Genomic DNA, 115,076 nt, shown 5'->3' with positions numbered 1-115,076 from the left:
GCGAAGCCGCGGTCGGGATCGGCGTCGGCGCGCAGCGGATCGGGACCGCTCTTGGCCAGCACGGCGTCGCGATCCTCGCGGGTGACCGCGCGGCACCATTGCGGGCCGCGGAGGTCGGCGGCCTGCCGATCGTTGGCGATGCGCAGCCGCACCATACCGATGGGGTCGCCGAGCGGCATCAGGTCGAAGCGGCCGATCAGCCCCAGATGAATGTGCACCTCGCAGGGCTCGGGCACGTCGAAGGACAGGAAGAGGTGCTTGCCGATGGCCTCGGCACCAGTGAAGACGGAGCAGTCGAGACGCTCGGCCTCGGGAGCGAACCGGCCCTGCGGCGAACTGACCCGCAGTACCTGGCCTCCGAAGGCGGTATTGAACTCACGAGCCAGCCGATGAAGGACGTGTCCCTCAGGCATCCGGTGTCTCCTCTTCCGTGTCTTCCGTGGCGTCTCCCACCCCCGCGGGGCCTTGCGCGAGCAGCGCGTCGAAGCCATCCTCGTCGAGGATCCTCAGGCCCAACTCCTCGGCCTTGGTGGCCTTCGAGCCCGCGTTCTCGCCCACCACAACATAGTCGGTCTTCTTCGACACCGATCCGGCGGCCTTGCCTCCACGGCTGAGGATGGCCTCCTTGGCGGAATCGCGTGTGTAGCGCTCGAGCGAGCCGGTGACCACGACCGTAAGTCCCTCCAGCGTGCGGGGCGTGGACTCGTCCCTCTCGTCGGCCATCCGCACGCCTGCCCGAGCCCAGGACTCGACAATGTCGCGATGCCAATCCACCTCGAACCAGGAGACCACGGACTCGGCGATCACGCGCCCCACCCCCTCGGTCTCCGCCAGTTCCTCCACGGTGGCCGCCCGGATGGCCTCCATCGAGCCGAAGCGAGTGGCCAGCCCGCGCGCCGCGGTGGGGCCGACGTGCCGGATCGACAACGCCACCAGCACCCGCCACAGCGGCTGCTCCTTGGCGGCCTGCAGGTTGGACAGCAGCTTGAGGCCGTTGGCCGAGAGCACGCGTCCGTCGACGGCGCCCTCGAGTTCGGTCTTCTTTGCGGCCCGCGTGTAGAGCGAGGTGCGCACCAGCTGATCGGCCGTCAGATCGAACAGTCCGGCCTCGTCGGCGAGCAGCCCGCCGGCCAGCAGCGCGTCGGCGCCCTCCCAGCCGAGCGCCTCGACGTCGAAGGCCGAACGCGACGCCAGCGCGAACAGCCGCTCGCGCAGCTGCGACGGGCAGCTCTGCGCATTGGGGCAGCGAATGTCCTTGTCGCCCTCCTTCTCCGGACGAAGCTCAGTGCCGCACGACGGGCAGTGCGTCGGCATCACGAAGGCGCGCTCGGTGCCGTCGCGCAGCGCCACGACGGGGGCCACGATCTCGGGGATCACGTCGCCCGCCTTGCGCAGCACCACGGTGTCGCCGATCAGCACTCCCTTGCGCTCCACCTCGAAGGCGTTGTGCAGGGTGGCCATCTCCACCGTCGAGCCGCTGACGAACACCGGCTCCATCACGCCATAGGGCGTCACCCGGCCGGTGCGCCCCACGTTGACCCGGATGTCGAGCAGCTTGGTGTTGACCTCCTCCGGCGGGTACTTGTAGGCGATGGCCCAGCGCGGCGCGCGCGAGGTGGTGCCGAGCGCCCCCTGCGCGGCGAAGTCGTCGACCTTCACCACGATGCCGTCGATCTCGTGCTCCACGTCGTGACGGTGCTCGCCGAAGTGATTGACGTAGGCCAGCACGTCCTTGTGATCGGTCACCACCTGATAGTGCGAGGACACCGGCAGCCCCCAGCGGCCGAGCGCCGCATAGGCCTCCGACTGGGACGCGACGCCCAGCCGCGAGCCCTCCCCCAGACCGTGCACCAGCATCCGCAGCGGGCGGGAGGCGGTCACCGTCGAGTCCTTCATGCGCAAGCTGCCGGCTGCCGCGTTGCGAGGGTTGGCGAACGGGGCCTTGCCCGCCTCCACCAGCGAGGCGTTCAGCTGCTCGAACCCTGCGACGGGGAAGAAGATCTCGCCGCGCACCTCCAGCACCTCGGGCACGTCGTCGCCCTGCAGCACGTGCGGGATGCCCTTCACCGTCTTGACATTGGCCGTCACGTCCTCGCCGACACGGCCGTCGCCGCGGGTGGCGGCCACCTCCAAGCGACCCTCGCGGTAGAGCAGGTTGATGGCCAGGCCGTCGATCTTGAGCTCGCAGAGATAGCGCTCGGCCCCGGCGCGCACCAGCCAGGCCTCAAGCTCCTCGGGACTGAACACGTTGTCGATGCTCATCATCCGGCTGCGATGAGTGACGGACGCGAACCCCACCGACGTGGCCGCCCCCACCGTCTGGGTGACGGAATCGGGCGTGCGCAGCTCCGGATGCTCGCCCTCGAGCGCCTCGAGTTCGCGCAGCAGGGCGTCGTACTCGGCGTCGGACATGACGGGCTGGTCGACCCCGTAATAGGCCTCCTGCGCCTCCGTCAGCCTCTGGTTGAGCTCGGTCCATTGGCGGCGCAGCTCCGCCGAGATCTCTGCATTCCCGGTGTGCTCAGTCATGGGGACATCGTTCCACACGCCTCTGACAATCCAGATGACAGCGCAGACACCTGAGAAAATCTCACATTCTTTCGGCTCTCGGGTCGCGTTTTCGTCGCGAAAGGGACAACAATGGGCGTCGGGTTGCGACTTGGGGGAAGCGACCACCACCCACATCAAGGAGACGAGCCACATGGCAACGGCGAACATCACTCGGGACGAAGCAGGGGCTCGTTCGGAGATCATCAGCATGCAGGCCTACCGCGTCACGGTGGACCTCACCGGGCGCGAGGTGACGGAGCCGGAACGGCAGTTCGTCTCCACCACCGAGCTCGATCTGACCGCCACGGGCGGCAGCACCCACCTCGATCTCATCGCCGACGAGATCCGCGAGGCCACGCTCGACGGCGAGCCCTTCGACGTCGCCGGCCACGACGGCTACCGTCTCCCCCTGCCAGAGCTGTCCGAGGGACCGCACACCGTGCGCATCGTCGCCGTCTGCCGCTACTCGCGCAGCGGCGAGGGCCTGCACCGCTTCGTCGATCCGGCCGACGACCGCGTCTACCTCTACTCGCAGTTCGAGGCGCCCGACTCGCGTCGGATGTACGCCGTCGCCGAGCAGCCCGATCAGAAGGCCACCTTCCAGCTCACCGTGCTGGCCCCCGCCCACTGGGCGATCCTGACCAACGCGGCGGCCGTCGAGCCTGAGGACGTCGGCGACGGCTTCGCGCGCTGGACCCACGAGCCGACGCCGCGCGTCTCCACCTACATCACCGCCCTGGTCGCCGGTGAGTACCACGTGGAGCGCCGCGAGATCCAGGCCGTCTCCGGGGTGGTGCCGGCATCGGTGGCCTGCCGCCAGTCGTTGGTCGAGTACCTCGACACCGACCGGATCATCACCACGACGCAGCGCGGCTTCGACGTGTTCGAGAAGGCCTTCGGCGTGCCGTACGCATTCGGCACCTACGACCAGATCTTCGTGCCGGAGTACAACTTCGGTGCCATGGAGAACGCGGGCTGCATCACCTTCCGCGACGAGTACCTGTTCCGCTCGCGCGTCACGGCCCGCGAGCTGGAGTCGCGCGACAACACGATCCTGCACGAGCTGGCGCACATGTGGTTCGGCGACCTGGTGACCATGCAGTGGTGGGACGACCTGTGGCTGAATGAGTCGTTCGCCGAGTGGGCCTCGCACTACGCGGCCGATCAGATCCGCCAGATCCACGGCGGCGACGCCAACCCGTGGGCCGCCTTCTCCAGCGAGCGCAAGGCCTGGGCCTACACGCAGGATCAGTACCCCACCACGCACCCGATCGCCGCCGACATGAGCGATCTGGAGAAGGTGGAACAGAACTTCGACGGCATCACCTACGCCAAGGGCGCCTCCGTCCTCAAGCTGCTGGTGTCGCTGGTGGGCGAGGAGGCGTTCCTGGCCGGCGTGGGTGCGTACTTCCGTGCGCATGCCTACGGCAACACCACGCTGGACGACCTGCTCGTCGAGCTGGAGGCCGCCTCGGGCCGCGACCTGTCGTGGTTCTCCGCCGAGTGGCTCGAAACGTCGGGCGTGAACACCCTGGCCGCCGACTTCGACATCGACGACGAGGGCCGCTTCACCCGCTTCGACGTGATCCAGACCGCGCACCCCGACTGGCCGACGCTGCGCACCCACCGCCTGGGCATCGGGCTGTACGAGTCGGGCGAGGACGGTCTCCAGCGAGCCGCGTACGTCGAGGCCGACATCGCCGGCGAGCGCACCTCCATCGAGGAGCTGATCGGCAAGGAGCGCCGCGACGTGGTGCTGCTGAACGACGGCGACCTCACCTTCGCGAAGGTCCGCCTGGACGCCGATTCGCTGGCCACGCTGAGCGATCACATGGACGCGCTCGACGATCCGCTGGCGCGCGCCGTCACCTGGACGGCGCTGTGGGACATGACCCGCGACGCCGAGCTGAGTGCCAGCGCCTACACCGAGATCGTGCTGCGCGGCCTGGCGTCGGAGAAGAACCCCGCCGCCACGTCGTCGCTGCTCAACCAGCTGGCCGTCGCCGCGTCCTCCTACACCGCGCCGGAGCTGCGTGATGCGGCGAAGCAGCAGCTGGTCAAGGGGCTGGCGCGGCTGCTCAAGCGCGCTGACGCCGGCTCCGACAAGCAGCTTCAGCTGGCGAAGGCGCTGGTCGGCGCCTCGTCGTCGCCGGCCGCGATCGAGCTGATCCAAGGTTGGCTGAACGGCGAGGAAGTGCCGGCCGGTCTCACCATCGACACCGCGGTGCGCTGGGAGATCACCTTCGCACTGGCAAAGAACGGCGTCATCGGCGTCGACGACATCGAGCGCGAGCGCACGGAGCACGACAACACGTCGGCCGGCGCCGAGCAGGCCGCCGGTGCCCGGGCTGCCCTGCCGGACGCGGAGGAGAAGGCCCGAGCCTGGGCGCTGGCCACCGCCGATCCGAGCGTGCCCAACGAGACCCACCGCCAGATCTGCGCGGGCGTGTGGCGCTTCGGCCAGGAGGCCCTGATGGGCGACTACGTCGACGCCTACCTCGACGTGCTGGGCGACATCTCCCGCCGCGAGAACGGCTGGGAGGAGCGCGGCTACGCGGCCATCGCCGCCGTCGTGCGCTTCCTGTACCCCGCCCCGCTGGCCACGTCCGACGTGATTGAGCAGATCGAGGCCTGGATTTCCGACAACGACCCGGCCCAGCAGGTGCGCCGCCTCCTGGACGAGCGCCTCGACGATTCCCGTCGCGCCCTGCGCGCCCAGGAGCTCAGCCGGGCCTGAGCAGGTTAGCGCGGCTGCTTCCGTCGGTTCTTGAGGCTGCCATTGGTTAGTGCGGCTGCGTTGGTCGACATAGCGACGGACGCAGCCGCACTAGACGTTTTCAGCCTGACCGGCGGCGGGCGGGGTTGCGGCGCCTACGGAGACGCCGCGAGCGACGATGTCGGCCGGGCGGCCGGCGGGGATGCGCGCGAACAGCAGCTCTTCGTAGTCGCCGGCCTCCCAGAGGACCCCCAAGGCGCCGTCGGGGAGCTCTGCCGCGACGGAGTAGGCGCACGCGCCCGCGTCCAGCAGCGTCTGGCCAGGCCAGGTTCGTCCGTCATCGAAGGACCAGCGAAGGGTCAGCCGGCGGCGCTCGTGTTCGTCGTCGAGCAGCGTCGCGACGGTGAGGTCGCCCCAGGTAGCGAGGCCGCCGTTGCATGCCGGGTCGACGAGCTGCTCGTGCGGGAGCGGGCGGCCGAACGTCTCCCCGCCGTCATGCGAGAGGGCCCACCGTCGTCGCGGCTGAGCGCGAGCGTGCAGCAGCACGGAGCCATCGCTGAGCGCGAGCAGCTTGTTCTCGTCGCAGTCCGGCCCCAGACGCGGACCCAGCACCCAGGTGTCGCCCCCGTCGTCGCTGCGCCCGATGGCCGTGTAGTTCTGGCCGTCCACCCGCAGCACGAATCCCTGCAGCAGCCGGCCGGTCGCCAGCGCGCAACCGTTGCCGGATGCGGCGAACATGCCGCCGACATCCGGAGGGCGCAGCGCGGTGAGGTCGCGATGCGTCCACGTCTCGCCGTCGTCGTCGGAGGTGGACAGCCACAGCGACAGCCCGTCGCCGCCGGGCTCAGCCGAGAAGTAGCTCTCTCTGCGGCTGCCCACGTACCAGCAATGCAGCCGGCCCGTGGCTGGATCGGCGATGAGGCTCGCGTCGCCGAAGCCGTGCGCTCCCTCGTGGCGCCGCAGGATCCGCACCGGTCCCCACGTGCGGCCGGCGTCGTCGGAGACCCGGTAGGCGATGTCGAACGCGCCGGGCAGATCCCGCCAGTCGGCGCGGACATCCCACGCCGCGAGCACCCGCCCGGTCGACGTGACGCACAGCGCCGGGATGCGCGGGCACGTGCGCTCGAAGGCAGAGCCCTCGACGACGTCGCCGATGCGGGCCAGTGAGAAGGTCTCCACGTCAGGCTCCCGCGACGGCCTCGGCGAACCAGGAGGTGATGGTGGTCGGGTGGGTGATGGCGGTGCCGACGACCACGGCCCACGCGCCGCGACGGATGGCCTCGGCCGCGTCTGCCGGCGAATGAACGCGACCCTCGACGAAGACCGGCGCGGGCAGCGCGACGGCCTGGTCCACGAACTCCCAGTCCGGGCCGGCAGTCTTGGGGCGTTCGCCGGAGTAACCGGCCAGCGTCGTGCCGATCACGTCAGCGCCAGCAGCTAGCGCGGCCTCGGCGTCTCCGAGCGAGCCGCAGTCGGCCATAACCAGCACATCCGGGTAGGCCTCATGCAGGCCGGCGATCGTCTCGGCCAGCGTCCGGCCGTCCGGCCGGGGACGTCGCGTGCCGTCGAGCGCGACGATCTCGCAGCCCGTCTCCGCGACCGCCAGGCAGTCCTCCAGCGTGGGCGTGATGTAGACGCCCTCCGCGCCGACTTTCACCAGGCCGATGATCGGCACGTCCACGGCGGCCCGCATGGCGCGCAAGTCGTCGAGGCCCTTGCCGCGGATCGCCGCGGCACCTCCCGCCACCGCGGCCTGCGCCACCTGCGCCATGGTGCGAGGGTCGAGCATCGGCTCACCGGGGTAGGCCTGGCAGGAGACGATCAGTCGCCCGCGGAGCGCGGTCAGGATGTCGGTCATAACTTTCTCCCAGCTACCGAGTGTGAAGATGAATGGTGTCGAAGACGGCCTTGGCCGCGCCGTACAGCCCGGCGTGCGAGCCGAGTTCGGCTGGCAACAGCTCGATGTCCGAAACCAGGTCGACCAGCTGGGCGCGACAGGCCGCCCGAAGCGGATCCCACCAGACGGGTCCGGACTGAGCGACACCGCCGCCCACCACCACGCAGGACGGGTCGAGCAGGGTCACCATGCCGGCGATGGCCGTGCCAAGACCGGTGGCGGCGGCCCGCACGACATCCTGAGCGACGGCGTCGCCCTCCTCCGCGCGCGCCACGATCTCCCGGCCGCTCAGCGCCACACCCGAACGCTCGGCGTAACGGCGCTCGATGGCAGGACCGGCGGCCAGCGCCTCAAGGTGCCCGAGGCGGCCGCAAGCGCAGCGCAGGCCGTCGGCGCCCGGCGTCGGGATGTGGCCGATCTCGCCCGCCAGGCGGTGCGCGCCCGTCCAGAGTCCTCCCGGCAGGATCACTCCGCCGCCCACTCCGGTGCCCACGGCGACCATCAGCATCGACGCGTGTCCTCGGCCCGCGCCCAGCCAGGCCTCGCCTAGGGCGTGCGCGTCGACATCGTTACGCACCTCGACGGCGCGTTCGGCGCCGAGCCCGAGGCGATCCCGCAGCCCGGTCACGAGGTCGGTTCCCACCCAGTCGGCGAAGGTCTCTGTCGAGGAGACGATGGTGCCGGTGGCGGCGTCCACCACGCCGGCGGTGCCGACGCCGACCCCGGCGACATCGTCGTCGAGCAGCGGACGGATCAGGCGCGCCACCGCGTCGAGGACCGCATCGGGGCCTTCCGCCGCAGGGGTCGCGACGGTGACCACCTCGCCGAGGGTGCCATCGGCCGACACGACGGCGGCGGCCGTCTTGCTACCGCCCAGATCGACCGCGACGGCGGTTCTCATGCACGCAGCCCCACCTTCGTCAGGATCTCGCCGATCGCGGCGACGTCGGCATCGGTCAAACCCTCGATCGGGGCAGGCATCGTGGCGGAATCGATCACGCCGAGCAGCTGCATCGCCACCTTGAAGGCGCCGATGCCACCCGCGTCGCCGGAGCGGCCCTGCGGCACGAAAGCGATCTCGAAGAGCTGCGTCAGACGGTCCTGCTCGGCACGAGCCGCGACCCAGTCGCCAGCCTGCGCCGCGTCCCACAAGCGGCGATACCCCGCCGGATCGACGTTGGCCAGCCCGGGTACGGCGCCGTCGGCACCCAGCAGCAGCATCCCGTCGACCATCACCTCATGGCCGGTCAGCAGCTCCAACGGATGGCCCGCCTCGGCGTTCGCCATGACGAGTCGACGGAAGGCCACGTCGTCGCCGGAGGAGTCCTTGACGCCCGCGATCACCCCGTAGCGGCCCAGGGTGATGAGCAGGTCGAGGCCCAGCTTGGCGTGCACGCGGACCGGCACGTCGTAGGCGTAGACGGGCACGTCGACGGCGGAGGCCACCATGCGCAGGTGGCGCGCGATCTCGGCCTGGTCGTTGAGGGCGTAGAGGGGCGCGGTGACCACCACTGCGTCGGCCCCCATCTCCTGAGCCCGACGCGCATGCTCGGCCATCCGGCGCGCGGTGAAGTCGGGGGTGCCGACCTGCACGGGAACCCGCCCGGCCACCAGCTCGACGACGCGGCGCACGACGGCGTCCCGCTCCGCGTCGGTGAGGTAGGCCACCTGCCCCGAGGAGCCCAGGATGAACAGACCGTGCACCCCGCCCGCGATGAGGTGCTCGACGACTCGGTCAAGGCTCTCCAGGTCGAGCGAGCCGTCGGGGTGGAACGGCGTGACGACGGGGGGAACGAGGCCTCGGATGGCGGTCATTGCGTGTGGCTTCCTATTCATGTTCGTGACTCAGAGGAGGGACGGAACCGCGCCCAGCAGCGCGCGGGTGTAGTCGTTGGAGGGACGGGCGAAGACCTGATCGGCGGGACCGGTTTCGACCACCCGGCCGGCCAGCATCACCGCCATCCGGTCGGAGACGAACCGGACGGTGTTGATGTCGTGACTGATGAACACCAGGCCGAGGCCCAGCTCGTCCTTCAGGTCGGTCAGCAGGTTCAGCACCTGAGCCCGGACGGAGACATCGAGGGCGGAGGTGGGTTCGTCGGCGATGATCACGTCGGGATCCAGAGCGAGCGCGCGGGCGATCGCGACGCGTTGCCGCTGGCCGCCGGAGATCTGGCGTGGCAGCACGTCGAGCGCCGACTGCGGCAGACCCACCAAGCCGAGCAGCTCCTTGACCCGCTTCTCCCGCTCCGCCGGGGTGCCGATGCCGTGCACCCGGAACGGATCCAGCAGGGTGTCGCGCACCGCCATGCGAGGGTTGAGGGCGGTGGCCGGATCCTGAAAGACGACGGAGACCCCACGCCCCAGCCGACGCCGCCCCTCGGCATTCAGCTTCATGGGAGCGCCGTTGTGCCGCACCTCGCCGCTCGTGACGGGCTGCAGGCCCACCATCACGCGGGCCAGCGTCGACTTGCCGCAGCCGGACTCCCCCACCAGCCCGAGGGTCTCGCCCTTGCTGACGGAGATGTTCACCCCGTTGACGGCGTGCACCCGGTCGGGCCGGAACAGCTTGCCGGTGCGCGACTTGTGGATCACGTGCACGTCGCGCAGTTCGATGACGGGATCATTCATCTATCGGCCCTCCTTGGCGAGTGTGGCGGCCAGTTCGTCCGTGCGGGCGAACAGATGGTCGGTGCCGTCGACGCGCCGCAGCGTGGGCTTCTCGTCGAGGCCGAGCGTGGGGTGCGACGAGCGGGGCGCGAACCGGTCGCCGGCCACGAACTCGCGCGGCGAGGGCACGGTGCCCGGCACCTTGTGCAGCCGGCCGTGCCCCTCCTCGATCGACAAGACGGCGCCGAGCAGGCCTCGGGTGTACTCGTGCACCGGGTTGGCCAGCAGCTCGCGCGTCGCGGCCTGCTCCACCACCTGGCCCGCGTACATCACGGTGATCCGGTGGGCCACCTTCGCCACCAGGGCGAGGTCGTGGGAGACGAAGACCATCGCGAAGCCGAGCTTCTCCCGCAGGTCGTTCAGCAGGTCGACCACCTGCGCCTGCACCGTCACGTCGAGCGCCGTGGTGGGCTCATCGGCGATCACCAGGCGCGGGTTGCGGGTGAGCGCCATCGCGATCAGCACGCGCTGGCGCTGGCCGCCGGAGAGCTCGTGCGGATACGACTTGAGGGTCCGCACCGGATCCAGGCCGACGAGCTCCAGCAGCTCCTCGGCGGAGCGCTGGCCGCCGCGCTTGGTGAGCTGGGCCAGCTGCGAGCGGATCAGCATCGACGGGTTCAGCGAGCTGAGCGCGTCCTGGTAGACCATGCTCATCTCGTGGCCGCGGAGCGCGTTGCGCTGCTTCGGCCCCATCGTCAGCAGCTCCTGGCCGGCGAACCGGATGGAGCCCTCGAAGCGGGCGGTGTCGGGCAGCAGTCCCATGATCGCCATCGAGGTGATCGACTTGCCGCAGCCCGACTCTCCGACGAGCCCCATCGTCTCGCCCGGGCGGACGGAGAAGGAGACGTTGTCGACGATCCGCACGTCGCCGTGGGCGCCGGGGAAGGAGATGCTGAGGTTCTCCACCTCGAGCAGCGGGGCGGCGGTGGGGTCGGCTAGGACGAGTCGGTCGTCGCGGGCCAGTTCGGCCGCCTCGAGCGCGGTCAAGCGGGCAACGAGCGAGGCGCCCTGCGTCGCGTACGACTCGGCGATGGCTGCCGCGCCGCGCTCCGCCTCGGCGGTGTCGACGACGGTCACCCGGCTGCGGATGCGCGGCGAGGCCAGCGCGTCGGTCAGGCCCTCGGACAGCACGTTGAGGCTGAGGGTGGTGATCAGGATGAACAGGCCGGGGAAGAACGTCACCCACCAGTGGCCCGACAGCAGCAGCGCCTTGCCCTCGCTCAGCATGTTGCCCCACGTCGGGGTGTTGACCGAGGTGATGCCCGTGCCGATGAACGACAGCGAGGCCTCGAAGACGATGGCGTCGGCCACCAGCACCGTCGCGAACACCATGATCGGCGCCAGGCAGTTGCGGGCGACGTGTCGGATCAGGATCCAGCTGGTGCGAGCCCCCATCACCTTCGACGCGGCCACGTAGTCCTCGCCGAACTGCGCGAGCACGTTGGCCCGCACCACGCGGGTGAGCTGCGGCACGTACAGGAAGGCGATCGAGATGATCACCACGGGCAGGATGGGCAGCCGCGAGGCCAGCGCGGTCACCATGACGGCGGCCAGCGCGATGCCGGGGAAGCTCATTACGATGTCGAGGACACGCATCAGCACCTCGGAGACCACCTTGCCCGCCGTCGCCGTGATCGAGCCGAGCACGGCGGCCGCGACCAGCGCGAGGCCGGTGGCGGCCAGGCCGACAATCAGCGAGACGCGCGCCCCGTAGGCGATGCGCGAGAACACGTCGCGGCCGGGCTCGTCGGTACCGAACCAGAATGAGCCGTTCGGCGGGATGGAGCTGTCCGACACCACCGTCGTGCCGACGCCTTCGATCTCGATCTCCTGCTTTGTCATCATGTCCGCAGGGACCAGGCCGGCCGAGTTCGGCGAGTACGGCGCGATCAGCGGGGCGAAGACCGCAAGGATCACCATCAGCAGCAAGACGCCGACGGCGATGCGGGAACTGACGGGCATGGCCTTCAGGCCCTGGAAGCGAAGGCCAGGCTGCGCGAGCTTTGCGCGGGATTCTGCGGCCAGCATCAGATGCTCCTGATCCGTGGGTTGACCAGCACGTACAGCAGGTCGACCACCACATTGACGACGATGAAGGCGATCGCGACGGTGATCGTCACGCCCTGGACGATGTTGATGTCGTTGCGCGTGATGCCTTGGAAGATGAGCTGCCCCATGCCCTGGATGTTGAAGATCATCTCGATGACGACGGCGCCACCCATCAGGTAGCCGACCCGCAGGCCGAGCACCGTCAACGGGGTGATCAGGGCGTTGCGCAGCACGTTGCGGCCGACGACGACCCCGCGCGGGATGCCCGCGCCGATCGCGGTGCGCACGTAGTCGCGATCGAGTTCCTCGACCATCGCGGTGCGCACCACGCGGGTCAGCGACCCGGCGACGGGCACCGCCAGCGCGAACGCGGGCAGGAAGATCTGGATCCACCACGCACCCGGGCTCTCGGTGAACCGCACCCAGTTCGTGATGACGGCGGGGAAGGTGTGCGTGCCGCCTGGCACATTGCCGAAGGCCTGGATCAGCAGCAGCGCCAGCCAGAACGACGGGGTGGCCAGCGAGGCGATCGAGATCAGCCGGATCAGCTGGTCGGGCCAGCGGTCCCGGTACAGCGCGGCGAGGATGCCCATCACGAGCGCCAGCACGACGGCGAAGACCAGTCCGACGAAGGTGATCTGGAGCGTGACGGGGAAGTTCTGGGCCACCATCTGCGAGATCGGCACGCCGGTGAAGGACTGGCCCAGGTCGCCTTGGACCAATCCGACGATGTAGCGGCCGTAGCGCACCAGCAGCGGATCGTTGAGGCCGTGGGTATTCCGGTAGGCCTCGAGCGCGGCGGCCGAGGCGCTCTCGCCCAGAGCGAGACGCGCGGGGTCGGCCGTCGACCAGGACATCACGATGAACACGAGCAGCGCGACGCCGAGCACCATGATCGGCAGCGCGACGAGTCGCCGGCCGAGGAGGCGGAGAAGGTTGGACATGAGGAGTGGCTCCTATCGACGGTGGTGAGGGGGGCGGCAGCAGCCGGTCCCCCTCACCGCTCGCGGGGCTACTTGGTCGACGCGGTGTCGAGGAAGGACAACCCGGTGACCGCGATGGGCTTGAAGTCCACGAGCGTCTTCGGATCGAAGGCCGTGGGCGACTTGCGGTGGAACACCGGATACAGGGGCACGTTCTCGCTGATGACGTCGAAGGCCTCGTGCCAGAGCGTCGTCTGGGCGTCGCCGGTGGCCTGGGCCGCGTCGTCGAGCAACTGCTGCACGGCGGCGTAGGAGTCCTGGCCCTTCCAGTGCATCCGGGTGTCGGTCCAGGTGTCGCCCGAGTACCACCAGCGCATCAGGAGGTCCGCGTCGCTGCCGAAGACCGAGGGGTCGCCGGGGGCGACGACGATGTCGAAGGCCTCGACGTTGCCGTCGATGGTGGCGTAGACGTCGGAGGACTGCTTCTCCTCGTAGTTCACCGTCAGGCCGACGGCCTCCAGGGACTCCTTGATGATCGGACGCACCGACGCGAACCAGCCGTGATCGGAGGACAGCAGCCGCACCGTGGTGAGGCCGGTCTCGGCGAGCAGTTCCTTCGCCTTGGCCTGCTGCCCCACGTACTGCACCTTGGCCTCCTTGTAGGCGGCGTGCTCCTTCTGCACGAAGCAGGTGGCGGGGGTGGCCAGATCGGACATGCCGACGCTGCAGATCTTCTCGTAGTCGAGGGCCGAGAGGATCGCCTGACGGTTGCGCACGTCGTCCATCGGCGCGGCGCCGCAGTTGAACATCACGAAGAGCAGTCCGAATCCCTGTTCGGCCGCCACCGAGCCCGACTGGGCGAGCGTGGCGAGGTTCGCGGCGGGGACCGAGTCGATCGCCTGAACGGTGCCGGAGCTGAGCGCGTTGGTGCGGGTGGAGTCGTCGGGGATGATCTGCCAGGTCATCGTCGCCGCCTTGGCAGGGCGTGAGCCGGTGTAGTCGGCGAAGCGCTCGAAGGCGACCTGCTGCGAGCTGGCACCGTTGTCGGTCATCTTGTACGGACCGGTGCCGACGGGGTTGAGATCGAAGGCCTTTGCATCCGCCTCGACGGCGGCCTTCGGCACGATCTTGACCACGGCGAGGCGCTCGGCCACCAGCGAGAAGGGGTACTTGAGCGCGACGGTGACGGTGCTGTCGTCCTTCTTCGTGACCTTGTCGACGAAGGGGATGAAGCTGGCGTAGAGGCTGGCGTTATCGGGGTTCAGCACCCGCTCGAACGAGAACACCACGTCGTCGGCCGTGACGGGCGCGCCGTCGTGGAACACCGCGCCGTCGCGCAGAGCCACCTCGTAGGTGGTCTCGTCGATCTGCTGCGGGAGATCCTTGCCCAGCGCGGCGTAGGTCTGCCGCGTGGCCGGGTCGATTTCCGTGAGGCCCTCCAGGGTGTGCCAGTTCACGGCGACGGTGAGCGCCGCGGTGGTGCTCATGGGGTCGTAGCCGTTGGTGCCGAGTTCGTACGAGATCGCCGCGGTGATGGCCCCGTCCGTTCCGGCCGTCGGCGCGGCGGTGTCGGTGGTGGTGGGCTGGCTGCTCCCCTGGGTGGCCGGCGGCTGCGTGCCGCACGCCGAAAGGGTGGCGGTGAAAGTGGCTGCGGCTCCGAAGGCGCCCGCGAGCTTGAACAGTTCGCGCCGCTTCAGGGGGTTCGTCATTGGTCCTCCTAGAGATCAGACATCTGATGTCTAATCTTGTGCCATGATTTCCTCGTCGTCAAGACCCAGGGAAGGGCGTTATGGGCAGGGATCGTGCACCTCAGCGGCTGCGGCAGACCATCGATGCGATCAAGGAGTTGATCCTGCAACAGGGGCTGAAGCCCGGCGACGCGATGCCGACGGAGGCCCAGCTCGCCGACGACCTGGAGGTCTCCCGCGCGAACCTGCGCGAGGCGATCCGCACCCTGGCCACCCTGGACATCATCGACGTGCGCCACGGGACGGGCATGTTCGTCGGGCCGATGTCACTGCGGCCGTTGGTGGAGGGACTCACCTTCAAGGGCGTGGTGCTTCCCGGCAAGGACTTCGAGACCCTGCGTCAGGTGGTGGAGGTGCGCCGGGCCCTCGACCTGGCGATCGCGCCCAGCGTCGTGGCGCATCTTCGCGGCACCGAGAACCCGGAACTGGACGAGCTCTGCACCGCGATGGCCGAGCACAGCGACAAGGGCGAGACGTTCGGCGTCGAGGATCGCTGCTTCCACCTGACGATCGCGTCGCTGGTGGGCAACGAGCTGTATGGCCAACTGGTGGCCGCCTTCTGGGATGTCTACACGCTCGTCGCACCGCGCCTGGGCGTGGCCACCCCGCGCGACCTGGACGACACGGTCCGGGCGCACCGCGAGATGCTCACGGCGGCGACGGCCGGGGATCTCGACGAATATCGGGCCGCCATCGAGGCGCACTACGCGCCGCTACTGCGGGTGCTCGACGCGACGACGGTACCGAGCTGAGACGACGGCACGGAGCGGGGACGACGCTCAGTCTTCGGCGCGGACGGCCACCTCGGTGGACTCGGTCTGCGTGCCACGACGCACCCACTGCGGCGCGAACACCAGCGCGCCGATGACGACGCAGGCGATGACCGGACCGATGACGGTCAGCATCAGCAGGGACAGCGTCGAGAAATCGGGGGCCTCCGGCCAGCCCGGCAAGGTCTCCAAGAGCAGCATGTGGCTACCTTAATCCACCGACGGCTCGCTGTCGTGAGGCAATCCATTCCGGTGCGATAGATTCGGGTTCTATGACACGCGCGACCAAGGATGTGCTCTCCCCCGAGGAGATGTCGTGGGCATTGACCCGCATGACGCACGAACTGCTGGAACGCAACAAGGGAACCACCGACGTGGTCGCGCTGGGTATCGCCACTCGTGGCGTGCCGCTGGCCCGTCGGATCGCCGCCATCGCGGAGAAGCAGGGCGCGCACCTGCCGGTGGGCGAGCTGGACATCACGATGTATCGCGACGACCTCCGTCGCAACCCCACCCGCACGCCGCACCCCACCCGGCTCCCCCGCCCCATCGACGACAAGATCGTGGTGCTCGTCGACGACGTGCTGTACTCCGGGCGCACCATCCAGGCCGCGCTGCACGCGCTGGCCGACCTTGGCCGCCCGCGCGCCGTGCAGTTGATGACACTGGTGGATCGCGGCCACCGCGAGCTGCCGATCCAGGCGGACATCGTCGGCAAGTCGCTGCCCACCGCCCGCTCGGAACGCGTCCGGGTAAGCCTGAGCGAACTGGATGGCCGCGACGCCGTGAGCATCGAGAGGGAGACCGCATGAAGCACCTGCTGAGCATCGCCGATCTCAGCCGCGACGACGCCCTGATGCTGCTGGACACCGCCGAGGAGATGCACGACGTGCAGAACCGGCAGATCAAGAAGCTGCCGGCCCTGCGCGGGCGCACCGTCGTCAACCTGTTCTTCGAGGACTCCACCCGCACCCGCTCGTCGTTCGAGCTGGCCGCCAAATGGCTGTCTGCCGACGCGATCAACGTCTCGGCCAAGGGCTCCTCGGTGAGCAAGGGCGAGTCCCTGCGCGACACGTTGCTCACGCTCGACGCGATGAGCGTCGACGCCATCGTGATGCGCCACGCCGGATCTGGCAGCGTCGCGCAGGCCGCCGGCTGGGTGCGCGCCTCCATGATCAACGCCGGCGACGGCATGCACGAGCACCCCACCCAGGCGCTGCTCGACGCGCACGCCATGCGCCGTCACTTCACCGCCCACAATCTGGGCGATTGGGAGGGCAAGCGGGTGGCCATCGTCGGCGATCTGCTGCACTCCCGAGTTGTGCGCTCGAACGCGGCCCTGCTGCCCAAGCTGGGGGCCTCCGTCGTGCTGGTGGCCCCGCCGACGCTGCTGCCTCCGGGCGTCGAGCAGTGGGGCGCCGAGGTGACCTACGACTTCGACTCCGTGCTCGCCGACGTGGACGTCTGCATGATGCTGCGCGTGCAGCGCGAGCGGATGAGCGGCGGCTTCTTCCCGTCGGAGCGCGAATACATCGCCGGCTACGGGCTGACGCCGGCCCGGTTGGCGCGGCTGCGTCGGCATACGGTGGTGGCCCATCCTGGCCCCATGAACCGGGGCCTCGAGATCTCGTCGGCGGCCGCCGATTCCGATCGCTCCATCATCCTCGACCAGGTCTCGTCCGGGGTCGCGGTGCGGATGAGCGTGCTGTACCACCTGTTGGCCGGAGAGGAAGCCTCATGAGCAACTATGTGATCGCGGGCGCGACGCTGCCCGACGGCACCCGCACCGACCTGTTCGTCGCCGACGGGGTGCTCGTCGACGAGGCCCCGAGCGGGGCGGAGCGGATCGACGCCGACGGGCTGATCGCGTTGCCCGGCCTGGTGGATACGCACACCCATCTGCGCGAGCCCGGCCGCGAGGACACCGAGACGGTGCTGAGCGGTTCCCGGGCGGCAGCGCGCGGCGGCTACACGGCGGTGATGGCGATGGCCAACACCCAGCCGGTCACCGACACCGCAGAGAAGGCCGAGCACGTCTACGACCTGGGCCTGGCCGCCAACCTCGTCGAGGTGGTGCCGATCGGGGCCATCTCCAAGGGCCTGAAGGGCGAGGAGCTGGCCGAGCTGGGGCTGATGCACCGGTCGCGCGCCAACGTGCGGATGTTCTCTGACGACGGCGTGTGCCTGATGAACGCACAGCTGATGCGGCGGGCGCTGGAGTGGGTCAAGCCCTTCGACGGCGTGATCGCACAGCACGCGCAGGACTCCAACCTGGCGGGGCCCGGCGCCTGCTGCCACGAGTCGGAGATCTCCGGCCGGCTGGGGCTGGGCGGGTGGCCTCCCGTCGCCGAGTCGGCTATCGTCGCCCGCGACGCGCAGCTGGCCGAAGCCACGGGCTCGCGGGTGCACGTCTGCCACATCTCCACCGCCGAGGGCGTCGACGTGGTGCGCTGGGCCAAGAAGCGCGGGATCAACATCACCGCTGAGGCCACCCCGCACCACCTGCTGCTGGGCACCGAGAAGCTGGAGACCTACGACACCACGTTCAAGGTCAACCCGCCGCTGCGCACGGCCGAGCACATCGAGGCGGTGCGCGAGGCGCTGGCCGACGGCACCATCGACGTGATCGGCACCGACCACGCCCCGCACGCCACCCAGGACAAGGACCACGCCTTCGTCGACGCCAGGCCGGGCATGCTCGGGTTGGAGCAGGCCTTGTCAGTGGTGATCGACGTGATGGTCAACACCGGTCGGATGAGCTGGGCCACGCTGGCCGAGCGGATGAGCCACGCTCCCGCACGCTTGGGACGCATCGCCACCCAGGGCCGCCCGTTGATCGCCGGCGAACCGGCCAACCTGGTGCTCGTCGATCCCGCCCGCCGCGCCGTGGTGGACCGGGACGCGTCCGCGTCGCTGAGCCGCAACAACCCGTACCACGGCCTCGACCTCCCCGATCCCGTCGTCCTGACCATGTGGAAGGGCCGCGTCACCTTCTCCTGACACACTCTCCGAGGTACACCCCGCACCACGCTCCCCGAGGCGCGAGCCCACACCCACGCACCCCGAGGCGCGAGCCCACACCCACGCTCCCCGAGGCGCGAGCCCACACCCACGCTCTTCGAGGTGCGAGGCCGCCCGCGGCCGAGCCTCGAGGAGCGCCAGCGCCAGAATCCGCAGGAACCCAATCACCTCAAGGATGGGAAATCGTCTCGAAGGGCCTCGTCACCTCGCGCAGAAACCTATGGCAATTCCAGCCGACCCAAGCACTGGTACAGGTGACCGCCTCCGCTCCAAAGCTCGATCAGCGCGGCCTGCAAGCGCGACGTCGGCTTCAGCGTCGGCAGGATCTCGGCGAGCCGGTCACCTTGTCCGCGAGGGAGATCGAACGCGAAGTAGAGACCCTCACCGTCGCGCGGAACGGATGACTCCAACTGCCACAATGCCCCGAACGCTGGGATGTTCGACCCCGGCAACAGATCCGCGAGCTGAGGGTCGAGCAGCCAGGAGTCGCACACCGCGTGACGGATCGAGCCGAGCTCCGGGAACGCGACGTCGAGCACGCCGCGCGCTCGGCCCAGCGACTCCCGGACCTCCTCCATCCTCAGCGGTCCCTCGGCGGGAATGTGGACGTTGGCCAGCCACTCGTCGGCTGCGTCGTCGCGGATGAGCTCGTACTGCAGGCGTCCGATCTGCGCGAAACCGCCGCGCCAGACGATCTCCACCCAGGGGTAGTCGTCGAATCCGACGCGACCGGTGACCCGTAGCGTCTTGTCGACCTGACGCCGGATCTCCCCCGCCGTGGCCGCGCGGACATCGTCGGGAAGGCCACGCTCGCGCCAGTAGGCGTCGACCTCAGGCAGCACCATCAGCAGCGCCAGCAGGGGCACCGCTCCCCTGCCGGGGCCGGCTTCGGCATCCTCGTGACGGAACACCGAGGAAGACCCTCGAAAGCGTCGCAGGTGGGCGCGCAACCCATGCGTCAGCTCTTCGGCCCGTGCGCGCAGCGCGTCGTCCGCCGCCACGTCCGCCAGGAGGGCGAGCAGCTCCTCCTCGTGCTCAGTGGGCACCTTCGCGGCGCGGAGAAGGTCTTGGAGGCCGTCGCTCTGGGTCGTCATGGGACTCACCGTAGCCATCTCCGGCGAGCCCACATATAGATGACGAATCCGAGTGGCGCAATCCATCTCACGTCGGCCACGAACGCCCAGGTGCAGAGGCTGCGCGGCCACTAGGATCGGTGGCACCGAACTCTGGAGGTACACATGTCTGATCTTGCGAACGTCGGCGTCATCGGGATGGCGGTGATGGGGTCCAACCTTGCGCGCAACATCGCCCGCCGCGGGTACCGTACGGCTCTCTACAATCGCACCACCTCAAAGACCGACGCGGTGATCGCCGAGCACGGCCACGAGGGCGACTTCGTCCCGGCCGTCGACCTGACCGGCTTCGTCGCGTCGCTGGAGCGGCCGCGTCGCATCATCATCATGGTCAAGGCCGGCTTCGGCACCGATGCCACCATCGACTCCCTCATCCCGCTGCTCGAAGAGGGCGACATCGTCGTCGACGGCGGCAACGCCTTCTACGAGGACACCCGCCGCCGCGAGGAGAAGCTGCGTGCGCTCGGGCTGCACTTCGTGGGTGCCGGCATCTCCGGCGGCGAGGTGGGCGCTCTCGAGGGTCCGTCGATCATGCCGGGCGGCTCGCCCGAGTCCTACGCGGCGCTGGGCCCGATCCTGGAGGCGATCTCCGCCAAGGTCGACGGCGAGCCCTGCTGCGCCTACATCGGCACCGACGGCGCCGGCCACTTCGTCAAGATGGTGCACAACGGCATCGAGTACGCCGACATGCAGTTCATCGGCGAGGCCTACGAACTGCTGAAGGCGCTGGGCCTCAGCCACGACGAGATGGCCGACACCTTTGCCACATGGAACACCGGCGACCTCGACTCCTACCTGATCGAGATCACCTCCGAGGTGCTGCGTAAGAAGGATCCCGAGACCGGCAAGGCGCTGGTCGAGGTGATCGTCGACGCTGCGGGCATGAAGGGCACCGGCACCTGGACCGTGCAGTCCGCGCTGAACCTGGGCACCCCGGTGAACACCATCGCGGAGTCGGTCTTCGCTCGCGCGGTGTCCTCCTCGCCCGAGCTGCGCGCCGCCGCCCAGGCCGCGCTGCAGGGCCCCGACGCCACCCTCCAGGTGGCCGACCGCGACGCCTTCGTCGAGCAGATCCGCCAGGCGCTGTGGGCGTCGAAGGTGGTGGCCTACGCGCAGGGCCTCGACGAGATCCGGATGGCTGCTACCGAGTACGGCTGGCAGATCGACATCGCCGAGGTGGCCAAGATCTGGCGTGCCGGCTGCATCATCCGCGCCAAGCTGCTGGAGCGCATCCGCTCCGAGTACGCGGCCGGGAACCTGGTGACCCTGCTGGAGGCGCCGTCGGTGGCCTCCGAGCTGGCCGCCTCGCAGGACGGCTGGCGCAACGTGATCGCCGAGGCCGTGCGCGCCGGCGTTCCGGTGCCGGGCTTCAGCTCCGCGCTGGCCCACTACGACCAGGCCCGCGCCCCGCGTCTCAACGCGGCCCTCACCCAGGGCCTCCGCGACTACTTCGGCGCCCACACCTACCGGCGCATCGACCGCGAGGGCTCGTTCCACATCAACTGGAGCACCGACGGCGCCCAGATCGAGGCGGAAGACAGCCACTGATCTGAATAAAAGTGGCTGAGCGGGGGTCATCTGTACGTATTGCACAGATGACCCCCGCTCAGCCATCTTTGTGCAACGACCCGCTTGCTAGCCGACGAGCACCGGCGACCTTGTGGCGTCATCGAGGTCAGAAACGTTCAGTTGCCGCGAGTTCCTGGGGTAGCCAGGTTGTGGATGTCAGCATGCTGACGAATCCAGCCTGGGCAAGCCGTGTGGGCCTTGATGGGTGACGGATTCAGCCTCGCGGACCGTCGAGGCCTGACGGATTCAGCCTCGATGTGGCTTGGTCCAGAGGATCGTGTGACGGAACCCCAGGTGGCGGCGGAGCACGGCGCCCGGCATGACCTTCTGCACCAGATCCCTCAGCTCGGCGAGCGACAGCGAGGGATCCTTCACAGGGAACGGCGCCGGCGGCTCCATGACCCGGCTGGGCCACGGATGCTTGACCATCCCGATCAGCGGGTTGGTAACCATCGACGCCATGTCCCACGCGTGATCTGCGAGCGTCACGGGCACGGCGAGGCCGACGACGAGGAGCCCGCCGGGCGCGAGTAGCCGCCGCACGTCACGCAACGCCTCTTCGACGGGAAGATGATGCAGCACCGCGATCATCGTCACCGCGTCGAACGAGCCCTCCACCTCGTTCCACACTCGATCGGTGACGGAGACGTTCGTCAACCTCTCACAATGCCGGGCCGCGACATCGCGCATCTCCTCGTCGATATCCGCACCAACGACGTGATCGACATGAGGCGCGAGCGCGGTGAGAAGCTCTCCCCGCCCGCAGCCGACGTCGAGCACCGAACGGCACGGCTCCGGCAGATTGGCGAGGATCCAGCTGTGGAAGTGATCGTTATGACTCCACGGATGGCGCGCGTTGAGTTGCCGCATGCGTTCCCGGAACGCCTGTCCGATGAAGTCGCTGGTGCGTCGTCGTGCCATCGCCCCATCTTTGCATCGATGAGACCAGCCTCGAACCACCGACCGAGCCAGGCTTGGAGCGCGCTGCGGCTGCGTATGTCGCCCTGACGACGTCGGCAGCCGCACTAAGCGGGCGCGGAGGGAGATTCCGACGGACGCAGCCGCAGTGACTCATCACCAGTCGTGTTGTCGACGACGCCTGGCAGACTTCCCACATGACCGATCCCGACGACACCCGCCACCCGGACGATAGCCCGGTGCTGACAACAGAACGACTGACGCTGCGTCGGATGCGCGACGACGACCTGCCCGATCTCGCCGCCATCCTGCAGGACGCCGAGACCATGGTGGCCTACGAGGGTCCGTTCAGCGACGCCGAGGTGCGACACTGGCTGGAGCGGATGCAAGAGCGCGACCGCACCGATGGGTTCAGCATGTGGGCCGTTCAGTTGCATGGCACCGGCCCGATGATCGGGCAGTGCGGCGTGACGTGGCAGGCCATCGGGGAAGAGAGAGTCATCGAGGTGGGGTACCTGTTCAACCGCGCACACTGGCATCGTGGCTACGCGATCGAGGCCGCCCAGGCCTGCCGCGACTGGGCCTTCCGGGAACTCGACACCGACAGGGTCCACTCGATCGTTCGTGACACGAACCTCGCGTCGATGAACGTGGCCATCCGCAACGGGATGACGGTGCGTCGACGCTTCGTGAAGCACTACCGCGGTGTCGACATGCCCCACTTCGACTTCGCCATCGACCGCAGCACCTGGGAGTCCACGAGAGAAGCCGGCAAACCGGCGAGCTGAGCCTGGTAGATCGGCGAGCAGCAGGTGGTGAAACGGCGAGCAGGAGCTGGCAAGTGCCAAGGCTCTCGACTCCCCAAGGCAGTCGAGGCACCAACATCCAAGCACTTCGCGGCCCAGACGCAGCCGGGGTTCTATGCAGCAAATAGCAGGATCCTGGCCCGGCTCTCGACGACTCGGGTCGCCGTCAGGTCAGTGCGGCTGCGTGCGTCGGTATACCGACGCGCCCAGCCGCGGAGGTCACACCCGCCAGCTACTACGCAGCGTCTTCTTCGCCAGCCAGTACTTGTCGTCGCCGACGACGAGCAGACCGTTGCCGTCCCAGCGCGTGGGCAGTTCCCGGCTCTCCAGCTGATCCTTGGTCACGGTGACGAGCAGCTGGCGGTCGCGGAGGTCGACGAGGAAGTGCGCCGCATACTTGTCGACGGCGTCGATACCGCGAAGGACATCGGCCGGCATCACCAGTTCGACCAGCCACGCCCACCAGCTGCGACGCACCGTGCGCAGAACCTCGTCGATCGACGCCGCATCGGGGAACCGCGCCTCGACGGCAAGAAGTCGCGCACGTCGTCGGGGCGTGTAGTCGCGCAGGTCGACAGGCTCGATGAGGACCGCTCCGGAGACCGGCGCGTCGCCCGCGAGGAGGTAGTCGACGCTCACCCCGAACAGCGCGGCGAGCGCCTTGAGGTTCTCGATGTCAGGGATGCCAGCGTCGGTCTCCCATTTGGTGATCGCCTGGCGCGACACCATCAGCTTCGTGGCCAGCTGCTGCTGCGTGAGATTGGCCTCCTGGCGGGCTGCCCGGAGCTTGCTTCCCAGCGTCATGATCGTCTCTCTTCCTGTTCGTGGAGTGCGGTGATCATCACGGTAGCCACGACCTTTCCCACAAAGGCCATTCTGGGGCCACACCGGGTGCCACGTACCGTGGCACGCCCGCCACGGTCGCGATCCCCCTTGTCAGAGCCATATGTTCGCGGTGGAGATCACGCCAGAGGAGTTCACTCGCGCGCCCATAGATCACTGCGGCTGCGTGCGTCGGTATGGCGGCGCACGCAGCCGCAGTGGTGCCCTTTCAGCCGCGGATCCGATGGACGCAGCCGTATTGGTTCATCGGCAGCCATACTGTCGGTGGCGGCTGGCAGACTTCCTTGCATGACCGACCCGCTTGCGCGCTTCTCCCCTCCGACGAGGGAGTGGTTCGCCGGTGTGTTCCCTGCGCCCACGGCAGTGCAGGCCGAGGCGTGGCGAGCCATCGCCGACGGGGAGCACGCGCTGGTCGTCGCACCCACCGGATCGGGCAAGACCCTCGCCGCCTTCCTCTGGGCTATCGACGCGCTGGACTCGTCGGTCCCCGACGAGGCATCGCGCCAGAGCGACGTGAGCCCGGGCGAGGCCGGGCTCCGAGTCGTCCCGAAGGGGCGGAAGCCCGTCCGTGGCACCCGGGTGGTCTACGTCTCGCCGCTCAAGGCGCTGGGCGTCGACGTCGAACGCAACCTGCGCGCGCCGCTCACCGGTATCCGGCTGGCCGCCGAGCGGCTGGGCACGCCGCTGGCCGACGTCACCGTCGGAGTACGGTCCGGCGACACGGCCCCGCGCGAACGCGCAGCGCTGCTGCGCCGGCCGCCCGACATCCTGATCACTACGCCGGAGTCGCTGTATCTGATGCTGACCAGCTCCGCACAGGAGACGCTCACGGAAGTCGAGACGGTGATCGTCGACGAGATCCACGCCGTCGCCGGTACCAAACGCGGTAGCCATCTGGCGCTCAGCCTCGAACGACTCGACGCCCTCGTCGGGCGCGACGTCCAGCGCGTCGCGCTGTCGGCAACAGTGCGGCCCATCGAGCGGGTGGCAGCCTTCCTCGGCGGCGACCGGCCCGTCTCCGTGATCGCACCGCCCGCCGACAAGCGCTGGGACGTCACGGTGCGGGTTCCCGTCGAGGACCTCGCCGATCCCGGCCCGCCGCCCGGCACGGAAGCGCCCACCGATCCCCTGCTCGCGGCGGCGGGCACCGACACCCTCACCGCCGACACAGCCAACAGCTCCGGCATCTGGCCGCACGTCGAGCAGCAGGTCTACGAGACGGTGCTGCAGGGCCGCTCCACCCTGATCTTCACCAACGGCCGCCGCACGGCCGAGCGACTGACGGCCCGCCTCAACGAGATGTGGGCCCAGGAGCACGATCCCGACTCGCTGCCGCCCATGCCGCCGCGTCCACCCGCGCAGGTCATGGCCCCGGTCGACACCACCAGGGGCGCTCCGCTGGTCATCGCCCGCGCACACCACGGCTCCGTGAGCAAGGAGCAGCGCGCCCAGGTGGAGGCGGCGCTGAAGTCGGGCGAGCTGCGCTGCGTGGTGGCGACGAGTTCACTGGAGCTGGGCATCGACATGGGCGCGGTTGACCGCGTGATCCAGGTGGCTGCGCCGCCCAGCGTGGCCAGCGCGCTGCAGCGCATCGGTCGGGCGGGACACGTCGTCGGAGCGGTGTCGTCGGGCGACGTCTACCCCCTGCATCGCGGCGACCTCGCGGCCGCCGCCGTCACCACCGAGCGCATGCTGACCGGGCAGATCGAGGAGCTGCGTATCCCGCGCGCCCCGCTGGACGTGCTGGCCCAGCAGACGGTGGCCGCGGCGGCGGGAGCCGGCGACGCAGGCCTCGACGTCGACGAGTGGTTCGCGGCCGTGCGCCGCTCCCAGCCCTATACCTCCCTCGACCGCGCCCTGCTCGACTCCGTTGTCGAGCTGCTGACCGGCGCCTACCCGTCGGCCGACTTCGGCAACCTCCGCGCCCGCCTCGTCCTCGAGGGCAACCGGCTGTACCCACGCCCGGGCGCGCTCCGGCTGGCGGCCACCTCGGGCGGCACCATCCCGGATCGCGGCCTCTTCGGCGTCTTCCTCGCCGGCGACGAGCAGGGCGCGCGCAGGGTCGGCGAGCTGGACGAGGAGATGGTCTACGAGTCGAGGATCGGCGACGTGTTCACGCTGGGCGCGTCGTCGTGGCGGATCGAGGAGATCACGCGCGACCAGGTGCGCGTGACGCCGGCACCCGGCAACACCGGGCGACTGCCCTTCTGGCACGGCGACGACGAGGGGCGTCCGGCCGAGCTCGGCCGGCAGATCGGCAGGCTCCAGCGCGAAGCCGCCCGCGCGCCCGAGCGCCTCGACAAGCCCTATCTCGACGCATACACCCGCGACAACCTTGCCCGCTATCTCGCCGAGCAGCGCACCGCCACTGGGCTGGTGCCCGACGAGGCCACCATCGTGGTCGAGCGCTTCCGCGACGAGCTGGGCGATTGGCGGATCGTCATCCACTCCCCGCTCGGACGCCGGGTGCTGGCCGCATGGGCGCTGGTGATCGGCGAGGCGCTGTCCCGGGAGACCGGCCTGGACGCCCAGCCCGTGGCCGGCGACGACGGCATCGTGCTGCGCCTTCCCGACTCCGAGGCCACGGAGCACCTGCTGGAACTGCTCGTTCCCGAGCCCGACGAGGTGATGCAGATCGTCACCGAGCAGGTGGGCGGCACCGCGCTGTTCGCGGGCCGATTCCGCGAGTGCGCCTCGCGGGCACTCCTCCTCCCCCGGCCCAATCCCGGCAAGCGGGCGCCGCTCTGGCAGCAGCGTCAGCGGGCGGCGCAGTTGCTGGAGGTGGCGCGCGACCATCCGCGCTTCCCCATCGTGCTGGAGACGGTGCGCGAGGTCACCCAGGACGTCTACGACGTGCCCGGCCTCGTCGAGCTGGCCCGGGGGCTGCGCTCCGGGGGCGTGCGCCTGGTCGAGGTGATCACCGAGCAGCCCAGCCCGTTCGCGGCCACGCTCCTGTTCCGCTATCCCGGCGAGTTCATGTACAGCGGCGACACCCCGCTCGCCGAGCGTCGCGCCGCTCTGCTCTCGCTCGACCCCGAACTGCTGGCAGCCGCGCTCGGCACCCTCGACCTGCGCGAGCTTCTCGACCCGGACGTGGTCGACGAGGTGGTGGCGGAGCTGCAGCACACCGCGCCCGAACGACGCGCCAGAAACGCGGAAGCGCTGGCCGATCTGCCGCGCCTCCTCGGCCCCGTTCCGCTCGACGCCCTGCCCGCTCGCACCGCAGAGATCGACATCGACGCGGCCATCACCTCCCTGGGCGCACGGGTGGCAGTCGTGCAGCTCGCTGGGGCACCCCACCTGGCTGCCTCCGCCGACCTCGGCATCCTTCGCGACGCGCTCGGCATCCCGGTGCCGCCTGGCCATTCGGCAGCACTCGCCACGGAGGGCCGCGACCCGCTCACCCAGCTGATCGCACGCTTCGCCCGCACCCACGGCCCGTTCACCGCCGCCGACGTGGCCGAGGCCTTCGGGCTGGGTGTGGCCACCGTCGGGCTCGTGCTGGAGCGCGAGGTGGCGGCGCGCCGGCTCACGGCCGGACGCTTCACCCCGGGCAACACCGAGCAGGAGTTCGTCGATCCCGAGGTGCTGCGACGCCTCCGTTCGCGCTCGCTGGCCCGGGCGCGAGCCCAGCTGCAGCCGGCGTCGGCGACGGGGTATGCCCGCTTCCTCGCCGACGCGCACCAAGTGGCCGACCGGCCGGAGTCCAGCCCCGACGAGGTGCTGCTCGCCCTCCAGGGCCTGGCCGGCGCGGCGCTGCCGGCGTCGGCGTGGGAGACCCACATCCTTCCCGCGCGGCTCCGGCACTACTCGCCCGCGCACCTCGACGCACTGCTGGCCGAGGGCGAGACGGTCATCCGGGTGCGGGGTTCGGCTGGACCCAACGATCCCCTTGTGGCGATCGTTCCCGCCGACGACATCGATCTGATCCCACCACTCACCGAGCCGCCCAGCGAGCGCTCCCTCGACGTGGCCGCCGCCCTGGCCGACGGCGACGGCACCTACGCATCGTGGCTCGCCACCCGGGCCGATCCGGCACCCAGCGGGGAGCAGCCGGCCGCCGTCGAGGAGTGGTGGCGCGCCGCCGAAGAATCCACGATCGCTCCCAGCTCGATGGCCCCGATCCGGGCCCGGGTGGGCGGCGCCACGCGGGGCGCGCACAAGGCCGCCCGCCCATCGCCCCGCCGCCGGGCACGACTGCCCAGGCTAGGCCGCGCCCAACTCTCCGCCGGGGCCCCGCCTACCGCCGGCGGGCGCTGGTATCGCGTCCGCGACCCACAGCCCACCCCCGCCGACGCCGCCCTCGCGCTGGCCTCGTCGTGGCTCGCGCGCTTCGGCGTGATCACCCGTGGCGGCGTCACCACCGACGGCGTGCCCGGCGGGTTCGCCGCCGCTTACCGGCTGCTGGCCCAGTTGGAGTCGGCGGGCAAGGTGGTGCGCGGCTACCTTGTCGAAGGCCTGGGCGGCGCCCAATTCAGCACCCAGGAGGCGGTGGGCCGGCTGCGCGAGTTCGCCGATTCCCCCGACCAAACCGACTGGCCGTCGGGCGCCGCCCACCCCGCGCCCGTGGTACTGGCCGCGCTCGATCCCGCCAACCCCTACGGCAGCGTGCTGCCCTGGCCGACGCACCCCACGGCACGCCCGTCGCGCTCGGCCGGGGCCCTCGTCGTCCTCGCCGACGGGGTCTGCCTGGCTCATCTCACCCGTGGTGGCCGCGTCCTCACCCTCTTCGGAGAACAGCACGACGGCGGCCGGGAGGATCGCGCCGCCCTGGTGACTCGCGCGTTGAAGGAGGCCGTCGCCGAGGGCCGCATGTCGCGGCTGCGGATCGAGGAGATCGACGGCGCACGTCCCGGCACCAGCGGCCTCGAAGCGGCCATGCTCGCTGCGGGCGCCCGAATCACACCCAAGGGGATCTCGATCGAGGCGTCCCGTGCCTGAGGGCGACTCGGTCTGGCGCCTGTCCCAGCGGCTGCAATCGCTGGAGGGCCGCACCGTCGAGAGTTCCCAGTTCCGCGTCCCGCAGCTGGCCACCGCCAGCCTCGACGGCGGCACCATCACGCGCGTGTGGCCGCACGGCAAGCACCTGTTCTGGCAGATCGACGACGCCAACAGCTCCCGCATTCTGCACACGCACCTGCGCATGGAGGGCACCTGGCGGGTTCACCCGGTGGGCACCCGCTGGTCGCTGCCCGCGCACACCGCGCGCATCGTGGTGCGCGTCTCTGGCGACGTCGAGCTGGTCGGCCACGATCTCGGCCTCGTCGAGCTATGGCCGACCAAAGACTTCGAACAGCACGTGGGCTACCTCGGCCCCGATCTCCTGGCCGAGGACTGGCACACCCCCGGCCGCTGGCTTCCCACCGGCCGTGACGAGGCCGTCCGCCGCGTCACCGCCGATCCCCGCTCCATCGGCGAGGCGCTGCTCGATCAACGCAACCTGGCCGGCATCGGCAACGAGTATCGCGCCGAGGTGTGCTTCCTCCGCGGCATCCACCCGGCCACCCCTGTCACGCAGACCGACGTGCCCACCATCGTCGACCTCGCCGCCAAGCTCATGCGCGGCAACCTCACCAGCCCCGTGCGCACCTTCACCGGCGATCATCGAAAAGGCCAGACCACGTTCGTCTTCGGCCGCAAGCACCAGCCCTGCCGTCGCTGCGGCGCCACCATCCAGGCTGACACCCTTGGCGGCGCAACCAGCGCCACCGCCCCGGGCGCCGGCCAAGAGCGAATGATCTGGTGGTGCCCCACTTGCCAGGGAGAGCCCGTAATAGGAGAAGAAGCTAGGTTTGCGTCAAGGAGTTCACCGACGGAAAAAGTACGTGAACAGGGGCAGCCCCCATGGAGGATGTCGCCAAGCTCGTAGAGCAGCCGGGAAGGCTGTCTCGAACGTCGTCCCCGGCTACGACCACGTGTCGCTGATGATCCGCACACATCTCCGTAGCATCATCGAAAGGCCGGGATACGAGGTCAACCTGAACACCCGCGACCTCCGCACCCGCCTGATCATCCGGGAACTGCCAGAGTTGCCGGCCCCCGACGCAACCGAGCTCGCCGCCTCCACGGTCGCCAAGACCATAAATGTCAACAGCGCGTGCTGTTTCTGATGATAGCCGAGCAGACAAACACCGACCGCGAGGACCGAGAAAAAGAGAGTTACACACGGGTCGGTCTCACATCGTGGCATCACTGTTCAGTCGTAGAACCACACACGTGTACTGTTCCTCAGAACACCTAGGAGAGGCAACGAAGCGGATGAAAAATCGGCTCTGGCGACGTTGGGTTAGCGCGGGAATCGCGAGCACCCTATTAATATCCCTAACCCCGCAAGTGGCGAACGCCGACCCTGAGGAGACATCCCCGGAATCGATCGAGGCGCTCGTGGGCGATGTAATCGCAACGGGTACGGCTATTGATCTCAACGAGACCGTTGATGGCGTCACGGTGCCCTCCGATTCAGGCGCAGTGCTTGACATGCCAACCCCGGGCGATTCCGAATCAATTGGCATTGGCCTACCTGGGCGAGACGTGACGGCTTCACTGACAGACGAGGGTGCTGCGGTTTACGAGGATATCGCACCGGACACCTCGTTGGTAGTCGCACTGGTGGAGATTTCCGAGCCTGAAATCGAGAGCGCCGTGCAGACCTTGATCACCATCGAGTCTGCCGCCGCGCCGAGCGAATACGTCTTTCCGCTGGATTTACCTGAGGGCGCTCAGATTGACTTGCTTCCAGACGGATCCGCAGTTGTGCTCAATGCTGACCAGTTGGTGCTGAGCGTGATTGCTGCGCCATGGGCGGTCGATGCCACCGGGACAGACGTCCCCACACGCTTCGTGCTAGACGGCGACAAACTCATTCAGGAAGTCGACCATTGGGGGGCAACTTACCCAGTCGTTGCCGACCCGTTCTGGTTCGTGCCCGTCATCGTAGTTGGCGCTCGCGCAATCCTTCCGATAGTAGTCAGAGCAACAACGAAGAAGGCCGCAGAGAAACTCGTTCAGCACGAACTGAAAAAGCAAGTCTTGTCGGTGGGCGGAAAGGTACAGTCACAGGGCGCCATCACGCAAGTCAGCCACAAACTCGCAGATGGTGTGACGAAAATCAAGCCGGGCAGCAATCCCTCGAAGAACGGGTTTGACTCCTTCGACAAGTTCAAGAAAGCACAGGGAACCCCAAAAAAGGATCACGAATGGCATCACATCGTTGAGCAAAAGCATGTGGGCAAGGTTGTGGCGAAAAACAAGGGCAATTTCGGCAAGCAGTACATTCACAATCCCAACAATCTTGTCCGCCTACACAAAGATATCCACAGGAAATGCGTGAATTCCATCATGGGGCGGAAGAGCACTGTTATCCCCGATCTGAGACCCAGCCCAGGAAAGACCCTGCGAGAGACGATCGACGGATACGGTGATTTTGCGGAGATGCACAGGGCCGGGATCAAGGTGCTCGAGAGGTGCGGGGTGGAGTTGTGATGATGGAGCTTGTGAAGAGGATCCTAGCGGCGCATGAGGAGATCGCGACGCGATCCCTTCTGATGAGTGTGCGGCGCGCGAACAAGCTCGTCGACGACTCGGAGGCGCTCGTTAAGGAAGCGATGCGCGATCCACAAGCCCTGGGCGAGTTGCTACAGGTACTCGACACCACCAAGGACGTCGACCTGAAAGACTGGCTAAGGCCACGAGTACTGCCGGAAACCAGCCCACGGCTTACAGACGCTGATGAGTTCCGGGCGCATCCATTGGTGGCTCTCACTGCCAAAGAGATGCCAATCCGCCCCAGCCTCGCGCTAGTGGAGGTGAAAGGCTCGATCAAGGACCGCGCCCTGTTCGACGAAGAAGAGCCTGACGATCTCAGCTGGTTCACCGGGCGTCCGGCCGCCGAGGACGACCAGGAATGGCCCACCGCAGATGACGGTTTCCCTCACGCCCACATTATCCAGATCGACCTCGGATTCCTATGGCCACCTTCCGAAGTAACGTCCACGATGCTCGAAGAGCTTGACCTGCGCGATGGCGGGGTTCTGCAGCTGCTTCACACCCTGGGCTTTCCCAAGAGTGGCGTCCTGCAGGTGTTCCATGATCTGGAGACCAGCGGCTGGGACACCGCCGAGAAGCCGGGGTGGTGCGTGCGGTGGGTCCAGAACCCCACTCGACTACTACAACGGCCCCCGATGGACCAGGGCAGCTACCGCAAGCCCCGAGCCATGAAGGTAACCCCGGCAAAGTCCGTTCCGTCGGCGATCCTATTCAGCGGCGATGCAGACGCATGGGAACGCTACGAGCGGGCGGCGATCCACATCGAGGACACGCTGCGTTCCCCGTTCAACCAAGGCAAGATCAAGACCGACCGACGACCCACCGTCTGGGAGTCCCACCACCAACCAGAGTTCCCAACATCACGGATCGGCGGGTTCGGGCATCATCCTTGGAACGAGGAACTGGAAGAAGTACTCACCGCCGCTCTACCGCTGACCTCGGCCGATGATGAGTACTTCTTGCTCTTCGACATCGCAGGGGTTAGGCATTTGGAGGACTGGTTCGGCGACTGCGGTCATCTGCAGGTCTGGATCCGCCACTCCGACCTCGCGGCGCATCACTTCGACCGGGTGTGGTGTGTCATCCGAACCGACTGAAACCCACCTCGCTGCCTGCTATGCCACCGACTTTGGTCGCGTAGCAGGCAGCCAGGCAAGCACCGGGCACATCGGCACACCACGGAGGCTGCAAGATCCGCCCCCGAAGTCAACTCTGATTAGGGCATCCTCAGTTCATTTGAAGGATTCAAAATAAGGGCTAAGGTGGCTGTCATGACCGTCTCCCACACCCCCTCCCGAGAGGACTGCGCCGCTCTCCTGCAGGGTCGCGGCCTCCGGGTGACGGCGGGACGAGTGGCGACGATCTCCTACCTGAGCACCCACCCGCACGGCTCGGCGTCGGAGGTGCATTCCGCACTGGCCACGGAGCTTCCGTCGTTAACGCTGCAATCAGTGCACAACATCGTCCAAGACCTGAGCGAGTGCGGCATCCTCAGCCGCGTCGATCTGCACGACTCCGCCAGCGCGCGCTACGAGGTGGCGCGCAGGGACAATCATCACCACATCCAGTGCGTGGTCTGCCGTCGGATCGAGGACGTCGATTGCGCGGAGGGCTTGGCCCCCTGCCTCACGCCCAGTAACGCTCACGGCATGCGCATCCTGGAGGCGTCGGTCACCTTCCGCGGCATCTGCCAGAGCTGCGACGCGACGGCCACCACCGAGTAACCACACGCACCCCGGCGCTGCCCGCGCCGGCGCGAGCGTGCCCACATTCCTCTCCATAACACCAACCTGAAAGGGAGACACCGGCTTTGTTTGAGAAGAGCAAGTGCCCGATCAACCACACCGCCATGACGGGGACCACCGCGGCCCCCACGGCGACGGCCACCCGCAATATCGACTGGTGGCCCGAGCGGCTCAACCTGAAGGTGCTGGCCAAGAACCCCGACGTGGCCAACCCGATGGGCAGCGACTTCGACTACCGCGAGGCCTTCCAGAGCCTCAACCTGGATGCGGTCAAGCGCGACATCGCGGCGGTGCTCACCGAGTCGCAGCCGTGGTGGCCTGCCGACTTCGGCAACTACGGCCCGCTGATGATCCGGATGGCCTGGCACAGCGCCGGCACCTACCGCGTCTTCGACGGTCGCGGTGGCGGCGGCACCGGCCAGCAGCGCTTCGCTCCCCTGAGTAGCTGGCCCGACAACGTCGGCCTCGACAAGGCCCGTCGCCTGCTGTGGCCGGTGAAGAAGACCTACGGCAAGGCGCTCAGCTGGGGTGACCTGATGATCCTCGCCGGCAACGTGGCGCACGAGCAGATGGGCATGCCCACCTTCGGCTTCGCGGGTGGCCGTGCGGATGTGTGGGAGCCGGACGACGACGTGTACTGGGGCTCCGAGAAGACCTGGCTGGGCGACGAGGACCGCCTGCCCGACGGCAAGGAGCTGGTCAAGCCGCTGGGCGCCACCATGATGGGCCTGATCTACGTCAACCCCGAAGGCCCCGCCGGCAACCCCGACCCGATCGCCGCAGCGCATCAGATCCGCGAGACCTTCGCCCGCATGGCGATGAACGACGAGGAGACCGTCGCACTGATCGCCGGCGGCCACACCTTCGGCAAGACCCACGGCGCCGCGCCCGATGACGGCCACGTGGGCGCCGATCCCGAGGCTGCGCCGATGGAGCAGATGGGTCTGGGCTGGAAGTCGGGGCACGGCACCGGCCATGGCAACGACACCATCGGCTCGGGCCTGGAGGTCACCTGGACCTACCACCCCACCCGCTGGGACAACGAGTTCTTCCACATCCTGTTCGCCTACGAATGGGAGTGCGTCACGGGCGAGGGCGGCCACTTCCACTGGCGACCGACGGACGGCGGCGGCTCCGACATGGTGCCGATGGCCCACGACGGCACGCGTCGCGAGCCCCGGATGCTGACCACCGACCTGTCACTGCGCGAGGATCCGATCTACCGCGAGATCTCGCTGCGCTTCCGCGAGGACCACGCGGCCTTCACCGAGGCCTACCGTCGCGCCTGGTTCAAGCTGACCCACCGCGACCTAGGCCCCAAGTCGCGCTACCTCGGCCCCGAGGTGCCCGCCGAGGATCTGCTGTGGCAGGATCCCATCCCCGCCCGCACCTATGAGCTGATCGACGAGGCCGACGTGGCCCAGCTGGAGCACAAGATCGCCGAGTCGGGCCTCGGCGTCGGCGAGCTGGTGTCGACGGCATGGGCGGCGGCCTCGTCGTTCCGTGGCTCCGACAAGCGGGGCGGCGCCAACGGCGGCCGTATCCGTCTGGAGCCGCAGCGCAGCTGGGAGGTGAACCGTCCGGCGCAGCTGGCCGGCGTGCTGGAGACCCTGGAGCGCATCCAGGCCGAGTTCAACGCCACCGCGTCGAACGGAAAGCAGGTCTCGATCGCCGACCTGGTGATCATCGCCGGCAACGTCGGCGTGACGCAGGCGGCCCGCGCCGCCGGTCGCGAGGTGCGGATTCCGTTCACCCCGGGCCGCACCGACGCCACGCAGGAACAGACCGACGTCGAGTCGTTCGAGTACCTGAACCCGCCGGCCGACGGCTTCCGCAACTACGAGTCGGAGCGCGCGCTGGGGCTGCCGGCCGAACATCTGCTGGTCGACCGCGCCAACCTGCTTAACCTGTCGGCACCGGAGATGACGGTGCTCGTCGGCGGCCTGCGCGTGCTGGGCACCAACTGGGACGGCTCCACCCACGGCGTGCTCACCGAGCGTCCGGGCGTGCTGAGCAACGACTTCTTCGTCAACCTGCTGGATCTGAACACCCAGTGGCGCTCGATCGACGCGGACTCGCGTCTATTCGAGGGCTTCGACGAGGCCACCGGCGCCATCAAGTGGACAGGAACCCGCGCCGATCTGGTTTTCGGCTCCAACTCGGAGCTGCGCGCCTTGGCCGAGGTCTACGCCAGCGACGACGCCGCAAGTAAGTTCGTCGACGACTTCGTCGCGGCCTGGGCCAAGGTCGCCGACCTCGACCGCTTCGACGTGTAGTCAACGCTCTTTGAGGTGAGAGGCCGTTCACGGCCGAGCCTCGACAATCAAGAGGGCGCGAAGCACCACAATCACGCTCTTTGAGGCGCGAGGCCGTTCGCGGCCGAGCCTCGACAATCAAGAGGGCGCGAAGCACCACAATCACGCTCTTTGAGGCGCGAGGCCGTTCGCGGCCGAGCCTCGAAAAGAGCCACCGCGCCCTGACGACGAGACCCAGCCACGCAGCTTCCGTGGCTGGGTCTGTTATTCGGGCGCCAGCCGGGTCTTTTCGAGGCTCCGCTGCGCTCCGCACCTCAAAGAGCGTGATTGTGGTGCTTCGCCGCTACGGATTGTCGAGGCTCCGCTGCGCTCCGCACCCCAAAGAGCGTCATCAGTGCTCCGCGCTGGCCTTGATTGTCGAGGCTCCGCTGCGCCCCGCACCTCAAAGACCGTGGTCAGTGGAAGCCGAACTCCGCGAGCCGGGCCATCAGTCTCGGCCGCGACGTCACGTCGACCCGGCGCATCAGGTCTGCCACGTAGCGCTTCACCGTCACCTCGGACACTCCAACCTCCTCCGCCAGCTCGGCGTAGGAGGCTCCCGACATCACCAACGGGATCAGCCTCAGCTGCTGTTCGCTGAACTCCGGTGCCGGCTGGACCGGATGTCGACGCGGGGCACCGTGGTAGTGGGCGCGTACCTCTGGCGAGGTGAGGTGATAGCCGAAGTGGACGCTGTGGATGGCGGCAATAAGCCTCTCGGGCCGGTCGTCCTTGAACACGAAACCCGAGGCCCCGGAGCCCTCAACCTGCTCCTCGGTGACGGTGATCGCGGCGGTCATCAGCAGCACGCGAGGGGCTGGCACACGCCTGGTCAGGGATACGGCCGTCGCGATGCCGGACATACCGCCTGGCATGTTCACGTCGATCAGCCACACGTCGACGGGCTCGTCGTAGGCCAGCACGGCGGCGCCGCTCGCCTTCACCGTGACGACTTCCAACGACGCCGAGCGGTTGAGCACCGTCGTCAGCTCGCGCCGCACCAACGGCTCGTCGTCGCAGAGCCCGACGCGGATCACCGCACCGGGATCGGGAACCTGGCTTCGCATATCCAGGAGTCTCCCACACCTCTCGAATCCACCTCACCCCTGGCCAGGCGGGCGCGCATCTGCATGCCGCGAATGCCCAGCCCTTCGGTTCGCGGCGCCGACGAGGCTTTGAACGGATTGATCACCGAGATCTCCAGTTCCCCGTCGTTCTCATCCACCGCGACGACGCAGCGCGAGCCCACCACCCCATGCCGGAGCACGTTGTTGAGCGCCTCGCGCACCACCGCCCCCGCAGCCAGGCTGAGATCCTCTGGCAGTTCCGCAGCACCGTCCATCGTCGCGCCCACCTCGAAGCCACGACGCCGCAGCTCAGCCACGCCCGTCGCGATCGCGTCGCGCAGGGTGATGCCTGGCAGCGGGTCGGTGTTGCCCGTGTGCAGCAGGGTGGTCACGTCGCGAATCATGCCGTTGGCCGCTCGCGCTCGTTCCGCCAGCTCCTCCGCCTCCCCCGGCGCGATGCCCGCCCCACCGGACGCGGTCTCCAGGCTCAGCGCCAGCTGCGCGAGGCTCTGGCTCACCGTGTCGTGAAGATCGACGGCCAACCGCTGCGCCCGCTCCTGCTGCAGCGCCCGCTCCCGCGCCACCGCCCCGCGCTCGATCGCCCGCATGCCCAGCCCGACGATCCACAGCACACCAAACCAGAACACCCAGAACAGCGCATCCCAAAGGCCTTCGACAAGCCCAGTGCCGGTCGACCGTGCCTGCATGAGGTACCACTGGACGGGACCGGTGAGAAACATATAGACCAAGGCGAGGGCCAGGTTCCCGCGTCTCACACCTGTCAACACTGGCAGGCCCAGCAGAAAGTTCCACGCCCCCTGTCCCAACGGGTCGACGATCGCGCTGATGACGGTCGCGGCAACCCCGAGAGCGACTCCTAGGCGATATCGCCAGCTCGCCACCACGACCACGATCGCTGCGAACAGATCCACCCAAAGCACCCAGGTGGCCTGACGCCCTGTAACCACAGCGCTAAGCGAGACCATGAGGAACAGGATCGAGACGGCCGACTCAAGCCCTTCCTGGATAAACCAACGCCGCCAGCCCACGGGGCAACACTAACCTGCCTCGCCGATCACGCGCGACAAGTTGGCCCCCAATCGGCAACACAAGGTCGCCGCAGCAGCTAGCTCCACAAGTCGCGCACCAAGCAGGTGATTCGATCGGATCACTTCTGACACTTTCGTATCGTTCTACCCGCACCGCGCACTCATAGGCATCCAGAAAGCCCATCCTTATATCCATGAGAGTATTCGCCGCCGCGATGACGCTGGCCCTCATCGGATTCTCGCCAGCTATCGATCAACAACCAGAAGCAAATGCCATACCGATCGCCCAGTCCCCCGGATTCTGCGACTGGTGGCAGTTCCCTTGGTGCCCTTAGGACAATTCAAACCCACCAAACAACCGAAAGAAAACAAAATGAAGATGGACAAGAGGATCGTCGCAGCAACTGCGGCGGCCATCACACTCACCGCACTCATGCCCGCCACTACCTCCCAGGCCGTCACAAACAAGGAGTGGGGCAGTGGAGGGAAGGTCGTCGCCAGGCTTCACGAGAGCAAGAACTTCAAGGGTGCGATCTTGACCGTGTACGGGACCAGCCAGTGCTCCTCCTCGACCTCGGATAACGAAATCATCCAACCGAGGCTCTCCAACCAGGAGTGGAACGACGTTATCAGCAGCGTTCGCGACTACGAAAGCTGCGACGTCAACCTCTACGAGCACCGTGACTACAATACCAACGACCCTGGAGCCTCGACGGGCTTTGTGCACTACGGCAGCACCGGCGCAAACCTGGGCGCGTTGAACGACAAGGCCAGCTCGTTCAAGATCTCCTGAGGCGTGCTGCATGCGCAAGTTTATCCGCGCCGCAACAATTGGAAGCCTATTGGTCTCCGGGTGCAACGGATCGGTGATGGACGGCACTTCTGAGCCTGCCATACCCGAGAATCCACCTCCGCTGACATCTGTCGCTCAGATCATGCCACCCTTACTCGATTACTCGGCCACTTTCGAGGAAGCGGCCACCATTTCTAATGCTGAGGAACTCCTGGCCGCGCGATGCGCGGCCAGGTTTGGCGTCACTTACGAGCCCGACCTTACGGCCACCGCACTGACCACGTCGATGGACATCTCACCCCGCTACGGGCCGATTGATCCAGCTTGGGTGGCTATACATGGCTACACTCCACAAGCACCCGAATTCAGTGAAGGCACCCCGTGGGATCCGTCTCCCGAACTACTCGAGGTGCTTTACGGTGAGGATGCGAACGGCAACCGTGCCAAACAGAAGGACCACGACGGAAACCCCGTCAATGAGTTCGGGTGCTTCGGGGAAGCCAGGCAGGAACTCTTCGTTGACAATCCCTATTTCGGCGATCTGGAGCGGTTCATTGAACAGGGATTGGGCTACGCCCAAGAACGCATGGCCGTAGACTCCCGCGTCGTCAAAGCCGAAAACGACTGGGTCGCCTGCATGGCGACGCGCGGTTACTCTGGCGACACCTACAACGCCATCGTCGACGAGAACGTGACGAGCGAAGCGCCCGACGGCGACCTGGACTTTGCCATGGATGACGTGGCCTGTGCGCAGCAGGTGAATCTTCCGGGCATCAGCTACGCCGTGGATTCTGCCTATCAGGAGCGCTGGCTGGAAGAGCACGGCGCCGAGCTGAAGACCCTCCATGACGGATTCGAGGCGGGGCTTGAGCGGGCCAAAGAGGTGCTGAGTAACCGATGAGCGACCCAGGGCGGGTCAAGGGCCTGCTGACCATGGTGATCGTCTCGCTCCTCAGCCTGGGGGTGGGCGTCGGGGCGACGTTCTTCATCAAGTCGCCCGCACAGGAGGCGGCGGAGCGAGAGGCTCCGCCGCCCACGACGCTCACCGAACCCGTTCAGCTGGGCACGGTGCAGCAGACCCTCACCGCCGCCGTACAGGTGGAGCGCCGCAGCACCACCACGGTGGCCACCCGGGCGGGCGACGTGGTGACGGGTGTGCCCGTCGCCAACGGGGACATCGTCGAGGCGGGGTCGGTGCTGCTGGAGGTGGGTGGCCGTCCCGTGATCGCGCTGCGCGGCAAGATCGCCCACTACCGTGACATCACCCCGGGCATGTCGGGCCCGGACGTCACCCAACTCATCAAGGCGCTCCGCAAGCTCAAGCTGAACACCGGCTCGGAGAAGTCCTTCGGCCCCAAGAGTCAGGCTGCCGTCGAGCAGCTCTACGAACAGCTGGGCTATGAGGCCACCACCGTCGGCATCGACGAGTTGGACGCTGCGCAGCAGGCCGCGAAGGACGCCAAGCGCGGCCTTCGCGACGCCAACCGCGCCTACCAGCAGGCCCGCACCTCGCTGGAGCGAGCCCGCCGCGCGCTGCCCGCCGACGCCACCGACGACGACAAGCTGGCCAGGAAGGACGCGATCGCCGATGCCGAGATCGCGCTGGAGGATGCCGGCACGGCGGTGACCGACGCCGAGTCGGCGGAGAAACAGGCCCGGGACGAGGTAACGAAGGCGCAGCACTCCGCCGGGGTGACCATCCCCGCCACCGAACTGGTCTTCGTGCCCGCCTTCCCCGCCACCGCCAAGGTCATCGCGACGCTCGGCGCGAGCGCCGGGGGCGATGCGTTGAGCCTGGTCAGCGGGCCGTTGGTGGCCGTGGCCAGCGTGCCCGAGTCGCAGGGGCGCGACCTGGCCAAAGACCAAGCAGCCGGCATCATCACCAGCGACGGGCAGGAGGCCCCCGCGACGGTCACCTCCGTCGAACTCCAGCAAGGCACCGACCCTCAGAGCGAGCAGCCGGTCTCCGTCTGGCACGTCGTGCTCACCCCAGACCCCGAGCTGCCCGACGCGGAGCTGGGGCAAGAGCTGCGCGCCCGGGTGCAGGTGCGAGTCTCCGACGAGGAGGTGCTGCACGTGCCGGTGACGGCCGTCTCCACTGCTATGGACGGCACCCCGCAGGTGTCGGTGCTCGCCGCCGACGGGGAGCGCGTCACCGTGCCGGTGGCGACCGGCCTTCAGGGCGATGGCAGGGTTCAGGTGACGCCCACCAAGGACGGCGGCCTGCGCGAGGGCGACCAGGTGATCATCGGTGGGTGAGTTTCCGGTGCTCGAGTTCGAGGAGGTCACGCGTACCTTCCCCGGGCCTCCCCCGGTGACCGCGCTGCGTGAATGCAGCCTCGCCATCCATGCGGGAGACCTGGTCACTGTGCGCGGGCCCAGCGGCTCGGGCAAGTCCACCTGGCTTCACCTGGCAGGCCTCCTCGACCGCCCCACCACCGGACGGATCAGCCTCAACGGCACCGACACGTCGCAGCTCAGCGAGCGCGCCCGCACCCAGCTGCGCTCGCAGCAGATCGGCTTCGTGTTCCAGTCGTTCCACCTGATCCCGCACCGCAGCGTGCGCGAGAACGTCGCCCTCCCCGGGGTGTATCAGGCCATGGCGCCCGACGAGCGGGAACGAGCGGCGGCCAGCCTGATCGAGCGCGTCGGGCTGGCCCACCGCCTGGACGCCCCGGCCAACCGGCTCTCCGGCGGCGAGATGCAGCGCGTCGCCATCGGGCGCGCACTGATGGGGGACCCGCCGATCCTGCTGTGCGACGAGCCGACCGGAAACCTCGACTCGGAGAACGGCGAGCGCGTGATGAACCTGCTGCTGCGCGTCAACGCCGAGGGAACAGCTGTGGTGATCATCACCCACGACCAAGACATCGCCGCGCTGGGTCGCAGCCAGTTCGTCACCCGCGACGGCCGGATGGCCCGAGCATGAAGTCCCGCCTGCCTCGTGTGGCCCGCCGTCCTCGGGAGCCTCGCACCCCTCGCCCACCCCGGGCCCGCCGTCGGGATCTGGTGGCCGAGGCCATCTCCGGCATCCTGCAGCGGCCGGGCCGATCGGCCCTGACGGCCTTCGGCACCGTGCTCGGCGTGGCCGTGCTGATCGTCGTACTGGGGCTGACATCGTCGGCCTCGGCACAGATCGACAGCCGATTCGACCCCAAGACGGCGACGGAGGTCTCCGTGTCGAGCGGCGTGCCGGACGCCTCCAGCCTGCTGCCCCTCCCGTCCGACGCTGTCCCCCGCGCGCTGCGGATCGACGGCACCGTCACCGCAGGCTTCGGCTATCCGCTGTCGGGGGTGCGCGGCCAGGTGTCGCAGTCACCCTCCGACGGGTCTTCGGCCACCGTGATGGCGGTCACCCCGGGCTTCCTCGACGGCATCGGGATGGTCAGCGACACCGGCGCCGCGATCAACGACTGGCACCAGGACAACGCAGCCCGGGTGGCGCTGCTCGGCCCGCAGGTGGCGCGCGCCATCGGCTACGGCTCGGCGCACAGCGGCTCGGCGATCTGGGTCGACGGCGTGCGGTTCGCCGTCGCGGGGGTACTCACCGACGTCGAGGCGCATCCCGAGCTGCTGACCGCCGTCTCGATCCCCCTGTCCGTCGCGCTGGAGCTGTTCCCGAACGCCCACAGCGAGGCAACGCTCTGGGTGACGACCGAGATGGGCGCAGCGCAGGTGGTGGGCGCGCAGATCGCCCTGGCCATCGACCCCAGCTTCCCCGACCGGCTCCAAGTGACCACGCCACCCGATCCACTGGCCCTGCGCGAGTCCGTCGCCTCCGACCTCACGACGTTGTTCGTGCTGCTCGGCGTCGCCTGCCTGATCGTCGGCATGGTCAGCATCGCCAACACCACCTTCGTTGCGGTGATCGAACGCACCCCGGAGATCGGCCTGCGCCGCGCCGTCGGCGCACATCCGTCGCAGATCCTCGGCCAGTTCCTGATCGAGTCGGTGATCCTCGGCCTGCTGGGCGGGCTGGTCGGCTCAGCTCTCGGGGTGCTGAGCGTCGTTATCGTGTGTCTGAAGCGAGACTGGACGGCCGTGCTCGACTGGCGGATCGCCGTCTCCGGCCCGCTGCTCGGGGCGGTGGTCGGCATGATCGCCGGCGCCGTCCCCGCCTGGCGCGCCTCCCGCATCGAACCCATCGCCGCACTGAGGGCCTAACGCTTAAGAGTTCACGATTCCACCGACTTCGGTGGAATCGTGAACTCCTAGGGAACCGGCGCGGCCCACGCGCGTGGAAGACTGGGCAGATGAGGATGGCAGTCACGGGATCGACGGGATTGATCGGCTCGGCTCTCGTCCGGTCGCTGCTCGTCGACGAGCACGAGGTCGTGCGGCTGGTGCGGCCGGGCGCGCAGACGGGACGACGGGAGGACGGGACGATCGGGGTCGCCTGGAATCCGGCGGAGCGGCAGATCGACGCCGCCGCGCTGGAGGGGATCGACGGGGTGGTGCACCTGGCCGGCGCCGGCGTCGGCGACAAACGGTGGACGTCGTCGTACAAGAACCAGATCATGGAGAGCCGGCGGCTCGGCACCTCCACCCTCGCGCGGGCGCTGGCCGGCCTGGACCGACCTCCGTCGGTGCTGGTCAGCGCCTCGGCGGTGGGCTACTACGGCCAGACCGGCGACCAGCCGGTGACCGAGGACGCGCCCGCCGGGACCGACTTCTTGGCGGAGGTGTGCCGGGTGTGGGAGTCGTCGGCTGATCCTGCTCGCGAGGCCGGCATCCGCGTCGTGCATCCGCGCACCGGCCTGGTCTTCGACCGCTCCGGAGGGGCCGCCGCCAAGCTGCTTCCCCTGTTCCGGCTAGGGCTGGGAGGAAAACTGGGCAGCGGCCGGCAATGGTGGAGCCTGATCTCGCTGGCCGACGAGGTGGGCGCGATCCGCTTCCTGCTCGGACACGACGAGATCTCGGGCCCAGTCAACCTCACCGGCCCCACGCCGGTCACCAACGCGCAGCTCACCGCAGAACTCGCGCGACAGCTGAAACGTCCCGCCGTGGTGCCGGTGCCGTCGTTCGCCTTGAGAATCGCCTTGGGCGAGATGGCCGTCGAGGTGATCGGCAGTCAGCGGGTTCTCCCGTCCGCCCTCGAACGAGCCGGCTACCGCTTCCGACACCCCGACCTCCCATCGATCGTCACCGCAGGTCTCGGACGTCTCGGCTAGGGTCTGTTGCGGAAGTGGTGGCCGTTGCGAGCGGCGTCATGGTGCGTCAGATGCAAGGCGCAGGAGGAAGGAGCTAGTGGTGCTACCTTCGACGAGTGCAACGAAGCAGATGGCGTGCCAGGGCGTCGCGTAGTAGGCCACTTCCACTTTCGTAACAGGCCCTAGTCGACGAGGTGTTCCGATAGGAGGCGGCGGGTGTCGTCGGACAGCTCGACGGGGCGGCCGAAACCGTCGGCTGAGACCAGCACGGTACGACCTCGGATGAACACCGTTCCAGACTCAGGATCCACCATCTCCGCGGCAAGGGTCAGCGAGGTTCGCCCCAACCGCACGGGGGCGGTGAGCACCACGAAGGGTTCGACGCGGTGCGGGATCTGCGAGACGTAGTCGACGTCCTGCTGCGCCACCAGCCACATGCGCTCGCCCTCGCCGGCCCCCATCCGGGCCATCGACGGATCCCAACGGGCGGTGGCCTCGATCCGGGCCTGCTGAAGGTAGTCGAAGACGACGGCGTTGTTGACGTGTCCGTAGCGGTCGAGATCCGACCACCGCACGGGCATCTCGATCGGTTCCCCGCGGCCATCCAGCCGAGGTGCCTCGACGGCCGGCAGGGGCCCGAAGTCGGCCTTGTGCAAGCCGAAGAACTCCCGGTCCAGCGGGGTCAGCCGCACGGGACGCTGCGTCGCGAAATCGAACGGGCACAGCACGGTGCGGGCGTCCGCAACATGCTGCCCGTCCTGGCTGAGCCGGTAGCCCAGCTCGTAGCGAGCCCCGCCCAACGAGACGGTGCCCAACTCGATCTCGACACCGGACGCCGAGTAGCGCACCGGATGCCGGTAGGCAATCTGGTGGCCGACCACCACCAGGCCGTCGCTCAACAGCGTCGACTCTGGGTTGGTAGCGAGGAAGGCGACGCGCGCCTCCTGCAGATAATCGATCAGCAGCGCATTGTTGACGTGCCCCTGCGCGTCCAGGTCAGACCAGCGCAGGGGGCACGTGTAGCGAAACACGGGAGTCCTATCGAGCGAGTTCTCAGTCCTCCGGCGGGTAGAAGCCCTCGATGATGTCGGCGAACTGCTGGGTGACGACACCACGTCGGATCTTCATGTTGGCCGTGACGCCGTCGTTGTCGACCGTCAGCTCCTGATTCAGGATGGCGAACTTCTTCACCGTCTCCCAGCGCTCGAGCTTCGAGTTGGCCTTCTCCATCTGCCGCTCGATCGACGCGTAGATCTCGGGACGCTGGGTGAGTTCCGCGTAGGGGAGGTGGCCGAGGTCGCGCTTCTCAGCCCAGGTCTGCAGCATGACGGGATCGAGCACGACGAGTGCCGAGACGAACTTGCGATCATCGCCGATGGCCACGGCCTGCGACACGTAGGGGATGTTCGCGGTGATCGCGGCCTCCACTTTCTGCGGCGAGACGTACTTGCCGCCCGAGGTCTTGAACAGATCCTTCTTGCGGTCGGTGACGCGCAGCTTGCCCTCGGGACTCAGTTCGCCGATGTCGCCGGTGTGATACCAGCCGTCCTCCTCGAAGACCTCGGCGGTGCGCTCCGGCAGGTTGTGATACCCGGGGCTGATGATCGGGCCGCGCAGCAGGATTTCACCGTCATCGGCGATCTTCACCTCGATGCCCGGCATGACCCGGCCCACCGTGCCCGGCGTGGGCGGCAGCGGAAGATCCACCGCAGCGATCGCGGAGGTCTCGGTGGCGCCGTAGCCCTCGACCACCATGATGCCGGCGCCGACGAACCACCGCTGCACCTGCGGGGCGAGCTTCGCCGAACCGGAGATCATGAACTTGATGTTTCCGCCCAGGCGTTCCTTGAGCTTGCTGAACACCAGTTTGTCGGCAAGGTTCCAGCGCACCTTCATGGCGCCCGTCAGCTCCTTGCCCTCCGCGATGTAGGGCGACGCCTCGCGAGCGACCGCGAAGGCCCAGCGCGCGATGCGAGCCTTCAGACCCGTGTTGCTGGTCATCACCGTGGCGCGGACCTTCTCGAAGATGCGCGGCGCGCCGCACATGAAGGTGGGCTTCACCTCGCCGAGGCCGACGACGATGCGGTCGATGCGTCCGTCGACGGCGGAGGCGAATCCGTAGGAGAGCTGCACGGCGATCAGCGCCTTGCCGAACACGTGACTGAGCGGGAGCCAGAGGTACTGGATCTCGTCGTGCTCGATGACCTTCAGATGCTTGGTGGCGACGCCCTCATAGACCCAGGAGATGTGATTGAGACGCACACCCTTCGGCCGACCGGTGGTGCCGGAGGTGTAGATCAGCGTCGAGAGGGTGTCGTGGCCGGTGGAGTCGATGGCCTCCTCCACCGCCGCCGGATGCTCGGCCAGATGGCTTTGTCCGAGTTCCAGCAGCTGCTGGTAAGAGATGATCCGGTCGTTCAGCTCCACGCCGTCGGTGTCCAGCACCACGACGGTATGGAACTGGTCGGCGTCGAGGTTCACCTTGGCGAGCTGGGTGGCGTTCTCCACGATCGCCACCACCGACCCGGAGTCGGTCAGGATGTAGTCGAAGTCGTCGGCGCTGGTGTTGGGGTAGATCGTGGTGGTGGCGCCGGCCGCGCAGGCGATCGCGAGATCCAGCAGGATCCACTCCAGCCTCGTCGCCGAGGCGATGGCGACGCGCTCCTCGTACTTCAGTCCTCGAGCGAGCAGGCCGGCGGCGAGGCGGTGCACCACCTCTTGCGACTCCGTCCAGGTGCTCCGTGCCCAGGTGTTAGGCCCCTCGGGCGCCCGGTCGGGCTCCAGGAAGGCCAACGAATGCGGGGTCTCCTTGACCCGCCGCCGCAGCATGTCGCCGACGCTCGCGGGAGCGTCTTCCAGTAGTTGTTGCCGAAGGGCCAGTACGTCGTCTTGCACGCTCAAGTCACGAACTCCTCGCTCGGGGTATTGTCCCCTAGCCTATCCACTGCCCTGGTGCGGCACGGGGATCCACGCCGCACGGTTTGCCGGACCTCGCCATCCTGATTGAACGCTCAACCATCTGGTAGGCTGGTTCGCATGTCGGAACCCGAGGGCGGCTGGCTGACGGACCACCAGCAACACATCTGGCGCAGCTACCTGCTCGCCTCCACCCGGATCTCCGAAGAACTCGACCAGGCGCTAGCTCCCTTCAACCTCTCGCTCGCCGAGTACGAGCTGCTGGTGCGACTGTCCGAAGCCCCCGGACACACCGTCCGCATGGGCGACCTGGCGTCGTCGGTGCGGCACTCGCGCTCTCGCCTCACCCACACCGCAAAGCGGATGGAGTCCAAGGGGCTGCTCCGCCGCGAGTCGTGTCGCGGCGACGGGCGTGGCGTCCAGGCCGTGCTCACCGACGAGGGCATGGCCGTTCTCGTCGAGGCCGCGCCCACCCATGTGGAGTCCGTGCGCCGCGCCTTCGTCGACGCCATTCCCGGCGACGACTTCGACGGCCTCGGGCGTGCCATGTGCGCCATCCTGCGCGCCGCCGACGAGCGGGCCGCATCACCCGCTCCGTAGCCGACTGAGATACTTGGCGGGTGAGTTACGACACCTCGACGCTGACCCGCGCGCTGTACTCCAGCGACGCATCGCTCTACCGGGTCGTTCCGCAGGCGGTGGCTCATCCACGCACCACCGACGAGCTCGAGCAGATCGTGCGCGACGCACTGCGCGCCGGCACCCCGATCACCGCTCGCGGCGCGGGAACCTCGTGCGCGGGCAACGCCGTCGGCCCCGGCCTGGTGATCGACGTGGCCCGGCACCTCACCCGCATCCACTCCATCGACCCTGAAGAACGCACGGCGATCATCGATCCCGGCGTGGTACAGGCCGACCTCCAGGCGGCCGCCCGGCCGTACGGGCTGCGCCTCGGCCCCGACCCCTCCACGTCGTCGCGGTGCACCGTCGGTGGCATGATCGGCAACAACGCCTGTGGCCCGCGCGCCCTGGGCTACGGCCGGATGGCCGACAACGTCGTCGAACTCGACATCATCACGGGCACCGGCGAGAAGCTGACGCTGGGCCGCGACGACCTGCCGGAGCTGCGTGCCCTCGTCGCCGCCCACCTAGGCACCATCCGCACCGAGTTCGGCACCTTCATCCGGCAGGTGTCCGGCTACTCGATGGAACATCTGCTGCCGGAGCGGCGCTTCGACGTCCCTAAGTTCTTCGCCGGCACCGAGGGCACGCTCGGCGTCATCACCCGGGCGAAGGTGCGCCTGGTGGCGGATGCTCCGGTGAATCTGATGGTGGCGCTCGGCTACCCGACGATGGCGGATGCCGGCGACGACATCTCCAATCTGCTGCGCTTCAAGCCCACCGCTTGCGAGGGCCTGGACCGCCGGATCGTCGACGTGGTGATCGCCAAACTCGGCGCCGACTCGGTGCCGCCGCTCCCCCAGGGCGACGGTTGGATGTTCATCGAGCTGGTCGGCGATGACATCGCGGAGGTCCGGGAGCGGGCCGAGGCGCTGCTCGCCCAGGCAGCCGCCACCGACGGCTGGGTGGTCGATCAGCCGGCCGAGGCCGCGAAGCTCTGGCAGATCCGCGCCGACGGGGCGGGCCTGGCGGGCGTCTCCCTGGACAAGCCGGCCTACGGGGGGTGGGAGGATGCGGCTGTGCCGCCGGCCCAGCTCGGCAACTACCTGCGCGCCTTCGACGACCTGCTCGCCAAGCACGGCCTGCACGGCCTGCCGTACGGACACTTCGGCGACGGCTGCGTGCACTGCCGCATCGACTTCCCGCTCACCGAGCCCGACGGCGCCGCCCGCTACAAGGCCTTCGTCGAGGAGGGCGCGGAGATCGTCGCGCGTTTCGGCGGCTCCATGTCGGGCGAGCACGGCGACGGGCGAGCCCGCTCCGCCCTGCTGCCCAAGATGTACTCGGCCGACGCGATCGCGCTGTTCGGCAAGGTCAAGCAGCTCTTCGACCCCGACAACCTGCTCAACCCGGGCGTGCTCGTCGATCCTCGCCCGGTCGAGGAGGACATGCGGATGGTGGCGGTCAGCCGCTCGCCGCTGAACCTCACCGATCCCGAGTTCGTCGAGCAGGTGCACCAGTGCAGCGGCGTCGGCAAGTGCCTGGCCAACAACACCCCTGGCGGCGGTGTGATGTGCCCGAGCTACCAGGCGACGCGCCAGGAGAAGGATTCGACGCGAGGCCGGGCACGTGCGCTGCAGGAGATGGTCAACGGGTCGGTGATCGCCGCCGGCTGGCGCAGTCCCGAGGTGGCCGAGGCCCTGGATCTCTGCCTGTCCTGCAAGGGCTGCGCCCGCGACTGCCCCACCGGCATCGACATGGCCGCGTACAAGGCGCGCGTCACGCACGAGCGCTTCAAGGGACGGCTGCGGCCGCGTAACCACTACTCCCTCGGCTGGCTGCCGCGCTGGGGTCGGATGATCACGACGGTCCCCGGCCTCGGTCGCCTGATCAACATCGTCGGCGGCGCCCCCGTCCTCGGTCGCGCCCTGCGCTGGGGCGCCGGCGTCGACCGCCGCCGCGAAATCCCCCGCTTCGCCTCCCGCTCCGCCCGCAGCACGCTCCCCACAACGCTCCTTGAGGAGCGAGGAACGAGCGTCTCGAAAGGAGCCCGCGGCCGAACGATGAACTCACCCACCGTCTCATCCAAAGGCCGTGTCCTGCTCTGGGTGGACTCCTTCTCCGACTGCTTCGAATCCGGCACCTTCGCCGCCATGGTCCAGCTGCTGGTGCGCTGGGGCTACCAGCCTGAGGTGCTGGACAAGACGGCGTGCTGCGGTCTCACCTGGATCTCCACGGGTCAGCTCGACGGGGCCCGCCGTCAGCTGCGCCGCTCGGCCGAGGTGCTGGCCGGCTACGTCGCCGACGGGGTACCGATCGTCGGGCTGGAGCCGTCGTGCACGGCGGTCTGGCGTTCCGATGCCCCCGAGCTGCTGCCCGACGACCCCAACGTCGCGGCGCTGAATGGCATGGTGCTGACGCTGGCCGAGTTCCTGGCTCGCGACGAAGACTTCGTCGCCCCCGACCTATCCGGCCACACCATCGTCGCCCAGCCGCACTGCCACCACGCCTCGGTCATCGGCTGGGGCCCGGACAAGGCACTGCTGGAGTCGACGGGGGCCAAGCTGGTCACCGTCGGCGGGTGCTGCGGGTTGGCCGGCAACTTCGGCGTCGAGATCGGTCACCACGAGGTGAGCGTGAAGGTCTTCGAGCACGACCTCGGCCCCGCCATCGAGGCCCATCCCGACGCCATCGTGCTGGCCGACGGCTTCAGCTGCCAAACCCAGCTGACCTCCCTGGCCAGCCGCCCGTCGATGAGCCTCGCCGAACTCCTCGCCACTCACTGAGTCCCTGCGCATGGTCACGCTCTCCTCGAGGCTCGGCCGCAGACGGCCTCGCACCTCGAAGAGCGTAGGTGGAGAACCTCGAAGAGCGTGAATCAGATGCAACCGGATGCCAGACTCAGGCGTATTCCTCACAACTAACCGACACACCGCACGGGAGGAGGAACCATGAACGAGGCGCAATTCGATGCGTTCTACACCGCGTCGTTCAGCCGCGTCGTGGGACAGATCTACGTGATGTGCGGCAACCTCACCGAGGCCCAGGACTGCACGCAGGAAGCATTCATCCGGGCCTGGGATCACCGAAGCCAGCTCACCGCCTCCGGCAACCCGGAGGCCTGGGTCCGCACCACCGCATACCGGCTCGCCGTGAGCCGTTGGCGCAAGGCCAAGCGGGCATTCCGCCAGCCTGATCGCGCACTCGAAACCATGACCGCCACCGAGCCATCACCCGACAGGGTCGCCGTGGCGGAAGCTCTCAAGCAGCTCCCCAAAGATCAACGACGAGCCATCGTGCTGCACCACCTGTGTGACCTCAGCGTCTCCGAGGTGGCCACCGAGGTCGGCTCGCCCACCGGGACCGTCAAGGCCCGGCTCTCCCGCGGTCGCGCCAAGCTGGCGCAACTGCTCAACACTGATTTGGAGGCCCGTCATGCCTGATCGCATCCCCGAACTGGACAGCCTCGCCTCCGAAGCGAAAGAGGTGACCATGATGCCTGCAGAGGAAGTCCGACGCCGTGGCAATCGCCGCCGCACCACCCGCCGGGCGAGCATCGCCGCCGGCACCGCCGCCCTGGCCGTCGTCGCCGGGTTCGGCATCTGGCAGTCGCCGCTGGCTGACGGCCTGCGCACCCCGCAATGGGCGAACACCGCGGTCCCGTCCCCGACGCCGAGCGACTCCCCCAGTCAGACCTCCAGCCCGTCCCCCGCCCCGACGCAGACCCCGACCCACACGCCGAACCTCCCGCCGGCGTTGGTTGCTCCCACCTGGGACAACCTCCCCACCGGTGAGATGCTCTCCGATCCGAGCGTGCCGGGATCCGTGGTCGAGCTCTCCGAGTACGAGGGCCCCGGGCAAGCGGCGAAGGGCCTGTGCGACCCCGGCGAATGGGGCAATCCCAGCTCCTTCCTGGTGAGGGAATACGGCGGGGATGTCGAGGGTGCGGAGCCTTTCTACTGGGCTGCGGTGCTCAGCTACGACTCCATCGCCGATGCCGACGCCGGATACGCCATTCTCGTCGAGGCAGCCGCCAACTGTGGGCCTCAACTCGAAGAGGCTGGCTGGCACGATCCCAGGATCTATGACCTGTCCGCCGACCTGCCACCGATCGCCGATACGGATGCCGACCCGGTCGTTCTGTCCTTCTTCGGTGCAGGGGCACTGTCCGCTGACCCCAACACCGACCCCGGCGCCTTCAACGACACCCTGATCATTCAGGCCGGCGCGCGGGTTCTATGGGTTACCGAGGCACTCGAAGACGCCTGGGATCACAACTGCGTCCTCGGGGAAGATCCGGATATGGACCAATGCGCGATGGGCGCCAGCCTCCAAGAGATGTACGACGCCCTGGTGAAGTAGCCCCCAAAAGCAGTGGCCCCGGTCCGATCGGACCGGGGCCACTGTCGTTTGTTCAGCGGGTCAGGCGGCGGTGCGCCGACGACTTCGCGCGCTGGGCCGCGGGGCCGAGGCGCTCGGTCTTGTTGACCTCGTAATCGGCGAAGTTGCCCTCGAACCAGAACCAGCGCGCCGGATCCTCGTCGGTGCCCTCCCACGCGAGGATGTGGGTGGCGACACGATCCAGGAACCAGCGGTCGTGGGAGATCACGACGGCACAGCCGGGGAACTCCAGCAGCGCGTCTTCCAGCGACTGCAGGGTCTCGACGTCGAGGTCGTTGGTGGGCTCGTCGAGCAACAGCACGTTGCCGCCCTGCTTCAGCGTGAGCGCAAGGTTCAGGCGATTGCGCTCACCGCCGGAGAGCACACCCGCCGGCTTCTGCTGGTCGGGGCCCTTGAAGCCGAAGGAGGCGACGTAGGCGCGCGAGGGCATCTCGAAGTTGCCCACCTTGATGTAGTCGAGCCCGTCGGAGACGACCTCCCACACGTTCTTGTTCGGCTCGATGCCGCTGCGACCCTGGTCGACGTAGGAGAACTGCACCGTCTCGCCCACCTTCATGGAACCAGAGGTGGGCTCGTACTCGCCGATGACGGTGCGGAACAGCGTGGTCTTGCCGACGCCGTTGGGCCCGATGATGCCGACGATGCCGGCGCGCGGCAGCGAGAAGCTCAGGTTGTCGATCAGCACGCGCTCGTCGAAGCCCTGGCACACCTTCTCGGCCTCGAGCACCACGGAGCCCAGACGCGGACCGGCCGGGATGTTGATCTCGGCCAGGTCGATCGAACGGTAGCGCTCGGCCTCGGCCGCCAGCTCCTCGTAGCGGGCCAGACGAGCCTTGTTCTTGGCCTGGCGGGCCTTCGGATTGGAGCGCACCCACTCCAGTTCCTTCTCGAGGATCTTGGCGCGCTTGGCGTCCTTCTTGCCCTCGATCTGCAGGCGCTGGCGCTTGGTCTCCAGGTAGGTGGAGTAGTTGCCCTCGTAGCCCTGGAGACGACCGCGGTCGACCTCGCAGATCCACTCAGCGACGTTGTCAAGGAAGTAGCGATCGTGGGTGACGGCCAGCACGGCGCCCGGGTAGGACTTGAGGTGCTTCTCCAGCCAGTCCACCGACTCGGCGTCGAGGTGGTTGGTGGGCTCGTCGAGCAGCAGCAGGTCGGGAGCCTCGAGCAGCAGGCGGCACAGCGCGACGCGGCGACGCTCACCACCGGAAAGCACGTCGACGGGGGCGTCGCCGGGCGGGCACTGCAGGGCTTCCATCGCCTGCTCGAGCTGAGCGTCGATGTCCCACGCGTTGTGGTGATCCAGCTCGGTCTGCAGCTCGCCCATCTCGGCCATCAGCTTGTCGAAGTCGGCGTCGGGCTCGGCCATCTCCATGCCGATCTCATCGAAGCGGCGCAGCTTGGCCTTGATGTCGGCCACGGCCAGCTCGACGTTCTCCAGCACCGTCTTGTCGTCTTCCAGCGGCGGCTCCTGCAGCAGGATGCCGACGGTGGCACCCTTGGCGAGGTTGGCGTCGCCGTTGTTGGCCTTGTCGAGGCCGGCCATCAGCTTGAGCAGCGTCGACTTTCCGGCTCCGTTGGGGCCCACGACGCCGATCTTGGCGCCCGGGTAGAACGACAGCGTCACGTTGTCGAGGATGACCTTCTCACCGGCGGTCTTCCTGACGTTGTGCATCGTGTAGATGAACTCGGCCACTGGGCTGGCTCCCTTCCGCGTTTTGAACCGCAGGCCAGTATGCCATGCCGGACACGGAGACCCGCTTCTTGCCGAACGCCCAGGCTCACCACAGGCTCAGCACAAGGTTCGCACCTGAAGTGGAACCCAGGTCGATCTCCCGGCCTGAGTCACACATCCCATACCGGGAAAGGAAACCCATCATGAAGAAGTCCACCATCGTCGGTCTCTCGGCCGTCGCCCTCGCCGCGGGCGTGGGGTTAGGCGCCGGCTCCCTCGCCAGCGCGGACACCAGCACCCCGACGCCGTCTGCGTCGGCCAGCTCCGGCGCGGAGGCCGGCTCGAAGACCAAGTCCGAGCGCGGTCATCGCGGCGGCGGCCATGGCAAGCGAGGAGGCGGCCTGGGCGCCGACCTCGAGGGCCTCGCCACCAAGCTCGGCGTCACGGAGGATGCGCTGAAGGACGCCGTCGAGAAGGCGCGGGAGTCCCTGACCTCGTCGTCCGACTCGTCGACGAAGCCCTCGGATCAGGCCGACGAGGAGCGTGCGGCGGCCCGCGAGGAGAAGCAGAAGGCGCTCGTCTCGGCGGTCGCCAAGGAGCTGGGTCTCGACGAGCCCAAGGTCACCGCCGCCGTCGAGGAGGCGCAGGCCGAGCGCAAGGCGGAGAAGGAGGCCTCGCAGAAGGAGACGCTGGACACCGCCGTCGCGGACGGGAAGCTGACCCAGGCCGAGGCCGACGCCGTCGCCAAGGCCATCGACGAAGGCATCGTCCAGCTCCGAGGAAAGGGCCCCCGTCGCTGACCCTCACCCGACCGGAAAGGAGGAACTCGGGGGCGATGCGCGATGCATCGCCCCCGAGGCTTTGCTATTGAAGGACGACGAGGTGCCCTACCGAGCGATCCGCAGCAGCGCGTCCTGGGCGCCCGAGTAGTGCTGGAGCTCAGCGCGCACCGGAGCCAGCACCTCCTGCTCGGCCACCTCGCGCACCGCGGCCCGCAGCGCCTCATGTGCCCGCCGCTGCGCACGTCGTGCTGCGGCCCCGTTGATGGCCCGGCACGTCAACGACAGCAGCAGCCCGGCGAGCACGCCGCCGACCAGGCAGGCGAGCGCCTCCCACGCCGGCTGCACCAGCAGCCACACGACGCCGGCGGCGACCACCACGATGAGCAGCCATTGCAGGATCCGCACGGCCGACCACCATCCGGGACTCCTGTCTCCGCCGAGGTCCGTGCGAGCGACGGCGGCATCCAGCACGTCGGGCAGTTGGTCCTCGGCGCGGCGCACCGCGCCGTCGATCGCTTCGTGCCACTCGTGCGGCAGCCCGGCGGACGCTGCCTGGGAGAACGCGCGCAGCCCGGTGCTGAGTCTGGCCTCGGTGACCTGCGCCCGTCGCGGCAGCGAGGTGCGCAGCGTGACCTCCTCCGCCTCGAGCTCCTTCGGAGCCGCGCCACGCGGAGCGGCCAAACGGAGGCGCCGCAACGGATCCGGCCGAAGCCGGGCGATCCAGTTCACCGCCGGCCATCCGGTGGCGAGCGTGCCACGGTGGCGCACCGTCGCCCCCACGGCGTCGACGACGACCGGCACGCCGGCGGCCGCCTCGAGGTGGTCGAGCAACGGCTCGATGTCAGGCAGGTTCGTCGACCCGCTGCCCAGCTCGCGACGCAGATCCTCGGCGATCACGTCGAGATCGGCCTCCAATCGCGCGACCGAGGCGCGCTTCCCCTCCGCCGACTCGGTCAGGTGGGCGCGAAGCTCCGGCACCCCCTGCCCGGTGACGGCGCTGGTGACGAAAAGCGGCACCCCGTCCAGTCCGTCGGCGGCGAGCAGCCGTCCGATGTCGCCCAGGCACCGCTTCAGGTCGGGCGTGGAAAGCCGGTCGGCCTGGTTGAGCACGATGGTGATCACGTCGCGATACGGCGCCAACGGCGCGAGGTAGCCGCGGTGGATGGCGGCGTCGGCGTACTTCTGCGGGTCGAGCACGAAGACGAACCGATCGACGAGCTTGATCAGCCGGTCGACCTCCTCGCGGTGCGCCTGCTGGGTGGAGTCGTGATCGGGCAGGTCCAGCAGCACCAGGCCGGCCATCTCGGGCACCGGCGGCTCCACCTCGTGGCGACGCGTGATCTGAAGCAGGTCGAGCAACTCGGCGTTGGTGACGGCGAAGCTCGCGGCCAGCGCCACGGACGTGGTGGGACGACGAGCACCCTGCTCGGCGATCCGGCTGCCGGACAGCGCGTTGAACAGCGAGGACTTCCCGGAACCGGTGGCGCCGGCGAGCGCGACCACGGTCTGCTCACCCACCGCCAGCCTGGCGTCGGCATGGCCGAGGATCTCGGCCGCTCGCTGAACGACAGGAACGGAGAGGCGTTCGCCGGCCAGGCCCAACACCTCGCGAAGCGCACCCAAACGGTCGGCGAGGATCGCCATCAGCCCACCTCCGGCCGAGTGAGCTCGTCATAGACGTCGAGCGCCGCGCGGCTGAGCTCGTCGGCCACCTGGGCGAGCGCGTCCGGCGCCGTCGGCTGGGGCGAGATCTCGTTCAGCACGGCCTCGAACCGGGCCAGCTCCACCGCCATCAGTGCCTGCACGCGGTCGTCGAGGTCGGACTTGGCGCGCTCCGCCAGCTTCGCCACCGCGCCGGTGCCGAACACCGCCTCGAGCAACCGCTGGGCGAGCACCGCCGTGCCTCCGGCGATGCCCACCTCGGCACCGGTGAGTCCGCCGGTGGAGGCGAACACCACGATGATCAGCGCCGCGCCGAGCAGATTGGTGCCCAGCGCCAGCAGCCGCGCCTTCAAGCGTTTGCCCGCGCCTTCGTCGTCGACGAGGCGCAGCACGTCCGACTGCCACTGCCGGATCGTCTTGGCGGCATCGGCTCGGAAACTCGGCGACGGCCGGCCCAGCTCGGGCAGGGCGCTGACGATGGCACGCCCCCACGGCGACCGGGACCACTGCCGCACGGCCTCCTCGCAACCCGATTCACCCGCGTCGGCCAGCACGTCGGCGAGCCCGTCGGTGATGGCCACCTGCACGGCCTGCGTCTGGGGTTCGGCGTGGAACCAACGCCCGATCCGGCTGCGGATGGAGCTGAGGGCCTCTTCGACGCCGCGCATCAGATCGCTGGTGCCGACGATGTCCTGCCACCGGGCGAGGATCTCGCCCCGCAGCATGGTGCCGTCGCCGGTCGCCCGCTCCACGGTCTCTGCGGCCTCCAGAAAGGCGCCGGCGGCCTGCTGGCGGAGTTGCTCGACGGCGCTCAGCTGGTCTCGCACGCCCTCGGCCAGGCCGGTGACCCTGCCCTCCAAGGAACGGACCGAGCCGGCGAGGGTCTGCAGGGTGACCGCGCTGCGTCGCTGCTCGGCCTCGCCCAGCGCGATGAGCCAGCTGCGAATGGCCTCGACGTCGCCGCTCTGCAACATGCCGTCGGAGCCCAGCCGTCGCTCCGGCACGGCCCACAGCTGCGCGCCACCCAGGCCCTTCTCCCCCAGCAGCTGCGCCAGATGGGCGGAGATCTCATCCATCGCCCCCAGCGGGCATCGGTTCACGATGATGGCCAGCGAGACCCGGCGCTCGGCCCCCAGCTCCAGGTACTCCCAGGGCACGGCGTCGGCGTAGCGAGCGGCGGAGGTGACGAAGAGCCAGAGGTCGGCGGCCGACAGCAGCTGCCGCGCGAGGGCACGGTTGGCGTCGTCGACCGAGTCGATGTCGGGTGCGTCCAGCAGGGCGAGTCCCGACGGCAGCGCCTCGGACGCGACGATCTGCAGGGCCCGCGAGTCGTGCATGGGCACGTCCGTGCGCACCAGTTCGGGCAGCACGGGACCGGAACGGAACCACTCGGCGTCGTCGGGATGGCACACCAGCACGGGCGACTTCGTGGTGGGCCGCAGTACGCCGGGCCTGGTGACGGGGGCGCGCAGGATCGAGTTCACGAGCGTCGACTTGCCGGCTCCCGTCGATCCTCCGACGACGGCCAGCAAGGGCGCATCGACGCGATCCGCGCGGGGCAGCAGGTAGTCGCGCAGCTGGTGGCCGAGCGCGACGGACTCGTCGCGCAGCGCCTGAGCGTCGGCCAGCGGCAGCGGGAACTGAGCGAGCGGGAGAACCTCGTCGAGCCGGCGCAGCGCCGCGCCGAGCCCGGAACCAGCAGTCATCGGCGTGCCTCTCGACGGTCGGCCTTCTTGGGACGACGCGGGATGATCGGCAGACCCCGGGGATCAGCGATGGCCCGCGTCCGCAGCTCGTCGATCTGGTGCAGCAGCTCGCGCCCGTAGAGATCCCCGGCCGCCGCCACCGTGCCCCGCACCTGGTGGTTTCGCAGGTAGGCCAGCTGCGTGACGCGGCGCATGAGGGTGGCGGTGCGCCACCACATCCGCGGCCCGCGGAAGGCCGCGACGAGCAGCAGCCGCATCCGGGTGAAGGGCTTGGAGAACACCTCGGTGTCGCGCTGGCTGAGCCAGCCGGCGCGATGGTAGTCCTCAAGCCGCACACGGATCAGCTTGGCCTGCTGCGCCACCGAGATGACCAGCGAGATCACCGTGATCAGCACCAGGACGAGCGCCATGATCCAGGGAATCATCAGCGACCCGACATCGCGTGTGCTGGAAGCCCCGTTGAACAGCATGTGACCGGCCACCGACGCCAGGAATCCGGCAAGCGGCGCGACGACGCGCACGATCTTGGAACGCGACGACATCGCCACCGACATGCCGGTGGCGGTGAGCATGGTGAACAGCGGGTGCGCGAAAGAGGTGTAGACGCCGCGCAGCAGCACGATCTCCATCATCGCCTCGACGGGATCCCCCACCTCGATGGTGTGCGTGGAGTACATCCAGACGCGTGCGTAGTAGATGATGTTCTCGACGAAGGCGAAGCCCACGGCCGACAGCCCGGACAACGCGACGATGCTCAGCCTGGAGACCACCTGGGTGCGTACCAGGATCAGCAGCAGGAACAAGATGGTGGCCTTCGCCGCCTCCTCCACGAACGGCGCAGAGAACACCGCGGCGCGTGAACCCATGTCAGAGTTGGCGTCCGTCGTCGACATCATCCGGCCGGCCCAGGTGTTGACGTAGATCGACACCCAGGTGGAGATTGCGGCGCCCCACCCGAAGGTCAGCAGCCAGACCAGCACGTTCTGCCCGCGGAAGCGGTCGAGCCATACGAACAGCAGGGTGTAGGCCAGCGCGGTCCAGGCCGCGAACCAGGCGGCCTTGCGGATGGACTCGTTGGTGAGCCCCATCATCTCCGTGCCGTCCTCGAAGGTCTCGCTGTGCGTCATCATGGCGTACTGGTCCCACAGCCCGACGACGAACAGCGGCACGAGCACCACCGTCAGCCAGAAAAGGGGACTGCGCAGCATCCGCTGCCACCATCGGCGCGACACGCCGGAGGGCAGGCCGGAAAGCCGCCGCTCCCGCTCGAGAATCTGCGTGCTCACCATGATGCGGTCAGCCTACCGCCCGCTCTCCAGCCCACTAGGTTTGTGGCCATGAGGAATTTCTTCGAGTCGATGGAGCCGTGGCGGCAGCCCGAAGGTTCCCTGCATCTGTACGTGCTGCCCGACGACGACGTCCGCGAGCGCCTGGTGTCCGCGCAGGAGGCCCTGACCGGCATCGAACATCTCCCTCTGATGCCGCCGGCCTATCTGCACATGACGGTGCACCGGCTCTCCCAGTTCGACGACCTGCCGCAGGTCGAGTTCTCCCGGTTGGCACAACACCTGACGCCGCTCTTCGACTCCTTCCCTGCATTCACCGTCGACATGGGCGCGCCGGAGCTGCACGAGACCTCCGTCGGCGTCACGGCATCACCCTCCGCCGAATGGGATTCGCTGATCGACGGGGTCCGCCGCACGCTCTCCGAGGCCTTCCCCGGCGACGACCTCCTCTTCCCTCCGCACGCCCCGCATCTCAGCCTGGGATACGCGACCGGACCCGCCTCCGACGACGAGGTCCGGGCGCGCCTGAAGGATCAGCCACCGATCGGCGACGTCCGGATCGGCACGGTCGAACTGGTTTCGGTGACCGTACGCCCCGATCTCGGCATCTTCGACTTCACCGGCCTCGCAGCCTGGCCGCTGCCCTAGGTCTAGGAACCTCTGCGGAACCCGCAAGACCCTGACGGCTAGTTAGGTAATATCTAAATATGAGCGAGATGAAGGATATTCCTAATGCGGTGGCCGTGCTGCTGGACGTCGTCTCCTCCCGCCAAGGCGACCGGGCGCGCCAGCACGCCGATCTGCTGCGAGCCGTCGACGTGGTCAACGCCGCGGTACCGGCGCTCGATCCGCTCCACCCCACCGTCGGCGACGAGCTGCAAGGGGTCTACTCCAGCCTGGGGGACGCGCTGAACGCCGTCTTCCGGCTGCGGCTCCTGGTATCGCCCGGAGTCGATCTGCGGGCCGGCATCGGCGGCGGAGAGGTGCGCGTGATCGACGCGGAGCACCGCATCCAGGACGGTTCGGCATGGTGGCGTGCGCGCGAGGCGATCGACGCGGTGAAGGCCCTGGCCACGGCCACGGGCTACCGATCGGCCCGGGTCGGGATCCAGGACGCCCGCCCCGCGGCGAGCCCCTCGGCCGGCCCGCTGAGCCGGCTGGTCGACAGTTCCCTGCACCGGCTTCGGCCCGGCGTCGCCGCGACGCTGCTAGGCGTGCTCGACGAGGAGGACAACGCGACGATCGCCGAACGTCAGGGCATCAGCCCGTCGGCGAACTCGCAGCGCGTCGGAACCAACGACCTCAGGATCGTGGCCGACGCGATCCGCGCCCTAGGCGAGCTGCCGTAGGGAGGTGCTCAGTCGTCGCTGCCGACGGGCAGGCTGTCCACCGCAGCGGGCGTGCCGGCTGACGCCGCGGTGGCGGCGGCGGATCGGTCGGCCGACTTCTTCTTGCCACCCGGACGGGAGACGAGCAGCGGGTCGATCGGCTTGATCACCGACGGATCCTTGCCGTCGTAGTCGTGCAGGCTGAGGAACAACCGCATGGCGTTGAGCCGGGCGCGCTTCTTGTCGTTGGACTTGATCCGCCACCACGGGGCCATGTCGGTATCGGTGGCCTTCAGCATCGCGTTCTTGGCCGCCGTGTAGTCCTCCCAGCGCCCCAGCGACTCCAGGTCCATGGGCGACAGCTTCCACTGCCGGACCGGGTCGATCTGGCGAATGGCGAAGCGGGTGCGCTGCTCGCGCTGCGTGACGGAGAACCACAGCTTGGTGACCGTCACCCCCGAGTGGATCAGCATCTCCTCGAACTTCGGCGCCTGCTCGATGAAGATCTTGTACTCCTCGTCGGTGCAGAATCCCATCACCCGTTCGACGCCGGCACGGTTGTACCAGGAACGGTCGAACAGCACGATCTCGCCAGCCGTGGGCAGGTGCCGCACATAACGCTGGAAGTACCACTGCCCGCGCTCCCGATCAGAGGGGGCGCTCAGGGCGACGACGCGCGCGGTGCGGGGATTGAGGTGCTCGGTGAAACGCTTGATCGCGCCTCCCTTTCCCGCGGCATCGCGGCCCTCGAAGATGATCACGTGCTTCGCGCCACGGTCCTGCGCGGAGTACTGGAACTTCAGCAGCTCGATCTGGAGCTGACGCTTCTCCGCCTCGTACTCCGAGCGGTCGAGCAACTCCTCGTAGGGGTAGCGATCCCGCCACGTCTCCACAGCGTTGCCCAGCGGGTCGATCAGGTAAGGATCCTCTCCGTGCACATCCGCGACGGTGAACCCCTCTGTTCGCATTTGGTCGATGTACTCGCGCAATGACTGCTTTGCCATGCCCCCATATGTAGCACGGAAAGATGAACAGCGCCCGAACCGACAGTGACGCGTCCAGCGAACGAGCACCCCTGGTAAATCGGGGCCCGATCGGGAAAGATCGAACCCATGAGCAACATCCTCTTCAAAGGCAACCCCGTCCACTCCGTCGGCGAGCTTCCGGCCGTCGGCGAGCAGGCCCCCGACTTCACCGTGACCGGCCTCGACCTCTCCGAGATCAGCAAGTCCGACTTCGCGGGCTCGACGCTCGTGCTCAACATCTTCCCGTCGGTGGACACGGGCGTCTGCGCCATGTCGGTGCGCCGCTTCAACGAGCTGGCCGCGGGCCTCGAGGGCGTCAAGGTGCTGTGCGTCTCCCGCGACCTGCCCTTCGCCCTGAACCGCTTCTGCGGCGCCGAAGGCATCGAGAACGTGACCGTCTCGTCCGACTTCCGCACCAGCTTCGGCGAGGACTACGGCGTCACCTTCGCCGACGGCCCCCTGCGCGGCCTGCTGAGCCGCTCCGTGGTGATCGTCGATGCCGACGGCGTGGTGCGCTACACCCAGCAGGTCGAGGAGACCACCACCGAGCCCGACTACGACGCTGCCCTGGCCGCCCTGGCCTGAGCAACAAAAGATCCCGCAGACCGGAGAAATCGGTCTGCGGGATCTTTTGTCTGTGTTTACCGAAGCACGGGCCGCACGTGCAGCCCCACCTCCGGATCGACGAGCATCTCCTGCGCCGCGGCGACGCCGTCGACGACCAGCTCCGCGTCAAGCGGCACGTTGCGCTTGATCAGGCCCAACGCGATGGGGCCCAGTTCGTGGTGCAAGGCAGAACTGCCGACGAAGCCCACCTGGCGATCGTTCAGCAGCAGGGGCGCGCCCACCGAGGGGAGCGTCGACCGGGATCCGTCCAGATGCAGCTGCACCAATCGGCGCGGCGGACGGCCGAGCGTGTGCACCCGGGCCACCGTCTCCTGCCCCCGATAGCAGCCCTTCTGCAGGTGCGTGCCCAGCAGGCCGATCTCGTTGGGGATGGTCTTGAAGTCGGTATCGACGAAGATCCGCGGGATGCCGGCCGCGATCCGGGCCGCCTCCAGCGCCCAGGTGCCGACCGATGGATCGACGGGCAGTTCCTCGCCGGCGGACACGAACACCTCGACGCCGCCCAGGTCGGAGTCGCGTCGCGCCCAGGTCTCGGGCAGCGTCACGCGATGTCCCGCCCAGGCCAGGCTCAGATCCTCGCGGCGCCGCACCTCGACCCTCATGGTGAAGCGCATCATGTCGAGGAATCGCACCAGGGCCTCGGCCCGTCCGGGCTCGGTCCAGGCGAGGAAACGCTCGCCGTCGTCGACGCCGTGGAGGACGTGCTCGATGTGGCCCGTCGGGGACAGCACCAGCGCCGTCACGGCCACCCCGGGCGCCAGCTGCTCGACGTGCTGGGTGGTGAGGGAGTGCAGGAAGGCCAGGCGATCGACGCCGCTCACCTCGAGTGCCTCACGGTTGGCGAGCGAGCTCACGCCTTCACCCGCGACGATGCGTCGCGCCTCGGCCACGGGGTTGCCGTAGTGCCACGCCAGGCCCGCGTCGATGCCGGACTCCACCAGGACGGGCACGCTAGCTCGCCTTCTCCGGCGTCGAGGCCCCGGCCTCGACGCGCTTCAGCCGAGCCCACATGTGCGGACGCAGCTCGTGGTCGCTGGTGGCGCGGTCGAGCGCGTACATCAGATCGCCCTCCACCTTGCCGTAGAGCCGCTGGCCGGCGGAGTTGGTGACCTCGGCCGTGGAGGTGCGCACCACCGCGTCGGTCAGCAGGTCGATCCGGGTCACCTGGATCTTGCCCACCAGCACCTCGGTCCAGCCGTCGGAATTGGTCAACGTCACCTCCAGACTCGCGTCAGACTTCGGCTTCCAGAACGCCAGCTCGGAGGGCAGGTACTCGCCGCGGTTGCCGTCGGCGTCGGTGAGCCATCCCCACGACGACGAGTACAGGTAGTCGGCGCCCGTGTGCTCGAAGACGATGTGCTGCTCGAAGGTGAACTCCTTGCCCTCGTGGTCGATGCCATGGCCGTCGCCATGCCATTCCCCGACGAGCCATCCCAGCGCGATCAGGTCGTGCGGCAGGCCCTCGGGCACCTCGATATCAAGTTTCACTGGTTTCCTCAGTTCGATAGTGGCGAATCGACGCGATCGCCCGCCAGACGAGCGCGACCAAGGCGGCGACGGAGATCAATCCCGCGGCCGCGATCAGCACCCAGACGACAACCGCAGACATGGTGGCAAGTATAGGAGCCCTCCCCCATCGCGCCTCGAATTGCGCGGGGGGCCGCGGTGGCCTAGACATGGGCCATGCGCGCAGTCATCACCAGGGTCAGCCGGGCGTCGGTCACCGTCGACGACGAGGTGGTCGGAGAGCTGCCCCGGCCCGGGCTTCTGGTGCTCGCGGGCGTCGGGCACGACGACACCCCGGCCGAGGCGGATCGCCTGGCGCGCAAGATCTGGGGACTGCGCATCTTCGACGGCGAACTCTCCGCCAGCGACATCAACGCGCCGATCCTCGTCATCAGCCAATTCACCCTCTTCGCATCGACCCGCAAGGGACGCCGGCCGGGATGGAGCAAGGCCGCGCCCGGCGAGGTGGGCGAACCGCTCGTCGAGGCGCTGTGCGAGAGCTTGGAGCGGGAGGGCGCGGAGGTCTATCGCGGCCGCTTCGGCGCCCATATGAAGGTGGCATCAGTCAACGACGGCCCGGTCACCATCCTCATCGACACCCTGGACTGGGAGTAAGAGGTTCCGCAGCCCCCTCGCGCGCTACTCGTCTGCGGCGTAGAGGAACTCGACCCCCGCCACCGACACGGCGTTGGCGTCCTCCGAGGCCTCACCGGGGCCGGTGGAGTCAAGGATGGTGAGCAGCATGCCGCCCGTCGTGGTGGGCGGGAACCTCACCTCTTGCGGGGCGGGGTCGTTGCCACCCAGCCCCTGCTCGAATCGGCTGCCGTCCCTCGTCATCGTCCATCCCACCGTGAGGATGCGGCGCTCGGCGTTGTAGCTTCCCTCTTCCGAGACGTTCCCATTGATCAGCCGGACGCCCACCACGGGCTGACTGGCGTCGATGGTGAACTGCACGGTCTCGCCGAGCCCATCGCCGGGGCACCGCCAGACGCTCTGGGGATCGTTGTCGATCAGTGCCCGGGGGTTGACGCTGTCCTCGCACAGCGGAATGGCGGAGAGCGCGCGTTTCCCGACCACCTGCCCGGTGTAGGCGACGGTCACGTCGGAGTCGGACTCGGTCACGCTGACCTCGGCGGAACCATTCGCGGTCACCACGGCGGACGGGGCCGCGCTGACGATCGGTGGAACGTCGCCCGCGTTGAACCAGATGGCGTTGCCCAACGCGTAGCCCCCGACCAGAGCCATCATTCCCACCACCACGACGGTGCGCACAGCAAAGCCCTCGGCGCCGCCCGTGAGACGACGGGGGCCGCGCCAGGGGAGGCGCGTCCGCTCCGACGGGTTCCCGGTTGCGTCCCCGTCGATGTCGTCCGATTCACCGAGCGGCTGCCGAAAATAGTCGTCGGGCAGTCGCGAGGCCATTTGCCTATCGTACCCAGCCCCTCCCCGATGACCATGGCCGATCCGTGGATGACGGGCGCTCGCGTCGAGAGGAAGCCGATCGGGGCCCTATGATGTTCACGACCGCCGTTCCGGGAGGAGGAATCAGCGTGAGCCAGCTGCTGTACCTGTCGTCATCCTCGGAACCTCCCGCCGAACTCGCTTTGCTCAGTCACAAGATCACTCGCGCCGAGTCCGCATCCCAGGCCTTGGCGGAGCATCCCGGCGTCGACATCATCGTCATCGACGCCCGATCCGACCTGAGCGGCGCCCATCGCGCGTGCCAGCTGCTGCACAACTCGGGAACGGGCATCCCGCGCCTGCTGCTGGTGGAGGTGAACGCGTTGGCGGTGATCTCCCGCGATTGGGGCTTCACCGACTTCATCGTCGCCGGGGCGCAGCCCTCGGAGTTCGATGCGCGCCTGAAGATGATGCTGGCCACCGAGGAGGACTCCGAGCAGCTCGTCGCCGGCCCGATCCGTGTCGACGGGGCCGCCTACAGCGCCACGCTGGACGGCACTCCGCTCGATCTCACCTACACCGAGTTCGAACTGCTGCGTTATCTGATGCAGCACCCCGGTCGGGTGCTCAGCCGCGAGACGCTGGTCTCGCAGGTCTGGGGCTACGACTATTACGGTGGTACTCGAACCGTCGACGTGCACGTGCGTCGACTGCGGGCCAAGCTCGGCCAGTACGACCACTACATCGGGACGGTTCGCAACGTCGGATACCGGTTCGCGAGTTCTCGGGAGGTGCACCTTGGAGGCGATGGTTAGGCTGACGGTGCTCGACGACGCGCAGCGCGAGCGCCTGGGGCGGCTGCTGGCCGATATCGAGACGGCCGACGGCATCTCCCCTCTCAATGAGTCCGGGCAGCTGATCGTCGACGGCAAACGGCAGGGCGTGGTGCTCCTGGCCGATCACGGCTTCGCGTTGCTGGACCGCCGCGAGGGCACTGCGATGCTGGGCGTGCACCCCGACCATCGCCGGAAGGGTATCGGCACCGAGTTGCTCCGCGAGGCCCTCCGCCTCGAACCCGCCTCCCACGTCTGGGCCTTCGGCACCCGTCCTGGCGCCGCCCAGCTCTGCGCCGCACAGGGACTCGCCCCGCAGCGTGAGCTGCTCAAGATGGCTCGCGCCCTCGATCCCACGCTCTCCCCCGTCCCAGCAGCGACCGGCTACCAGATCGGCGGCTACCGCGAGGAGGACGCCGAGGCCGTGGTCGAGATCAACCGCATCGCGTTCGCCCACCATCCCGAACAAGGGCTGCTCACCGTCGACGAGTTCCGCCAGCTCACCGAGCAGCCGTGGTTCAGCGCGCCCGGCCTGCTCATCGCCCGCCGCGACGGCGAAGCCGCCGGCTTCCACTGGACCAAGCACCACGGCGAGGGCGTCGGCGAGGTCTATGTGCTGGCCGTGCATCCCGATCATGGCGGCTCCGGCCTGGGCCGGGCGCTCCTGGAAGCGGGCCTGGCGCACCTGGCGCGCGAGGGCGACCACACCGTCGAGCTCTACGTCGAAGCCGATCAGCCGCGAGTCGTCGAGATCTATCGCAAAGCCGGCTTCGATATCGCTAGGGTCGATACCAGTTTCGCGCAACCTCTGAAGGAAGCACCGTGACCGAGTCCGACCTCCCCCCCTTGCCGGGGCATCGCTACCTCGACCGCGAGTTGTCCTGGCTCGACTTCAACAACCGCGTGCTGGACCTGGCCAAGGACTCCGCCCGCATCCCGCTGGTCGAGCGCGCCAAGTTCATCGCCATCTTCTTCAGCAACCTCGACGAGTTCTTCATGGTGCGCGTGGCGGGCCTGCGGCGCCGGATCAAGGCCGCCGTCGCCGCCCCCAGCGCCACCGGCATGCTGCCCGGCGAGCTCTACACGACGGTGCTCGCCCGTGCCCGCGAGATGGTCACCGAGGCCTCCACCGTCTTCCAGGAGCAGATCCGTCCCGAACTCACGGCGAAGCGCATCGAGGTGCTCACCTGGGAGGAGCTGAGCCCGGAGGAGCAGCAGAAGATGCAGACGCTCTTCGACGAGCGCATCTTCCCGGTGCTCACCCCGCTCGCCGTCGACCCGTCGCATCCGTTCCCCTACATCTCCGGGTTGTCGATCAACCTCGCCGTGCTGCTGAAGAATCCCGCCACCGGCGCCCGCCAGTTCGCGCGCGTGAAAGTGCCGACGGTGCTCGAGCGGTTCATCCGGCTGAGCGAGGGGCGCTACCTGCCGCTCGAAGAGGTGATCTCGCGGCATCTCGGCCACCTGTTCACCGGCATGCAGATCCTGGAGCAGGCCACCTTCCGGATCACCCGCAACGAGGACATCGAGGTGGAGGAGGACGACGCCGAGAACCTGCTCGACGCGCTCGAGAAGGAGCTGCTGCGCAGCCGCGTCGGCCGCTCCCCCGTCCGGCTGGAGGTCGAGGAGGAGATCCACGACCACCTCCTGGAGATGCTGCAGCGCGAGCTCGGCGTCAGCGACGACGAGGTCTTCCGGATGCCCCATCCGCTGGACCTGTCGGGGCTGTTCGCGCTCGGCGCCACCCCGCGCGAGGATCTGAAGTACCCCAACTTCCTTCCGATCACCCACCCCGACCTGGCCCGCGTCGAGTCGGCCAGTCCCGCGGACATGTTCAAGGCGCTCAAGCACCGCGACGTGCTGCTGCAGCACCCCTACGACTCGTTCGCCACGTCGGTGCAGCGCTTCATCGAGCAGGCCGCCGCCGACCCGAAGGTGCTGGCGATCAAGCAGACGCTCTACCGCACGTCGGGCGACTCCCCCATCGTCGACGCCCTGATCGAGGCCGCCCAGGCCGGCAAGCAGGTGCTGGCCATCGTCGAGATCAAGGCCCGCTTCGACGAACAGAACAACATCGGCTGGGCGCGCAAGCTGGAGCGCGCCGGGGTGCACGTCGTCTACGGCATGGTGGGCCTGAAGACGCACTGCAAGCTGGCGCTGGTGGTGCGCGACGAGCCCGACGGCATCCGTCGCTACGCCCACGTGGGCACCGGCAACTACAACCCCAAGACGGCGCGCAGCTACGAGGACATGGGGCTGCTGACGGCCAACCCCATGATCACCGACGACATCGCCCGGCTGTTCAACCACCTCTCGGGCATCGCCCTCGAGCGCTCCTACCGTCGACTCATCGTCGCCCCTCACGGCGTCCGACAGGGTCTGCTGGAACGCATCGAGAACGAGATCGCCAACCACAAGGCCGGCCTCGAGTCGGGGATCAAGATCAAGATCAACTCGATCGTCGACGAGGCCCTCATCGACGCCCTCTACCGAGCATCCCAGGCCGGCGTCCGCGTCGACATCTGGGTGCGCGGCATCTGCACCCTGCGGCCCGGCGTTCCCGGGCTCAGCGAGAACATCCGGGTGCGCTCCATCCTCGGTCGCTTCCTCGAGCACTCGCGGGCCTACTGGTTCGCCAACGCCGGCTCCCCCAGCGTCGGCATCGGCTCGGCCGACCTCATGCACCGCAACCTCGACCGGCGCGTCGAGACCATCGTCAGCCTGGGCAACCCCGGGCACATCACGCAGGTCGATGAGCTCTTCGCTCTGGCCTTCGACGAGAAGACGGTGCACTGGCGGTTGACCGACGACACCTGGCATGGACACACCACCGACGATGAGGGCAATCCATTGAACGACCTACAGGAAATGCTGATCCAGACGACGAAGTCGCGCCGCACCCGATGAGCAAGAAGATCGCGGTCCGAGGCGCCGGCGCGGTGGTGCTGCGCGAGGTGCAGGGCGAGACCCAGGCACTGGTGGTCTATCGCAAGCGCTACAACGATTGGAGCCTGCCCAAGGGCAAGGGCATCGTCGACGAGCAGCGCCCGATCACCGCGGTGCGGGAGGTGCGCGAGGAGACCGGTGTGATCGCCCGCCTCGATCTGAGGCTGCCGTCGGCCACCTACCAGGTCGCGAAGGGCTTGAAGCGGGTGGACTATTGGCGGGCCACGCCGGCCGCGGCGCATCTGCGTCCGCCGGACCGGGAGGTCACCAAGGTGCGGTGGCTCCCCGTCGAGGAGGCCATCGCACAGATGACCTATCAGCACGACATCGACGTGCTCACCTCGGCTCTCACCGCCCCCGCCACGACGCCGCTGCTGCTGGTGCGCCACGCCAAGGCGATGCTGCGGAAGAACTGGTCGGGCTCCGACCAGACCCGTCGGCTCGCCAGTCGGGGCCGTCGCCAGGCGGCGGACTTGATCGGCCTGCTGGAGGCCTTCGGGGTGTCTCGCGTGGTGTCGTCGCCTGCCACCCGGTGCTACGAGACCATGCGCCCGTTCGCCAAGCACACCGGACTGGAGATCGAGACCGCCCCCATCCTCACCGAGGAGGAGGGCGCCAACAATCACCCCGCGGTGCGCAAATATGTGAACAAGCTGGCTCACAGCATCACCGAGCCCACCGCGCTGTGCGGGCACCGCCCCGTACTGCCCGCCATGTTCAAGGGTCTCGACCTGGATCCCCGCCCCATGGTGGTGGCCGAGGTGATCGTGCTGCACCGCGACGCCGACGGCAACAACGTGCGCGTCGAGATCCACAAACCCACAGCCTAAGAGATCCCCCCGACGAGGCGCACCGCCTCCCATCCCTGGCCTGGGTGTCTGCTTCTGATGCCCTCCCCGGAGAGGTAGGGTTGCGAGGTGCGAATCGCTCGTTGGCCCCTACTTTTCGGCGCCGGAGCGCTGGCCCTCGCGGCATGCGCCCCTGCACCCGTCCTGCCACCACACCTCGTGCCCACCGCCGAGACCGACGGCGCCACCGCGTCCCCTCAAGCATCCGAGGCCACGTCGACGCAGGCTCTCGATACGCCGACGCCGCAGCCCACCGTCGTCGAACCACGACAGTGCTCCCTCACCGACACGTTGACGCCGGAGCAGCAGGTGGGTCAGCTGTTCATGCTGGGCGTCGACACCTCCGGCCTCAGCGACGCGGCCAAACAGGCCGTCCTCGACGGCCAGATCGGCTCGGTGGTGCTGCTGAGCAACAGCACCGCGGGCAGCGTCGCCATCTCGTCGCTCACCTCGCAGGTCGCGCTGCTCGGCGACGATGCCGCCGCGCCGATCCTGGTGGCCGTCGATCAGGAGGGCGGGCAGGTGCAGCGCCTCAAGGGCCAGGGGTTCTCGACGATCCCCAACGCCCAGGAGCAGGGCAAGATGTCCGCCGATGAGCTGCGCGCCGCCGCGACCGGCTGGGGTCTCGAGCTGGCCGATGCGGGAGTGCACTACAACCTCGCCCCCGTCGCCGACGTGGTGCCCGCCGACAAGCTCTCGAGCAACGCCCCGATCGGCGCGTTGCGGCGCAACTTCGGCACCGATGCGCACAGCGTCGGCAGCTCCGTCGCCGCCTTCGTCGAGGGCATGACCGACGCCGGCATCGCCACCTCCCTGAAGCACTTCCCGGGGCTGGGCGAGGTGACCGCCAACACCGACTTCGACGTGGCCATCGACGACGAGACCACGGCCCATCCGGACGATCTGGCGTCCTTCGTCGCAGGCCTCGACGCCGGTGCCTCGAGCGTGATGATCTCGTCGGCGATCTACGAGCAGATCGACCCCGACGTGCAGGGCGTGTTCAGCAGCACCATCATCACCGACATCCTGCGCGGCGATCTGGGCTTCGAAGGCGTGGTGATCTCCGACGATCTCGGCGCGGCCAGGTCGGTGGCCGACATCTCCGCCGGCGACCGCGCCACCCGCTTCATCGAGGCCGGCGGCGACCTGCTGATCAACGCCGACCCCTCGCACATGGCGGAGATGACCGACGCGGTGGTGGAAAAGGCTCAGGCCGACGCCCCCTTCGCCGAGCAGATTCGCGACGCGGCCAATCGCGTGCTGCTGCTGAAGGAAGACGTCGGCCTGGTCGACTGCGGGTAACCCCTACCCGAATCGGCCGGTGATGTAGTCCTCGGTGGCCTTCTCGTCGGGGTTCTGGAAGATCTTCTCCGTGCGCCCCACCTCGATCAGCTCACCGGGCTGGCCGTGGGCCTTCAGGTTGAAGAACGCCGTCTGGTCGGACACACGCGCAGCCTGCTGCATGTTGTGGGTCACGATCACCACGGTGTAGGTCTCCTTCAGCTCCTTGATCAGATCCTCGATGGCGAGGGTGGAGATGGGGTCCAGGGCCGAGCAGGGCTCGTCCATCAGCAGCACGTCGGGCGAGACCGCGATGGCGCGGGCGATGCAGAGACGCTGCTGCTGGCCACCGGACAGGCCCGAACCGGGACGATCCAGCCGGTCCTTGACCTCGTTCCAGAGGTTGGCGCCCTTGAGCGAGCGCTCCACCAGTTCGTCGGCGTCGCTCTTGGAGATGCGGGCGTTGTTCAGCCGCACGCCGGCCAGCACGTTCTCACGGATGCTCATCGTCGGGAACGGGTTGGGGCGCTGGAACACCATGCCCACCTGGCGGCGCACCCGCACGGGGTCCACCTGCTTGTCGTACAGGTCGACGCCGTCGAGCAGCACCTGGCCGGTGCAGTAGGCGCCGGGGATCACCTCGTGCATGCGGTTCAGCGACCGCAGCACGGTGGACTTGCCGCAACCGGACGAACCGATGAACGCGGTCACCGAGCGGGGCTCGATGGTCATGTTCACGCTGTTCACGGCGTGGAACTTGCCGTAGTAGATGTTGAGATCCTTGATCTCGATGCGCTTGGACATGTCAGTTCCTCGTCAGTTCAGTGAAATCAGCGGCCGCCCTTGGGCGAGAACTTCCAGGCGATGATGCGCCCGATCAGGTTCAAGCCCATGACGATCAGGATGAGGGTGAGTGCGCCGGCCCAGGCGCGCTCGAAGTAAGGGGTGGGATCGGCGCCGGGGGTCGCGTTCTCGTAGTAGACGAACACGGGCAGCGTGGGCATCGGGTTCTTGAACGGGTTCACGTTCATCGACGCCGTGATGCCGGCGGTGACCAACAGTGGGGCGGTCTCGCCGATGATGCGGGCGATGCCGAGCACTACGCCCGTCACGATGCCGGCCAGCGAGGTGGGCAGCACGACGCGCAGGATGGTGCGGAACTTCGCCACGCCCAGCGCGTAGGAAGCCTCGCGCAGTTCGTTGGGCACCAGCCGCAGCATCTCCTCGGTGGAGCGCACGATCGTCGGGATCATCAGCACCGACAGCGCGACGGCGCCCGAGATGCCGTTGTTGGTGCCCGGACCGAAGATCAGCGTGAAGATCGTGTAGGCGAACAAGCCGGCGACAATCGACGGGATGCCCGTCATCACGTCGACGAAGAAGCGGATCGAGTTGGCCAGCCGGCCCTTGACGCCGTATTCCACCAGGTAGATGGCGGTGAGCACGCCGATCGGCACCGAGATCAGCGTGGCCAAGCCGGTGATGATGAGGGTGCCCCAGATGGCGTGCACGCCTCCGCCGCCCTCGCCGACGATGTTGCGCATCGAGGAGTTGAAGAACAGGGGGTCGAAGCGGGCCGCCCCCTTGCTCACGGTGCCCCAGATCAGGGAGACCAACGGGAACAGCGCGATGATGAAGGCTCCGGCGACCAGGTTCTTGGCCAGCCGGTCCTTGGCCTTCCGGACTCCCTCGACGGCGCCCGACACGACGAACGACACGATCAGGAACAGGACGGCACCCAGAACGAGCCCGGAGCCCCACCCGGCGTTGCCGAAGAGCGCGAGCAGCCCGAAGCTGACGCCGAAGGCTCCCACCAGCATCAGCGGCGTGGCCGCGGAGGGCAGCTGTGCAGCGGTGAGGAGATTGACGGGCGTGCCCGCCTTCTCCGTGGCGATGGCGGTCATCAGTTGGCTCCCGAGAACTCGGCGCGGCGGGCGATGATGGCGCGAGCGCCCATGTTGACCGCCAAGGTGATGATGAACAGGATCAGGCCCGAGGCGATCAGCTGGTTGATGCCCAGCCCGTAGGCCTCGGGGAACTGCAGCGCGATGTTGGCAGCGATCGTGTTGGGGTTGGACGAGGTGAGCAGATTCAGATGGAACCCGGGTGCCGGCGACAGCACCATCGCCACGGCCATGGTCTCGCCGAGGGCGCGGCCGAGGCCGAGCATGCAGGCAGAGACGATGCCGGGCGTCGCGAACGGCAGCACGGCCTGGCGGATCATCTCCCAGCGCGTCGCACCGAGGGCCAGCGAGGCCTCCTCGTGCAGGCGCGGCGTCTGCAGGAACACCTCGCGCGAGATGGCGGTAACGATCGGCAGCACCATCACCGCGAGCACCATGGCTGCAGTGAGCACGGTGCGACCGGTTCCGGAGACCTGACCGCCGAAGAAGTAGCTGAGGATCGGCACATCGCCGAAGTACTTGTTCAGCCAGGCGTAGATGGGCAGCACCATGGGGGCGAAGACCGTGATACCCCAGAGGCCGAAGACCACCGACGGCACCGCCGCCAGCAGGTCGATGATGTAGCCGAGGCCCGCGGCGAGACGTCGCGGCGCGTAGTGCGAGATGAACAGCGCGACGCCGATGGCGATCGGCACGGCGAACAGCATCGCGAGGAAGGCCGCCCAGACGGTGCCTGCCGCGAGCGGCAGCACCCACGACCAGAACGGTCCGAAGGTGAGATCCTCCGAGGCGGCGAACAGCGCGGGCAGGGACAGCCCGATCAGAAAGATCGCCACCGCCGCGAGGATGATGAGGATGAGGCTGCCCGAACCGGTGCTGAGGCGGCGGAACAAGGTGTCGCCGTAGCGGCGCTTGTCCCTCCTCAGATCCTGATAGGCGGGCGTCTCTTCCGGAGACCGGAGGCCCGGGCCCGTGAGATCGGTCGACATGAGTTCTCCTGCTTACGTGTGGTCGGTGGCCTGGCAGTGCGCGGCGCCCGCCCGATCGGATGAGGTGTGCTCACCCGAGCGGGCGGACGCGGCGTCGTTAAAGCCCAGAGATCACTTGATGGTCGCGATCGCGGCCTGCACCTGCTCGCGCAGCGTGGGGCTGAGCGGGGTGGAGCCGGCGGACTCCGCGGCGGCGTTCTGGCCATCCTCGGAGGTGAGGTAGGTGAAGTACTGCTTCACCAGCTCGCCCTGCGTGGCGTCCTTGTACTCGGCACACGCGATGCCGTAGGACACCAGCACCAGCGGGTAGCCCTGGGCGGAACGGTCGAGAGCGATCGCGATGTCGTTGTCGGCGCGACCCTCCTCCAGCGGGGAGGCCTCGAGCGCCTGCATCACAGCCTCCGGCGTCGGAGCGGCGAAGGCGCCCTCCGCACCGATCTTGGCGATCTTGGCGGTGCCGGCCTGCGAGGCGTCGGCGTAGCCGATGGTGCCCGAGCCTCCGGTGACCGCAGCCACGACGCCGGCAGTACCCTTGGCGGCCTCGCCGCCCTGGAGCGCCCACTCCTCGGCCGGCTCGTCGGTCCAGGTGCCTGCGGCGGCGACGGACAGGTAGTCGGTGAAGTTCTCGGTGGTGCCCGACTTGTCGGAGCGGTGCACCGCGGTGATGGCGAGATCGGGGAAGGTCACGCCCGGGTTGAGCGCGGCGATCGCCGGATCGTTCCAGTTCGCGACGTCACCACGGAAGATCTTCGCGACCAGCTCAGGGGTGAGGTTGAGCTCGTCGACGCCCTCGAGGTTGAAGATGACGGCGATCGGCGAGACGTAGATCGGCACGTCGATGGCGGCCGAGGCGTCGGCGCAGCCCGCGAAGGAGCCGGCGACGTTCTCCTCGATCTTGAAGGCGCGGTCGGAGCCGGCGAAGTCGGCGCCGCCCTGCTGGAAGGCCTCACGGCCGGAGCCCGAACCGTCGGGCGCGTAGTTGATGGTGACGCCGGTGTTGGCGGTCTGGAAGGCCGCGATCCAGGTCTCCTGGGCGACCTTAGCCGACGACGCGCCCTTGCCGGCGAGCGTGCCGCTCAGAGCCGAGGCGGACTCGCCGGAGGTGCCGGGGGTCTCGGAGCCCTGCTGGGCAGGAATCTCGTTCGCCGCGCAGGCCGTCAGCAGAAGTGCGGCGCTCAGGCCGGCGGCCGCAGTCAGACGAAGCTTCATGTAAGGAACACCTTCCACAATGGTTGATCGGGCCGGATGGCCCCGGAGCCTTTCGGCCTCACGTCGGCGACGCTACGGAGGCGAGGTAACGCGTCGTTCCGGCGGTGGTTAACGCGCGGTGAACGATGCATGAGTTGTGCTCGGACAGGCCATCGCCCCGTCGACGCTTCGAGCTGTGGGCGAACCCATGCGGGACCGCGGCCCGGTAGGCGCTAGGTTTGTCGTCAACGCCAACTGCAGAGACGCAACTGGAAGCACAAGGAGAAGTCATGGTCGACTCGCCGTTCGTCGCACACAACGGATTCGCCCTTCCGGTCCAAGGACTGGGCACCTACAACCTGCGTGGGCTGGCCGGCGCCGCCTCCGTGAAGTCGGCCATCGAGGCCGGCTATCGGCTGATCGACAGCGCCTTCAACTACGAGAACGAGGGCGCGGTGGGCTTCGGCGTGGGCCGCTCGTCGGTGGAGAACAACCGGCTCATCCTCACCTCGAAGCTGGCCGGACGCCACCACGAGCACAAGAGGGCGCTCATCGCCGTTCAGGAGAGCCGGCTGCGGCTGGGGGTGCGAGTGCTGGATCTCATGCTGATCCACTGGCCTAACCCCAGCGTCGACCGGTACGTCGAGGCGTGGGAGGCGCTCATCGAATCGCGCGAGAAGAACCAGGTGGCGCAGATCGGCGTCTCCAACTTCCTCCCCGAGCATCTCGAACGGATCGAGGACGCGACCGGAGTGCGCCCCGTGGTGAACCAGATCGAGCTGCACCCGTACTTCCCGCAGGAGGAGGCCCTCGCCTACAACCGTGAGAGGGGCATCATCACCGAGGCCTGGAGCCCGCTCGGCCGGGCGGGCGACGTGCTGGCCGAACCGGTCATCGTCGAGATCGCCGCGGCCCGCGAGATCACCCCCGTGCAGGTGGTGCTGGCCTGGCACGCCACCCGGGGCAGCGTCGCCATCCCGAAGGCCGCCCAGCCCCAGCACCAGGCTTCCAACCTCGCCGCAGCGTCGATCCGCTTGACCGACGACGAGGTCGCCGCCATCACGGCCCTCGGCCGCCCCGACGGCCGCCTCTTCGGTGCCGACCCACGCACCCACGAAGAAATGTAACCCCGCTCACGCTCGTCGAGGTGCCCTCCTGACGCTCTTCGAGGTGCGAGGCCGCCCGCGGCCGAGCCTCGAGGAGAGCGTGACGGTGTCTGGGGGCTTGTGGTCGGGTTTCGGTGGGTGGGTGCGTTGTGTTACGGATGGGGTCGCGGTTGCTGAGGTGCGAGCGAAGCGAGCCTCGAAGTGCCCGCCACCGGCCGTGTTCCGGCGCTTCGCGCGGGCTCACGGCTTTTACGCCCACCAAACCCACTCGCGGACCCCATCCTCCACACGACTACGCGTTCGGCTGCCAGCTGGCTCTCCTCGAGGCTCCGCTGCGCTCCGCACCTCGAAGAGCGTGATCCTCCACACGACTCGGTTCTTCGGCCGCAGGTCTGGTGCACTTCCCTCTCACGGTGAAAAGCGGGATTTGGCGTGGATCAGGGTAGAGTGGGCCGAGTTCGTCTCGAGGAAAGCGCTCGCCAGTCCTGTACCGGCCCCGGCGCACCCGGCGTGCGGCCCACGACATTCGGCCACTGATCACACAGATCCAAGGCCCGTGTCTCACGCCGCCGGGCACGTCCTCACTCGGCATATGACCGACCAGCAGCTCCTTTAGAACAGGAACCCCTTTGACACTCGATTTCGCCCAACTCGGCGTGCCCTCCCCCTTCGTCTCCGCTCTCGCACAACGCGGGATCACCGCCCCGACGCCCATCCAGGCGGCGACCCTGCCCGACTCCCTCGCCGGGCGCGACGTGCTCGGCCGCGGCCGCACCGGCTCCGGCAAGACCTTCGCCTTCCTGCTGCCGCTGGTCACTCGGCTGACTCAGAGCGGCACCCGCCGTCAGCCGAAGCGGGCGCGGTCCCTGGTGCTGGCGCCCACGCGCGAGCTCGCAGCGCAGATCCACGAGTCGCTGGCCACTCTTGAGGGCGCGGCCCGCCTGACCTCCACCGTCGTGTTCGGCGGCGTGAACCAGAACCCTCAAGCCAAGGCCTTGGCCAAGGGCGTCGACGTGCTCATCGCCTGCCCCGGACGCCTGCTCGACCTGATGAACCAGGGGCTCGTCCACCTGGGCTCCGTCGAGATCACCATCATCGACGAGGCCGACCACATGGCCGACATGGGCTTCCTGCCCAGCGTTCGCCGCATCCTGCAGGCCACTCCACAGGACGGGCAGCGGATGCTGTTCTCGGCGACGCTGGATGCCGGCGTCTCCACCCTGGTGAAGCAGTTCCTGCACGACCCCGTCACGCACGAGGCCGATTCCGCCCACTCCCCCGTCTCGACGATGTCGCACCATGTGCTGCGCGTCGCCGCGGACGACCGCACTCAGGTGGTGGCTGAACTGGCCGCCGCTCCCGGCAACACCATCGTGTTCACCCGCACCAAGCACGGCGCCAAGAAGCTCGCCAAGCAGCTGGTCAGCCTGGGCGTGCCGGCGGTGGATCTGCACGGCAACCTCAGCCAGAACGCCCGCACCCGCAACCTGGATGCGTTCCATTCGGGCCGCGTCAGCACGCTGGTGGCCACCGACATCGCCGCCCGTGGCATCCACGTCGACGACGTGTCGCTGGTGGTGCACGCCGACCCGCCGGTGGAGCACAAGGCTTACCTGCACCGCTCGGGCCGCACGGCCCGCGCCGGGGCCGAGGGCACCGTCGTCACCTTGGAGCTGCCCGCGCAGCGCGCCGATGTACAGTCGCTGCTGCGCCAAGCCAAGATCCGGCCGACCTTCACCAAGGCCGGCCCCGGAGCGGACATCCTGACCAGCATCGCCCCCGGCGAGCGCACCTTCCTCAGCTCCACCGACGCCGCCGAACTGGCCGGCGTGCAGCCCAAGCAGCCCCAGCCGCAGCGCTCCTCCAAGCCCAAGGCGAAGCCGGCGACGGGTTCGGGCCAGCAGCAGGGCCAGAACCGGCAGCCCGGTTCCGGTCGGCGTTCGTCGTCTCGACGCGGCCCGAAGGCACCCGCCACTGCCCAGGCCCGGCCGCACTCCGGTCACGGCACCGCCCCGGCCCACAGCGCCGCCGACTTCTCCAGGGCCAACCGCCGGGGTCGCTGAACCCAGTGACCCTCTTCGAGGTACGGAGGCGCCGGGGCGCACTTCGAGACGCTCGTACCTCGCTCCTCAGCACCCGCAACGAGCCCCCATCCTGAGCCTCGAAAGAGCGCGACTGTGCGCAGAGGCTGATGGCTGGGTTCCTGCGGATTCTCGCTCTGGGTCTTTTCGAGGCTCGGCCGCGGACGGCCTCGCACCTCAAAGACCGTGATGGTGACGCCCTCCGAGGTGCGAAGGCGCCGGGCGAGGAACACATGACGCTCTTCGAGGTGCGGAGCGCAGCGGAGCCTCGAGGAGAGCGTGACGTGGGCGGGCGCCTACGGGAAGAGCTGGAGCAGGGCGTTTTCGACCACCTCGGGCAAGGCCGGGTGGATCCAGTACTGGCCGCGAGCCATCTCGTCGACGGTCAGGTGGAAGCTCATGGCCTGGATCAGCGGCTGGATGAGCGTCGAGGCCTGCGGTCCCATGATGTGCGCCCCCAGCAGATGGTGGGTGCGGGGGTCGGCCAGGAGCTTCACGAAGTGGTCCTTGTCCTCCAACGCCCAGCCGTAGGCCACGTCCCCGTAGCGCTGGGTGGCGGAGACGTAGTCGACGCCCCACTCCTTCAGCTGCTCCTCGGTGGCACCGACGCAGGCCAGCTGCGGATCGGCGAAGACCGCGGCGGGCACGTAGCGATGGTCGGTCTCGCGGAGATCGTCCGGATGCAGCAGGTTGTGCTGGACCGTGCGCAGCTCGGCGTTGGCGACGTGCTTGAGCAGGTAGTCCGACGACACGTCACCCATCGCGAAGATGTGCGGCACCGCGGTGTGCTGGGTGCTGTCCACCCGGATCTGACCGTCGGGCTTCACCTCGACGCCGGCAGCCTCCAGGTTCAACGCGTCGGAGTTGCGCACGCGTCCGACGGCCTGCAGCACCGCGTCGGCGAAGTAGATGTACTCGACGCCGTTGCGATCGGTGGTCACCACCTGAATGTCGCCGGCTGAGCCAGGCTCGAAGGCCGCGACCTTCTGGTTGAGCCGCACCTTCACCGTGCGCCCGAGGATCTCCTGGAAATGGCCGGCCACCTCGCGGTCTTGATGGCGCAGCAGCACGTCGGAGCGGTTGATCAACGTCACTTCGCTGCCCAGCGCGGAGAAGATGTGGGCGAACTCGGCCGCGATGTAGCCGCCGCCCAGGATGACGAGGCGCTCGGGCAACTCGTCCATCCGCATGATGTCATCGGAGGTGTGCAGGAACGCCGCCATCTCCTCGGCACCAGGCACGTCGAGCAGGCGCGGGCGCGACCCCGTCGCGATGACGATGCGGTCGGCGGTGATCCGTCCCTCGCCCGCCTGGAGCGTGTGCGGATCGATGAAGCTGGCTTCCTCCTGGAAGACGGTGACGTTGTCGCTCTGCACCCGCCACGCCAGGCCGCCTTGGGAGATCGGGTCGATCCGGCCGAAGATGCGGTCGCGGATCGACGGCCAGTCGGCGCCGTTGAAGGCGAGGTCGACGCCGAGCCGATGCGCCTGCTCGGGGCTCCGAGCGAGGTCCGCGGGCAGCACGAACATCTTGGTGGGAATGCACCCGCGGTTGAGACAGGTGCCGCCGAAGACGGGATCGCGCTCGATCAGCGCGATCTTCATGTCGGCGAAACGTTCGTCGATCAGCGAGTTGCCAGTGCCGGAGCCGATGACAGCCAGGTCGAAATGCTGCATGTCGGCCATCCTAGTAGAGCCTCCCTCGTCAGAGGTTCCGGATACGCTGGACGCCATGCAGACCACCACATGGGCCGTCGTCACCGGAGCCTCCTCGGGATTGGGCGCGCACTTCGCGTCGCATCTCGCCAGCCAGGGCTCCAATCTGATCCTCGTCGCGCGCAGCCTCGACAAGCTCGAGGAGCATGCCGAGCAGCTGAGGAGCACCCACGGCGTGCGGGTAGAGGTGCGCCAGACCGACCTCGCCGACCCCGCCCAGCGCACTGTCCTCGCCGACGAGCTGTCGGAGCTCGAGGTGCACACCTTGGTGAACAACGCCGGTTTCGGGTCGATCGGCGACTTCGACAGCCTCGACCGGAAGCGCCTGCTCTCCGAGATCGAGCTCAACGCCGCCGCGCTGACCGAACTCACCCACGTCGTCCTGGGCCGCATGCTGGTGCACGGCCGGGGGGCGGTGATCAACGTCGCCAGCACCGGGGCGTTCCAACCGATTCCCACCATGGCCGTCTATGCCGCCACCAAGGCCTACGTGCTGCGCCTCAGCCTGGCGCTCTGGGATGAGCTGCACGTCACCGGCGTGCGCGTGCTCGCCGTGTGCCCAGGGCCGACGCAGACCGAGTTCTTCAGCAACGCCGGCAACGACAAGGTGATGCGCTGGCGGCGCACCCCGGAGCAGGTGATCGCCAGCAGCTTCAAGGCTCTCGCGGCTCACCAGCCCTACGTGATCGACGGGTGGAACAACAAACTGCTGGCCTTCGCCACTCGATTCGCACCCACCTGGCTCACCGTGAAGCTGGCGAGGCGGATCGCGGGAGGCTAAAAACTGCGGAGACGGATTCCAGCGGACGCGCTACTCCACGTGGATCAGCTTGTTCTCCTCGAAGGAGGACGCGCTGTTCTTGGTCTCGTTGCCGGCGGCGACGGTGATGTCGTAGTCGCCGGGCGGCAGACTCACCGTCAGCGTCCACTCGTACCATCCTTGACGGTTGGGCTGCTTGCTGCGATCCGCCCGCTTCTGGAGGACGACCTGGCCCTTGCGGGTGTCGGTGATCGCGACCTGCGGCCTGCTGTAGACCGGATGCACTTCGCCCCGGATCTGGATGTCGCCTGCCGGGTACTGCGCGAGGTTCTTCGGCGACATGATCCGCACCGGAGCGATCGGCGTCAGACCATAAGTGGCGTAGCCTTCCGCCTGATCGAAGGGCGACGGGGGCGGTCCGCCGTCGGCCAGGAACCGCACGCGCAGCCCTGGCACACCCACCAGATTGTTGGCTGTGTAGACCACCTGATCGATCGCCTGCGCGGCATCCTCCCCCGACAGCGACTCGTAGGCCGACGACGACAGGTCCACCGTCAGATAGGAGCCTTGCACGTCGACGCTCAGCAGCTGTCCCGGCGACCATGCCGAGCGCAGATCCGGATCCATCGGCGCCAGCGCGAAAACGGCCTCCAGCGCCGACCGGACGAGTTGCCCCGACGACGGCAGATCCCGCGACTCGGGATACAGCAGGCCGTCGCTGCGTCCGACGTAGTAGACGGGCACTCCCAGCACCAGGGCTGGAAGAGCGTGTTCTCCGGGTGAGGCCGAGGCGGTGGGCTGCTCGGGGCTGGTCTCCTCTTGCCTGGGGATGATGGCGCGGGTCATCGTCGCGACGGTGAAACCCAGCGCGAGCGCGAGCATCGCGATGACCACCAGGGCGCCGATGGACACCCTGAGCCGCTGCCTGGGCGGCAAGGCCGCCAGCTCCGCCTCAAACTCATCGGTCTGCGGGGCTTGGATGGTGCGCGCGCACGATTGCAGCGCCGCCATCACCTCCTCCGCGGTGGCCTCCAGGCTGCCCGTCGCCCCCAACGCCTGATGCACCGTCATGAGGGCCGTCTCCAGACGGCGGTTGCTTCGTCGCAGCGTCATCCGCATGATGCTGGCCAGCTCGGGCCCGAAACGGGTCAGATAGTGGCTGACGATCAAGTGCTCGGAGAGGTGCAGCGGAAGCGCCCGGATGACGTCGAGGATCCGGCCGTACTCGCCGTCCTTGTCGGGCGGCAGCGCGATCGTTCCCTCCACCCCGCGAACGGCTCGGGCTTGATGGACGACGTTCTCCTGCAGGAACTCGATGCGCTCGTTGGGGTCGATCACCCGGTGTCCCCGGCGATGCAGCGCGAAGAAGCACGTGTGCACGACCTCTTTCGCCCGCTCGCCGGCTCCCAGCATCACCGCGAGCCGGTAGAGCGTGCTCGAGCCCTGCTGCTCGTGCAGCTCAACGAGCCACTGCGTCGACTCCTCCGGCATGACCGTCATTCCCGTTGTTCCGGGCTAGATCCCGGAGTACGAGTGCATCCCGTTCATGAGGAGGTTGACGCCGACGAAGTTCCACCAGAACGAGGCGACGCCGATGAGGGCGATGTAGGCGGCGGGCCGTCCGCGCCACCCGGCCGTCAGGCGGGCGTGCAGATAGGCCGCGTAGATCACCCAGGTCACGAACGACCAGGTCTCCTTGGGATCCCAGTCCCAGAATCGGCCCCACGCGTACTGCGCCCACACCGCGCCGGCGACGACGGCGAAGGTCCACAGCGGGAACCCGAAGGCGTGCAGCCGGTAGGCGACCAGATCCAGCCTCGACGACGACGGCACCCGGGCGAGGAAGCCCGTCACCTGGCCGCCGCTCGCCTCGGCCTTCTCCTCTGCCGAGCGGCGCAGCAGATAGAGCACCGAGGCCACCGCGGCGACGTTGAAGCCCGCGCCAGCAATGGTGGCGAGCACGATGTGCACGATGAACCACACCGAATGCAGCGCAGGCACCAGCGGAGCCACGTCCACGTAGAACACCGTCACCGCGAGCCCCATGAAGATCGTCACGATCAAGGTCACGCCCAACCCGAGCCATCGCATCCCCAACCGGAGCGCGCAGACCAGGTAGATCAGCACGAGGAAGCCCAGGGAGGTGGTGGAGAACTCATACATGTTGCCCCAGGGCATCCGGTGGGCCGCGACGCCCCGCAGCACCACGCCCACGAGGTGGGCGACGAAGGCCACCACCGTCAACGCCAGCGCCAGCCGGCCGAACAGATCCACCGAGATCCGCACCTTGTCCTCGGAACCGTCCTCGAGACGTTCCGCCCCCAGCCCCCTTGCTCTCGACCATTCGACGGTGTGCAGCACGAAAGCGATCAGGTAACCGTTGGTGGCCAGCACGATCGCCAGGTCCGACAACTCGGATACGGTCATCAACTCTCCTTCGTGGTCGAGGTACGAGACGACGCTACGTCGTCACCATAGCCGGTAGCCGCCTTGCAGAGTCCATCCACTTCTTCGGCCAGGCCGCTGGCGACGTCCGTGCGGTCCAGGCCGCCGACCACGACGCCCCCCTCGGTCAGCCGAAGGAAGAGCCGGCGCGGCCGGACGTAGAGCGACAGGCACAGCCCCGCGACGCCCACCAGCACCGCGATCAGGGACAGTACCGTGCCGGGTGTCTGGCTGATCTGCAGCTTGATCCAGCGGGAGTAGCCGTCGAAGCTGAGCGCGCCGAGCCCGTCGGGAAGGGTCATGCTGGCCCCGGGCTTCATGGCCGCACGGAACACCTGCTCGTCGTCCCCGAGCACGGGCTCGAGGCCGACGGCGTTGAGCCGGTAGACGGACTCCGGCTCACCGGTCTCCTGGCGGGGCGGTCCGTGCCACGCGTTCAGGTAGACCTCTGGGTTGAGCGCGTCAGGGAATACGGAGTGCGGGCCCGTCTGGTCGAGCACCGCGGTGGGGAAGAAGAAGATCTCGAAGGCCAAGCGCTCCGGTCGGCCGTCGTTGGCCTTGATCACGCCGACGGAAGCGAAGTTGCCATCCTGGGGAAGGGTGACCACGGGGCCGGAGAAGGCCACATCCCCGTTGCCGTCGTAGACCGTGAAGACCGGCGCGTATCCGTGTCCTTGCAGGTTCACCTGGGTGCCGCCGCTGGTCAGGATCGGTTCGTTGACGGTGAGCAGGTGGTCGCGGGTCTCACCGTTCTCGGTGACCTTCATCGCCGCGTCGAACACCCGGGCGGCTCCGCGCTGCACGTCGCCCGTCTCGAACTCGGCCCTGAAGGACTCGAGCGAGACCGAGAAGGGCTCCAGCTGATCGGTGTCGGCCATGGCGCCGGTGGTGAAGTCGTCGTACTGCGTGATCACGTTGCTGAAACCGCGTCCCTCCACCACCACGACGGTGCCGCTGAAGCCCCAGAGGTTGCTCCAGGCCAGGCCGGTCAGCACCACGATGAGGCTGATGTGGAACACCAGGTTGCCCAGTTCGCGCAGGTAGCCGCGCTCCGCGGAGATGCCCTCGTCGGTGCGCCGGATCCGATAGCGCTTGGACGCCAGCCACTGCTCCGCGCGGTCCAAGGTGACGGACGCGCCGAAGACCGCCTCGGCCTCCGCGTGCTCCGGCAGGCGTTCCACGCGCTTGGGCAGGCGCGGCGGCTGCTTGCGCAGGTCGCGGGCGTACTTGCCGATGCGCGGCACGATGCAGCCCGCCAGCGAGACGAACAACAGCAGATAGGTGGCCGAGAACCACGGGCTGGCATAGACGTCGTACATGCCGAGCGGCTCGAGGATCCGGTTCCATCCTGGATGCTCCGCCTGGAAGTCGCTGACGGTGATCGCCGAGATATGCGTCTGCGGGATCATCGACCCGGGAATCGACGCCAGCGCCAGCAGGAACAGCAGCACCAGCGCCGTGCGCATGCTGGTGAGCTGGGCCCACATCCAGCGCAGCGTCTGGACGAAGCTGAGCGCCGACGCCTCCTCGGAGCGGGCCGCGCGCGGGCTCATAGGATCGTCCCGAAGCTCGCCGCCCACTGCCGCAGGATCGCGACCAGCGCGTCCCACCAACCGACCACCATGGCCAGCCCCACCAGCATCATCGTCACTCCCCCGATGCGTTGAATCGTCCTCTGGTGCGTGCGCATCCAGCCGAGCTTGGGGGCGAGCGACCTGAACGCCGCCGCAAAGGCGACGAACGGCAGCCCGAGCCCCAGGGCGTAGGCGAACGCGAGGATCCCGCCACGCACCGCCGATCCTTCGTTGATGGCCATGCTCAGCACCACCGACAGCGCCGGCCCGATGCACGGGGTCCAGCCGAGGCCGAAGACCAGTCCGAGCAAGGGCGACGCCCACACGCCGAGGGTCGGCGTCATCGTCGGACGCCATCCCGACGGCATCGGCAGCCATCCGGCGAACCCGGCCCCCAGCACCAGGATGAGCAGCCCCATCGCGATCGTGATCAGTCGTTGGTGCTGGAGGAGCACGGCGCCGAGGCCCCCGAGCACCGCTCCGGTCAGCACGAAGACGACGGAGAAGCCCAACACGAAGCCGATCGTTCCGCCCACCAGCAGACGACGCGACCCCCGGCCCTCCGCGATCTCGGCGGCTCCCAGCCCCGAGGCGTAGCTCAGGTAGCCGGGCAGCAGCGGCAGCACGCACGGCGACGCGAAGGACACCATCCCGGCGAGCATCGCGACGGGGATCGCGATCAGCAACGACGAGGTCAGCGCGGCATCGGTCCAGCCCTCGAGCAGGATCATTCGCCGCCCTCGATGTCGGAAACCAGGCCCACCAGAGTCGCTTTGTCGACTTCACCCAGCACCCGTGCCGCGACCCGGCCCTCGCCGTCGATGATGACCGTGCTCGGAATCGCCTTGGGCGGCAGCTGCCCGAACCCGAGAAGCAGCTCGCCGTCCGGGTCGAAGAGATTGGGGTAAGGCACCTCGAAGGCGCGCACGAAGGCCTCTGCGGGGGCGGCGTCGAGGTCTCGGGTGTTGATCCCGATGAACTGCGCGCGGTCGCCCAACTCCTCCGCGGCCGCCACCAGGTCGGGCGCCTCGGACCGGCAGGGCGGGCACCAGGATCCCCAGACGTTCAGCACCATGATCTTGCCCGCGTAGTCGGCGGTGGACAGCTCGCCGCCGCCGAGCAGCGGGCCGGCCAGCTCGGGCGCCTCGGTCCGGTCGTCCACCGCGAGAACGGTCATCGTGCCGTCGCCGGCCTGGTAGCCGGCCGACTGATCCGCGATGTCGTCCTTGCCGGAACCCCCGCACGCCGTCAAGACCAGCGACGCGGCCAGGACCGCGCTCGTCCAGCGCAGCCTCACGTGCCCACCTTGAACTTGCGGCCCCGCTTGACCGGCAGAAGATCCGCCACGGGCTCGGCATAGCTCACCGCGGTGATCAGCCCATCGCGCACCGTGAAGCTGGTCACCGAACACAGCGTGCACTCGCGGCGCCGCGGATCATGGGCGAAGGGACGGCCCTCTGCTGCGCTCCGGGCGATCCAGATGGGCAGCTGATGAGACACGACGAGCGCCTGCCCGCCCTCCCCTGCGTCGCGGGCGGCGTCCAGGATCGCAGCCTCCATCCGCGTGGCGACCTCGGTATAGGGCTCGCCCCAACTGGGCTTCAGCGGATTGCGCATGTGCCAGAACATCTTGGGGTCGCGCAGCGCCTTGTTGCCACTGCCGAAGACCATGCCCTCGAACTGGTTGGCGGCCTCGATCACCCGCTCGTCGGTGGTGATCTCGAGATGCGCGTGACGGGCCGCCGTGGGCTCCAACGTCTCCTGCGCGCGTTGCAGCGGAGAACATCGCAGATGGGTGAGCGGCGTCTCGGCCCAGTACTGACCCATCCGCCAGGCCATCTCGTGGCCGAGGTTCGACAAGCCGAAACCCTCGATGCGGCCGTACAGCACACCACCAGGGTTGTGCACTTGGCCATGGCGCATCACGTGGACGAGCCGGACGTCTTCGGCAGCAGTCATGCCCCTACCGTACGGCATCTCGTGAAAGAGCCAATCTCGTCGCGGACGGTCAGGAAGCCGACGGCGTGCGGCGACGGCGACGCTTGCGTTGCGAGGGGCGAAGTGTGGGCAAACCGGCCGCATTCTGAGCCTCGCGTCGCTTGTCGGCGAAGGCCGCCAGGGACTCGGCGAGGGCCTCGTAGGTGGGCGCCTTCGCGATGACGTCGACCTTCAGGCCGTGCATCTCGCACGCAGCAGCGGTGGCGGGACCGATCGCCGCCACCAGGGTGGCCGCATGAGGCTTGCCCGCGATGCCGATCATGTTGCGCACCGCCGTGGCCGAGGTGAACACCGCGGCGTCGAACATGCCGGTCTTGATGTCGGCTCGCACCTCCGCGGGCGGCGGCGCGGCGCGCACGGTGCGGTAGGCCGTGACGTCCTCGACCTCCCAGCCGAGCCGCCCCAGCCCCTCGACGAGGGCCTCCACCGAGACGTCGGCGCTGGGCACGAGCACGCGATTGAGCGGATCGAGGAGTTCGTCGTAGGAGGGGAACTCGTTGGCGAGGCCGCCGACGGTGTTGTCCATCACCGGCACCAGGTCGGGCATCAGGCCGAGTTCCAGGAGCGCCTCCGCCGTGCCACGCCCGACGGCAGCCAGCGACACACCGGACAGCGCGCGGGAGTCCAGTCCGTACTCGCGCAGACGCTCGGCGATCGCGCCGACGGAGTGCGGCGAAGTGAGGACGAGCCAGAGATAGCGCCCGTCGACCAGACCGCGCACGGCGCGTTCCATGCCCTGCTCGGTGCGGGGCGGCTCGATGGACAAGGTGGCGACGATCTCCGACTTCGCGCCGAAGCCGGCGAGCTGATCCACGAGCTGGCCCAGGTCGTCCTTGGTGCGCGGGATGAGGAGGCGCCAGTTGAACAGCGGCTTGTTCTCGAACCAGGAGACCTTGGCGCGACGATGGCTCTCGATATGCGGCCCGACGATGAGGAAGACCTCCGGATCCTCCACCGCCTTCACCTCGCGCCAGGTCAAGGTGTCGCTGGACTGCGACGTGGTGGCCACCTTGCAGACCTGCAGCACCTGGCCGGTGGCGCCGTAACGATGGATGGCTTGGGCCGCGACCTGCGGAAGGTTGCGCCCGGAGGTGCGCAGCACCAGCGTCTCCGCGCTGGGCCACTCGTCGATGGCCGGTACCTGGCTGCCGCATTCCATGGCGGCCAGACTGCCTTCGGCCCGGACGGCACCGTAGGTGAGAGCGGCGCTCCAGCGACTGATGCCGGGCACCACATTGACGCGCACGCCGTCGATCTCCAGCAAGGAGGAGAACGCGTCGCCCGTGGGGAGGGTGAACTCGTCGAAGCTGCCGATCCGGACCACGGTGAGCCCGTCGCGAGCCGGCGACAAGAGCTGGTTCAGCTCGTCGTCGCCCACCACCTCCACCGTCGCATGCGCGGCGGTGTGCTCGGTCAGCTCCTCCGCGTCAATGGACGGATCGGTCACGACCACATCGGCTTGGCCGAGCGCGCGGGCGCCCGACAGGGTCAGCAACCCGAGGTCGCTGGGACCGGATCCGACGAAGGTGACGGATCCTAGCTGGACGTCAGACTCGCTCAACTCAACTCCCGGTTCATCCCTGGTTCGTCACGGGGCGCCACCCATCGTCCATCGGCGCCGGGTGGCTGGTGTCGATCTCACGCCGAAGCGCATCCTCGTCGACGAACCAATACCCGTGAAGTCTGCCATCCACGAAGACCACCGGAACGTGGTCGGTGTATCGGGATGCCAACTCCTGGTCGCTGTCGATGTCGATGGCGCGCCAGCCGATGTGTCGGTCTGCACAGACCCGCTCGATGAGATCCTGCGCCGACTCACACAGATGGCAACCCGTGCGAGTGAGCAGAACCACGCGAGTGGGTGGCGTCACTACAGTGGCCAGCTACAACGACTACTTGCCGGCGCGACGGCGCTGGATGCGAGTGCGCTTCAGCAGCTTGCGGTGCTTCTTCTTGGCCATGCGCTTGCGACGCTTCTTGATGACAGAACCCACAGTTCGCCTTTCGTAGCCCGGGAGCGTTTCCCGAGGATGGGGTGTGAATCGAAGGGGCCACGTGGGCACCCAGACGACCAATAGTAACCCGCAGGCCCCCGCGGCGACCAGTTGACGGCCGCCGCGGAGACCTGCAGCGGTATCAGGACATCTCGACGGCGCGATCGCGGCATGCTTCGGCCGCCGCCAGGAACGCGGCGCGCACGGAGCGCTCGTCGAGGGTGCGCAGCGCGGCGGCGGTGGTGCCCGCCGGCGAGGTCACCATCTCCCTCAGCTGAGTGGCAGACCGGCCCGACTGCACCAGCATGGTGCCGGAGCCGAGGATCGTCTGGTTCACCAGCTCGGTGGCCTGCACGCGGGTGAGGCCCAGATGCACGCCCGCCTCGATCATGGCCTCCGCGACGTAGAACAGGTAGGCGGGGCCGGAGCCGGACAGCGCGGTCAGTGCATCGATCTGATATTCCTCGATCACGATCACCCGGCCGACGGCCTCCATCAGCGCGACGACCGTCGAGACGTGCCCGTCGTCGGCCTTCGAGCCGGGGACGACCCCGGCCATGCCCTGCCCCACCAGCGCCGGGGTGTTCGGCATGACCCGCACCACGGCGACACCGTCGGCGACACCGCTCTCCAGCGCGGCCACGGTGACGCCGGCAGCGATCGAGACCACCACCGAGCCCGGACGCATACCGGCCAGCTCCTTGAGCGCACCGGCGACGTGGTGCGGCTTGACCGCGATCACCACGACGTCGGCGTCGGCAGCCTCAGCGGCGGTGGCCGGCGTCACGCCGTAGCGCTCGTGCATCTCCGCGAGCCTGGCTTGGTGCGCGTCGACGGCGAGGATCTGCGCGGGCTCCTGGCCGGCAGCGACCCAGCCGGAGACCAGCGCCTCGCCCATGGCGCCCACGCCCAAGATCGCGAGCTTCATCGGACCAGCAGTTCTGCGATCTGGATGGCGTTCAGGGCGGCGCCCTTGCGCAGGTTGTCGTTACTCAGGAAGAGCACGAGGCCGCGCTTTCCCGGCACCGACTGGTCTTGCCGGATCCGGCCGACGAAGCTGGGATCGGCACCCGCCGCGCGCAACGGCGTCGGCACGTCGGCCAGTTCGACCCCCGAGGCACCGGCGAGCACCTCGCGCGCCTGATCCGGGGTGATGTCGTTGGCGAAGCGCGCATGGATGGCCAGCGAATGCCCGCTGAACACCGGAACCCGCACACACGTGCCCGCCACCAGCAGCTCCGGCAGGTGCAGGATCTTGCGCGACTCGTTGCGCAGCTTCTTCTCTTCGTCGGTCTCGCCCTCGCCGTCGTCGACGATGCTGCCGGCCAGCGGCACCACGTCGTAGGCGATCGGGGCCACGTAGGGCGCCGTGCTGGCAGGCTGGAAGACCGAGCCGTCGTGGGCCAGCACGCGCGGATCCTCGATCTCGCCCAGCTGGGTGGCCAACGCCTCGACGCCGGCGAGGCCGGAGCCGGAGACGGCCTGGAAGGTGGTGACCTGCAGCGATTCCAGCCCGGCCGCATCATGCAGCGGCTTCAGCACCGGCATGGCGGCCATGGTGGTGCAGTTGGGGTTGGCGATGATGCCGAGCTCCGCCTTGGCGACGTCGCCCGGGTTCACCTCGGAGACGATCAGCGGCACCCGGTCGTCCATCCGCCAGGCCGAGGAGTTGTCGACGACGGTGGCGCCGGCCTCGGCGACCTTGGGCGCGTACTGCTTGGAGGTGGAGCCGCCAGCGGAGAACAGCGCCACGTCGAGGCCGGAGAAGTCGGCGGTGGCGATGTCCTCGACCACGACCTCCTCGTCGCCCCAGGGCAGCTTCTTACCGGCCGACCGCGACGAGGCGAAGTACCGGATCTGATCGACGGGATAGCCACGCTCGGCGAGCAGACGACGCATCACGCCGCCCACCTGGCCGGTGGCCCCAAACACTCCAACACGCATGGGGCCAGCTTAGTAGTTCACCGCCCAAAGTCCCGATCGTGTTTACGCGGCCAGCTGCGGCACCAGGATCAGCAGCAGCGGATAGCCGAGGAAGGCCACCACGTCCATCAAGGTGTGGGCGATCACCAGCGGCATCACACGCTTGGTCTTGAGGTAGATCCAGCCGAACACGAGACCCATCACCAGGTTGCCGATGAAGCCACCGAAGCCCTGGTAGAGGTGGTAGCCGCCACGCACGACGGCGCTGATCACCAGGATCTGCCAGGCCTGTCCCCCGCGCTGAGCCCACCGGGTGAACAGGTAGCCCAGCATGACCACCTCTTCGAGGATCCCGTTCATGGCGGCGCGCAGGATCAGGATGGGCACCGTCCACCAGGCCGCCGTGAGATTGGCCGGGCTGACGCTGGTGTTGATGCCGGCCAACACCGCAAAGACGTAGAACGCGATGCCGACCACACCGATGCCCGCGAAGACGCCGAAACCGACGCCGAGGTCATAGCGCTTGCGCGTCAGATCGAAGCCCATCGAGCGGAATGGGCCGCCCTCCGGGCGATACACGGCCCAGAGCAGATACAGCACGAGCACGGCGGGCATGAGCGGAAACAGCGTGCCCGCCAGCTGGTAGGCCAGGTCCAGCCACGGCCGGTCGGGCGTCGTGGAGCGGTTCATCGCGGTGGTCTGCTGGCGCAGCGGCACCTCGTAGGTGAGCTTATTGATGATCGACAGCACCGCGTAGACCGCAGACTGACCCAGCGAGATGCCCAGCACCACCCAGATCTCGACGCCGAGCGTGCGCCGCACCGCGGACTCCACCGGCGGCGGTGCCACCAGCGGGGCGCTCACCGCTTGTCCATCACGGCTTGCAGGTAGGGGTAGGCGGTGCGCGGACGCACGGCGACCCTGGTGGTGAGGTGTTCGAACCAGCCCGGCCCAAAGGGCACGTAGGTGCGGGCCCGATAGCCGATGTCGACGAGCCGACGCTGCTCCAGCGGCCTGATGCCGTGGAACATCTGGAACTCGAATCCGTCTTTGCCGAGGCCGTTTCGTCGGGCCAGCTCCTGCGCGATCGCCACCACCGTCGGGTGATGCGACGCGAGCATCGCGTAGCCGCCGGTCTCCATGACGATCCGCAGGCAGCGCACCAGAGCGCGGGCCTTCTGATGCTCGCCGTGGATGCCCTCGGCACGCGGCACCGGATGGGCGCCGACGCACAGCCGGACTCGGGCCGCTTCCATCGCGAGTTCGCGGCAGTCCGCCTCGGCCCTGCGGATCTCGGCCGGCACGGTGATGCCCAGATCGCGGTGGTCCTCACGCACATCGCGCCAGAGACGCAGTGTCTCGGCGTAGCGCGAGAAGCCCTGCATCTCGAGGGTCACCACCGCTCCCACGGCCTCCGCCCCTTCGCACAGCTGACGCAGCCGGGCGCGCGCCGCGGCGTCACGGCCCAGGGTGTGCGGCTTGACGTTGATCTCGGATGACCGGGCGAGATCGCCCAGTTCTCCCAGCAGCTCGGCCAGCCGATCGAGCGATTCCACGTCGTCGTCGCTCGGAAGGTAAGCGAAACCGGTCAGCAAGCCGAAGCCCTGCAACCTCCGCGCGGTGCGCGCCGCATCGATGGCGTTGTCTCCCCCGACATAGGCGGAGGCGAATTCCTCCACCGCACCGGAGAGCAGCGCCGCACGCTGCATGCGCTTCGCCCCGACGATGCGCCGGACGACGCGTTCCGATGCCGTCATCGGATCCTCGCGGCGAGGCCCTGCTCATAGGCCCGGCGGGTTCCGGCCAAAGACTCGGCCAGCAGCGTCTCGCGTTCGTGGCGCGACTTGGCGCGCCGGGTGACCACCTCGAGCACGATGTGCCCGTCGAAGCCGCGTCGGCCGAGTTCCTCGACCACCTCCCACGCCTGCTGATTGCCTTCACCGGGCATCAGGTGGTCGTCCTTGAACGACGACGTGCCGTCGGTGAGGTGGACGTGACGCAGCCGGTCTCCCCACTTCTTCACCAGATCCAGCGACTGGCAACCGGACGTCGCGGCGTGCGAGAGATCGAGGGTGAGGTAGTCGTAGTCGATGTCGGTGGGATCCCAGTGCGGGAGGTACGCCTGGAAGGCCCGTCCCGCGGACCGCCAGGGGAACATGTTCTCGACGGCGAAGGTGACCTCGGTCTCTGCATTGAGCCTTCTGATGCCCTCGACGAAGGCCGCACCGTAGTTGCGTTGCCATCGGAACGGCGGATGCACGACGACGACGTCGGCTCCCAGCCGCGTCGCGGCCTCTGCGGAGCGTCGTAGCTTCTCCCAGGGGTCGGTGCCCCAGGTGGCTTGCGAGACCAACAGCACCGGGGCGTGCACCGACAGCACCGGCACCTGGTGGTACTGACTCAGCTTCTCGATGGCATCGACGTCCTGCGAGATCGCGTCCACCGCGACCATCAACTCCACGCCGTCGAAGCCCAGGGATGCCGCCAGCTCGAACGCACTCGCGGTGGCCTCCGGATAGACCGCCGTGGTCGAAAGACCGATCTTCGCAACTGACACGTTCCCAGATTAGACGCTTCCCCACGAGAACACGGGAAGCTGCGCAGGGCTTTGCACTCGATTAGCGCATTGGCCCCTTGACGAGGGACAATTGCGCCATGTTCGTCGATCACCTCATCTTTGCCACGGGACCCCAGGGCCTCCAAGCCGACGCTGAGAGGTTGGCCGACGCCCTGGGCACGGAGTACAAGAACGGCGGGTTCCATCCGCGGTTCGGCACCCGCAACCACATCATCCCGCTGGCGGGCCACCGCTACGTCGAGGTGGTCGAAGTGCTGGATCATCCCGTCGCGGATCAGGCCATGTTCGGAAAGGCCGTGCGCGCCCGCTCCGAGATGGGCGGCGGCTGGATGGGCTGGGCGGTGAGCGTCGACGACATCGCCCCCTACGAGGAGCGCCTCGGCCGCGCCTCGGTTCCGGGCTCTCGCCAGTTCCCCGACGGTCGTCGCCTCGAATGGGTGCAGATCGGCATCAAGGGTCTGATGGCCGATCCGCAGCTGCCCTACTTCCTGCAATGGAAGTCTGACGCCTCCCTGCTGCCCGCCGCCCTGTCCGGCAGCGTGGCCCTCAAGGAGATCGAGATCAGCGGCTCCGCCGACCGCCTCTCCGAGTGGCTGGCCCACCCCGTCGCCGACTCGCTGGACGGCGTCGCACTGAAGCTGGTCTCCCCCAACGGGCAGCCCGGCATCAACACCGTCACCTTCGAGACCGCCAAGGGCCTCGTCACCATCTGATCAGCAGGCCCCATCGTCGAGGTGCCGCGCATATAAGAGATCCCGCAAGTAGGTGGCACCTACTGCGGCGCACTGGATGGCGACCTGGCTTCGTTGTCGAACTCACTGGCATGACCCGATGGCAGTTTCGTTCTTCGCCTTGCCAGCTCATCCATCCAGCACGTCCTCGCTACGGCACCACCTACTTGCGGAATCTCTAACTGGCTGTGCGGGGGTGATCTGTGCAATACGCACAGATCACCCCCGCACAGCCAGTTTTATTTCAGCACGAGGGCAGGAACGGGTCAGCATTGGTAGCATTTGGGTAGTACCTTGGTAGCATGACTGTGAAACTAAGCGTCAGCCTCGCGGACAGAGATGTCGCAATCCTTGACCGATACATGAAGGCCACGGGAACCACGTCGCGTTCCGCCGTCATCCAGCGCGCTATCCGTCTTCTCGGCGACCCAGGCCTGGGCGATGATTACCTGGCTGCGTGGGACGAATGGGCACAATCCGACGACGCGGAACTCTGGGAAACCACCGTTGGCGACGGGATCACGCATGCTCAGGGGTGAGATTCGTCTCTGCGACCTAGACCCGACGAGAGGCAGCGAAGCGAACAAACTTCGCCCTTGCCTCATCGTGAGCAACGACCGCGCCAACACCGCCTCCGACCGCGCCGGGCGTGGGGTGGTAACGATCATTCCGATCACCAGCAACACCGCCAAGGTCTATCCCTTTCAGGTCGTCTTGTCTGCCGAAGAGACCGGGCTTCCGTTGGATTCAAAAGCACAGGCAGAGCAGATCCGCTCTGTCGACGTCACACGCCTCGGCGCCGTCGTAGGCAAAGTCCCCCCATACCTGATGACAGAGGTCGACGAGGCACTCCTGATTCACCTCGCGCTATAGCCAACCCGTTGTCAGCAGCTGCCCCTGTCACGGGCCTCGCTCGCCCGAAGAAGCAGACCCTGAACCGGTCGAGCAGCCTTGACTGTCGGAGGCACCCAGTAGCCTCAGAGCGTGGCTAAGAAGCAGGACTCGTATCAGTGCACCGAATGCGGCTGGACCAGCACGCGGTGGGTCGGCCGGTGCGGTGAGTGCCAGGCCTGGGGCAGCGTCGTCGAGCGTGGGGCGCCCAAGCTGGCGACGGTCACCTCCATCGCGCCATCGGTCGACGCGGTGCCGATCACCGAGGTGCCGGCAGACTCAGCCAAACGACAGCGCACCAACATCAAGGAGCTCGACCGCGTGCTGGGCGACGGGCTAGTCCCGGGCGCGGTGGTGCTGCTGGCCGGTGAGCCGGGCGTCGGCAAATCCACGCTGCTGCTCGACGTGGCGGCCAAGTGGGCGTCCTCCGATCGCACGACGCTCTACATCTCCGGCGAAGAGTCGGCCTCCCAGGTGCGGCTGCGTGCGGAGCGCACCAAAGCCATGGCGCCCGCGCTGTACCTGGCGGCCGAGACAGATCTCGGCACCGTGCTGGGCCACGTCGAACGGATCAGGCCCACGCTGCTGGTGGTCGACTCGGTGCAGACCATCGCCACCTCCGAAACCGACGGCATGCCAGGCGGCACCACCCAGGTGCGTGAGGTCACGGCGGCGCTGGCCCGGATGGCCAAAGCCCACCATCTGCCAGTGATCATCGTCGGCCACGTCACAAAGGACGGGGCCATCGCGGGCCCGCGCACCATGGAGCACCTGGTCGACGTGGTGCTCACCTTCGAAGGAGACCGACACTCCGGCTTCCGCATGGTCCGCGCCACCAAGAACCGCTTCGGGCCGGCCGACGAGGTGGGCTGCTTCGAGATGAGCGAGCACGGCATCGTCGAGGTGCCGGACCCTTCGGGGATTTTCCTCAGCACCAGGTCCGAGCCCACGACGGGCACCTGTGTCACCGTCACGCTCGAGGGCCGGCGCCCGTTGCTGTCCGAGGTGCAGGCCCTGGTGGCCGACGCCACCAATCCCACCAACCCACGCCGCGCCACCCATGGGCTGGACTCGTCGCGGATCTCGATGATCCTCGCGGTGCTGGAACGCCGGTGCGGGCTGAAGCTCGGCGGCAAAGACGTCTACGCCTCCACGGTCGGCGGGGCCCGGTTGAGCGATCCCTCCGTCGATCTGGCGGCAGCGCTCGCCGTCACCTCCGCGCTCGGCGACTGGAACTTCCAGACGCGCACCGTCGCTCTCGGCGAGGTGGGTCTCGCCGGAGACCTCCGCCGGACGCCCGGCGTCGAACGACGTCTCGCGGAAGCCGCGCGGTTGGGCTTCCGGCTGGCGATCATCCCCAAGGGGTCGCGCGACGTGACGGTGAAGGTTCCCAACCTCGGCGGCATGGTGGTGAAGGAGGTGGAAACCCTCGATCGTGCTCTCCAAGAGCTCTACGGACACAATCCCAACCTGAGGCTTACCTGAGAAAAGCCTTAAGCTCTACACTGGGCTGAGCGATCCCGATGACGTCAGCTGGTAGGAGGTGGCCGTGGCCAAGTACACCGTGCGTCGGTATTTGAAGCTGCTTGCCCCCGGCACGCCTCTGCGAGCCGGACTCGATCGCATTCTCCTTGGCCGCACCGGTGCTCTCGTGGTGCTCGGCAACAACGCCCAGGTGCAGGCGCTCAGCAGTGGAGGCTTCCAGCTCGGCGTCGACTTCACCGAGCAGGCCCTGCGCGAACTGGCCAAGATGGACGGCGCCATCGTGCTCAGCAACGACCTCCAGCGGATCGTCGCCGCCGGCGTGCAGCTCATGCCCGACCGCGATCTGGTGACCGCCGAGACTGGCACCCGACATCGCTCGGCCGACCTCACGGCCCAGGCCGCCGGCGTGCCGGTGGTGACCGTGTCGGCGTCGATGGGCGTGATCTCGCTGTTCATGGACGGTCGCCGTCACCTGGTCGAGACCGTCCCGCAGGTGATCAGCCGCGCCAATCAGACCCTCGCGACGCTGTCGCGCTTCGTCACCCGGCTGAACGAGCTGCTGGCCCAGTTCACCGCGCTGGAGGTGGCCGAGCAGGTCACGCTGCGCGACCTCGTCCAGCTCATCCACCGGCTGGAGATGACGCGCCGTCTGTCATCGGAGATGCTCTTCCACGCCGACGTGCTGGGCGTCGAGGGGCGTCTCGTCGCCATGCAGCACGCGGAACTGGCCCAGAGCTTCGACGGCCTCGCCGACCTGCTCACCGAGGACTACGCGACCACCGCCTCCAACCCCGACGAGTTCCGGCTCGACCATCTGCACAACTTCAGCTCGGAGGAACTGCTCAGTTCGCAGCTGGTGGCCTCGCGGCTGGGCTTCGGCGGCAATCCCAATCTCGAGATGCAGCTCACCACGGGAGGACGGCGCCTGCTGCTCAAGGTGGGTCACCTCCCCCATTCGCTCGCCCTGAAGCTCAGCGAGTACTTCACCCTGCAGGAGCTCTTCAGCGCCTCCCCGGCCCAGTTGATGGAGATCGACGGCATCGGCCAGCAGCGCGCCCGCCTCGTCCGCGACGCCATGCTGCGCATCGCCGACGCTGCCTACACCCGCCCCGATACGGCCTGACCTGGCACGCATCCCCTCAACGCGCTAGCCTGGGCGCATCACAGGGGAGCGCCACAAGGGCGCTGAGAGTGCGGATAACCGCAGACCCTCAAACCTGATCCGGTTAGCACCGGCGTAGGGAGTGAGAGTGCCTTCTCCTCGGTCCCGCTTCGGCGTGGGTTTGAGCCCAGTAGAGAGGAGAAGAGTCCTTGTCACGCCTCACATCCGGCATCATCGCAGCCGCCTCAGCGCTCGCCCTCGCGGCCTGCTCGAGTCCCGCACCCAGCGAAACCGGCAGCCCTGCAGGGGACGACACCACCGCCCCCGAAACACCCACGACGCTCACCGTCGTCACCCACGAGTCCTTCGCGCTCCCCGACGAGCTGCTGGCGCGCTTCGCCGAAACCTCGGGCCTCGAGGTCACCTACGTCAATCCCGGCGAGGGCACCAGCCTGGTGAACCAGCTGATCCTCACCAAGGACTCGCCCTTGGGCGACGTCGTCTTCGGCATCGACAACAGCATCGCCACCCGCGCCGTCGAGGAGGGCATCCTGACCGACTGGGTCTCGCCGGCCAGCACCGTCGAGAGCGCGTTCGCGGGCCTCACTCCCATCGACCGGGGCGACGTGTGCATCAACGCCGATCTCGAATGGTTCGACGACAAGGGTCTCGCGCTGCCGACAACCTTCGACGATCTGGCCGACGAGGCCTACCGCGACCTGCTCGTGGTGCCCAACCCCGCCACCTCCTCCCCGGGCATGTCGATGCTCGCCGCCACCGTCGGGGTATACGGCGACGACTGGCTGGGGTATTGGGAGCGGCTCTCCGCCAACGGCATGAGGATCGCCGCCGGCTGGACCGAGGCCTACTACACCGACTTCTCCGGTGGTGAGGCCGAGGGGGATCGTCCGCTGGTGCTGTCGTACTCCACGTCGCCGGCGTTCACCGTCGTCGACGGGAAGACCACCACGACGGCGCTGCCGGGCACCTGCTTCCGCCAGGTGGAGTATGCCGGCGTGCTGGCAGGGGCGGCCAACGAGGCGGGCGCGCAGGCGTTCGTCGACTTCCTGCTCAGCGAGGAGGCACAGGCCGCGATCCCCGAGTCGATGTACATGTACCCGATCGACGAGTCGGTGGAGCTGCCCGCCGACTGGGCCTCCTTCGCCCCGCTGTCCGATGCGCCCGTCGAGGTCGATCCGGCCGTGATCGCCGCCGAGCGCGACCAGTGGATCCGCGACTTCGCAGAGAACATCGGCTGACGAGAACCGAGCGATGAGTCGAGCCGCGTGGGTGGCGGTCGGGGCGATCCCGGCCGCCTTCCTCGCGGTGTTCTTCGCCTGGCCCGCCGCCACCCTGGTGCTGCGCGGCTTCCACGACGGCGACGCCTGGACCCTCGCCGGGATGAGCGACGTGCTGTCGTCGCGCCGCACCTGGCGCGCCGTCGGCTTCACCCTGGTCAGCGCCACGACGGCGACGCTGATCACCCTGCTCCTCGGCCTTCCGGGTGCCTACGTGCTGTACCGCACCCGATTCCGCGGGCAAGGTGTGCTGCGCGCGATCGTCTCCGTTCCCTTCGTGTTGCCTACGGTGGTGGTGGGCGTCGCCTTCGCCTCGCTGTTTCGCACCGTGGACGATCCTCTGGTCGCGATCCTGCTGGCGATGGCCTTCTTCAACTACTCGGTGGTGACGCGCACTGTCGGCTCGATGTGGGCGCGACTGGATCCGCGCCTCACCCAGGCCGCCGCAGCCTTGGGCGCTTCGCCGGCCCGCGTGTTCGCGACGGTGACGCTGCCGGCGCTCGGTCCGGCCGTCGCCTCCGCGGCGGCTTTGGTCTTCTTGTTCTGCTGCGCGTCCTACGGCCTGGTGATGGTGCTGGGCCGCAACCGCTACGCCACCATCGAGACGGAGATCTGGTTCCACACCACGCAGCTGCTGGATCTGCCCGGGGCCGCGGCGCTGTCGATCGTCCAGTTGGTGGTCGTCACGCTCAGCCTGTGGGCGACGACCGCGCTCGCACCACGCGCCGCGCTCGCCCTGCGCGACGAGGCCACCTCGGCCTTCTCCCTGCGACGCGACTGGCCGGCCGCAGCCGTCACGGGCACCGTCGTCGTCTTCCTGATCGCCGTTCCCCTGACAGGCCTGGTGCACCGCTCGCTCACGGTCGGCGGCACTGGCCTGCACAACTACACCGGTCTCGGCGCGGAGGGCGTGTGGGAGGCGCTGCGCACCAGCGTCACGACGGCGCTGGCCGCCACCGCGCTCGCCGTCGTGCTCGGCGTGGCCGTCGCCCTGATCGCCTCCCGACGCCCCACCAGCGCTGGCGGACGACGGGCGCTGGGCATCGTCGAGGCCGCCTTTTTGATGCCGCTCGGGGTCTCGGCCGTCACCGTCGGATTCGGCTACCTGATCACGCTGAACCGCCCGCCGCTGGATCTGCGCTCATCGATCGTGCTGATCCCGCTGGCTCAAGCCCTGGTGGCGTTGCCGCTGGTGGTGCGAACCTTGTTGCCTCCCCTGCGCGCGCTGGATATCCGCCAACTGGAGGCCGCTCGCGCCCTGGGCTCCGGCCCGTGGCAGGTGCTGGCCCGCATCGAGCTCCCGCACCTCCTGCGCGGTCTGGGCCTGGCCGCCGGCTTCGCGATGGCCACCTCGCTGGGCGAGTTCGGGGCGACCAGCTTCCTCGCCCGCCCCGACAACCCCACCCTTCCGGTGCTGATCTTCCGACTCACCGGACGTCCCGGCTGGGACAACCACGGCATGGCGCTGGCCGCTTCCGTCGTGCTGGCAGGATTGACCGCAGTGATCATGGCCCTGGCCGAGCGCCTGAGGCCCAAAGGAGTGAGCGCCCTATGAGTGGGATTCGTGTGCGGGACGCCGTGGTGCGCTACGGCGACGTCACCGCCGTCGATCGCGTCAGCGTCGATATCGCCCCAGGCCAGGTGCTGGTGCTGTTGGGCGCATCGGGGTCCGGCAAGTCGTCGATCCTGCGCGCCGTCGCCGGCCTCGAGCCGCTCGCCGGGGGCAGCGTGTCCTGGGGCGACGACGACCTCGCGGCGGTGCCCGTGCACAAGCGCGGCTTCGGGCTGGTGTTCCAGGACGGCCAGTTGTTCCCCACCATGAACGTCGGCAAGAACATCGCCTATGGCCTGGCCAAGGCACCGAAGGCCGAACAGCGCCGCCGCGTCGCCGAGCTGCTCGAGCTGGTGGGCCTGCCCGGCTACGAGCGGCGCAAGGTCACCGAGCTGTCCGGCGGCCAGGCCCAGCGCGTGGCGCTCGCGCGGTCGCTGGCCCCCGAGCCACGCGCGCTGCTGCTCGACGAGCCCCTCTCGGCGCTGGATACGGCGCTGCGACGCCGCCTGTCCGCCGACCTGCGCCGCATCCTCACCCAGGCTCGCACCACCGCGCTCTACGTCACCCACGACCAGGAGGAGGCCTTCACGGTCGCCGACCAGATCGCGGTGCTCGACGAGGGACGCCTGCTCCAACTCGACACACCCGAAAGGCTCTGGCGCCACCCGAACTCGACGCGGGTCGCGGAGTTCCTGGGCTACCGCACCTTCGTCTCGCCCGCGACCGCTCGGGCGCTCGGCTTCACCCAGCCCATGGACGACGACCAGGTCGCCGGGATCGGCGCGCTCAGCCTGCAGCCCGCCGGCGACGGCACCGGCGTCGACGTGCTGGAGGTGGGGTACACCCGCGACGGCGTCACCCTGCTGGTGCGCCTGCCCGACGGCCAGAAGTCCGTGGTGCACACCCAGGACGCCCCCGAGGGTTCCCAGATACGGGTGCGGCTGCTCAGTGCAGCTGTCACCAAGAGATCCCGCCAATAGGTGGCACCTACTGCGGCGCACTGGATGGCGACCTGGCTTCGTTGTCGAACTCGTTGGCATGTCCAATGGCAATTTCGTTCTCCGTCTTGCCATGTCATCCATCCAGCACGTCCTCGCAACGGCACCACCTATTGGCGGAATCTCATGCACCTCACGGCATGATGGACCGGTGACCTCCGGACTTCGCGACCTCTACGCGCGCTGCCTCGCACCGCTGGTGAGGATCCTGCTTCGACTGGGGATCGCGCCGACGACCGTCACCGTGGTCGGCACGGTGGCCACCGCTGCCGCGGCGCTGTGGTTCTTTCCCCAGGGACAGGCCGTGCTCGGCACCATCGTCGTGCTGGTGTGTCTGCTCGGCGACGGGCTCGACGGTCAGCTGGCCCGCGCCGCGAAGCGGGAGACCCGGCTCGGCGCCTTCCTGGATTCGACTCTCGACCGCATCGCGGATGGAGCGATCTTCGTCGCCATCGGCTGGTGGCGGCTCAACGAGGGCGACGAACTGGGTCTGGGTCTGGCTGCGGCTGTGCTCGTGTGCGGCTTCCTCGTCTCCTACGCCCGGGCGCGTGCCGAGGCGGAGGGCTGGGACGCGTCCGTCGGCCTGTTCGAGCGCGGTGACCGCCTGCTGCTCAGCCTGGCGGGTGTCCTCGCGGTCGGCCTCGGCGCTCCGGCGTGGGCCCTCTGGCTGGCGCTGGGAGTGGTCGCGGCAGGCAGCGCCTTCACCGCCGGCCAACGCATCAGGGCCGCAGTGTTGGCGGCTCGCCAGTCCAACGCACTCTGAGGTGCGACGCACCTCACGTCGAAAGGTCTCTCCTAAAACTGGCTATATGGCGCGGCCTGTACCTATTGCACAGATCCCCACGCCATATACACAGCCGAAGGAAACTGCCGTAACACGACGAACCCAACCACCGCTCCCCACCACAAGAAGTTCCTGCGAGTTCTCGCGCTGGCTCTCCTCGAGGCTCGGCCGCAGACGGCCTCGCACCTCGAAGAGCGTGAACGTGAAAAGGGGGCGCCCACCAGCATCGCTGGTGGGCGCCCCCTTTGGAGTGGCTGCTTAGGCGGACTCTCCGCCGATGGTGAGAGCCTCCAGGTTGCCGGAGGAGACTCCGGTGAAGCTGAACGGCAGCTCCGAGCCCTCCGGAGCGACGTCCACCTGGACGATCTGACCCGGAGAAAGCTCCCCGAACAGGATCTTCTCGGCCAGGATGTCCTCGATGTCGCGCTGGATGGCGCGACGCAGCGGACGAGCGCCCAGCACCGGGTCGTAACCGCGCTTGGCGATCAGCGACTTGGCGGCAGCGGTGAGCTCGATGCCCATGTCCTTGTCCTTCAGGCGACCCTCGATCTGGGCGACCATCAGGTCCACGATCCGCTCGATGTCGGCCTGCGTGAGCTGATGGAACACCACGATCTCGTCGACGCGGTTCAGGAACTCGGGACGGAAGTGCTGCTTCAGCTCATCCGACACCTTGGCCTTCATCTTCTCGTAGGAGCTCACCTCGTCGCCCACGCGGGAGAAGCCGAGCGAGGCACCCTTCGAGATGTCGCGCGAACCGAGGTTGGTGGTCATCACGATGACGGTGTTCTTGAAGTCGACCACCCGGCCCTGCGCGTCGGTGAGACGACCCTCGTCGAGGATCTGCAACAGCGAGTTGAAGATGTCGGGGTGAGCCTTCTCGATCTCGTCGAACAGCACCACGGAGAACGGCTTGCGGCGCACCTTCTCGGTGAGCTGGCCGCCCTCTTCGTAGCCGACGTAGCCGGGAGGCGAGCCGAACATCCGCGAGGCGGTGTGCTTCTCGGAGTACTCCGACATGTCGAGCGTGATGAGCGCATCCTCGTCGCCGAACAGGAACTCGGTGAGCGCCTTGGTGAGCTCGGTCTTGCCGACGCCGGACGGGCCGGCGAAGATGAACGAGCCGCTGGGGCGCTTCGGATCCTTCAGGCCGGCGCGGGTGCGGCGGATCGAACGGGACAGCGCCTTGACGGCGTCCTCCTGGCCGATGTAGCGCTTGCCGAGCTCAGCCTCCATGCGGAGCAGCCGCTGGGACTCCTCCTCCGTCAGCTTGAACACCGGGATGCCCGTGGAGCCGGAGAGCACGACGGCGATCTCCTCCTCGCCGACGATGGCCGGGATGTCGGAGTCGCCCTTCTTCCAGGCCTCCTCCTTCTCCGCCCGAGCGGCGCGGATGCGCTGCTCCTCGTCGCGAAGACGCGCGGCGCGCTCGAAGTCCTGCGCGTCGATGGCCGCGTCCTTCTCCAGCTTGTTGGCTGCCAGGCGCTCATCGAACTCGCGCAGATCCGGCGGGGCCGTCATGCGCTGGATGCGCAGGCGGGCGCCGGCCTCGTCGATCAGGTCGATGGCCTTGTCGGGCAGGAAGCGATCCTGGATGTAGCGATCGGCCATCATCGCCGCGGCCGAGAGGGCCTCGTCGGTGATGGTGATCCGGTGGTGCGCCTCGTATCGATCGCGCAGCCCCTTCAGGATGTCGACGGTCATGGCCACCGACGGCTCCGCCACCTGGATGGGCTGGAAGCGTCGCTCCAGCGCCGCGTCCTTCTCGATGTACTTGCGGTACTCGTCGAGCGTGGTGGCGCCGATGGTCTGCAGCTCCCCGCGCGCCAGCATGGGCTTCAGGATGCTGGCCGCGTCGATCGCGCCCTCGGCCGCGCCGGCACCGACGAGCGTGTGGATCTCGTCGATGAACAGCATGATGTCGCCGCGGGTCTTGATCTCCTTGAGCACCTTCTTCAGGCGTTCCTCGAAGTCGCCGCGGTAGCGCGAGCCGGCGACGAGCGCGCCGAGGTCGAGCGTGTAGATCTGCTTGTTGCGCAGCGTCTCCGGCACGTCGCCCCGCACGATGGCCTGCGACAGACCCTCCACGACGGCGGTCTTGCCGACGCCGGGCTCGCCGATCAGCACCGGGTTGTTCTTGGTGCGACGGCTGAGCACCGTCATGACGCGCTCGATCTCCTGCTTGCGGCCGATGACCGGATCCAGCTGGTTCTCGCGCGCAGCCTGGGTGAGGTTGCGGCCGAACTGGTCCAGCACCTGGGAGCTCGTCTTCTCGGGGCCGACCTCCGGCGCGCCTGACAGCGACGCCTCGCGACCCTGGTAGCCCGACAGCAACTGCAGAACGGTGCTGCGCACGCGGTTGAGATCTGCGCCGAGCTTGATCAGCACCTGCGCCGCCACGCCCTCACCCTCGCGGATGAGGCCGAGCAGAATGTGCTCGGTGCCGATGTACTGGTGGTTCATCTGCAGCGCCTCGCGCAGCGAGAGCTCCAGCACCTTCTTGGCCCGCGGGGTGAACGGGATGTGACCCGTCGGCACCTGCTGGCCCTGACCGATGATCTCTTCCACCTGCTCGCGGACGGCCTCCAACGAGATACCCAGGGACTCCAGGGCCTTCGCGGCAACACCCTCACCCTCGTGGATGAGGCCGAGCAGGATGTGTTCAGTTCCGATGTAGTTGTGGTTGAGCAGCTTCGCCTCGTCCTGGGCGAGCACGATCACGCGACGGGCGCGATCAGTAAACCGTTCAAACAATGTAACTTTCCCTCCTGTTACCCGCCAGCTTGAGCCTGGCAAGGGCAACGCTGTCACCCAGCTTACTCAAGGCGGCGAGAAACAGGAGGGAACGTCTTTTCCCGTGCGCGAACGGGGCGACCGTCGCCCCGCTTCGCTCAGTTGTTGTGCGCGGCCTCGTAGGCGGCGACGACGTCCGCGGGGATGCGTCCGCGATCGGACACCTCGTAGCCGTTCTCGGATGCCCAGGAGCGGATCGCGGCGGCATTGCCCGCCGGAACCGGAGTACGACGCGGAGCCGAGCCGCTGCGAGCCGTGGAACGGGAACCGGTGACGCGGCGCCCCTTCTCGACGAACGGAGCCAGCGCCTCGGCCAGCTTGTCGTAATTGCCCTGGGAGAGATCGATTTCGTAGGTCTTCCCTTCGAGCGCGAACGTGACGTTTCGCTCCGCCGGGGTGCCGTCAATATCGTCGACGAGTGTTACTTCAACCTTGCGAGCCATATGGATCCTCCTAAGTTAGGCTCTGTTCACCAACGAAAGAAACGCTAGCGTAGCTTAAACATTAACTCAAGATCAGGCATAATGCCATGAATGGAGCGTTGGTGTATTGGCGGCCTCCCGCTGCCTGGGCATAAGTGGATTTCGCTGGGTTGGCGGCACCCCTCCCAGGCTGGCACCATTAGCGTGGCGGCCAACCTTGTCGATGGCCTGCTCCGCGACGTCGATGTCCGCTCTGGCTACGGTCATCGTGGGGCGGAGAAGCTCTTCGAAGTGCGAGATTATCGCTCCTTAATCATGCTCGCCGACCGGCATGACTGGCTGGCGGCATTCAGCGGGGAACTATGTGTCTCATTGGCGGTCGAGTCCGCAATGCGGCTGCCCGTCCCACCCAGGGCGACGTATCTGCGCACCACGCTGGCAGAATTCGCGCGCCTGCATAGCCACCTCTGCTTCCTCGGCTATTTGGCCGAGGGCAAACTCGCCGACTCCGTCTGGGCCACCGTGGAAGGCCTTCGAGATGCCTTGCGGGCCTGGACGGGCAATCGGATTCACCCGATGATCAACCGGGTGGGCGGACTCTCCGCGGATATGTCAGAGGATTGGCCGCTCGTGATTCGCCCGCTCCTCGACCAGACGGAGCATCTCAGCACCGCACTCCGATCCGCGCTCGATGAGGCCTCGGAGAGGCTCTTGGGCCTCGCATCGCTCCCCGCCGCAACCTGTCTGTCATATGGCCTCTCCGGGCCCGTATCCCGGGCCACCGGTCTGGACCTCGACCGGCGTCACTCCGGCTACCTCGCCTACGGCGAGGTCTTCCAACCGGTTGCTCCGCGCATCGGCGCGGACGCGCACGACCGGCTCGCCATCCTCATCGACGAGCTGCAGGCGAGTGCCACGATGATCCGTCATCTTCTGGAACTGGTCGCGACCACCCCGGGCGAGGTATCGGTTCGGCTCGCCCGCCGCCTGAAAGTGCCTGAGGGCGAGCACGAGGTGGAGGTCGAGGCACCGTGGGGCATCGCCGGCTGCCTTCTGGTATCCAGGGGCGGCAACACGCCCTGGCGGCTGGCGTTGCGCACACCGTCGTTCGTCAACCTCAGCGCACTGTGCGTCGCCCTGGAGGGCATCCCGGAAAGCCGAATCGCCGATGCTGTGGCCGGTATCGGCTACAGCATCGGCGATGCGGATAAGTAAAAAGGCTGCTCAGGCCTGACGAAGCAGCGGCTGGTCGTAAAGCTCCAGGTCGAGCTTGCCCATGTCCACCATGGTGGGATGCTCGTCGTCGCCCCAGATGTCGTCGACGGTGGGAAGCACGGCGGCAGGAAGCTCGACCACGTTGCTGGCCTCTTCCTTCTCGAGATCGGCGATCTGCGCCTCGAGCGCATCGATGCGGGCCTGACGCTCCGCGATCTCGCCTCGCAGCCACGCGGCGTTGCCCCGCATCGAGCTCATCTCCGACTGCGCGGCGGCGAGCTGGCGACGCAGCTTCAGCACGACGCCCTTCAGGTTCTCGATGCGGTCGTTGAACCGATCGATCATGGCCAGCGAGTCGGCATGGAAGCGCTCGGCCTGCTGGGTGCGCAGCTCCACCTCGTGATGCAGCTGCTCCTTGTGCTCGGCACGCTCTCGCTGCAGCTGTCGTCCGGCGACGATGAAAGCCGCCACCGACATCACGACGGCGGCGACGACGCCCGCGCGAACGATCCAGATGTCACCGAAGAGCGACGCGGCAGCGGCGACCGCGCCGACCACCAGGATGGTGAGCGCGATGCTGCGTTCGGAGAGAGGACGGGAAACACGTGAGCCAGCCATGGGAAATATCATAGCTGTAATTCGGCGGCTTTCCTCGCGTCGCACACTGGCGCAGACTCACGCCCCGCCTCACGAGGCCGCGGGAAGCGCGCCTTCGTCGTCGTCCTCGTCGTCAGGTCCACCCGGCACCAGGCATGCCCGCTCCAACATCACGCCCACCGCGGCGACGAGCACGGACACCAGGATCGTGACGGTGCCGTGCAGCACCCGCGCCGACGGCGACGGCGCCTGCATGAGATGCACGTAGCGCATCACATAGACGACGTGCCCCCCGGCTAGGATCGCGCCGGTCATGATCATCGCCTTCGCCGTCACCAGAGCCCCCAGGGCCTCCTGACTGGACACTCGCTTCTCATCGAGGCGTTTCGGCAAGGCGCGAGCATAGACGAACGCGGCCACCGCGAGGAGCAGGAGCACGATCGGCACCGACCAGGGAACAACGGGTGGGAAGCCCCCGGACACATCGAAGAGGGCCACGATGACGAATCCCACCGCGGCGCCACTCAGCACCGCGGTGATCGTCTGCCGGGCCGTGGTCAGCCCCAGCTTGGGGCTCGAGCTCAAAATCGGTCGGGCATGGCGATGACGATGTCGTCGCGCCGGATCACGCCGGTCAGGTCGACGTCCTCGACGAGTTCCGCGATGGGACCGTACTCGGGGAGCTCGGCGTTCGGCTCCACGTCCAGCCACGGCACGAGCACGAAGGCGCGTTCGTGGGCGCGGGGATGCGGAAGATCGAGCCCGGGTTGGCTGCTGTGTCGGCCGACGAGAATCAAGTCGATGTCGAGCGTGCGCGGGCCACCCGGGATCAGCCGCTCCCGCCCGAAATGCTCCTCGATGGCGTGCACCCGGTCGAGGATGGTCAACGGCTCCAGCGTGGACTCCGCGATCACCACCAGGTTCAGGAAGTCGTCCTGTTCGACGTCGCCGACGGGCTTGGTCTGATACACCGGCGAGATGTCCACCAGCATCAGGTCGGGGGTATCACCGAGGTGCTGGATCGCCTCGCTCAGGATCTCGTCGGGCTCCCCCATATTGGATCCGAGGCTGAACACGACCTTCGAGATGGGCCGGAGATTGCCCAGCGTGTCGATGTCGATTTCGAATGGGCCGTTAGTCATTCATGCTCCTCGTGATGGTGACCGCCACGTCGGTAAAACTCTGTGACAAGGGCGCTTTGGGCTTGTGCACGGTGACCTGCACCGATTCGACTCGGGGGAAGGACAGGCACCGCGCAGCCACGTCCCCGGCCACCGTCTCGATGAGATCGCGGGGCTCGCCGGTGATCACGTCCTCGACCGCCTGAGCGACCTCGGCATAGTTCACGGTGTTCTCGAGCCGGTCCGAGATCTCATCGACGGGGAGCCGCAATTCGACGTCCACCACGAACGGTTGTCCGTCGCGGCGCTCGTGCGCGAAGACGCCGTGATGCCCCACGGCGCGGATGCCGCTGAGCACGATCTTGTCCATGGGTCACCCCCTGTCGATGGCGTTCGTTGTCAGTCCTGACTCTACCCGACCGTGCTCCGGGGGGCTCGTCCAGGCGTGCTCAAGGCCGCCGCCACGGCGATCGCGTCCAGCTGATCGCGCACCTCATGGGTGCGCACGCCCCACACGCCGTGCAGCGCGCACCATGCGGAGATGGTGGCCGTCGCCGCGTCCCTTCCGGACGGCGGACGCTCGTCGAGCAGTTCCCCGAGAAAGCGTTTGCGCGAGGCCCCAACCAGGATGCGGTGGCCGGTGTCCTGGAACCTGTCCAGCCGTCGCAGCAGCGCCCAGTTGTGCTCCGGGGTCTTGGCGAACCCGAGGCCCGGGTCCAGGATGATCCGCTCCGGGGCGATGCCCGCGGAGACCGCGGCGTCCCGTCGGGCGAGTAGTTCCTCCAATACCTCGGCCACGACGTCGCCATAGCCGGCATGGTCCTGCATATGCCGCGAATGGGCGCGCCAGTGCATCAGCACCACGTCGGCTCCGGTGGGGGCGACCGTGGGCAGGAGGTCGGGATCGGCGAGCCCGCCGGAGACGTCGTTGACGATGCGCGCACCCTCGGCGATCGCGGCGGCGGCGGTGGAGGCCCGCATGGTGTCCACCGAGACGACGGCGCCATCACCGGCCAGCGCGGCGATCACCGGCAGCACCCTCTCCTGTTCCTCGGCGGCCGGAACGCGGTCGGCGCCAGGCCTGGTGGACTCTCCCCCGACGTCGACGATCGACGCCCCGTCCGCGAGAAGACGCCGTCCGTGGGCGACCGCAGCCTGGAAGGTGAGGTGGTGTCCCCCGTCGGAGAACGAGTCGGGGGTGACGTTGACGATGCCCATGACCACGGGCGCGGCGGCCATGGGGACTACCGTCCGATGATCAGGCTCATCGCCTCTGCCCTGGTGGCGGGCTGGCGCAGCTGTCCGCGCACGGCGCTGGTGACCGTCTTGGAACCGGGCTTGCGCACGCCGCGCACCGCCATGCACATGTGCACGGCCTCGACCACGACGATCACGCCGCGCGCGCCCAAGTGCTCCACCAGCGCGTCGGCGACCTGAGCGGTCAGCCGTTCCTGCACCTGCGGGCGCCGGGCATAGACGTCCACCAGGCGGGCGAGCTTGGACAGACCGACCACCCCGCGATCCCTCGACGGGATGTAGCCCACATGGGCCACTCCGGTGAACGGCAGCAGGTGGTGCTCGCAGCAGCTGGTCAGTTCGATGTCCTTGACCAGCACCAGCTCGTCGTGGGCGATGTCGAAGGTGGTGCCCAGCACCTCTCCGGCGTCCTGCCCCATCCCGGAGAACAGTTCTGCGTAGGCGCGGGCGACCCTGCCAGGGGTGTTCTGCAGCCCATCGCGCTCGGGATCCTCGCCGACGGCGATCAGCAGCTCACGGATCGCGGCGGCGGCCCGCTCATGATCGACGGCCATCAGGCCCTCGGCTGGTTCCAGCTCGACGGCGGCTCACCCGGATTGTCGGCGGGCGGCTGAGGGGCGGCCCATGGCGACGGCGGGACCGTCGGCGGAGCCCAGGTGGGCTGCGCCGGGATCTCGGGCGCAACCGGTGCGATCTCCGGCGCGCCGGAGGTCGGCGGCTGGATGGGCGGGATGTCGGACGGAATCCGGTTGTCGGATCCCGTCCAGGCCGGCCGGGCCGGGCGACGACGAAGGGAGGTGAAGATCTCGGCGACCTCGGCCTTGTTCAGCGTCTCCTTCTCGAACAGCCGGCGCACGAGCTCGTCGAGCACGTCGCGGTTCTCGACCAGGACGTCGAAGGCCTCCTGGTGCGCGGTGTGCAGCAGCTTGGCCACCTCTTGATCGACGACCGCCGCGGTGGCCGCCGAGTAGTCCTGGCTGGAATCTGTGCCGCGCATGCCCATGAAGGGCTCGGAGTCGCCGCCGCCGACCTTGACCGCGCCGATCCGCTCGCTCATGCCGTACTGCGTCACCATGGCGCGGGCCACCCGGGTGGCCTTCTCGATGTCGTTGGCAGCGCCCGTGGTGGGGTCGTGGAAGACGAGTTCCTCGGCCGCGCGCCCGCCCATCATGTAGGCCATCTGGTCCAGCAGCTCGCCGCGGGTCTGGGAGTACTTGTCCTGATCCGGCATAACCATGGTGTAGCCGAGCGCGCGACCGCGCGGGAGGATGGTGATCTTCTGCACGGGATCGTTGCCGGGCATCGCGGCCGCCACCAGAGCATGTCCACCCTCGTGGTAGGCCGTGACGAGGCGCTCGTGCTCGTTCATCAGCCGGGTGCGCTTCTGCGGGCCGGCGATGACGCGGTCGATGGCCTCGTCGAGCTGCGCCTGGTGCACGATCTCCTGGTTGCTGCGGGCCGCCAGCAACGCGGCCTCGTTGAGCACGTTGGCGAGATCGGCACCGGAGAAGCCGGGGGTGCGGCGCGCGATCGACACCAGGTCGACGTCGCCGGCGAGCGGCTTGCCCTTGGCGTGCACCTGCAGGATGTGCGCGCGGCCGTCGGCATCGGGCGCATCCACGCCGATCTGGCGATCGAAGCGGCCCGGGCGCAGCAGGGCCGGGTCGAGCACGTCGGGCCGGTTGGTGGCGGCGATCAGGATCACGCCGCCGCTGACGTCGAAACCGTCCATCTCGACGAGGAGCTGGTTGAGGGTCTGCTCGCGTTCATCGTGTCCGCCGCCCATGCCGGCGCCGCGATGGCGACCGACGGCGTCGATCTCGTCGATGAAGACGATGGCCGGGGAGTTCTCCTTGGCTTGAGAGAAGAGGTCGCGCACGCGGGAGGCGCCCACGCCGACGAACATCTCGACGAAGTCGGAGCCGGAGATGGAGAAGAACGGTACGCCCGCCTCGCCGGCCACCGCGCGCGCCAGCAGCGTCTTGCCGGTGCCGGGAGGGCCGTAGAGCAGCACACCCTTCGGGATCTTGGCGCCGAGCTTGTGGAATTTCGCCGGCTCCGCGAGGAACTCCTTGATCTCCTCAAGCTCCTCGACGGCCTCGTCACAGCCGGCGACGTCGGCGAAGGTGGTCTGCGGGGTGTCCTTGGAGACCATTTTCGCCTTGGACTTGCCGAACGACATCGGCCCGCCGGCGCCACCACCGCTGACCGCGCGCATCACCCAGAACGCGAGGATCACGAAGATCAGGATGGGCAGGCCCGTGTAGAGCAGCATCGACAGGACGCCGGGAGACGGATTCTTGCCGTCCCACTTCTCGACGGTGCCGGCCTGCTCGCGCTCTTCCAGCAGCTGAAGCAGCTCTGTCGACTGCGTGCCCACCCAGTTGGATCGTGTCTTCTTGCCCTGCTCATCGGTGACCAGGATCACCTGCTCGCCGTCGATCAGCACGACCTCTTTGAGCTTGGTGTCGCTGCGGAGCAGATCGACGGTCTCGGAGGTCGGCACGGTGCGCGGGCCGGTGAAGGCGCTGAACATCTGCATGCCGAGGACAAGCACCAGGATACTGATGATGATCCAGGACACAGGGTTCTTCAGAAGCTTCTGCAAGGACAATCCCAATCGTTTTCGGGCGCATTGAAGCGCAGGCCCGAGAATACCAGCGCGGGGGAAACCCGCTGCGCCCGCTGGAAGGCGGGCCCGGGTACGCGACTACTGGTAGATGTGCGGCGCGAGAGTGCCGACGTCGCGAAGGTTGCGGTAGAGCCCCGCGTGGTCGAGGCCGTAACCCACCACGAACTCGTTGGGGATGTCGAAGCCGACGTAAGCGACGGGAACGTCGATCTGCGCGGCATCCGGCTTGCGGAACATCGCAGCGATCTCGAGGCTGGCGGGTCCGCGGGAGTTGAGGTTGCTCATGAGGTAGCTGAGGGTGAGGCCGGTGTCGATGATGTCCTCGACGACGATCACGTGGCGCCCGGCGACGTCGACGCTCAGATCCTTCAGGATGCGCACGACGCCGCTGGACTGGGTTCCGGCGCCGTAGGACGACACCGCCATCCAGTCCATCTGCACATGGCTCTTCATGGCGCGCTGCAGGTCGCTCATCACCATGACCGCCCCGTTCAGCACGCCGACGAGGAGGGGTTCGCGGCCCTCGTAGTCCGCGTCGATCTGGGCCGCCATCTCGGCGATGCGCCTGTCGATGTCGGCGGAGGTGTAGAGGACTCGGCTCAGGTCATTGGAGATATCAGCGGCATCCACGCGGCTCACCCTACCGCCATTCAGGCCGTCACAGGCGCGTGCTCGCGACGATCTCCAACCGGCCGTCGTTGCGACGCACGCTCGCCCCGGGCACCGGCACCGGCCCTTGCCCTCGCCAGTGGCCGATCAGCGCATCAACCGCGAGCACGTGGGTCATCGTCGCTTCCCCTGCCCCGGCCTTCGCCAACCACGCCTTGATCGCCCGAAGCCGGAGCGCATCGTCGAGTGCGGCGAGCCGACGCACCTCGAGCGCGTCAACCTCCTCAGCGTCGCGCAGCGCATCGTCCGCCAGGCGGTCCAGGAAGTCGGCGTCGATCCGGGCCAGCGCCGCCGTGCGAGCGAGCGCCGGCGCCACGTCGCGGCCGAAGGCGTCGGACAGCTCAGCCAGATGGGATCGCGCCCGCACCCGGGCGAAGCGCGGCTCGGCGTTGTGCGGATCGATCCACGTCTCGACGCCCCACTCCCGACAGGCGGCCTCCGTGTCGGCCCGGCGCAGACCCAGCAGCGGACGGATGAAAGGGCCTCGACGCTCGGCCATGCCCGCCAGCGACCGGGTTCCCGAACCGCGCAGAAGCCCGAGCAGCACCGTCTCCGCCTGATCGTCGAGGGTGTGGCCCAGCAAGACCGGCAGGCCGTCTTGAGCGAGCGCGGCCAGCCGAGCGTCCCGGGCTCCGGCCTCCAGGCCTGCTGCGAACGGGTCGACGCACACGCGTCGCACTTCTGCGGCGATGTCGCGGGCGGCGAGGATCCCGGCCACGCTGTCAGCCACCGTGCCGGATTCGGGCTGCAGCCCATGATCGACGATCACCACCCGTGCGGTCATCCTCGCCTTGGGCGCCGCCCACGCCGCCGCCAGGGCGAGGGCCAGCGAGTCCGGGCCACCGGAGCACCCGACGATCACCTCCCCTGCGAGCCCGTCCAGCACCCGCGCCACCGCCTGGCCGACGCGCAGGGCATGCGGCCCGAGCTCGTGCCTAGCCATGCACCCTCGACAGCCACGCGGGGGGCTCGGCGATCTCGTCGAGCGTGGGCAGATTGGCCGGCGACTCGAAGGCCGCGTTGAGCGCTTGCCGATTGCGCTTGGTGACGGCCCGACAGAAGGCCAGCCCGTCGCGGTACTGGGCGCTCTTGTCGATCGCCCCCAGGATTCCGCGTCGACGCGGCCCGACGCGTCGACGAAAAGCCGCGCGCAGCGCGCGGATGGCCACGATCCGGCCTTGCGCGGCGCGGTCGGTGATCAGGTCGGCGTGCCCTTCGAGAAAGGTCATCAAGGCCACCGACTCGTCCAGCTTCGCCCCGTTGGCCACCTGCGCGAGCTGACCGACGAGATGGTCTCTGAGCCACGGGGCGGCCCCGAACTGAGCGGCATGGGTCTGCTCGTGCAGGCACACCCAGAGGTGGAAGTCGGCGGCATCGATGCCCTGACGTCGACGCGTGGCCATGATCGTCGGGGCCACCAGGTACAGGCGTCGGCCGACGGGATCGTACTGGCCGAGCAGCTGGCGCCCCGCCACCCCCAAGCCGACCCCCGTCATCACCCCGAGAGCTGAACGCCGAGCGCCGGTCCATGGCCTGGTGGGGGGCGGGGTCAGGCCCATAGCGGCGACGAACCCGTCGACCATGGACTCCGCGGCACGGTGCCAGCCGTCGCGATCCACCACGACCACCGCGTGATCGAGTCCCTCGGGCCCGAACTGCTTCGCCACCAGCTGCCCGGCCTCTCTCGCGGCACGCCGCAAAGCGGCCACTTCCTGGATCGCTTCCGGTCGCGTGGCCTCGGGCAGCGTGCCCCCGGCCCAGAGGCCCACTCTCCGGGCCACTGGCCAGGCGATGTCGGGCGCGTAAGTGGGAGCCATCAGCAGCCGCAAGCCGTGATCGCGCCGACGGCCTGGTCGGTCCACACCTTGGCCGCCCACCCGTTGGGGGCGCCGTTGACCATGAACGCGTAGGCCAGCACCGCGCCGTCGTCGGTGGTCGTGGTGCCGGAGAGGGTGGCCACCAGGGACAACGTTCCGGTCTTGGCGCGCGCCACGCCACGGGCTCCGCGCGAGGTGTCATCGTCGAAGCGCGTGGCGAGGGTGCCCGTGACTCCGGCGACCGGGAGCCCCTCGAGGATCACCGAGAGCCTCGGGCTCTGCACGATGTGCGCCATCGCCTGGGTCAGCATGGCGGCGCTCACCTTGTTCTGACGCGACAGGCCCGACGCGTCGTGCAGCTCCGCCCCGTCGTCCCAGATGCCCAGTTCGGTGAGCTGCTCCTCGATCGCCGCGACGGAGCCGTCGAAGGTGGCGGGATGCCCGGTGGCAAGGGCGAGCTGGAAGCCCAGAACTTCGGTGAAGGAGTTGTTGGAGCGCTGCATCGCCTGCTCCACCTGGACATGCACCGGGGTGGACTCGACGCGCGCCAGCTCCTCGCCGCTGCCTTTCTCCTCGGTGGGCTTCCCCGACACGGTGATGCCCTCCTTGCCGAGCTGCTCGGCGAAGATGGTGGCGGCGTCCAGCGCGGCCGTGCGGCTGCGCCCACCATTGGTGCGCCCTTCGTCCACCCACAGAGCGGAGAGCTGGGTCACCTGATCGCGGTAGTTCCCGGGCCAGGTGTCGGCCCACCCGGAGTCCTCGAACAGCGATGCGTCGTATCCCAGGGTGACCTTGTCGATCCCCGCCTGGGTCAGAGCGGCCGCCGTCAGTTCGGCGAGTTCCTGCGTGGAGGCGTTGCGGGGATAGGTGCCGCGCTTCGGCTTGGCGCTGACCAGCTGCGCGTCGCCGCCGCCCACCAGCACGATCCTGCCCGGCTCGGGCTGCACGACTGTCGTAGCGAAGGTCTCGTCGCCTTGGAAGATGTTCATCGCGGCGACGACGGTGAGGGTCTTCGTGTTCGACGCGGGGATCAGCAACGCGCCGGACTTAGAGGCCCCGACGACCTTCCCGGAGGCCACATCGATCACCTGGTAGGCACGAGTGGCTTTCTTGGGCTTCTTGTTCTTGTCGTCTTCGTCCTGCGCCTCGACGAGAAGCTTGGTGTCGAGCGCCGAGATCTTGGCCTCCAAGGCCTTCCGATCAGGCGTGATACCGCCCGCCACCGGCAAAGCCATGCCCGGCAGGCCTTCTTCAGGCTCTGGAACCGGAGTGGTCGGAAGCGGGAACAGCGTCGGCGAGATGGTCGCCGCACCGCCCTGAACGTCGAGTCCAGTGGCCACCAGAATCCGCCCGCGAAACA

106 protein-coding genes and 1 riboswitch (2 of these 107 running past the window's edge) are annotated in these 115,076 nt (G+C 68.3%); of the genes, 47 read left to right on the top strand and 59 right to left on the bottom strand.

What is annotated here, in order from left to right; all coding sequences use genetic code 11:
* Both P0D62_RS05605 and ligA read right to left on the bottom strand, forming a co-directional pair.
* Positions 1–413, bottom strand: the 5' portion of a protein-coding gene (locus tag P0D62_RS05605) for an Fpg/Nei family DNA glycosylase (RefSeq protein ID WP_275701645.1). Its footprint begins 409 nt before the window's first position; the window shows 413 of its 822 coding nt (coding positions 1–413); it begins with the start codon at positions 411–413; the stop codon falls past the left edge of the window.
* Positions 406–2,529, bottom strand: coding sequence for an NAD-dependent DNA ligase LigA (gene ligA, locus P0D62_RS05600; protein ID WP_275701644.1), 2,124 nt, complete (start codon positions 2,527–2,529; stop codon positions 406–408). Before ligA ends, P0D62_RS05605 begins: the two co-directional genes overlap by 8 nt.
* Positions 2,530–2,701: 172 nt before the next feature.
* Here ligA and pepN point away from each other — a divergent pair, with 172 nt between their 5' ends.
* Positions 2,702–5,287, top strand: coding sequence for an aminopeptidase N (gene pepN / locus P0D62_RS05595; RefSeq protein ID WP_275701643.1), 2,586 nt, complete (start codon positions 2,702–2,704; stop codon positions 5,285–5,287).
* Positions 5,288–5,377: 90 nt separating this feature from the next.
* On the opposite strand, the gene P0D62_RS05590 is transcribed toward pepN, so the two are convergent.
* The 8 genes from P0D62_RS05590 to P0D62_RS05555 all read right to left on the bottom strand — a co-directional run bounded on the left by P0D62_RS05590 (position 5,378) and on the right by P0D62_RS05555 (position 14,514).
* Entirely contained in the window at positions 5,378–6,445 is a 1,068-nt protein-coding gene (locus P0D62_RS05590; protein WP_275701642.1) for a sialidase family protein, read from the bottom strand.
* Position 6,446: 1 nt separating this feature from the next.
* Positions 6,447–7,124 (bottom strand): N-acetylmannosamine-6-phosphate 2-epimerase, encoded by a 678-nt coding sequence (locus tag P0D62_RS05585; RefSeq protein ID WP_275701641.1) that lies wholly within the window; start codon positions 7,122–7,124, stop codon positions 6,447–6,449.
* 13 nt (positions 7,125–7,137) lie between these two features.
* A complete protein-coding gene (locus tag P0D62_RS05580; protein WP_275701640.1) occupies positions 7,138–8,064 on the bottom strand; it encodes an ROK family protein in 927 nt (308 codons plus the stop codon).
* Complete coding sequence (locus P0D62_RS05575) at positions 8,061–8,978, bottom strand: dihydrodipicolinate synthase family protein (RefSeq protein WP_275701639.1); 918 nt, start codon at positions 8,976–8,978, stop codon at positions 8,061–8,063. Before P0D62_RS05575 ends, P0D62_RS05580 begins: the two co-directional genes overlap by 4 nt.
* Before the next feature lie 30 nt (positions 8,979–9,008).
* On the bottom strand, positions 9,009–9,794 hold the full coding sequence (locus P0D62_RS05570) for an ATP-binding cassette domain-containing protein (RefSeq protein ID WP_275701638.1): 786 nt from the start codon (positions 9,792–9,794) through the stop codon (positions 9,009–9,011).
* Positions 9,795–11,861, bottom strand: coding sequence for a dipeptide/oligopeptide/nickel ABC transporter permease/ATP-binding protein (locus tag P0D62_RS05565; protein ID WP_275701637.1), 2,067 nt, complete (start codon positions 11,859–11,861; stop codon positions 9,795–9,797).
* Positions 11,861–12,826 carry an ABC transporter permease gene (locus tag P0D62_RS05560; RefSeq protein WP_275701636.1) on the bottom strand — a complete coding sequence of 322 codons (966 nt, stop codon included), beginning with the start codon at positions 12,824–12,826 and terminating at the stop codon, positions 11,861–11,863. Before P0D62_RS05560 ends, P0D62_RS05565 begins: the two co-directional genes overlap by 1 nt.
* Before the next feature lie 68 nt (positions 12,827–12,894).
* Positions 12,895–14,514, bottom strand: coding sequence for an ABC transporter substrate-binding protein (locus P0D62_RS05555; RefSeq protein ID WP_275701635.1), 1,620 nt, complete (start codon positions 14,512–14,514; stop codon positions 12,895–12,897).
* A gap of 80 nt (positions 14,515–14,594) precedes the next feature.
* Between P0D62_RS05555 and P0D62_RS05550 the strand changes: the two genes are divergently transcribed.
* Positions 14,595–15,305 carry a FadR/GntR family transcriptional regulator gene (locus tag P0D62_RS05550; protein ID WP_275701634.1) on the top strand — a complete coding sequence of 237 codons (711 nt, stop codon included), beginning with the start codon at positions 14,595–14,597 and terminating at the stop codon, positions 15,303–15,305.
* Between the two features lie 27 nt (positions 15,306–15,332).
* On the opposite strand, the gene P0D62_RS05545 is transcribed toward P0D62_RS05550, so the two are convergent.
* Complete coding sequence (locus P0D62_RS05545) at positions 15,333–15,524, bottom strand: hypothetical protein (RefSeq protein WP_275701633.1); 192 nt, start codon at positions 15,522–15,524, stop codon at positions 15,333–15,335.
* 71 nt (positions 15,525–15,595) lie between these two features.
* On the opposite strand from P0D62_RS05545, the gene pyrR reads away from it, so the two are divergent.
* The 3 genes from pyrR to P0D62_RS05530 are packed head-to-tail and all read left to right on the top strand — an operon-like array spanning position 15,596 to position 18,323.
* Positions 15,596–16,135 carry a bifunctional pyr operon transcriptional regulator/uracil phosphoribosyltransferase PyrR gene (gene pyrR / locus P0D62_RS05540; protein ID WP_275701632.1) on the top strand — a complete coding sequence of 180 codons (540 nt, stop codon included), beginning with the start codon at positions 15,596–15,598 and terminating at the stop codon, positions 16,133–16,135.
* Entirely contained in the window at positions 16,132–17,064 is a 933-nt protein-coding gene (locus P0D62_RS05535; protein ID WP_275701631.1) for an aspartate carbamoyltransferase catalytic subunit, read from the top strand. Before pyrR ends, P0D62_RS05535 begins: the two co-directional genes overlap by 4 nt.
* Positions 17,061–18,323, top strand: coding sequence for a dihydroorotase (locus P0D62_RS05530; RefSeq protein WP_275701630.1), 1,263 nt, complete (start codon positions 17,061–17,063; stop codon positions 18,321–18,323). The genes P0D62_RS05535 and P0D62_RS05530 overlap by 4 nt, the downstream gene beginning before the upstream one ends.
* A 239-nt stretch (positions 18,324–18,562) precedes the next feature.
* On the opposite strand, the gene P0D62_RS05525 is transcribed toward P0D62_RS05530, so the two are convergent.
* A complete protein-coding gene (locus tag P0D62_RS05525; protein WP_275701629.1) occupies positions 18,563–19,438 on the bottom strand; it encodes an acyltransferase domain-containing protein in 876 nt (291 codons plus the stop codon).
* Positions 19,439–19,582: 144 nt separating this feature from the next.
* Here P0D62_RS05525 and gndA point away from each other — a divergent pair, with 144 nt between their 5' ends.
* The gene (gndA, locus tag P0D62_RS05520; protein ID WP_275701628.1) at positions 19,583–21,025 is read left to right on the top strand and encodes an NADP-dependent phosphogluconate dehydrogenase; all 1,443 of its coding nucleotides are present in this window, start codon (positions 19,583–19,585) and stop codon (positions 21,023–21,025) included.
* Positions 21,026–21,292: 267 nt separating this feature from the next.
* Here the strand turns inward: gndA and P0D62_RS05515 are convergent, their stop codons facing one another.
* Complete coding sequence (locus P0D62_RS05515; RefSeq protein ID WP_275701627.1) at positions 21,293–21,967, bottom strand: class I SAM-dependent methyltransferase; 675 nt, start codon at positions 21,965–21,967, stop codon at positions 21,293–21,295.
* Positions 21,968–22,161: 194 nt separating this feature from the next.
* On the opposite strand from P0D62_RS05515, the gene P0D62_RS05510 reads away from it, so the two are divergent.
* A complete protein-coding gene (locus P0D62_RS05510; RefSeq protein ID WP_275701626.1) occupies positions 22,162–22,752 on the top strand; it encodes a GNAT family N-acetyltransferase in 591 nt (196 codons plus the stop codon).
* 237 nt (positions 22,753–22,989) lie between these two features.
* Here the strand turns inward: P0D62_RS05510 and P0D62_RS05505 are convergent, their stop codons facing one another.
* The gene (locus P0D62_RS05505; protein WP_275701625.1) at positions 22,990–23,574 is read right to left on the bottom strand and encodes a helix-turn-helix domain-containing protein; all 585 of its coding nucleotides are present in this window, start codon (positions 23,572–23,574) and stop codon (positions 22,990–22,992) included.
* A gap of 327 nt (positions 23,575–23,901) precedes the next feature.
* On the opposite strand from P0D62_RS05505, the gene P0D62_RS05500 reads away from it, so the two are divergent.
* The 7 genes from P0D62_RS05500 to katG all read left to right on the top strand — a co-directional run bounded on the left by P0D62_RS05500 (position 23,902) and on the right by katG (position 35,179).
* The gene (locus P0D62_RS05500) at positions 23,902–28,554 is read left to right on the top strand and encodes an ATP-dependent helicase (protein WP_275701624.1); all 4,653 of its coding nucleotides are present in this window, start codon (positions 23,902–23,904) and stop codon (positions 28,552–28,554) included.
* Positions 28,547–29,482 carry a DNA-formamidopyrimidine glycosylase family protein gene (locus P0D62_RS05495; protein ID WP_275701623.1) on the top strand — a complete coding sequence of 312 codons (936 nt, stop codon included), beginning with the start codon at positions 28,547–28,549 and terminating at the stop codon, positions 29,480–29,482. The genes P0D62_RS05500 and P0D62_RS05495 overlap by 8 nt, the downstream gene beginning before the upstream one ends.
* Before the next feature lie 55 nt (positions 29,483–29,537).
* Positions 29,538–29,723: a hypothetical protein gene (locus P0D62_RS05490; protein ID WP_275701622.1), complete on the top strand. Its 186-nt coding sequence runs from the start codon at positions 29,538–29,540 to the stop codon at positions 29,721–29,723.
* Positions 29,724–29,946: 223 nt separating this feature from the next.
* Positions 29,947–31,095, top strand: a complete 1,149-nt coding sequence (locus P0D62_RS05485) for a hypothetical protein (protein WP_275701621.1) — start codon at positions 29,947–29,949, stop codon at positions 31,093–31,095.
* The gene (locus P0D62_RS05480; RefSeq protein ID WP_275701620.1) at positions 31,095–32,255 is read left to right on the top strand and encodes a DUF1963 domain-containing protein; all 1,161 of its coding nucleotides are present in this window, start codon (positions 31,095–31,097) and stop codon (positions 32,253–32,255) included. The genes P0D62_RS05485 and P0D62_RS05480 overlap by 1 nt, the downstream gene beginning before the upstream one ends.
* Positions 32,256–32,429: 174 nt before the next feature.
* The gene (locus P0D62_RS05475) at positions 32,430–32,882 is read left to right on the top strand and encodes a Fur family transcriptional regulator (RefSeq protein WP_275701619.1); all 453 of its coding nucleotides are present in this window, start codon (positions 32,430–32,432) and stop codon (positions 32,880–32,882) included.
* A 110-nt stretch (positions 32,883–32,992) separates the two neighbouring features.
* Positions 32,993–35,179, top strand: a complete 2,187-nt coding sequence (katG, locus tag P0D62_RS05470) for a catalase/peroxidase HPI (protein WP_275701671.1) — start codon at positions 32,993–32,995, stop codon at positions 35,177–35,179.
* 434 nt (positions 35,180–35,613) lie between these two features.
* Here katG and P0D62_RS05465 read toward each other — a convergent pair whose 3' ends face one another.
* Both P0D62_RS05465 and P0D62_RS05460 read right to left on the bottom strand, forming a co-directional pair.
* On the bottom strand, positions 35,614–36,264 hold the full coding sequence (locus tag P0D62_RS05465) for a response regulator transcription factor (RefSeq protein WP_275701618.1): 651 nt from the start codon (positions 36,262–36,264) through the stop codon (positions 35,614–35,616).
* Positions 36,231–37,196, bottom strand: a complete 966-nt coding sequence (locus P0D62_RS05460) for a sensor histidine kinase (protein ID WP_275701617.1) — start codon at positions 37,194–37,196, stop codon at positions 36,231–36,233. The genes P0D62_RS05465 and P0D62_RS05460 overlap by 34 nt, the downstream gene beginning before the upstream one ends.
* 490 nt (positions 37,197–37,686) lie before the next feature.
* Here P0D62_RS05460 and P0D62_RS05455 point away from each other — a divergent pair, with 490 nt between their 5' ends.
* From P0D62_RS05455 to P0D62_RS05430, 6 genes are all read left to right on the top strand, one after another.
* Positions 37,687–38,106 (top strand): hypothetical protein, encoded by a 420-nt coding sequence (locus P0D62_RS05455; RefSeq protein ID WP_275701616.1) that lies wholly within the window; start codon positions 37,687–37,689, stop codon positions 38,104–38,106.
* Between the two features lie 10 nt (positions 38,107–38,116).
* Complete coding sequence (locus P0D62_RS05450; protein ID WP_275701615.1) at positions 38,117–39,007, top strand: hypothetical protein; 891 nt, start codon at positions 38,117–38,119, stop codon at positions 39,005–39,007.
* Complete coding sequence (locus tag P0D62_RS05445; protein ID WP_275701614.1) at positions 39,004–40,365, top strand: RND family efflux transporter; 1,362 nt, start codon at positions 39,004–39,006, stop codon at positions 40,363–40,365. Before P0D62_RS05450 ends, P0D62_RS05445 begins: the two co-directional genes overlap by 4 nt.
* Positions 40,358–41,035, top strand: a complete 678-nt coding sequence (locus P0D62_RS05440) for an ABC transporter ATP-binding protein (RefSeq protein ID WP_275701613.1) — start codon at positions 40,358–40,360, stop codon at positions 41,033–41,035. The genes P0D62_RS05445 and P0D62_RS05440 overlap by 8 nt, the downstream gene beginning before the upstream one ends.
* Positions 41,032–42,270 carry an ABC transporter permease gene (locus P0D62_RS05435; RefSeq protein ID WP_275701612.1) on the top strand — a complete coding sequence of 413 codons (1,239 nt, stop codon included), beginning with the start codon at positions 41,032–41,034 and terminating at the stop codon, positions 42,268–42,270. Before P0D62_RS05440 ends, P0D62_RS05435 begins: the two co-directional genes overlap by 4 nt.
* An 89-nt stretch (positions 42,271–42,359) precedes the next feature.
* Positions 42,360–43,277, top strand: a complete 918-nt coding sequence (locus P0D62_RS05430) for a TIGR01777 family oxidoreductase (RefSeq protein WP_275701611.1) — start codon at positions 42,360–42,362, stop codon at positions 43,275–43,277.
* A gap of 161 nt (positions 43,278–43,438) precedes the next feature.
* On the opposite strand, the gene P0D62_RS05425 is transcribed toward P0D62_RS05430, so the two are convergent.
* Positions 43,439–44,287: an acyl-CoA thioesterase gene (locus P0D62_RS05425; protein ID WP_275701610.1), complete on the bottom strand. Its 849-nt coding sequence runs from the start codon at positions 44,285–44,287 to the stop codon at positions 43,439–43,441.
* A gap of 22 nt (positions 44,288–44,309) precedes the next feature.
* Positions 44,310–46,151, bottom strand: coding sequence for an AMP-dependent synthetase/ligase (locus tag P0D62_RS05420; protein WP_275701670.1), 1,842 nt, complete (start codon positions 46,149–46,151; stop codon positions 44,310–44,312).
* Positions 46,152–46,292: 141 nt separating this feature from the next.
* Here P0D62_RS05420 and P0D62_RS05415 point away from each other — a divergent pair, with 141 nt between their 5' ends.
* The 4 genes from P0D62_RS05415 to P0D62_RS05400 all read left to right on the top strand — a co-directional run bounded on the left by P0D62_RS05415 (position 46,293) and on the right by P0D62_RS05400 (position 51,155).
* On the top strand, positions 46,293–46,772 hold the full coding sequence (locus P0D62_RS05415; protein WP_275701609.1) for a MarR family winged helix-turn-helix transcriptional regulator: 480 nt from the start codon (positions 46,293–46,295) through the stop codon (positions 46,770–46,772).
* Between the two features lie 20 nt (positions 46,773–46,792).
* On the top strand, positions 46,793–49,579 hold the full coding sequence (locus P0D62_RS05410; protein ID WP_275701608.1) for an FAD-binding and (Fe-S)-binding domain-containing protein: 2,787 nt from the start codon (positions 46,793–46,795) through the stop codon (positions 49,577–49,579).
* A gap of 165 nt (positions 49,580–49,744) precedes the next feature.
* Positions 49,745–50,236, top strand: a complete 492-nt coding sequence (locus tag P0D62_RS05405; protein ID WP_275701607.1) for an RNA polymerase sigma factor — start codon at positions 49,745–49,747, stop codon at positions 50,234–50,236.
* A complete protein-coding gene (locus tag P0D62_RS05400; RefSeq protein ID WP_275701606.1) occupies positions 50,229–51,155 on the top strand; it encodes a hypothetical protein in 927 nt (308 codons plus the stop codon). The genes P0D62_RS05405 and P0D62_RS05400 overlap by 8 nt, the downstream gene beginning before the upstream one ends.
* Positions 51,156–51,207: 52 nt before the next feature.
* Here the strand turns inward: P0D62_RS05400 and ettA are convergent, their stop codons facing one another.
* Positions 51,208–52,887 carry an energy-dependent translational throttle protein EttA gene (gene ettA / locus P0D62_RS05395; RefSeq protein ID WP_275701605.1) on the bottom strand — a complete coding sequence of 560 codons (1,680 nt, stop codon included), beginning with the start codon at positions 52,885–52,887 and terminating at the stop codon, positions 51,208–51,210.
* 182 nt (positions 52,888–53,069) lie between these two features.
* On the opposite strand from ettA, the gene P0D62_RS05390 reads away from it, so the two are divergent.
* Entirely contained in the window at positions 53,070–53,666 is a 597-nt protein-coding gene (locus P0D62_RS05390) for a hypothetical protein (protein WP_275701604.1), read from the top strand.
* 87 nt (positions 53,667–53,753) lie between these two features.
* Here the strand turns inward: P0D62_RS05390 and P0D62_RS05385 are convergent, their stop codons facing one another.
* From P0D62_RS05385 to P0D62_RS05375, 3 genes are read right to left on the bottom strand one after another with little or no spacing between them, the layout of a single operon-like run.
* Complete coding sequence (locus P0D62_RS05385; protein ID WP_275701603.1) at positions 53,754–55,292, bottom strand: GTPase; 1,539 nt, start codon at positions 55,290–55,292, stop codon at positions 53,754–53,756.
* Entirely contained in the window at positions 55,292–57,016 is a 1,725-nt protein-coding gene (locus tag P0D62_RS05380; RefSeq protein ID WP_275701602.1) for a P-loop NTPase family protein, read from the bottom strand. The genes P0D62_RS05385 and P0D62_RS05380 overlap by 1 nt, the downstream gene beginning before the upstream one ends.
* Complete coding sequence (locus P0D62_RS05375) at positions 57,013–58,305, bottom strand: PrsW family intramembrane metalloprotease (protein ID WP_275701601.1); 1,293 nt, start codon at positions 58,303–58,305, stop codon at positions 57,013–57,015. Before P0D62_RS05375 ends, P0D62_RS05380 begins: the two co-directional genes overlap by 4 nt.
* Before the next feature lie 48 nt (positions 58,306–58,353).
* Between P0D62_RS05375 and P0D62_RS05370 the strand changes: the two genes are divergently transcribed.
* Entirely contained in the window at positions 58,354–58,950 is a 597-nt protein-coding gene (locus P0D62_RS05370) for a 2'-5' RNA ligase family protein (RefSeq protein WP_275701600.1), read from the top strand.
* Positions 58,951–59,009: 59 nt separating this feature from the next.
* Positions 59,010–59,651, top strand: a complete 642-nt coding sequence (locus P0D62_RS05365; protein ID WP_275701599.1) for a SatD family protein — start codon at positions 59,010–59,012, stop codon at positions 59,649–59,651.
* 8 nt (positions 59,652–59,659) lie between these two features.
* Here P0D62_RS05365 and ppk2 read toward each other — a convergent pair whose 3' ends face one another.
* Complete coding sequence (ppk2, locus tag P0D62_RS05360) at positions 59,660–60,634, bottom strand: polyphosphate kinase 2 (RefSeq protein WP_275701598.1); 975 nt, start codon at positions 60,632–60,634, stop codon at positions 59,660–59,662.
* 108 nt (positions 60,635–60,742) lie between these two features.
* On the opposite strand from ppk2, the gene tpx reads away from it, so the two are divergent.
* The gene (gene tpx, locus P0D62_RS05355; protein ID WP_275701597.1) at positions 60,743–61,240 is read left to right on the top strand and encodes a thiol peroxidase; all 498 of its coding nucleotides are present in this window, start codon (positions 60,743–60,745) and stop codon (positions 61,238–61,240) included.
* A 56-nt stretch (positions 61,241–61,296) separates the two neighbouring features.
* On the opposite strand, the gene ygfZ is transcribed toward tpx, so the two are convergent.
* From ygfZ to P0D62_RS05340, 3 genes are read right to left on the bottom strand one after another with little or no spacing between them, the layout of a single operon-like run.
* Positions 61,297–62,232 carry a CAF17-like 4Fe-4S cluster assembly/insertion protein YgfZ gene (gene ygfZ / locus P0D62_RS05350; RefSeq protein WP_275701596.1) on the bottom strand — a complete coding sequence of 312 codons (936 nt, stop codon included), beginning with the start codon at positions 62,230–62,232 and terminating at the stop codon, positions 61,297–61,299.
* A 1-nt stretch (position 62,233) separates the two neighbouring features.
* Complete coding sequence (locus P0D62_RS05345) at positions 62,234–62,770, bottom strand: FABP family protein (protein ID WP_275701595.1); 537 nt, start codon at positions 62,768–62,770, stop codon at positions 62,234–62,236.
* Entirely contained in the window at positions 62,760–62,891 is a 132-nt protein-coding gene (locus P0D62_RS05340; RefSeq protein ID WP_275701594.1) for a hypothetical protein, read from the bottom strand. Before P0D62_RS05340 ends, P0D62_RS05345 begins: the two co-directional genes overlap by 11 nt.
* Positions 62,892–62,965: 74 nt before the next feature.
* On the opposite strand from P0D62_RS05340, the gene dtd reads away from it, so the two are divergent.
* Complete coding sequence (gene dtd / locus P0D62_RS05335; protein ID WP_275701593.1) at positions 62,966–63,403, top strand: D-aminoacyl-tRNA deacylase; 438 nt, start codon at positions 62,966–62,968, stop codon at positions 63,401–63,403.
* Positions 63,404–63,427: 24 nt separating this feature from the next.
* On the opposite strand, the gene P0D62_RS05330 is transcribed toward dtd, so the two are convergent.
* Positions 63,428–64,210, bottom strand: coding sequence for an NADase-type glycan-binding domain-containing protein (locus tag P0D62_RS05330; protein WP_275701592.1), 783 nt, complete (start codon positions 64,208–64,210; stop codon positions 63,428–63,430).
* A gap of 89 nt (positions 64,211–64,299) precedes the next feature.
* Here P0D62_RS05330 and P0D62_RS05325 point away from each other — a divergent pair, with 89 nt between their 5' ends.
* The 5 genes from P0D62_RS05325 to P0D62_RS05305 all read left to right on the top strand — a co-directional run bounded on the left by P0D62_RS05325 (position 64,300) and on the right by P0D62_RS05305 (position 70,118).
* A complete protein-coding gene (locus tag P0D62_RS05325; RefSeq protein WP_406708223.1) occupies positions 64,300–65,004 on the top strand; it encodes a response regulator transcription factor in 705 nt (234 codons plus the stop codon).
* Complete coding sequence (gene mshD / locus P0D62_RS05320) at positions 64,997–65,848, top strand: mycothiol synthase (RefSeq protein WP_275701590.1); 852 nt, start codon at positions 64,997–64,999, stop codon at positions 65,846–65,848. Before P0D62_RS05325 ends, mshD begins: the two co-directional genes overlap by 8 nt.
* The gene (locus tag P0D62_RS05315; RefSeq protein WP_275701589.1) at positions 65,845–67,929 is read left to right on the top strand and encodes an RNA degradosome polyphosphate kinase; all 2,085 of its coding nucleotides are present in this window, start codon (positions 65,845–65,847) and stop codon (positions 67,927–67,929) included. Before mshD ends, P0D62_RS05315 begins: the two co-directional genes overlap by 4 nt.
* Entirely contained in the window at positions 67,926–68,798 is an 873-nt protein-coding gene (locus P0D62_RS05310; protein WP_275701588.1) for an NUDIX hydrolase, read from the top strand. The genes P0D62_RS05315 and P0D62_RS05310 overlap by 4 nt, the downstream gene beginning before the upstream one ends.
* An 87-nt stretch (positions 68,799–68,885) precedes the next feature.
* The gene (locus tag P0D62_RS05305) at positions 68,886–70,118 is read left to right on the top strand and encodes a glycoside hydrolase family 3 N-terminal domain-containing protein (protein ID WP_275701587.1); all 1,233 of its coding nucleotides are present in this window, start codon (positions 68,886–68,888) and stop codon (positions 70,116–70,118) included.
* A 3-nt stretch (positions 70,119–70,121) separates the two neighbouring features.
* Here P0D62_RS05305 and pstB read toward each other — a convergent pair whose 3' ends face one another.
* The 4 genes from pstB to pstS all read right to left on the bottom strand — a co-directional run bounded on the left by pstB (position 70,122) and on the right by pstS (position 74,199).
* Positions 70,122–70,901, bottom strand: coding sequence for a phosphate ABC transporter ATP-binding protein PstB (pstB, locus tag P0D62_RS05300; protein WP_275701586.1), 780 nt, complete (start codon positions 70,899–70,901; stop codon positions 70,122–70,124).
* Positions 70,902–70,927: 26 nt separating this feature from the next.
* Positions 70,928–72,001, bottom strand: a complete 1,074-nt coding sequence (gene pstA / locus P0D62_RS05295; protein WP_275701585.1) for a phosphate ABC transporter permease PstA — start codon at positions 71,999–72,001, stop codon at positions 70,928–70,930.
* The gene (pstC, locus tag P0D62_RS05290) at positions 72,001–72,990 is read right to left on the bottom strand and encodes a phosphate ABC transporter permease subunit PstC (RefSeq protein WP_275701584.1); all 990 of its coding nucleotides are present in this window, start codon (positions 72,988–72,990) and stop codon (positions 72,001–72,003) included. The genes pstA and pstC overlap by 1 nt, the downstream gene beginning before the upstream one ends.
* 111 nt (positions 72,991–73,101) lie before the next feature.
* The gene (gene pstS / locus P0D62_RS05285; protein ID WP_275701583.1) at positions 73,102–74,199 is read right to left on the bottom strand and encodes a phosphate ABC transporter substrate-binding protein PstS; all 1,098 of its coding nucleotides are present in this window, start codon (positions 74,197–74,199) and stop codon (positions 73,102–73,104) included.
* A gap of 269 nt (positions 74,200–74,468) precedes the next feature.
* Here pstS and P0D62_RS05280 point away from each other — a divergent pair, with 269 nt between their 5' ends.
* Both P0D62_RS05280 and P0D62_RS05275 read left to right on the top strand, forming a co-directional pair.
* A complete protein-coding gene (locus P0D62_RS05280) occupies positions 74,469–75,305 on the top strand; it encodes an aldo/keto reductase (RefSeq protein ID WP_275701582.1) in 837 nt (278 codons plus the stop codon).
* 608 nt (positions 75,306–75,913) lie between these two features.
* Positions 75,914–77,347, top strand: coding sequence for a DEAD/DEAH box helicase (locus P0D62_RS05275; protein ID WP_275701581.1), 1,434 nt, complete (start codon positions 75,914–75,916; stop codon positions 77,345–77,347).
* A gap of 314 nt (positions 77,348–77,661) precedes the next feature.
* On the opposite strand, the gene P0D62_RS05270 is transcribed toward P0D62_RS05275, so the two are convergent.
* Positions 77,662–79,041, bottom strand: coding sequence for a mycothione reductase (locus tag P0D62_RS05270; RefSeq protein ID WP_275701580.1), 1,380 nt, complete (start codon positions 79,039–79,041; stop codon positions 77,662–77,664).
* 55 nt (positions 79,042–79,096) lie between these two features.
* Here P0D62_RS05270 and P0D62_RS05265 point away from each other — a divergent pair, with 55 nt between their 5' ends.
* Positions 79,097–79,861 (top strand): SDR family NAD(P)-dependent oxidoreductase, encoded by a 765-nt coding sequence (locus P0D62_RS05265; protein ID WP_275701579.1) that lies wholly within the window; start codon positions 79,097–79,099, stop codon positions 79,859–79,861.
* Positions 79,862–79,891: 30 nt separating this feature from the next.
* On the opposite strand, the gene P0D62_RS05260 is transcribed toward P0D62_RS05265, so the two are convergent.
* The 14 genes from P0D62_RS05260 to P0D62_RS05195 all read right to left on the bottom strand — a co-directional run bounded on the left by P0D62_RS05260 (position 79,892) and on the right by P0D62_RS05195 (position 92,331).
* Complete coding sequence (locus tag P0D62_RS05260; RefSeq protein ID WP_275701578.1) at positions 79,892–81,340, bottom strand: GerMN domain-containing protein; 1,449 nt, start codon at positions 81,338–81,340, stop codon at positions 79,892–79,894.
* Positions 81,341–81,355: 15 nt separating this feature from the next.
* Entirely contained in the window at positions 81,356–82,267 is a 912-nt protein-coding gene (ccsB, locus tag P0D62_RS05255; protein WP_275701577.1) for a c-type cytochrome biogenesis protein CcsB, read from the bottom strand.
* Positions 82,267–83,838 (bottom strand): cytochrome c biogenesis protein ResB, encoded by a 1,572-nt coding sequence (gene resB, locus P0D62_RS05250; protein WP_275701576.1) that lies wholly within the window; start codon positions 83,836–83,838, stop codon positions 82,267–82,269. The genes ccsB and resB overlap by 1 nt, the downstream gene beginning before the upstream one ends.
* Positions 83,835–84,590 carry a cytochrome c biogenesis CcdA family protein gene (locus P0D62_RS05245; protein WP_406708221.1) on the bottom strand — a complete coding sequence of 252 codons (756 nt, stop codon included), beginning with the start codon at positions 84,588–84,590 and terminating at the stop codon, positions 83,835–83,837. The genes resB and P0D62_RS05245 overlap by 4 nt, the downstream gene beginning before the upstream one ends.
* On the bottom strand, positions 84,587–85,156 hold the full coding sequence (locus P0D62_RS05240; protein ID WP_275701575.1) for a TlpA family protein disulfide reductase: 570 nt from the start codon (positions 85,154–85,156) through the stop codon (positions 84,587–84,589). The genes P0D62_RS05245 and P0D62_RS05240 overlap by 4 nt, the downstream gene beginning before the upstream one ends.
* Positions 85,153–85,818, bottom strand: coding sequence for a histidine phosphatase family protein (locus P0D62_RS05235; RefSeq protein ID WP_275701574.1), 666 nt, complete (start codon positions 85,816–85,818; stop codon positions 85,153–85,155). Before P0D62_RS05235 ends, P0D62_RS05240 begins: the two co-directional genes overlap by 4 nt.
* 49 nt (positions 85,819–85,867) lie before the next feature.
* The gene (locus P0D62_RS05230; RefSeq protein WP_275701573.1) at positions 85,868–87,418 is read right to left on the bottom strand and encodes a uroporphyrinogen-III synthase; all 1,551 of its coding nucleotides are present in this window, start codon (positions 87,416–87,418) and stop codon (positions 85,868–85,870) included.
* A gap of 13 nt (positions 87,419–87,431) precedes the next feature.
* Positions 87,432–87,728: a glutaredoxin family protein gene (locus P0D62_RS05225; protein WP_275701572.1), complete on the bottom strand. Its 297-nt coding sequence runs from the start codon at positions 87,726–87,728 to the stop codon at positions 87,432–87,434.
* Positions 87,729–87,749: 21 nt separating this feature from the next.
* Positions 87,750–87,851: a 30S ribosomal protein bS22 gene (locus tag P0D62_RS05220; protein WP_042842924.1), complete on the bottom strand. Its 102-nt coding sequence runs from the start codon at positions 87,849–87,851 to the stop codon at positions 87,750–87,752.
* 142 nt (positions 87,852–87,993) lie between these two features.
* Complete coding sequence (gene proC, locus P0D62_RS05215) at positions 87,994–88,779, bottom strand: pyrroline-5-carboxylate reductase (protein WP_275701571.1); 786 nt, start codon at positions 88,777–88,779, stop codon at positions 87,994–87,996.
* Positions 88,776–89,795 carry an aspartate-semialdehyde dehydrogenase gene (locus P0D62_RS05210; RefSeq protein WP_275701570.1) on the bottom strand — a complete coding sequence of 340 codons (1,020 nt, stop codon included), beginning with the start codon at positions 89,793–89,795 and terminating at the stop codon, positions 88,776–88,778. Before P0D62_RS05210 ends, proC begins: the two co-directional genes overlap by 4 nt.
* 42 nt (positions 89,796–89,837) lie before the next feature.
* A complete protein-coding gene (locus P0D62_RS05205) occupies positions 89,838–90,638 on the bottom strand; it encodes a CPBP family intramembrane glutamic endopeptidase (RefSeq protein WP_275701569.1) in 801 nt (266 codons plus the stop codon).
* Positions 90,635–91,531, bottom strand: a complete 897-nt coding sequence (locus P0D62_RS05200) for a proline dehydrogenase family protein (RefSeq protein ID WP_275701568.1) — start codon at positions 91,529–91,531, stop codon at positions 90,635–90,637. The genes P0D62_RS05205 and P0D62_RS05200 overlap by 4 nt, the downstream gene beginning before the upstream one ends.
* On the bottom strand, positions 91,528–92,331 hold the full coding sequence (locus P0D62_RS05195) for a sugar phosphate isomerase/epimerase family protein (protein ID WP_275701567.1): 804 nt from the start codon (positions 92,329–92,331) through the stop codon (positions 91,528–91,530). Before P0D62_RS05195 ends, P0D62_RS05200 begins: the two co-directional genes overlap by 4 nt.
* Positions 92,332–92,429: 98 nt before the next feature.
* Here P0D62_RS05195 and P0D62_RS05190 point away from each other — a divergent pair, with 98 nt between their 5' ends.
* The 9 genes from P0D62_RS05190 (at position 92,430) to pgsA (ending at position 101,172) form a co-directional block, all read left to right on the top strand.
* A complete protein-coding gene (locus tag P0D62_RS05190) occupies positions 92,430–93,065 on the top strand; it encodes a VOC family protein (RefSeq protein WP_275701566.1) in 636 nt (211 codons plus the stop codon).
* A 320-nt stretch (positions 93,066–93,385) separates the two neighbouring features.
* On the top strand, positions 93,386–93,622 hold the full coding sequence (locus P0D62_RS05185) for a ribbon-helix-helix domain-containing protein (protein WP_275701565.1): 237 nt from the start codon (positions 93,386–93,388) through the stop codon (positions 93,620–93,622).
* Positions 93,525–93,956 (top strand): type II toxin-antitoxin system PemK/MazF family toxin, encoded by a 432-nt coding sequence (locus P0D62_RS05180; protein ID WP_319946983.1) that lies wholly within the window; start codon positions 93,525–93,527, stop codon positions 93,954–93,956. The genes P0D62_RS05185 and P0D62_RS05180 overlap by 98 nt, the downstream gene beginning before the upstream one ends.
* Positions 93,957–94,067: 111 nt before the next feature.
* Entirely contained in the window at positions 94,068–95,459 is a 1,392-nt protein-coding gene (radA, locus tag P0D62_RS05175) for a DNA repair protein RadA (protein ID WP_275701563.1), read from the top strand.
* A 64-nt stretch (positions 95,460–95,523) separates the two neighbouring features.
* On the top strand, positions 95,524–96,582 hold the full coding sequence (gene disA / locus P0D62_RS05170; RefSeq protein WP_275701562.1) for a DNA integrity scanning diadenylate cyclase DisA: 1,059 nt from the start codon (positions 95,524–95,526) through the stop codon (positions 96,580–96,582).
* Positions 96,583–96,614: 32 nt separating this feature from the next.
* A riboswitch (TPP riboswitch) is annotated at positions 96,615–96,720 on the top strand.
* 50 nt (positions 96,721–96,770) lie between these two features.
* Positions 96,771–97,820 (top strand): thiamine ABC transporter substrate-binding protein, encoded by a 1,050-nt coding sequence (locus P0D62_RS05165; protein ID WP_275701561.1) that lies wholly within the window; start codon positions 96,771–96,773, stop codon positions 97,818–97,820.
* A 13-nt stretch (positions 97,821–97,833) separates the two neighbouring features.
* Entirely contained in the window at positions 97,834–99,414 is a 1,581-nt protein-coding gene (locus P0D62_RS05160) for an ABC transporter permease (protein WP_275701560.1), read from the top strand.
* Entirely contained in the window at positions 99,411–100,391 is a 981-nt protein-coding gene (locus P0D62_RS05155) for an ABC transporter ATP-binding protein (RefSeq protein ID WP_275701559.1), read from the top strand. The genes P0D62_RS05160 and P0D62_RS05155 overlap by 4 nt, the downstream gene beginning before the upstream one ends.
* Positions 100,392–100,560: 169 nt before the next feature.
* Entirely contained in the window at positions 100,561–101,172 is a 612-nt protein-coding gene (gene pgsA / locus P0D62_RS05150; protein ID WP_275701558.1) for a phosphatidylinositol phosphate synthase, read from the top strand.
* A gap of 279 nt (positions 101,173–101,451) precedes the next feature.
* Here pgsA and P0D62_RS05145 read toward each other — a convergent pair whose 3' ends face one another.
* A complete protein-coding gene (locus P0D62_RS05145) occupies positions 101,452–103,947 on the bottom strand; it encodes an ATP-dependent Clp protease ATP-binding subunit (protein WP_275701557.1) in 2,496 nt (831 codons plus the stop codon).
* Positions 103,948–104,084: 137 nt separating this feature from the next.
* Positions 104,085–104,429, bottom strand: coding sequence for a histone-like nucleoid-structuring protein Lsr2 (locus tag P0D62_RS05140; protein WP_275701556.1), 345 nt, complete (start codon positions 104,427–104,429; stop codon positions 104,085–104,087).
* Between the two features lie 183 nt (positions 104,430–104,612).
* Here P0D62_RS05140 and P0D62_RS05135 point away from each other — a divergent pair, with 183 nt between their 5' ends.
* Entirely contained in the window at positions 104,613–105,623 is a 1,011-nt protein-coding gene (locus tag P0D62_RS05135; protein WP_275701555.1) for an NADH-quinone oxidoreductase subunit D-related protein, read from the top strand.
* 9 nt (positions 105,624–105,632) lie between these two features.
* Here P0D62_RS05135 and P0D62_RS05130 read toward each other — a convergent pair whose 3' ends face one another.
* The 11 genes from P0D62_RS05130 to dacB all read right to left on the bottom strand — a co-directional run.
* On the bottom strand, positions 105,633–106,241 hold the full coding sequence (locus tag P0D62_RS05130; protein WP_275701554.1) for a hypothetical protein: 609 nt from the start codon (positions 106,239–106,241) through the stop codon (positions 105,633–105,635).
* A gap of 69 nt (positions 106,242–106,310) precedes the next feature.
* Positions 106,311–106,805 carry a DUF3180 domain-containing protein gene (locus P0D62_RS05125; RefSeq protein ID WP_275701553.1) on the bottom strand — a complete coding sequence of 165 codons (495 nt, stop codon included), beginning with the start codon at positions 106,803–106,805 and terminating at the stop codon, positions 106,311–106,313.
* The gene (gene folK / locus P0D62_RS05120; protein WP_275701552.1) at positions 106,802–107,362 is read right to left on the bottom strand and encodes a 2-amino-4-hydroxy-6-hydroxymethyldihydropteridine diphosphokinase; all 561 of its coding nucleotides are present in this window, start codon (positions 107,360–107,362) and stop codon (positions 106,802–106,804) included. The genes P0D62_RS05125 and folK overlap by 4 nt, the downstream gene beginning before the upstream one ends.
* Positions 107,355–107,711, bottom strand: coding sequence for a dihydroneopterin aldolase (gene folB / locus P0D62_RS05115; protein ID WP_275701551.1), 357 nt, complete (start codon positions 107,709–107,711; stop codon positions 107,355–107,357). Before folB ends, folK begins: the two co-directional genes overlap by 8 nt.
* A 41-nt stretch (positions 107,712–107,752) precedes the next feature.
* Positions 107,753–108,580 (bottom strand): dihydropteroate synthase, encoded by an 828-nt coding sequence (gene folP / locus P0D62_RS05110; RefSeq protein WP_275701550.1) that lies wholly within the window; start codon positions 108,578–108,580, stop codon positions 107,753–107,755.
* Between the two features lie 5 nt (positions 108,581–108,585).
* Positions 108,586–109,152 carry a GTP cyclohydrolase I FolE gene (folE, locus tag P0D62_RS05105; protein WP_275701549.1) on the bottom strand — a complete coding sequence of 189 codons (567 nt, stop codon included), beginning with the start codon at positions 109,150–109,152 and terminating at the stop codon, positions 108,586–108,588.
* Positions 109,152–111,206, bottom strand: coding sequence for an ATP-dependent zinc metalloprotease FtsH (gene ftsH / locus P0D62_RS05100; RefSeq protein WP_275701548.1), 2,055 nt, complete (start codon positions 111,204–111,206; stop codon positions 109,152–109,154). The genes folE and ftsH overlap by 1 nt, the downstream gene beginning before the upstream one ends.
* Before the next feature lie 102 nt (positions 111,207–111,308).
* Complete coding sequence (hpt, locus tag P0D62_RS05095; RefSeq protein WP_275701547.1) at positions 111,309–111,860, bottom strand: hypoxanthine phosphoribosyltransferase; 552 nt, start codon at positions 111,858–111,860, stop codon at positions 111,309–111,311.
* Positions 111,861–111,888: 28 nt separating this feature from the next.
* A complete protein-coding gene (gene tilS, locus P0D62_RS05090) occupies positions 111,889–112,842 on the bottom strand; it encodes a tRNA lysidine(34) synthetase TilS (protein WP_275701546.1) in 954 nt (317 codons plus the stop codon).
* Entirely contained in the window at positions 112,835–113,716 is an 882-nt protein-coding gene (locus tag P0D62_RS05085) for a zinc-dependent metalloprotease (RefSeq protein ID WP_275701545.1), read from the bottom strand. Before P0D62_RS05085 ends, tilS begins: the two co-directional genes overlap by 8 nt.
* Positions 113,716–115,076 carry the 3' portion of a D-alanyl-D-alanine carboxypeptidase/D-alanyl-D-alanine endopeptidase gene (gene dacB, locus P0D62_RS05080; protein ID WP_275701544.1) on the bottom strand. It continues 55 nt past the right edge of the window, so the window shows 1,361 of its 1,416 coding nt (coding positions 56–1,416); its start codon lies beyond the right edge, outside the window — the gene reads right to left on this strand; it ends in the stop codon at positions 113,716–113,718. The genes P0D62_RS05085 and dacB overlap by 1 nt, the downstream gene beginning before the upstream one ends.

The sequence above is a fragment of the Tessaracoccus caeni genome (genome assembly GCF_029211185.1).
Lineage (GTDB): Bacteria > Actinomycetota > Actinomycetes > Propionibacteriales > Propionibacteriaceae > Arachnia > Arachnia caeni.
This window is presented reverse-complemented; position numbering and strand designations above follow the sequence as displayed.

Coding starts and splice junctions, on each gene's coding strand:
- P0D62_RS05530 (WP_275701630.1), top strand. CDS start 17,061: ATGAGCAACTATGTGATCGCGGGCGCGACGCTGCCCGACGGCACCCGC.
- P0D62_RS05325 (WP_406708223.1), top strand. CDS start 64,300: ATGATGTTCACGACCGCCGTTCCGGGAGGAGGAATCAGCGTGAGCCAG.
- P0D62_RS05310 (WP_275701588.1), top strand. CDS start 67,926: ATGAGCAAGAAGATCGCGGTCCGAGGCGCCGGCGCGGTGGTGCTGCGC.
- P0D62_RS05210 (WP_275701570.1), bottom strand. CDS start 89,795: ATGCGTGTTGGAGTGTTTGGGGCCACCGGCCAGGTGGGCGGCGTGATG.
- P0D62_RS05515 (WP_275701627.1), bottom strand. CDS start 21,967: ATGGCACGACGACGCACCAGCGACTTCATCGGACAGGCGTTCCGGGAA.
- P0D62_RS05535 (WP_275701631.1), top strand. CDS start 16,132: ATGAAGCACCTGCTGAGCATCGCCGATCTCAGCCGCGACGACGCCCTG.
- P0D62_RS05085 (WP_275701545.1), bottom strand. CDS start 113,716: ATGGCTCCCACTTACGCGCCCGACATCGCCTGGCCAGTGGCCCGGAGA.
- mshD (WP_275701590.1), top strand. CDS start 64,997: ATGGTTAGGCTGACGGTGCTCGACGACGCGCAGCGCGAGCGCCTGGGG.
- P0D62_RS05130 (WP_275701554.1), bottom strand. CDS start 106,241: ATGGCTGGCTCACGTGTTTCCCGTCCTCTCTCCGAACGCAGCATCGCG.
- P0D62_RS05465 (WP_275701618.1), bottom strand. CDS start 36,264: ATGCGAAGCCAGGTTCCCGATCCCGGTGCGGTGATCCGCGTCGGGCTC.
- P0D62_RS05180 (WP_319946983.1), top strand. CDS start 93,525: ATGATTACCTGGCTGCGTGGGACGAATGGGCACAATCCGACGACGCGG.
- P0D62_RS05370 (WP_275701600.1), top strand. CDS start 58,354: ATGAGGAATTTCTTCGAGTCGATGGAGCCGTGGCGGCAGCCCGAAGGT.
- P0D62_RS05490 (WP_275701622.1), top strand. CDS start 29,538: ATGATCCGCACACATCTCCGTAGCATCATCGAAAGGCCGGGATACGAG.
- P0D62_RS05245 (WP_406708221.1), bottom strand. CDS start 84,590: ATGATCCTGCTCGAGGGCTGGACCGATGCCGCGCTGACCTCGTCGTTG.
- P0D62_RS05450 (WP_275701615.1), top strand. CDS start 38,117: ATGCGCAAGTTTATCCGCGCCGCAACAATTGGAAGCCTATTGGTCTCC.
- P0D62_RS05190 (WP_275701566.1), top strand. CDS start 92,430: ATGTTCGTCGATCACCTCATCTTTGCCACGGGACCCCAGGGCCTCCAA.
- P0D62_RS05200 (WP_275701568.1), bottom strand. CDS start 91,531: ATGACGGCATCGGAACGCGTCGTCCGGCGCATCGTCGGGGCGAAGCGC.
- P0D62_RS05260 (WP_275701578.1), bottom strand. CDS start 81,340: ATGACGGTCATGCCGGAGGAGTCGACGCAGTGGCTCGTTGAGCTGCAC.
- P0D62_RS05380 (WP_275701602.1), bottom strand. CDS start 57,016: ATGACTGCTGGTTCCGGGCTCGGCGCGGCGCTGCGCCGGCTCGACGAG.
- pstB (WP_275701586.1), bottom strand. CDS start 70,901: ATGTCCAAGCGCATCGAGATCAAGGATCTCAACATCTACTACGGCAAG.
- P0D62_RS05510 (WP_275701626.1), top strand. CDS start 22,162: ATGACCGATCCCGACGACACCCGCCACCCGGACGATAGCCCGGTGCTG.
- P0D62_RS05580 (WP_275701640.1), bottom strand. CDS start 8,064: ATGAGAACCGCCGTCGCGGTCGATCTGGGCGGTAGCAAGACGGCCGCC.
- P0D62_RS05570 (WP_275701638.1), bottom strand. CDS start 9,794: ATGAATGATCCCGTCATCGAACTGCGCGACGTGCACGTGATCCACAAG.
- P0D62_RS05555 (WP_275701635.1), bottom strand. CDS start 14,514: ATGACGAACCCCCTGAAGCGGCGCGAACTGTTCAAGCTCGCGGGCGCC.
- P0D62_RS05585 (WP_275701641.1), bottom strand. CDS start 7,124: ATGACCGACATCCTGACCGCGCTCCGCGGGCGACTGATCGTCTCCTGC.
- tpx (WP_275701597.1), top strand. CDS start 60,743: ATGAGCAACATCCTCTTCAAAGGCAACCCCGTCCACTCCGTCGGCGAG.
- P0D62_RS05525 (WP_275701629.1), bottom strand. CDS start 19,438: ATGACGACCCAGAGCGACGGCCTCCAAGACCTTCTCCGCGCCGCGAAG.
- gndA (WP_275701628.1), top strand. CDS start 19,583: ATGTCTGATCTTGCGAACGTCGGCGTCATCGGGATGGCGGTGATGGGG.
- P0D62_RS05415 (WP_275701609.1), top strand. CDS start 46,293: ATGTCGGAACCCGAGGGCGGCTGGCTGACGGACCACCAGCAACACATC.
- dtd (WP_275701593.1), top strand. CDS start 62,966: ATGCGCGCAGTCATCACCAGGGTCAGCCGGGCGTCGGTCACCGTCGAC.
- P0D62_RS05385 (WP_275701603.1), bottom strand. CDS start 55,292: ATGGCGATCCTCGCCGACCGTTTGGGTGCGCTTCGCGAGGTGTTGGGC.
- P0D62_RS05550 (WP_275701634.1), top strand. CDS start 14,595: ATGGGCAGGGATCGTGCACCTCAGCGGCTGCGGCAGACCATCGATGCG.
- P0D62_RS05435 (WP_275701612.1), top strand. CDS start 41,032: ATGAAGTCCCGCCTGCCTCGTGTGGCCCGCCGTCCTCGGGAGCCTCGC.
- pstS (WP_275701583.1), bottom strand. CDS start 74,199: ATGAAGCTTCGTCTGACTGCGGCCGCCGGCCTGAGCGCCGCACTTCTG.
- P0D62_RS05500 (WP_275701624.1), top strand. CDS start 23,902: ATGACCGACCCGCTTGCGCGCTTCTCCCCTCCGACGAGGGAGTGGTTC.
- ccsB (WP_275701577.1), bottom strand. CDS start 82,267: ATGACCGTATCCGAGTTGTCGGACCTGGCGATCGTGCTGGCCACCAAC.
- P0D62_RS05575 (WP_275701639.1), bottom strand. CDS start 8,978: ATGACCGCCATCCGAGGCCTCGTTCCCCCCGTCGTCACGCCGTTCCAC.
- ppk2 (WP_275701598.1), bottom strand. CDS start 60,634: ATGGCAAAGCAGTCATTGCGCGAGTACATCGACCAAATGCGAACAGAG.
- P0D62_RS05185 (WP_275701565.1), top strand. CDS start 93,386: ATGACTGTGAAACTAAGCGTCAGCCTCGCGGACAGAGATGTCGCAATC.
- P0D62_RS05140 (WP_275701556.1), bottom strand. CDS start 104,429: ATGGCTCGCAAGGTTGAAGTAACACTCGTCGACGATATTGACGGCACC.
- P0D62_RS05455 (WP_275701616.1), top strand. CDS start 37,687: ATGAAGATGGACAAGAGGATCGTCGCAGCAACTGCGGCGGCCATCACA.
- P0D62_RS05480 (WP_275701620.1), top strand. CDS start 31,095: ATGATGGAGCTTGTGAAGAGGATCCTAGCGGCGCATGAGGAGATCGCG.
- P0D62_RS05340 (WP_275701594.1), bottom strand. CDS start 62,891: ATGTCTGCGGTTGTCGTCTGGGTGCTGATCGCGGCCGCGGGATTGATC.
- folK (WP_275701552.1), bottom strand. CDS start 107,362: ATGACTAACGGCCCATTCGAAATCGACATCGACACGCTGGGCAATCTC.
- pstC (WP_275701584.1), bottom strand. CDS start 72,990: ATGTCGACCGATCTCACGGGCCCGGGCCTCCGGTCTCCGGAAGAGACG.
- ligA (WP_275701644.1), bottom strand. CDS start 2,529: ATGACTGAGCACACCGGGAATGCAGAGATCTCGGCGGAGCTGCGCCGC.
- pstA (WP_275701585.1), bottom strand. CDS start 72,001: ATGACCGCCATCGCCACGGAGAAGGCGGGCACGCCCGTCAATCTCCTC.
- folP (WP_275701550.1), bottom strand. CDS start 108,580: ATGGCCGCCGCGCCCGTGGTCATGGGCATCGTCAACGTCACCCCCGAC.
- P0D62_RS05365 (WP_275701599.1), top strand. CDS start 59,010: ATGAGCGAGATGAAGGATATTCCTAATGCGGTGGCCGTGCTGCTGGAC.
- P0D62_RS05375 (WP_275701601.1), bottom strand. CDS start 58,305: ATGGTGAGCACGCAGATTCTCGAGCGGGAGCGGCGGCTTTCCGGCCTG.
- folE (WP_275701549.1), bottom strand. CDS start 109,152: ATGGCCGTCGATCATGAGCGGGCCGCCGCCGCGATCCGTGAGCTGCTG.
- P0D62_RS05160 (WP_275701560.1), top strand. CDS start 97,834: ATGAGTCGAGCCGCGTGGGTGGCGGTCGGGGCGATCCCGGCCGCCTTC.
- P0D62_RS05445 (WP_275701614.1), top strand. CDS start 39,004: ATGAGCGACCCAGGGCGGGTCAAGGGCCTGCTGACCATGGTGATCGTC.
- P0D62_RS05505 (WP_275701625.1), bottom strand. CDS start 23,574: ATGACGCTGGGAAGCAAGCTCCGGGCAGCCCGCCAGGAGGCCAATCTC.
- pepN (WP_275701643.1), top strand. CDS start 2,702: ATGGCAACGGCGAACATCACTCGGGACGAAGCAGGGGCTCGTTCGGAG.
- P0D62_RS05235 (WP_275701574.1), bottom strand. CDS start 85,818: ATGACTGCTGCCGAAGACGTCCGGCTCGTCCACGTGATGCGCCATGGC.
- folB (WP_275701551.1), bottom strand. CDS start 107,711: ATGGACAAGATCGTGCTCAGCGGCATCCGCGCCGTGGGGCATCACGGC.
- P0D62_RS05330 (WP_275701592.1), bottom strand. CDS start 64,210: ATGGCCTCGCGACTGCCCGACGACTATTTTCGGCAGCCGCTCGGTGAA.
- tilS (WP_275701546.1), bottom strand. CDS start 112,842: ATGGCTAGGCACGAGCTCGGGCCGCATGCCCTGCGCGTCGGCCAGGCG.
- P0D62_RS05265 (WP_275701579.1), top strand. CDS start 79,097: ATGCAGACCACCACATGGGCCGTCGTCACCGGAGCCTCCTCGGGATTG.
- P0D62_RS05545 (WP_275701633.1), bottom strand. CDS start 15,524: ATGCTGCTCTTGGAGACCTTGCCGGGCTGGCCGGAGGCCCCCGATTTC.
- resB (WP_275701576.1), bottom strand. CDS start 83,838: ATGAGCCCGCGCGCGGCCCGCTCCGAGGAGGCGTCGGCGCTCAGCTTC.
- pyrR (WP_275701632.1), top strand. CDS start 15,596: ATGACACGCGCGACCAAGGATGTGCTCTCCCCCGAGGAGATGTCGTGG.
- P0D62_RS05280 (WP_275701582.1), top strand. CDS start 74,469: ATGGTCGACTCGCCGTTCGTCGCACACAACGGATTCGCCCTTCCGGTC.
- P0D62_RS05430 (WP_275701611.1), top strand. CDS start 42,360: ATGAGGATGGCAGTCACGGGATCGACGGGATTGATCGGCTCGGCTCTC.
- P0D62_RS05155 (WP_275701559.1), top strand. CDS start 99,411: ATGAGTGGGATTCGTGTGCGGGACGCCGTGGTGCGCTACGGCGACGTC.
- P0D62_RS05390 (WP_275701604.1), top strand. CDS start 53,070: ATGAAGAAGTCCACCATCGTCGGTCTCTCGGCCGTCGCCCTCGCCGCG.
- proC (WP_275701571.1), bottom strand. CDS start 88,779: ATGAAGCTCGCGATCTTGGGCGTGGGCGCCATGGGCGAGGCGCTGGTC.
- P0D62_RS05400 (WP_275701606.1), top strand. CDS start 50,229: ATGCCTGATCGCATCCCCGAACTGGACAGCCTCGCCTCCGAAGCGAAA.
- P0D62_RS05270 (WP_275701580.1), bottom strand. CDS start 79,041: ATGCAGCATTTCGACCTGGCTGTCATCGGCTCCGGCACTGGCAACTCG.
- P0D62_RS05475 (WP_275701619.1), top strand. CDS start 32,430: ATGACCGTCTCCCACACCCCCTCCCGAGAGGACTGCGCCGCTCTCCTG.
- P0D62_RS05560 (WP_275701636.1), bottom strand. CDS start 12,826: ATGTCCAACCTTCTCCGCCTCCTCGGCCGGCGACTCGTCGCGCTGCCG.
- P0D62_RS05565 (WP_275701637.1), bottom strand. CDS start 11,861: ATGCTGGCCGCAGAATCCCGCGCAAAGCTCGCGCAGCCTGGCCTTCGC.
- P0D62_RS05405 (WP_275701607.1), top strand. CDS start 49,745: ATGAACGAGGCGCAATTCGATGCGTTCTACACCGCGTCGTTCAGCCGC.